Annotated in this window: 115 protein-coding genes and 3 pseudogenes (1 of these 118 only partly in view); 60 read left to right on the top strand and 58 right to left on the bottom strand. The window is 54.3% G+C overall.

All coding sequences use genetic code 11. From position 1 onward, the window contains the following. Window positions 1-1101: WD40 repeat domain-containing protein (locus K3T82_RS31505; protein WP_220197478.1), on the top strand; the 1101-nt coding region annotated here is incomplete at its 5' end. Between the two features lie 83 nt (window positions 1102-1184). Here K3T82_RS31505 and K3T82_RS31500 read toward each other — a convergent pair. Next, window positions 1185-2609, bottom strand: a complete 1425-nt coding sequence (locus K3T82_RS31500) for an outer membrane protein assembly factor BamB family protein (RefSeq protein WP_220197477.1) — start codon at window positions 2607-2609, stop codon at window positions 1185-1187. 219 nt (window positions 2610-2828) lie between these two features. Here K3T82_RS31500 and K3T82_RS31495 point away from each other — a divergent pair, with 219 nt between their 5' ends. The 4 genes from K3T82_RS31495 to K3T82_RS31480 all read left to right on the top strand — a co-directional run bounded on the left by K3T82_RS31495 (window position 2829) and on the right by K3T82_RS31480 (window position 6593). Next, complete coding sequence (locus tag K3T82_RS31495; RefSeq protein ID WP_220197476.1) at window positions 2829-3797, top strand: aldo/keto reductase; 969 nt, start codon at window positions 2829-2831, stop codon at window positions 3795-3797. A 311-nt stretch (window positions 3798-4108) separates the two neighbouring features. After that, entirely contained in the window at window positions 4109-4537 is a 429-nt protein-coding gene (locus K3T82_RS31490) for a hypothetical protein (RefSeq protein ID WP_220197475.1), read from the top strand. 180 nt (window positions 4538-4717) lie between these two features. After that, the gene (locus K3T82_RS31485) at window positions 4718-5953 is read left to right on the top strand and encodes a sensor histidine kinase (protein ID WP_220197474.1); all 1236 of its coding nucleotides are present in this window, start codon (window positions 4718-4720) and stop codon (window positions 5951-5953) included. 67 nt (window positions 5954-6020) lie between these two features. After that, complete coding sequence (locus tag K3T82_RS31480) at window positions 6021-6593, top strand: peroxiredoxin family protein (RefSeq protein WP_220197473.1); 573 nt, start codon at window positions 6021-6023, stop codon at window positions 6591-6593. Window positions 6594-6646: 53 nt separating this feature from the next. On the opposite strand, the gene K3T82_RS31475 is transcribed toward K3T82_RS31480, so the two are convergent. After that, the gene (locus tag K3T82_RS31475) at window positions 6647-7213 is read right to left on the bottom strand and encodes a histidine phosphatase family protein (protein WP_220197472.1); all 567 of its coding nucleotides are present in this window, start codon (window positions 7211-7213) and stop codon (window positions 6647-6649) included. Window positions 7214-7443: 230 nt separating this feature from the next. Here K3T82_RS31475 and K3T82_RS31470 point away from each other — a divergent pair, with 230 nt between their 5' ends. The 8 genes from K3T82_RS31470 (at window position 7444) to def (ending at window position 15861) form a co-directional block, all read left to right on the top strand. Beyond that, window positions 7444-9534: a bifunctional aldolase/short-chain dehydrogenase gene (locus tag K3T82_RS31470; RefSeq protein ID WP_220197471.1), complete on the top strand. Its 2091-nt coding sequence runs from the start codon at window positions 7444-7446 to the stop codon at window positions 9532-9534. 199 nt (window positions 9535-9733) lie between these two features. Then, window positions 9734-11209, top strand: coding sequence for a rhamnulokinase (locus tag K3T82_RS31465; protein WP_220197470.1), 1476 nt, complete (start codon window positions 9734-9736; stop codon window positions 11207-11209). Between the two features lie 4 nt (window positions 11210-11213). Continuing rightward, window positions 11214-11954 (top strand): (Fe-S)-binding protein, encoded by a 741-nt coding sequence (locus tag K3T82_RS31460; protein WP_220197469.1) that lies wholly within the window; start codon window positions 11214-11216, stop codon window positions 11952-11954. Continuing rightward, window positions 11954-13372 carry a LutB/LldF family L-lactate oxidation iron-sulfur protein gene (locus K3T82_RS31455; RefSeq protein WP_220197468.1) on the top strand — a complete coding sequence of 473 codons (1419 nt, stop codon included), beginning with the start codon at window positions 11954-11956 and terminating at the stop codon, window positions 13370-13372. The genes K3T82_RS31460 and K3T82_RS31455 overlap by 1 nt, the downstream gene beginning before the upstream one ends. Next, entirely contained in the window at window positions 13369-14013 is a 645-nt protein-coding gene (locus tag K3T82_RS31450; RefSeq protein ID WP_220197467.1) for a LutC/YkgG family protein, read from the top strand. Before K3T82_RS31455 ends, K3T82_RS31450 begins: the two co-directional genes overlap by 4 nt. Before the next feature lie 159 nt (window positions 14014-14172). Next, window positions 14173-14679, top strand: coding sequence for a nitroreductase family protein (locus tag K3T82_RS31445; RefSeq protein ID WP_220197466.1), 507 nt, complete (start codon window positions 14173-14175; stop codon window positions 14677-14679). 357 nt (window positions 14680-15036) lie between these two features. After that, entirely contained in the window at window positions 15037-15312 is a 276-nt protein-coding gene (locus tag K3T82_RS31440; protein WP_220197465.1) for a helix-turn-helix domain-containing protein, read from the top strand. 36 nt (window positions 15313-15348) lie between these two features. Then, a complete protein-coding gene (def, locus tag K3T82_RS31435; RefSeq protein WP_220197464.1) occupies window positions 15349-15861 on the top strand; it encodes a peptide deformylase in 513 nt (170 codons plus the stop codon). Window positions 15862-15877: 16 nt separating this feature from the next. Here the strand turns inward: def and K3T82_RS31430 are convergent, their stop codons facing one another. The 8 genes from K3T82_RS31430 to K3T82_RS31395 form a co-directional block, all read right to left on the bottom strand. After that, window positions 15878-16717, bottom strand: coding sequence for an NAD-dependent epimerase/dehydratase family protein (locus K3T82_RS31430; protein WP_220197463.1), 840 nt, complete (start codon window positions 16715-16717; stop codon window positions 15878-15880). A gap of 23 nt (window positions 16718-16740) precedes the next feature. Then, window positions 16741-17994, bottom strand: coding sequence for an adenosylhomocysteinase (locus K3T82_RS31425; RefSeq protein ID WP_220197462.1), 1254 nt, complete (start codon window positions 17992-17994; stop codon window positions 16741-16743). 19 nt (window positions 17995-18013) lie between these two features. After that, a complete protein-coding gene (locus tag K3T82_RS31420; protein ID WP_220197461.1) occupies window positions 18014-18775 on the bottom strand; it encodes a TrmB family transcriptional regulator in 762 nt (253 codons plus the stop codon). Between the two features lie 379 nt (window positions 18776-19154). Further along, complete coding sequence (locus tag K3T82_RS31415) at window positions 19155-19502, bottom strand: hypothetical protein (protein WP_220197460.1); 348 nt, start codon at window positions 19500-19502, stop codon at window positions 19155-19157. A gap of 229 nt (window positions 19503-19731) precedes the next feature. Then, a complete protein-coding gene (locus tag K3T82_RS31410; protein WP_220197459.1) occupies window positions 19732-20679 on the bottom strand; it encodes an SDR family NAD(P)-dependent oxidoreductase in 948 nt (315 codons plus the stop codon). A 165-nt stretch (window positions 20680-20844) separates the two neighbouring features. After that, complete coding sequence (locus tag K3T82_RS31405; RefSeq protein ID WP_220197458.1) at window positions 20845-21300, bottom strand: MerR family transcriptional regulator; 456 nt, start codon at window positions 21298-21300, stop codon at window positions 20845-20847. 135 nt (window positions 21301-21435) lie between these two features. Continuing rightward, the gene (locus K3T82_RS31400) at window positions 21436-22359 is read right to left on the bottom strand and encodes a sucrase ferredoxin (RefSeq protein WP_220197457.1); all 924 of its coding nucleotides are present in this window, start codon (window positions 22357-22359) and stop codon (window positions 21436-21438) included. Window positions 22360-22386: 27 nt separating this feature from the next. Further along, on the bottom strand, window positions 22387-23205 hold the full coding sequence (locus K3T82_RS31395) for an energy-coupling factor transporter transmembrane component T family protein (RefSeq protein WP_220197456.1): 819 nt from the start codon (window positions 23203-23205) through the stop codon (window positions 22387-22389). Between the two features lie 316 nt (window positions 23206-23521). On the opposite strand from K3T82_RS31395, the gene K3T82_RS31390 reads away from it, so the two are divergent. Continuing rightward, the gene (locus K3T82_RS31390; protein ID WP_220197455.1) at window positions 23522-23962 is read left to right on the top strand and encodes a hypothetical protein; all 441 of its coding nucleotides are present in this window, start codon (window positions 23522-23524) and stop codon (window positions 23960-23962) included. Window positions 23963-24053: 91 nt separating this feature from the next. Here the strand turns inward: K3T82_RS31390 and K3T82_RS31385 are convergent, their stop codons facing one another. After that, window positions 24054-24665, bottom strand: a complete 612-nt coding sequence (locus K3T82_RS31385; protein WP_220197454.1) for an ECF transporter S component — start codon at window positions 24663-24665, stop codon at window positions 24054-24056. A 211-nt stretch (window positions 24666-24876) separates the two neighbouring features. On the opposite strand from K3T82_RS31385, the gene K3T82_RS31380 reads away from it, so the two are divergent. Next, window positions 24877-26595 (top strand): ABC transporter ATP-binding protein, encoded by a 1719-nt coding sequence (locus K3T82_RS31380; RefSeq protein WP_220197453.1) that lies wholly within the window; start codon window positions 24877-24879, stop codon window positions 26593-26595. 207 nt (window positions 26596-26802) lie between these two features. Continuing rightward, complete coding sequence (locus K3T82_RS31375) at window positions 26803-27060, top strand: hypothetical protein (protein WP_220197452.1); 258 nt, start codon at window positions 26803-26805, stop codon at window positions 27058-27060. 506 nt (window positions 27061-27566) lie between these two features. On the opposite strand, the gene K3T82_RS31370 is transcribed toward K3T82_RS31375, so the two are convergent. Next, the gene (locus K3T82_RS31370; protein WP_220197451.1) at window positions 27567-27737 is read right to left on the bottom strand and encodes a hypothetical protein; all 171 of its coding nucleotides are present in this window, start codon (window positions 27735-27737) and stop codon (window positions 27567-27569) included. A gap of 201 nt (window positions 27738-27938) precedes the next feature. Here K3T82_RS31370 and K3T82_RS31365 point away from each other — a divergent pair, with 201 nt between their 5' ends. The 4 genes from K3T82_RS31365 to K3T82_RS31350 all read left to right on the top strand — a co-directional run bounded on the left by K3T82_RS31365 (window position 27939) and on the right by K3T82_RS31350 (window position 32572). Beyond that, window positions 27939-29402: an APC family permease gene (locus K3T82_RS31365; protein ID WP_220197450.1), complete on the top strand. Its 1464-nt coding sequence runs from the start codon at window positions 27939-27941 to the stop codon at window positions 29400-29402. A gap of 317 nt (window positions 29403-29719) precedes the next feature. Beyond that, window positions 29720-31033, top strand: coding sequence for an APC family permease (locus K3T82_RS31360; RefSeq protein WP_220197449.1), 1314 nt, complete (start codon window positions 29720-29722; stop codon window positions 31031-31033). Next, window positions 31033-31461, top strand: coding sequence for a hypothetical protein (locus K3T82_RS31355; protein ID WP_220197448.1), 429 nt, complete (start codon window positions 31033-31035; stop codon window positions 31459-31461). The genes K3T82_RS31360 and K3T82_RS31355 overlap by 1 nt, the downstream gene beginning before the upstream one ends. A 163-nt stretch (window positions 31462-31624) precedes the next feature. Further along, on the top strand, window positions 31625-32572 hold the full coding sequence (locus tag K3T82_RS31350) for an acetamidase/formamidase family protein (protein ID WP_220197447.1): 948 nt from the start codon (window positions 31625-31627) through the stop codon (window positions 32570-32572). Between the two features lie 77 nt (window positions 32573-32649). Here the strand turns inward: K3T82_RS31350 and K3T82_RS31345 are convergent, their stop codons facing one another. Together K3T82_RS31345 and K3T82_RS31340 are read right to left on the bottom strand one after the other, a co-directional pair. Next, window positions 32650-34206, bottom strand: coding sequence for a WD40 repeat domain-containing protein (locus K3T82_RS31345; RefSeq protein ID WP_220197446.1), 1557 nt, complete (start codon window positions 34204-34206; stop codon window positions 32650-32652). Between the two features lie 5 nt (window positions 34207-34211). Continuing rightward, complete coding sequence (locus K3T82_RS31340; protein WP_220197445.1) at window positions 34212-34754, bottom strand: RNA polymerase sigma factor; 543 nt, start codon at window positions 34752-34754, stop codon at window positions 34212-34214. Between the two features lie 212 nt (window positions 34755-34966). On the opposite strand from K3T82_RS31340, the gene K3T82_RS31335 reads away from it, so the two are divergent. Beyond that, window positions 34967-35347: a VOC family protein gene (locus K3T82_RS31335; RefSeq protein WP_220197444.1), complete on the top strand. Its 381-nt coding sequence runs from the start codon at window positions 34967-34969 to the stop codon at window positions 35345-35347. Between the two features lie 143 nt (window positions 35348-35490). Further along, window positions 35491-35886 (top strand): VOC family protein, encoded by a 396-nt coding sequence (locus K3T82_RS31330; RefSeq protein WP_220197443.1) that lies wholly within the window; start codon window positions 35491-35493, stop codon window positions 35884-35886. A gap of 24 nt (window positions 35887-35910) precedes the next feature. Here the strand turns inward: K3T82_RS31330 and K3T82_RS31325 are convergent, their stop codons facing one another. The 4 genes from K3T82_RS31325 to K3T82_RS31310 form a co-directional block, all read right to left on the bottom strand. After that, the gene (locus K3T82_RS31325; RefSeq protein WP_220197442.1) at window positions 35911-36360 is read right to left on the bottom strand and encodes a GNAT family N-acetyltransferase; all 450 of its coding nucleotides are present in this window, start codon (window positions 36358-36360) and stop codon (window positions 35911-35913) included. A 66-nt stretch (window positions 36361-36426) separates the two neighbouring features. After that, window positions 36427-36999, bottom strand: coding sequence for a class I SAM-dependent methyltransferase (locus K3T82_RS31320; protein ID WP_220197441.1), 573 nt, complete (start codon window positions 36997-36999; stop codon window positions 36427-36429). Continuing rightward, the gene (gene tnpC / locus K3T82_RS31315; protein ID WP_236031670.1) at window positions 36996-38426 is read right to left on the bottom strand and encodes an IS66 family transposase; all 1431 of its coding nucleotides are present in this window, start codon (window positions 38424-38426) and stop codon (window positions 36996-36998) included. The genes K3T82_RS31320 and tnpC overlap by 4 nt, the downstream gene beginning before the upstream one ends. Window positions 38427-38485: 59 nt before the next feature. Next, window positions 38486-38707 (bottom strand): hypothetical protein, encoded by a 222-nt coding sequence (locus tag K3T82_RS31310; RefSeq protein ID WP_220197439.1) that lies wholly within the window; start codon window positions 38705-38707, stop codon window positions 38486-38488. A gap of 257 nt (window positions 38708-38964) precedes the next feature. Here K3T82_RS31310 and K3T82_RS31305 point away from each other — a divergent pair, with 257 nt between their 5' ends. The 5 genes from K3T82_RS31305 to K3T82_RS31285 all read left to right on the top strand — a co-directional run bounded on the left by K3T82_RS31305 (window position 38965) and on the right by K3T82_RS31285 (window position 43276). Next, a complete protein-coding gene (locus tag K3T82_RS31305) occupies window positions 38965-39216 on the top strand; it encodes a helix-hairpin-helix domain-containing protein (RefSeq protein ID WP_220197438.1) in 252 nt (83 codons plus the stop codon). Window positions 39217-39451: 235 nt separating this feature from the next. After that, window positions 39452-40129, top strand: a complete 678-nt coding sequence (locus K3T82_RS31300; protein ID WP_220197437.1) for a methyltransferase family protein — start codon at window positions 39452-39454, stop codon at window positions 40127-40129. Window positions 40130-40252: 123 nt separating this feature from the next. Then, window positions 40253-40900 (top strand): TetR/AcrR family transcriptional regulator C-terminal domain-containing protein, encoded by a 648-nt coding sequence (locus tag K3T82_RS31295; RefSeq protein WP_220197436.1) that lies wholly within the window; start codon window positions 40253-40255, stop codon window positions 40898-40900. A 143-nt stretch (window positions 40901-41043) separates the two neighbouring features. Continuing rightward, window positions 41044-42270, top strand: coding sequence for an FAD-dependent monooxygenase (locus K3T82_RS31290; RefSeq protein ID WP_220197435.1), 1227 nt, complete (start codon window positions 41044-41046; stop codon window positions 42268-42270). Window positions 42271-42445: 175 nt separating this feature from the next. After that, window positions 42446-43276, top strand: a complete 831-nt coding sequence (locus K3T82_RS31285; RefSeq protein ID WP_220197434.1) for an N-acyl homoserine lactonase family protein — start codon at window positions 42446-42448, stop codon at window positions 43274-43276. Between the two features lie 54 nt (window positions 43277-43330). Here K3T82_RS31285 and K3T82_RS31280 read toward each other — a convergent pair whose 3' ends face one another. Further along, window positions 43331-44572: a DUF4097 family beta strand repeat-containing protein gene (locus K3T82_RS31280; protein ID WP_220197433.1), complete on the bottom strand. Its 1242-nt coding sequence runs from the start codon at window positions 44570-44572 to the stop codon at window positions 43331-43333. 285 nt (window positions 44573-44857) lie between these two features. Between K3T82_RS31280 and K3T82_RS31275 the strand changes: the two genes are divergently transcribed. Beyond that, a complete protein-coding gene (locus K3T82_RS31275; protein ID WP_220197432.1) occupies window positions 44858-46765 on the top strand; it encodes a serine/threonine-protein kinase in 1908 nt (635 codons plus the stop codon). An 85-nt stretch (window positions 46766-46850) separates the two neighbouring features. On the opposite strand, the gene K3T82_RS31270 is transcribed toward K3T82_RS31275, so the two are convergent. Continuing rightward, window positions 46851-47465: a zinc-binding dehydrogenase gene (locus tag K3T82_RS31270; protein ID WP_220197431.1), complete on the bottom strand. Its 615-nt coding sequence runs from the start codon at window positions 47463-47465 to the stop codon at window positions 46851-46853. 8 nt (window positions 47466-47473) lie between these two features. On the opposite strand from K3T82_RS31270, the gene K3T82_RS31265 reads away from it, so the two are divergent. Then, window positions 47474-47947 (top strand): TetR/AcrR family transcriptional regulator, encoded by a 474-nt coding sequence (locus K3T82_RS31265; RefSeq protein WP_236031652.1) that lies wholly within the window; start codon window positions 47474-47476, stop codon window positions 47945-47947. Window positions 47948-48091: 144 nt separating this feature from the next. Here K3T82_RS31265 and rhaI read toward each other — a convergent pair whose 3' ends face one another. Together rhaI and K3T82_RS31255 are read right to left on the bottom strand one after the other, a co-directional pair. After that, window positions 48092-49276 (bottom strand): L-rhamnose isomerase, encoded by a 1185-nt coding sequence (rhaI, locus tag K3T82_RS31260; protein WP_220197430.1) that lies wholly within the window; start codon window positions 49274-49276, stop codon window positions 48092-48094. A gap of 33 nt (window positions 49277-49309) precedes the next feature. Further along, window positions 49310-49624, bottom strand: a complete 315-nt coding sequence (locus tag K3T82_RS31255; protein WP_220197429.1) for an L-rhamnose mutarotase — start codon at window positions 49622-49624, stop codon at window positions 49310-49312. Between the two features lie 551 nt (window positions 49625-50175). Here K3T82_RS31255 and K3T82_RS31250 point away from each other — a divergent pair. Continuing rightward, entirely contained in the window at window positions 50176-50961 is a 786-nt protein-coding gene (locus K3T82_RS31250) for an NAD-dependent epimerase/dehydratase family protein (protein ID WP_220197428.1), read from the top strand. A 138-nt stretch (window positions 50962-51099) separates the two neighbouring features. On the opposite strand, the gene K3T82_RS31245 is transcribed toward K3T82_RS31250, so the two are convergent. The 13 genes and pseudogenes from K3T82_RS31245 to K3T82_RS50230 all read right to left on the bottom strand — a co-directional run bounded on the left by K3T82_RS31245 (window position 51100) and on the right by K3T82_RS50230 (window position 64948). Next, window positions 51100-51276 carry a hypothetical protein gene (locus K3T82_RS31245; protein WP_220197427.1) on the bottom strand — a complete coding sequence of 59 codons (177 nt, stop codon included), beginning with the start codon at window positions 51274-51276 and terminating at the stop codon, window positions 51100-51102. Between the two features lie 709 nt (window positions 51277-51985). Beyond that, window positions 51986-52426 carry a DoxX family protein gene (locus tag K3T82_RS31240; RefSeq protein WP_220197426.1) on the bottom strand — a complete coding sequence of 147 codons (441 nt, stop codon included), beginning with the start codon at window positions 52424-52426 and terminating at the stop codon, window positions 51986-51988. Window positions 52427-52486: 60 nt separating this feature from the next. Then, window positions 52487-52894 (bottom strand): hypothetical protein, encoded by a 408-nt coding sequence (locus K3T82_RS31235; RefSeq protein WP_220197425.1) that lies wholly within the window; start codon window positions 52892-52894, stop codon window positions 52487-52489. A 368-nt stretch (window positions 52895-53262) separates the two neighbouring features. Beyond that, complete coding sequence (locus K3T82_RS31230) at window positions 53263-54135, bottom strand: hypothetical protein (RefSeq protein WP_220197424.1); 873 nt, start codon at window positions 54133-54135, stop codon at window positions 53263-53265. A gap of 484 nt (window positions 54136-54619) precedes the next feature. Further along, a complete protein-coding gene (locus tag K3T82_RS31225) occupies window positions 54620-55444 on the bottom strand; it encodes a hypothetical protein (protein WP_220197423.1) in 825 nt (274 codons plus the stop codon). Between the two features lie 338 nt (window positions 55445-55782). After that, window positions 55783-56328, bottom strand: a complete 546-nt coding sequence (locus K3T82_RS31220; RefSeq protein WP_220197422.1) for a hypothetical protein — start codon at window positions 56326-56328, stop codon at window positions 55783-55785. Between the two features lie 149 nt (window positions 56329-56477). Next, window positions 56478-56957 (bottom strand): SRPBCC family protein, encoded by a 480-nt coding sequence (locus K3T82_RS31215; protein WP_220197421.1) that lies wholly within the window; start codon window positions 56955-56957, stop codon window positions 56478-56480. A gap of 172 nt (window positions 56958-57129) precedes the next feature. Next, window positions 57130-58293 carry a site-2 protease family protein gene (locus K3T82_RS31210; RefSeq protein ID WP_220197420.1) on the bottom strand — a complete coding sequence of 388 codons (1164 nt, stop codon included), beginning with the start codon at window positions 58291-58293 and terminating at the stop codon, window positions 57130-57132. Between the two features lie 180 nt (window positions 58294-58473). Then, window positions 58474-59550, bottom strand: coding sequence for a threonine aldolase family protein (locus tag K3T82_RS31205; RefSeq protein ID WP_220197419.1), 1077 nt, complete (start codon window positions 59548-59550; stop codon window positions 58474-58476). A 165-nt stretch (window positions 59551-59715) separates the two neighbouring features. Further along, a complete protein-coding gene (locus K3T82_RS31200; RefSeq protein WP_220197418.1) occupies window positions 59716-60207 on the bottom strand; it encodes an Lrp/AsnC family transcriptional regulator in 492 nt (163 codons plus the stop codon). A 90-nt stretch (window positions 60208-60297) separates the two neighbouring features. Continuing rightward, on the bottom strand, window positions 60298-60978 hold the full coding sequence (locus K3T82_RS31195) for an AAA family ATPase (RefSeq protein ID WP_220197417.1): 681 nt from the start codon (window positions 60976-60978) through the stop codon (window positions 60298-60300). A gap of 325 nt (window positions 60979-61303) precedes the next feature. Next, entirely contained in the window at window positions 61304-62299 is a 996-nt protein-coding gene (locus K3T82_RS31190; RefSeq protein WP_220197510.1) for a phosphotransferase enzyme family protein, read from the bottom strand. Between the two features lie 274 nt (window positions 62300-62573). After that, window positions 62574-64948, bottom strand: a pseudogene (locus K3T82_RS50230) (phosphoketolase family protein). Window positions 64949-65507: 559 nt separating this feature from the next. Between K3T82_RS50230 and K3T82_RS31175 the strand changes: the two are divergent. The 4 genes from K3T82_RS31175 to K3T82_RS31160 all read left to right on the top strand — a co-directional run bounded on the left by K3T82_RS31175 (window position 65508) and on the right by K3T82_RS31160 (window position 68395). After that, window positions 65508-66266 (top strand): Acg family FMN-binding oxidoreductase, encoded by a 759-nt coding sequence (locus K3T82_RS31175; RefSeq protein ID WP_220197414.1) that lies wholly within the window; start codon window positions 65508-65510, stop codon window positions 66264-66266. Beyond that, window positions 66239-66520, top strand: coding sequence for a hypothetical protein (locus K3T82_RS31170; RefSeq protein ID WP_220197413.1), 282 nt, complete (start codon window positions 66239-66241; stop codon window positions 66518-66520). Before K3T82_RS31175 ends, K3T82_RS31170 begins: the two co-directional genes overlap by 28 nt. A gap of 255 nt (window positions 66521-66775) precedes the next feature. Then, entirely contained in the window at window positions 66776-67798 is a 1023-nt protein-coding gene (locus K3T82_RS31165) for an FAD-binding protein (protein ID WP_220197412.1), read from the top strand. A 312-nt stretch (window positions 67799-68110) separates the two neighbouring features. Beyond that, window positions 68111-68395, top strand: coding sequence for a CsbD family protein (locus tag K3T82_RS31160; RefSeq protein ID WP_220197411.1), 285 nt, complete (start codon window positions 68111-68113; stop codon window positions 68393-68395). 77 nt (window positions 68396-68472) lie between these two features. Here K3T82_RS31160 and K3T82_RS31155 read toward each other — a convergent pair whose 3' ends face one another. From K3T82_RS31155 to K3T82_RS31145, 3 genes are all read right to left on the bottom strand, one after another. Further along, complete coding sequence (locus tag K3T82_RS31155; RefSeq protein WP_220197410.1) at window positions 68473-70077, bottom strand: cryptochrome/photolyase family protein; 1605 nt, start codon at window positions 70075-70077, stop codon at window positions 68473-68475. 389 nt (window positions 70078-70466) lie between these two features. Further along, a complete protein-coding gene (locus K3T82_RS31150; RefSeq protein WP_220197409.1) occupies window positions 70467-70793 on the bottom strand; it encodes a hypothetical protein in 327 nt (108 codons plus the stop codon). Window positions 70794-71063: 270 nt separating this feature from the next. Further along, on the bottom strand, window positions 71064-71960 hold the full coding sequence (locus K3T82_RS31145) for a sigma-70 family RNA polymerase sigma factor (protein ID WP_220197408.1): 897 nt from the start codon (window positions 71958-71960) through the stop codon (window positions 71064-71066). Between the two features lie 343 nt (window positions 71961-72303). Here K3T82_RS31145 and K3T82_RS31140 point away from each other — a divergent pair, with 343 nt between their 5' ends. Continuing rightward, window positions 72304-72750, top strand: a complete 447-nt coding sequence (locus K3T82_RS31140; RefSeq protein ID WP_220197509.1) for a carboxymuconolactone decarboxylase family protein — start codon at window positions 72304-72306, stop codon at window positions 72748-72750. Between the two features lie 264 nt (window positions 72751-73014). On the opposite strand, the gene K3T82_RS31135 is transcribed toward K3T82_RS31140, so the two are convergent. Beyond that, window positions 73015-73611, bottom strand: a complete 597-nt coding sequence (locus K3T82_RS31135; protein WP_220197407.1) for a TetR/AcrR family transcriptional regulator — start codon at window positions 73609-73611, stop codon at window positions 73015-73017. Between the two features lie 258 nt (window positions 73612-73869). On the opposite strand from K3T82_RS31135, the gene K3T82_RS31130 reads away from it, so the two are divergent. Further along, complete coding sequence (locus K3T82_RS31130) at window positions 73870-74292, top strand: TIGR03618 family F420-dependent PPOX class oxidoreductase (protein WP_220197406.1); 423 nt, start codon at window positions 73870-73872, stop codon at window positions 74290-74292. A gap of 828 nt (window positions 74293-75120) precedes the next feature. Here the strand turns inward: K3T82_RS31130 and K3T82_RS31125 are convergent. Beyond that, the gene (locus K3T82_RS31125; RefSeq protein WP_220197405.1) at window positions 75121-75261 is read right to left on the bottom strand and encodes a hypothetical protein; all 141 of its coding nucleotides are present in this window, start codon (window positions 75259-75261) and stop codon (window positions 75121-75123) included. 139 nt (window positions 75262-75400) lie between these two features. Here K3T82_RS31125 and K3T82_RS31120 point away from each other — a divergent pair, with 139 nt between their 5' ends. The 3 genes from K3T82_RS31120 to K3T82_RS31110 all read left to right on the top strand — a co-directional run bounded on the left by K3T82_RS31120 (window position 75401) and on the right by K3T82_RS31110 (window position 78149). Beyond that, window positions 75401-75937 carry a hypothetical protein gene (locus K3T82_RS31120; RefSeq protein WP_220197404.1) on the top strand — a complete coding sequence of 179 codons (537 nt, stop codon included), beginning with the start codon at window positions 75401-75403 and terminating at the stop codon, window positions 75935-75937. Window positions 75938-76456: 519 nt separating this feature from the next. Then, a complete protein-coding gene (locus tag K3T82_RS31115; RefSeq protein ID WP_220197403.1) occupies window positions 76457-77314 on the top strand; it encodes a PIG-L deacetylase family protein in 858 nt (285 codons plus the stop codon). Between the two features lie 274 nt (window positions 77315-77588). After that, on the top strand, window positions 77589-78149 hold the full coding sequence (locus K3T82_RS31110; protein ID WP_220197402.1) for a hypothetical protein: 561 nt from the start codon (window positions 77589-77591) through the stop codon (window positions 78147-78149). A 182-nt stretch (window positions 78150-78331) separates the two neighbouring features. Here the strand turns inward: K3T82_RS31110 and K3T82_RS31105 are convergent, their stop codons facing one another. Beyond that, the gene (locus K3T82_RS31105) at window positions 78332-78736 is read right to left on the bottom strand and encodes a nitroreductase family deazaflavin-dependent oxidoreductase (RefSeq protein WP_220197401.1); all 405 of its coding nucleotides are present in this window, start codon (window positions 78734-78736) and stop codon (window positions 78332-78334) included. 258 nt (window positions 78737-78994) lie between these two features. Then, a complete protein-coding gene (locus K3T82_RS31100; protein WP_220197400.1) occupies window positions 78995-79393 on the bottom strand; it encodes a winged helix-turn-helix transcriptional regulator in 399 nt (132 codons plus the stop codon). Window positions 79394-79579: 186 nt separating this feature from the next. Here K3T82_RS31100 and K3T82_RS31095 point away from each other — a divergent pair, with 186 nt between their 5' ends. Continuing rightward, window positions 79580-80329, top strand: a complete 750-nt coding sequence (locus tag K3T82_RS31095) for a glucose 1-dehydrogenase (RefSeq protein ID WP_220197399.1) — start codon at window positions 79580-79582, stop codon at window positions 80327-80329. Window positions 80330-80568: 239 nt separating this feature from the next. Next, window positions 80569-81522 (top strand): NADP-dependent oxidoreductase, encoded by a 954-nt coding sequence (locus K3T82_RS31090; RefSeq protein WP_220197398.1) that lies wholly within the window; start codon window positions 80569-80571, stop codon window positions 81520-81522. Window positions 81523-81529: 7 nt separating this feature from the next. On the opposite strand, the pseudogene recD2 reads toward K3T82_RS31090, so the two are convergent. From recD2 to K3T82_RS31065, 4 genes and pseudogenes are all read right to left on the bottom strand, one after another. Then, a pseudogene (gene recD2 / locus K3T82_RS50225) lies at window positions 81530-83772 on the bottom strand (SF1B family DNA helicase RecD2). 92 nt (window positions 83773-83864) lie between these two features. Next, window positions 83865-84728 carry an RNA polymerase sigma-70 factor gene (locus K3T82_RS31075; protein ID WP_220197396.1) on the bottom strand — a complete coding sequence of 288 codons (864 nt, stop codon included), beginning with the start codon at window positions 84726-84728 and terminating at the stop codon, window positions 83865-83867. 33 nt (window positions 84729-84761) lie between these two features. Next, window positions 84762-86054, bottom strand: a complete 1293-nt coding sequence (locus tag K3T82_RS31070; RefSeq protein WP_220197395.1) for a phytoene desaturase family protein — start codon at window positions 86052-86054, stop codon at window positions 84762-84764. Window positions 86055-86437: 383 nt separating this feature from the next. Beyond that, window positions 86438-87436, bottom strand: coding sequence for a hypothetical protein (locus K3T82_RS31065; protein ID WP_220197394.1), 999 nt, complete (start codon window positions 87434-87436; stop codon window positions 86438-86440). Window positions 87437-87691: 255 nt separating this feature from the next. Here K3T82_RS31065 and K3T82_RS31060 point away from each other — a divergent pair, with 255 nt between their 5' ends. Beyond that, entirely contained in the window at window positions 87692-89776 is a 2085-nt protein-coding gene (locus tag K3T82_RS31060; RefSeq protein ID WP_220197393.1) for a right-handed parallel beta-helix repeat-containing protein, read from the top strand. A gap of 68 nt (window positions 89777-89844) precedes the next feature. Here K3T82_RS31060 and K3T82_RS31055 read toward each other — a convergent pair whose 3' ends face one another. Then, window positions 89845-90750, bottom strand: a complete 906-nt coding sequence (locus K3T82_RS31055; protein ID WP_220197392.1) for an LLM class F420-dependent oxidoreductase — start codon at window positions 90748-90750, stop codon at window positions 89845-89847. A 352-nt stretch (window positions 90751-91102) separates the two neighbouring features. Between K3T82_RS31055 and K3T82_RS31050 the strand changes: the two genes are divergently transcribed. The 4 genes from K3T82_RS31050 (at window position 91103) to K3T82_RS31035 (ending at window position 93804) form a co-directional block, all read left to right on the top strand. Then, window positions 91103-91483, top strand: coding sequence for a PadR family transcriptional regulator (locus tag K3T82_RS31050; RefSeq protein ID WP_220197391.1), 381 nt, complete (start codon window positions 91103-91105; stop codon window positions 91481-91483). Continuing rightward, window positions 91434-92189 (top strand): hypothetical protein, encoded by a 756-nt coding sequence (locus tag K3T82_RS31045; RefSeq protein ID WP_220197390.1) that lies wholly within the window; start codon window positions 91434-91436, stop codon window positions 92187-92189. The genes K3T82_RS31050 and K3T82_RS31045 overlap by 50 nt, the downstream gene beginning before the upstream one ends. Window positions 92190-92244: 55 nt before the next feature. Next, a complete protein-coding gene (gene lgt / locus K3T82_RS31040) occupies window positions 92245-93234 on the top strand; it encodes a prolipoprotein diacylglyceryl transferase (protein ID WP_220197389.1) in 990 nt (329 codons plus the stop codon). 114 nt (window positions 93235-93348) lie between these two features. Further along, window positions 93349-93804: a MerR family transcriptional regulator gene (locus K3T82_RS31035; protein WP_220197388.1), complete on the top strand. Its 456-nt coding sequence runs from the start codon at window positions 93349-93351 to the stop codon at window positions 93802-93804. A gap of 163 nt (window positions 93805-93967) precedes the next feature. On the opposite strand, the gene K3T82_RS31030 is transcribed toward K3T82_RS31035, so the two are convergent. From K3T82_RS31030 to K3T82_RS31010, 5 genes are all read right to left on the bottom strand, one after another. Beyond that, a complete protein-coding gene (locus tag K3T82_RS31030; protein ID WP_220197387.1) occupies window positions 93968-94444 on the bottom strand; it encodes a hypothetical protein in 477 nt (158 codons plus the stop codon). Window positions 94445-94671: 227 nt separating this feature from the next. Then, a complete protein-coding gene (locus tag K3T82_RS31025; protein ID WP_220197386.1) occupies window positions 94672-95430 on the bottom strand; it encodes a hypothetical protein in 759 nt (252 codons plus the stop codon). A 150-nt stretch (window positions 95431-95580) separates the two neighbouring features. Then, window positions 95581-96135: an NADPH-dependent FMN reductase gene (locus tag K3T82_RS31020; protein WP_220197385.1), complete on the bottom strand. Its 555-nt coding sequence runs from the start codon at window positions 96133-96135 to the stop codon at window positions 95581-95583. Between the two features lie 123 nt (window positions 96136-96258). Continuing rightward, complete coding sequence (locus tag K3T82_RS31015; protein ID WP_220197384.1) at window positions 96259-96693, bottom strand: MarR family winged helix-turn-helix transcriptional regulator; 435 nt, start codon at window positions 96691-96693, stop codon at window positions 96259-96261. A 152-nt stretch (window positions 96694-96845) separates the two neighbouring features. Beyond that, window positions 96846-98330 (bottom strand): hypothetical protein, encoded by a 1485-nt coding sequence (locus tag K3T82_RS31010; RefSeq protein ID WP_220197383.1) that lies wholly within the window; start codon window positions 98328-98330, stop codon window positions 96846-96848. Between the two features lie 700 nt (window positions 98331-99030). Between K3T82_RS31010 and K3T82_RS31005 the strand changes: the two genes are divergently transcribed. After that, window positions 99031-99336: a hypothetical protein gene (locus K3T82_RS31005; RefSeq protein ID WP_220197382.1), complete on the top strand. Its 306-nt coding sequence runs from the start codon at window positions 99031-99033 to the stop codon at window positions 99334-99336. A gap of 369 nt (window positions 99337-99705) precedes the next feature. On the opposite strand, the gene selD is transcribed toward K3T82_RS31005, so the two are convergent. Continuing rightward, entirely contained in the window at window positions 99706-100704 is a 999-nt protein-coding gene (selD, locus tag K3T82_RS31000) for a selenide, water dikinase SelD (RefSeq protein WP_220197381.1), read from the bottom strand. Between the two features lie 279 nt (window positions 100705-100983). Here selD and K3T82_RS30995 point away from each other — a divergent pair, with 279 nt between their 5' ends. The 5 genes from K3T82_RS30995 (at window position 100984) to K3T82_RS30975 (ending at window position 104085) form a co-directional block, all read left to right on the top strand. Next, window positions 100984-101322, top strand: a complete 339-nt coding sequence (locus K3T82_RS30995) for a PadR family transcriptional regulator (protein ID WP_220197380.1) — start codon at window positions 100984-100986, stop codon at window positions 101320-101322. 1 nt (window position 101323) lies between these two features. Next, a complete protein-coding gene (locus tag K3T82_RS30990; protein ID WP_220197379.1) occupies window positions 101324-101806 on the top strand; it encodes an HAAS signaling domain-containing protein in 483 nt (160 codons plus the stop codon). Between the two features lie 165 nt (window positions 101807-101971). Then, window positions 101972-102508, top strand: a complete 537-nt coding sequence (locus K3T82_RS30985) for a GNAT family N-acetyltransferase (protein ID WP_220197378.1) — start codon at window positions 101972-101974, stop codon at window positions 102506-102508. 55 nt (window positions 102509-102563) lie between these two features. Further along, a complete protein-coding gene (locus tag K3T82_RS30980) occupies window positions 102564-103460 on the top strand; it encodes a phosphotransferase family protein (protein WP_220197377.1) in 897 nt (298 codons plus the stop codon). A gap of 100 nt (window positions 103461-103560) precedes the next feature. Further along, window positions 103561-104085, top strand: a complete 525-nt coding sequence (locus K3T82_RS30975) for a nitroreductase family protein (RefSeq protein ID WP_220197376.1) — start codon at window positions 103561-103563, stop codon at window positions 104083-104085. Window positions 104086-104139: 54 nt separating this feature from the next. Here the strand turns inward: K3T82_RS30975 and K3T82_RS30970 are convergent, their stop codons facing one another. Continuing rightward, window positions 104140-105633, bottom strand: coding sequence for a DNA-3-methyladenine glycosylase 2 (locus K3T82_RS30970; protein ID WP_220197375.1), 1494 nt, complete (start codon window positions 105631-105633; stop codon window positions 104140-104142). Here K3T82_RS30970 and K3T82_RS30965 point away from each other — a divergent pair, their 5' ends adjacent. From K3T82_RS30965 to K3T82_RS30955, 4 genes are all read left to right on the top strand, one after another. Further along, on the top strand, window positions 105634-106326 hold the full coding sequence (locus tag K3T82_RS30965; RefSeq protein WP_220197374.1) for a hypothetical protein: 693 nt from the start codon (window positions 105634-105636) through the stop codon (window positions 106324-106326). It abuts the gene before it with no gap. Between the two features lie 50 nt (window positions 106327-106376). After that, a complete protein-coding gene (locus K3T82_RS30960; RefSeq protein WP_220197373.1) occupies window positions 106377-106637 on the top strand; it encodes a hypothetical protein in 261 nt (86 codons plus the stop codon). A 68-nt stretch (window positions 106638-106705) separates the two neighbouring features. Continuing rightward, on the top strand, window positions 106706-106840 hold the full coding sequence (locus tag K3T82_RS49290) for a hypothetical protein (RefSeq protein WP_268886690.1): 135 nt from the start codon (window positions 106706-106708) through the stop codon (window positions 106838-106840). A gap of 109 nt (window positions 106841-106949) precedes the next feature. Then, window positions 106950-107714, top strand: a complete 765-nt coding sequence (locus K3T82_RS30955; RefSeq protein WP_220197372.1) for a hypothetical protein — start codon at window positions 106950-106952, stop codon at window positions 107712-107714. A 253-nt stretch (window positions 107715-107967) separates the two neighbouring features. On the opposite strand, the gene K3T82_RS30950 is transcribed toward K3T82_RS30955, so the two are convergent. Further along, window positions 107968-108369 (bottom strand): NUDIX hydrolase, encoded by a 402-nt coding sequence (locus K3T82_RS30950; RefSeq protein ID WP_220197371.1) that lies wholly within the window; start codon window positions 108367-108369, stop codon window positions 107968-107970. A gap of 244 nt (window positions 108370-108613) precedes the next feature. Between K3T82_RS30950 and K3T82_RS30945 the strand changes: the two genes are divergently transcribed. The 3 genes from K3T82_RS30945 (at window position 108614) to K3T82_RS30935 (ending at window position 111266) form a co-directional block, all read left to right on the top strand. Next, the gene (locus K3T82_RS30945; protein ID WP_220197370.1) at window positions 108614-109117 is read left to right on the top strand and encodes a methylated-DNA--[protein]-cysteine S-methyltransferase; all 504 of its coding nucleotides are present in this window, start codon (window positions 108614-108616) and stop codon (window positions 109115-109117) included. 233 nt (window positions 109118-109350) lie between these two features. Beyond that, window positions 109351-110448, top strand: a complete 1098-nt coding sequence (locus K3T82_RS30940) for a WD40 repeat domain-containing protein (RefSeq protein ID WP_220197369.1) — start codon at window positions 109351-109353, stop codon at window positions 110446-110448. Between the two features lie 11 nt (window positions 110449-110459). Beyond that, window positions 110460-111266, top strand: a complete 807-nt coding sequence (locus tag K3T82_RS30935; protein WP_220197368.1) for a hypothetical protein — start codon at window positions 110460-110462, stop codon at window positions 111264-111266. Window positions 111267-111269: 3 nt separating this feature from the next. On the opposite strand, the gene K3T82_RS30930 is transcribed toward K3T82_RS30935, so the two are convergent. Continuing rightward, the gene (locus K3T82_RS30930) at window positions 111270-111821 is read right to left on the bottom strand and encodes a GNAT family N-acetyltransferase (RefSeq protein ID WP_220197367.1); all 552 of its coding nucleotides are present in this window, start codon (window positions 111819-111821) and stop codon (window positions 111270-111272) included. Between the two features lie 454 nt (window positions 111822-112275). Further along, a pseudogene (locus K3T82_RS30920) lies at window positions 112276-113378 on the bottom strand (DmpA family aminopeptidase). A 293-nt stretch (window positions 113379-113671) separates the two neighbouring features. Here K3T82_RS30920 and K3T82_RS30915 point away from each other — a divergent pair. After that, window positions 113672-114646: an aromatic ring-hydroxylating dioxygenase subunit alpha gene (locus K3T82_RS30915; RefSeq protein WP_220197364.1), complete on the top strand. Its 975-nt coding sequence runs from the start codon at window positions 113672-113674 to the stop codon at window positions 114644-114646. A gap of 106 nt (window positions 114647-114752) precedes the next feature. On the opposite strand, the gene K3T82_RS48160 is transcribed toward K3T82_RS30915, so the two are convergent. Then, on the bottom strand, window positions 114753-114872 hold the 3' portion of the coding sequence (locus tag K3T82_RS48160) for a cytochrome P450 (protein ID WP_236031650.1). Its footprint extends 624 nt past the window's final position; only the last 120 of its 744 coding nucleotides appear in the window; its start codon lies beyond the right edge, outside the window — the gene reads right to left on this strand; the stop codon is at window positions 114753-114755.

Genomic DNA, 114872 nt, shown 5'->3' with positions numbered 1-114872 from the left:
ATGCTAAAACGTTCAAAGAATTCTATTCGGAAATTCTACCTTGTATGTTATGTGTTGGCGGTCAGCTCTCTCTCTCTACTGCTAGCTGCCTGTGGATCGGCTGAATATGGAAATGGAACAGCTAATGCTGAAACGTCGCCGAACTCGGCGTTGACGACTATGAGCCCTGCCATAAAGTCAACGAGTGCACCCGGCAAAGTGCTCAGCACTTATAACAGTAGTCATGGTGTTGCCCTGGCTACAAGTTGGTCGCCCGATGGGAAGCGCGTCGCCTCCGTGGGTTTTGACTCCACTGTCCAGGTATGGAACGCGACAAGTGGGAAGCTCATCTGGCAGCAGTCGCTAACAGGTACGCATAGCGTCGCCTGGTCGCCAGATGGAAAGTATGTTGCCGTGGGAACTATGGTCATGGGTGGTGATGCCGGAGAGGGCCTGGTCTATGTGCTTAGCGCCACGGATGGCGAGCGGCAGTTCATCTCACAGAAGCATAATCATGGCATCACCGGGGTCTCCTGGTCGCCTGATTCCACGCGTATCGCCTATGGCGTTGAGAACGGTATCGTCGAAGTGCTGGACTTGAAGAACAACGGCAGGGACAACAAGACCTATCACTTAGACGCGGGCGATCTGGTTGGGGCCGTGGCCTTCTCGCCCGATGGAAACTGGCTGGCATGGGTCGTGACCACGCCGGGCACGCCCAAAGTGACGGTAGTTGATATCGCCTCTGGTGAGGCGAAGAGCTACCAGGAGCATACCGACCTTATCAACGCTATCGCGTGGTCGCCTGATAGCACGCGTATCGCCTCCGTCAGTAACGACAAGACCGTGCGCGTCTGGACCGTCACAACAGACGAGACTCAGCAAGTCTATACAGGTCATAGCGATATGGTGCTCAGTGTCTCCTGGTCGTCCGATGGCAAGTACATGGTCTCCGGTTCCACGGACAAGACCGCGCAGGTCTTCAATGCCGCTACGGGGAAGAAGCTCTTCACCTTTAAGAAGCATACTGGGAGCGTGTTCAGTGTCTCCTGGTCGCCTGATAGCAAGCGGGTTGTCTCAACGGGCGAAGGTGGGACCGAGTATGTCTGGCAGGCTGTGTAAGTTATAGTCGAGCATGATAAAGGGCGAGCGGGGGATTATTATTCCCCGCTCGCCCTTTGCATACTTCTTAGTAGTAGGCGGGATTAAAAAACGGGGATTCTCTGGATGTTCTGCCCCTCGGTGATGGTAACCAGTGTCACGGTTGTTAGCGAGGGTGAACTGGTCTTCCAGGGCTGCTTCCAAAGGACGCTGCCATCCCGCTTGTTCAGGGCGACCAGGTTTTGGTGCAATTCCAGTGGACTGGGCTGGATGGTCTCGACGACAATCAGCGCGTCCTGAGAGGGGCTCAGACTAAAGAGGCTGGGTTGCAGAGTATTCTGGCACCAGCGCTCTTTCCCACTCGCCGGATCGAGCGCGCAAAGCTGTTTCTGAGCTGTCGGGACGTTGCCGTATCCCTTGTAGGCATAGATCATCTCCTGGCTAGAAATCAGTGTAAACTGATTATAGTCGTGGAAGCGTTGCCAGAGCAGCTTACCCGTGTTTGTATCCAGGCGCATCAATATAGCTTCTTGCCCCTTTGGCGCTTTGGGATTATAGTTCAGGCCATTGAGGTACAACTGATCGCCGAGCAAGACCACACTCATGCCACTGATGTCAACAGGCATTCGTGTCTCCCAGAGTACTTTGCCACTTGATGGCTGAAGCGCCTGTACGCTCGTTATATGACTGATATCGATTCCAGAGGGATTTTGATCTATCTGCTTAATGGCGAAGGCTGACTGCTCGGTCGCGAGAAGCTTGAACTTCCACACATCACCATCATTTTGATAATCCTTACGCCAGGTTACTTGGCCGTCAGAGGGGCGTAGCGCGATGACCTGTAACTGATTTCCCCTCTGTTCTTCCATCGCATAGAGAGTTTCTTTTGTGGCAACCAGGGATGAATACATGCGCATTTTCTCACTGGTATAGGTCCAGAGATCCCTGCCATCGGTAGCGTTCAAGGCATATATGCTGTATGTGGGGTTGATACGGCGCTCCGCAGGGCTCATCGTAAGATAGATTTGCCCGGCGCAGATTTCTAAATTGTTGACGTCTAGCTGCTCGTACTCGCGTTGCCAGAGCATATGCCCGTCCTTCGTATCAACGGCTAAGAGCAGGGTTGGCTTCTGGTATGCAGACGCGAGGATATAGAGCACGCCGTCAACGATTTTATTGGTACTCGATTGATACATAGTGGTGATCTTGGTGGGGGCTTTCTGCCAGAGCTGTTTCCCGTTTGTTGTGTCGAAGGCGGTGACATACAAGGTTGAGGTGCCCTGGTTGCTGTCGGCATCCTTCGCGATGGCGTCCCATGAGATTGCATATTGGGTATGGGTTGATTGATTGTTGCTGTTCGTAGAGCATCTCCCTTCTTGTTTCTGTGGTGACGTTGTAGTTGGTGGGGAAGCTGTAACGTCTGACGAACCACAGCCAGCGAGTAGATACATAAATAGCAGAGTAATAAGGCTATAAATGCAATTTAATATCCCTGTTACTTTCTTTTTAAACATAGGGTGTTGATACATAGAGTAGCCCTCTCGTATATGTGCCACAGATGTGTGTCTGGCATTCATATACTTACTATAAATCAATTTACATATCAAGCTGATGGTGCAAATGTCCCATTTGAAAACATATGAACCGGTAAGGCGAATAAGTCTGCACTAATATGTGAAAGAGAAAATTAAAAAGCTTTACAATTATATAGAGCTGCGATTCTATAGAGAAAGAGAGCTATTTGCCATATGGAGAAGACGTTACTTATGCGCAACCTGGGCGACTCATCCCTAAAAGTGGTGCCGCTCTGCCTGGGTGGCAATGTCTTTGGTTGGACCGCTGACGAGCAGGCGTCCTTCAAGGTGCTGGACGCCTTTGTGGAGGGAGGCGGTAACTTCATCGATACGGCGGATGTCTATTCGCGTTGGGTGCCGGGCCATAAGGGTGGCGAGTCCGAAACGGTGCTGGGAAAATGGTTAAAGCGCACTGGGAAGCGCGACCAGATTGTGCTCGCGACGAAGGTTGGCAAGGATATGGGCCCTGGGGGATCAGGTCTTTCGCGTAAGCACATTATGCGAGCAGTAGAGGAATCGCTCAAGCGCTTGCAAACAGATTACATCGATCTTTACCAGTCGCATGACGATGATGCCGAGATCGATCTTGCCGAGACGCTAGGGACCTACGATGAGTTGTTGCGCCAGGGCAAAATCCGCGCGATTGGGGCTTCGAACTATAAGTCCGAGCGACTACAACTCGCGCTTGAGGTAAGTAAGCAACATGGCTACCCACGCTACGAGAGCCTGCAACCAGAATATAACCTCTATGATAGAGAGGGATATGAGCATGATCTAGAAACGCTCTGCGAGCGAGAGCACCTGGGTGTTATCAGTTACTTTAGCCTGGCAATGGGCTTCCTGACTGGTAAGTATCGACCCGACCAGGATCTACCCACAAGCGCGCGTGCTCAGGGCGTTAAGCAAGCTTACTTTAATGAGAGGGGATATCGTATCTTAGCGGCCCTGGATAAGGTCTCCGCCGAGTATAACGCCACCCCGGCCCAGGTTTCGCTGGCGTGGTTGATCGCGCGCCCTAGCATTACCTCGCCTATCGCCAGTGCCACCTCGGTTGAGCAGTTGCGAGACCTGATGAAGGCTCTTGAACTCAAGTTGGACGCCTCCGCGATCAAGACGCTTGACGAAGCCAGCGCGTGGCGCTAATGCGCAATGTAGCGAGCGTTGACTAAAGCATCGCGCCTACATATGAAGAAGCTCAGGACTGCTGAACACTGCTATAGTAGCTCCAGCGGGGGCGCCGCTGCACGGATACTCTACTACTTATAATTGCTTATCTTCACATTATGCGTGAAATAAAGTATCATAGGTATGTAAAGTAGATTACGCTGAAGCTGTGAGTGGGCTTCTGTTGGTGTGGTTGCGCGAGGTCCTACTAACGCCTCTCGCTGCATCTCATGCGGGAAACCTGTCACACAATAAGCGCGTAATACCCGAATCGATCTGAAGGGATCGAGATGTACGGTGCGTATAATAAGGCACGTGGCTGGAAGCGCTCCCTGCAGAACTGTGGAGAGCTCTTCATGGACGGCGTGTGCTGGGTCCGGGACATAATCGTGAGCCTTCTCATGCTCATGATCGTGGCCGGGGTCGTGGTCGCAACCCTCAGCATTCTGTTGGAGGGGTTTGTGATGAGCACGCTCTGGGGATGGTTCATCGTGCCGATGCTTCACGGCTCAGAGCCTAATGTTGGAATCTTCAGTGGGCTCATCCTGAGCGTGGGCATGGTCATCAGCCAGATGTCCTGTGCCGCTGGACATGTACTGAAGCGATCGGAGCGACCGAAATACGGCGTGAAGGAGATGGTCTTCCTCGTCGTCTCCATCATCGTTGCTCCTCCGCTCTACGCCCTGGTCATCGGCTACGTGTTCCACCTGTTCGTGTAGGGGAAGCTGAAGCGAGAGTGCTGGATCGGGAAGGTGTTGCTGACACCGGACCTCCAGCCTCTCGCTTTGGTGTTTATACAGCATGTAACCTGAAGGCTAGTTGCCGATAGAGAGGAGTAGAATAGAGAGAGATAGAAGTTCATAAAGAAGCTAGTTTTTTCCCTCATGGGAGGGGTTATTATGCATACATCGTCACTCGATGAACGAACTGAAGAGCGGATCGCGATGGAGCGAGATACACGCACGCACCCCGAATCTGCTGACACTTTCTTACATAAGTATGCCTTTGTGGCTCCCTTTATACCCGCGCCATTCCGCTCATTGAAGCTTGGCTATTTACTCACGCCTCTCCTCCCATTCATCGCATCTATAGCTGTGTATATGAGCCTTCATGCCTTTCCACATATGCATTTTGAAGAGGCTCCAATCCTGCTTGCCGTGATTCTGGTCTCGGTCTGCTGGGGTCTTCTGCCCGGGCTCATTGCCAGTATGGTTGGTATCCTTTTCTTTGTGTATGTCATTACGCCACCCATCAACCAGTTCTCTCTCACCGACCACGAAGATTTATTCAGTTTGGTGATGTTCGGGGTGACCTGCCTGAGCTTGAGTTTACTTACCAGCCAGTTGCAGCGCGCGCGCATTGTGGCACAGCAGGCGCGCAAGGAGGCCGAGAAGGCGAACCTCATGATGGACGATTTTGTGAGTATCGTCGCGCATGAGCTACGAACCCCTTTGACGGGTGCCAAGGCCAGCATTCAGCTTTCAATGCGCCAGATACAGCAGGCTAAAGTTACACAACAGGATCGAGAAAAGATGCTAAAGTCCCTACAACGGCATATGTCGCGCGCGATTCAGCAGCTTGATCTGCAAAATCGCCTGGTGCGAGATCTTCTCGATGCCTCGCGGGTGCGTACAAAGCGTCTGGAGATACACCCGGAGTGTTGTAATCTGGTTGACATTGTAAGTGAGAACATTGAGAACCAACGTCTGCTAAATCCTGAGCGCGTTATATCCTACTCCGGGCCTTCTGTGGATATGATACCGCTTGATGCTGACTCGGATCGTGTGGGACAGGTCCTCGCCAACTATCTAAGCAATGCGCTTAAGTATTCAGATGCCTCTAAGCCTGTTGCCGTAGATGTCAAGCTTGAGAAGACACAGGTTCGAGTCTCTGTCCGTGATCAGGGGCCGGGCCTGACACGTGAGCAGCAGCAGCACATCTGGGAGCGCTTTTATCGCGTGCCGGGTATGTATGTACGTAGTGGCTCTGGCGTGGGCCTGGGACTCGGTCTCTACATCTGCCGCTCCACAATTGAGCTTCATGGTGGACATGTTGGCGTCCAGAGCGCTCCGGGTCAGGGCTCAACCTTCTGGTTTACCCTGCCCCTGATCGATACCGCCTCAAACGAGGAATAGTACTCTACACTTGAGGGTTGTATAGAGAGGATAATCTTTTTGCAGTGTAGAGATAAGGAGATAGCGAGTGAGAGCAGATATTGTTCCGGGGGCGCGTTTCCCCGACTTTGAGCTGACTGACCACACCAGGACACGGCGACGTTTGAGCGAGCTACAGGGCATCGATCCTATGATCCTCATTCTCTCGCGTGGACATTACTGCCCCAAGGATCATCAGCAGCATCTTGAACTGGCGGCATTTTATCCCAAGATCGCCGTATCCTATACAAAGATTGTGACTATCTCAACCGATAACATCCTGGAGACAAACGAGTTTCGTGACGCGGTAGGCGCGCAATGGACCTTTCTCTCGGATTCCGGGCGCAAGGTTCAACAAGAATTGGATATCCAGGAATACACGGACCCCCATCATAACCCGATGATTCCCCATACGCTTGTATTGGAGCCGGGCCTGGTCGTCTACAAGATCTATAACGGTTACTGGTTTTGGGGTCGCCCCTCACCCGAAGAGCTACGCCAGGATCTACGTGCCGTGATGCAAAAAGTTCGCCCCGACTGGGATCTCTCCAAGCCGGGTTTGCACGAGAACTTTGAGGGCGATAAGTCGCTCCACTATCCCTACAAGGCTGCCGGGAAATAGCGATACTATGTGACGGTCGTGACCGCGACCGTCACATAGTATCTTCACCAGAATTATTCGGCACGTTCCAGGTGTTCGGGTTGAAACTCGTAGCGCCAGATAGGGATGTCGCGCCACTCCCAGGGGGTGTTCACAATCTCTTTGAGCGTGGAGTTGCTTGTATGCCAGTAGGCAAGCGCATATTTTGTGGCCCGGTGCCCGATGACTACGATGCTCTTGCCATCATAGATGCGTATTGCTTCTCGTAGAAACGCGCCCACCCCCCGCACAACCATCTCGACACTCTGCCCACCAGGAAAAGGTGTATGAATGCGACGTGGAAATTCCTTATCAATCTCAATGACAGGATGTTGGGTCAATTTGCCATAGTCACATTCGCGCAGGCGTTTATCGGGAATAATGGGTATATCTCGACCCGCGAAGGCTCGCTCAGCCGTCGCGGTGGCACGCAGCAGATCCGAGCAGAAGACCGCGTCCAGGTCCTCTTGAGCGTAGTGTTGTCCAAGCTCCAGGGCACTTGCCCAGCCAGCCTGTGATAGGGGCACGTTCGCGTGTCCCGAAGCGTGCCCGGCCTCATTATCCACACTCGTCATGTGGGGTGAATAGAAGAGAGTCAACACGGTTCAAAAACCTCCTTGCGGGGGACAATTGGCTTATTTGCTTCCTACATCCCTATACTATCACTTCGGGCGCTCGCGCGCATCAGTTCATTTCCGCACCTACTTCTCCACCGCGCAACCTCGCCTGTATTGTGCCGCAATGCTCATTGGAAGGATTGACAAATGGGCTGTTGATGGTGTACGTTTTGAAAGGATGTGAAAGTAAACGAAACCCAGGAGAGGATGATGCTATGACCGAGACGACTGCACAGCGAACACTAGCCCAACTGGTCGCGCGCTCGCGACGGTTGGGGGAAGATCGCTCTATTTGTAACTGGGGGGGAGGTAATACCTCCGCCAAGACCGACGCCATCGACTTTCGGGGCCGCGAGACGCGTATCCTGTGGGTGAAGGGGTCTGGTTCTGATCTGGCGAGTTGTACCGAGGCCTCCTTTACCGGCCTCTATCTTGATGACCTGTCGCCTTTGCTTGAGCGCGAGGCGATGAGCGATACCGATATGGTAAACTATCTCGCGCACTGCTTCTATGAGCCGGGGCGTCCGCGACCTTCCATCGAGACTTTGTTGCACGCCTTCTTGCCCTTCGCGCATGTCGATCATACCCATGCCGATGCGGCGAACTATTTTGCCTGTGCCGCCGATGGTGAGGCCCTGGCGCGTGGCTGCTTCGGCGATGATCTGATCTGGATACCCTATCGCCGCCCCGGCTTCTCTCTGGCGCGCGAGGTGGCCCTGGCAGTACGCGCTAACCCACACGCGAAGCTTGTTATCCTGGCGAAGCATGGACTGATTACCTGGGGGGAGAGCGACGAGGAGTGCTTTGCATCAACCATGAGCATCATTAAGCGTGCGCAGACCTATGTTGAAGCCCGCATCGCGCACTCTTCCGACGCGCTCTTTGGTGGAACCAGCGTCGCGGCGCTTGAGGAGGGCACGCGGCATGCTATCGCGTCTGGTATCGCGCCAGTGCTACGTGGACTCATCTCGGCGAACGCGCGCCAGGTCTTGCGTTTTGAGGATGGCGAAGACATTCTGACCTTCGTGGGGAGCTATGAGGCACCACGCCTGACGGCGATTGGCGCGGCCTGTCCCGATCACCTTGTGCATACAAAGCCCTGGCCCTTGCTCGTTGATTGGGAGCCCGAGCGAGGTGTGGAGGCGCTACCAGAGGCTTTGAGTGCGAGTATCGCTTCCTATGTCGAGCGCTATAACACGTATCTCGCGGCCAACGCGGAACAGGATCTCGACCCTGACGCTCCTGAGACAATCTACCGTGCCAGTGACGCCGCCGTTGATCCCTTCCCGCGCGTGATCTTGCTTCCCGGCGTGGGGATGTTCACCACTGGTAAGGATGCCGCGCGGGCTGATGTCTCCGCTCAGCTCTATCATCGTGCCATCGCCGTCATGCGCGGGGCTGAGTCCTGTGGCGGCTTCATCTCTCTCAGTGAGGCGGAGAGCTATGCCGTCGAGTACTGGCCCCTTGAGCAGTACAAGCTCAAGTTAGCTCCGCCCGAGCGCGAGTTTGATCGGCGTGTGGCTCTGGTAACTGGCGCGGCTGGTGGTATTGGCTCGGCTATCTGCCGCCGCCTTGCCCGTGATGGCGCGCATATCGTTGCCACCGACATCGATCTTGAGAGCGCTCAAGAGCTTGCCTCTTATTTAAACAAGCAATATGGCGCGGGTAGAGCTGTCGCTATCAGGATGGATGTGACCAGCGAAGAGAGCGTTGAGACGGCCTTTGAGCAGGCCGCGCTGGCCTTTGGTGGCCTGGATATTATTGTTAATAATGCTGGTCTGGCGTCAAGCGCGTCTATCGTCGAGACGACTCTCAAGGAGTGGAACCGCAACTGGAACGTGCTGGCGACTGGCTATTTCCTGGTGGCGCGTCAGGGCTTCCGCACGCTTCAGGCACAGGGGCGCGGCGGATCACTCGTCTTCATCGCCAGCAAAAACGCCCTGGTCGCGGGCAAGAACGCCTCCGCCTATTCGACCGCCAAGGCCGCTGAGGCGCACCTCGCGCGTTGCCTGGCTGAAGAGGGGGGCTCGACCTCTATCCGTGTGAATACTGTCAACCCCGATGCCGTGCTCTCGGGTTCGCGTATCTGGAGTTCGTCATGGCGCGAGGAGCGTGCCGCGACCTATGGTATCAAGCCCGATGAGCTTGAGGAGCTATACCGTAAGCGCACGACGTTGGGCGTCAACATCTTGCCAGAGGATATCGCGGAGGCGGTAGCCTTCTTCGCTTCGCCCACGCGCTCTAGCAAGAGCACCGGCAATATCCTCAATGTTGACGGGGGCGTTGCCGCCGCCTATACTCGCTAACAAGATTGCCGCTGCTAAAGCGACGCGGCTACATATGGGCCGAATCGCGCGTTGATGCATTGCCGGACCCAAGTTACATATGTGCCAGGTCGCGTGGTGACACAATGCCGGCCCCCCAAGCAATGCGCTCGCTCCAACGCCACCATCATATGTAGCCGCGTCGCTTTAGCAGCGGCGGCGCAACACAGGAGGGACACCTATGCCGACACGCAATGTCGCGGCAGTCGATCTCGGAGCGGAGAGTGGGCGTGTAATGCTGGCTCGCTTCGATGGGCAGTACCTGCAATTGGAAGAAGTGTATCGCTTCCCCAACCGTCCGGTTACTGTAGATGGACATCGCTTCTGGAATATCCAGGAGTTGTGGCGCGAGACGCTCGCTGGCCTGCGCAAGGCGCGGACAGTGGCGGGTTCGCTCGATAGCATCGGCGTCGATACCTGGGCGGTCGATTATGGGCTCGTCGATTCTAATGGCGAGCTGCTCGGACAGCCTTTCCAGTACCGCGACCAGCGTACCAAGGGCGTGATGGAGTCGGTCTTCGCACGCGTTCCGCGCCAGGAGATCTATGCCCAGACGGGTATCCAGTTTCTCCCCTTCAACACGCTCTATCAGCTTGCCGCGCATCAGCGGGACCAACCGGAGGATTTGACTCGCGCGCGAAATCTGCTTATGATTCCTGATCTACTTCATAGCTGGCTCTGCGGCTCCCAGGTCACCGAGCGTACAAACGCCTCCACGACCCAGTGCTGGAACCCCGTGACTGGCGCGTGGACAACTGACCTGCTTGCGCGACTGGATATACCGAGTCCCTTCCTGCCCCCGGTCGTTGAGCCAGGAACTGTGCTCGGCGAGGTCCTCCCCGAATTGCGCGCTGAACTGGGGAATCCGCGTATCATCGCGCCCGCGACCCATGATACTGGTTCGGCTATCGCCGCCGCCCCGTTCGCGCAAGCTCTTGGGCGAGGCTATATCAGCTCTGGAACATGGTCATTGGTGGGTCTGGAGTTACCCCATCCTATTATGACATCGGAGGCGTGCGAGGCTAGCTATACTAATGAGGGCGGTATCTGCGGTACGACGCGCTTCCTCAAGAATGTGATGGGCCTGTGGCTCTTGCAGGAGTGCCAGCGTCAGTGGCATAAGGCAGGTCAGGCTAGCGACTATGATACGCTTTTGGCGCAGGCTGACAACGTCGAGCCCTTCGCCGCGCTCATCGATCCCGATGATCCGCGCTTCCTGGCCCCCGAGCACATGCCTGACACCATTAACGCATATCTGTTAGAATGTAAGCAGTCGCCGTTGCAAGCGCCTGCCGCCTTTGCGCGCTGTATTATGGAGAGCCTGGTCTTGCGCTACTGCGAGGTCTTACTTCAGCTTGAGCGGTTGAGTGGGACGCCGCTGGAAGCCGTGCATGTACTTGGTGGCGGCTCGCGTAATGTTCGTCTAAATCAATGGCTAGCCGATGCCAGTGGGCGACCCGTCATTGCCGGACCTGTCGAGGCTACCGCACTGGGTAACGCTCTCATGCAACTTGTCGGGCTGGGCGAACTACGCGACCTGGACGAGGTGCGAGCCATCGCCCGCGCGACCCCGACGCATACCTTTATGCCGCGCCAGGAACAGCGAGCGGCCTGGAACGAGGCGGCACAGCGTTTCCGTTCCTTGAAGAAAGGATGAGCTGATGCGTGTAGCGCTATTTATAACCTGCTTTAACGATACCCTCTTCCCCAGGGTAGGTATCGCTACCACTCGGCTTCTAGAGCGCCTGGGGCATACGGTTGAGTTTCCCGAAGCTCAGACCTGTTGCGGACAAATGCACTACAATACAGGCTACCAGCAGGAGGCAATTCCCCTGGTTCGCCATTTTGTTGAGGTCTTCAGTGATGCCGAGGTGGTTGTCGCGCCTTCCGCGTCCTGCGTGGGCATGGTGCGTGACCTCTATCCGAAAGCTGCCGTGCTCTCTGGCGATCCCAGGCTGATTGAGGCCGTCGAGCAGCTTGTTCCGCGCGTCTACGAACTCTCGGAGTTCCTGGTCAAACGCCTGGAGATCACGGACGTTGGCGCGTACTATCCTCACCGTGTGACCTACCATCCAACCTGCCATAGCCTGCGTGTCCTGTGCGTAGGTGATGCGCCTCTGCAACTGCTGCGCGCCGTTCGTGGCATCGATCTTGTAGAGTTATCCAACTCTAGAGAGTGCTGCGGCTTCGGCGGAACCTTTGCCATCAAAAATGCCGACACCTCGCTTGCCATGCTCAGCGATAAAATGCGCTGCGTGCTGGATACGGGGGCCGAGGTGCTCTGTTCTGCCGACACGTCCTGTCTGATGCACATTGGGGGTGGGCTACATCGCCAGCGCGCGGGTGTGACAAGCATGCACCTTGCGGAGATCTTGGTCAAGACCGAAAGCGAGGACGAGTAATGGCTAGTAAGGCTCTGCCGATGTTTCCCCAGGCCGCGCGAACCGCGCTCGCCAATAGCCAGCTCCGGCGTAACCTGGGCAAGGCCACCGGGACCATTCGTACCAAGCGGCTCAACGTAGTTGGTGAGCTGCCCGATTGGGAGGAGTTGCGCGCCGCCGGGTCCGCCATCAAGGCGCGTGTGATGCGCCATCTCGACGAATATTTACTTCAGCTTGAGGCGTCCGTACATCGCGCCGGGGGCTATGTCCATTGGGCGCGTGACGCCGCCGAGGCTAACCGCATCGTGACCGAGATCGCTCAGGCCAAGGGTGCTGACCGCGTAGTGAAGGTCAAGTCACTGACGACGGATGAGATTGGGTTGAATAAGGCCTTGGCGGAGGCTGGCATCCGCGCCATTGAGACCGACCTCGCGGAACTCATTATTCAGCTTGCTGGTGAGGGCTCGTCTCATATCCTGGTACCCGCCATTCACAAGAACCGCAGCGAGATTCGCGATCTCTTCCGCCGCACCATCGCGCGCGACGAGGACTTGAGCGATGACCCGGCTCAACTCACCAGCGCGGCGCGACGTTATCTTCGCGAACAGTTTCTCTCAGCTCAGGTCGCGGTAAGTGGGGCTAACTTCGCTATCGCCGAGAGCGGAACCATTGGCGTCGTCGAGAGCGAGGGCAATGGGCGCATGTGCCTGACCCTCCCGCGCACACTCATCACCGTCATGGGTATCGAGAAGATCCTACCAACCTTCGCCGATTTCTCGGTCTTCCTACAACTGCTGCCCCGTAGCTCCACGGGCGAGCGCATGAATCCCTATACCAGCCTGTGGACGGGTGTCACGCCCGGCGATGGTCCCCAGAGCTTCCATCTTGTCCTGCTCGACAACGGGCGCACGAGTGTTCTTGCCGATGAGGTGGGACGGCAGACGCTCCACTGTATCCGCTGTAGCGCCTGCCTCAACAATTGTCCGGTCTACTCCCGCACCGGGGGACATGCCTACGGTTCGGTCTATCCCGGCCCCATCGGCGCGATCCTCACGCCGCAACTACTCGGCCTTGAACGCGCGAAGACGCTGCCCTACGCCTCTAGCCTGTGCGGAGCCTGCTACGAAGTCTGTCCGGTGAAGATCAACATCCCCGAGGTCCTGCTACATCTGCGCGGCGAAGTCACGCGCAAAGCCTCACCCCTGGACCCCGAAAAGGCCGCTATGCGCCAACTAGCGCGCGTCTTTGCCAGCCCCAAACGCTACGAGCAAGCGCAAAAGCTTGCCCGAAGCGGTCAACGTCTCTTTGTCCACAATGGCACAATCGACCACCTACCCGGCCTGCTCGCTGGCTGGACGACGGCACGCGACCTGGCCCCCATCCCTCAACAGAGCTTCCGTGATTGGTGGCGCGAGCGCGCAAAAGGAGAGCAAGTATGAATCAGAGCCCCCGAGAGGCCATTCTAGCACGCGTGCGTGGAGCCATCGCGCAGGCACCCGCCGCCCCGTCCATTCCACGCGCCTACCGTGAGCGCGACGAACGCGACCGAGTTGCTATCCTGAGCGACTTCGTTGACCGCCTGCTCGACTATAAGGCCCAGGTCACCCGCGCCGATGAAGCAGGTTTGCCCAACGCCATCGCTGAAGCCTGCCAGCGCCATGCCATCACGCGCCTTGCCATGCCCAACGACCTGCCTTCAGACTGGCAACCCGCCGGAATCACCATCGCGCGCGACGAGCCGCCACTAGACAACTCCGCCCTCGACGCCTGCTCAGCCGTCCTCACAGGCTGCGCAGTTGCCGTCGCCCAGACCGGAACCATCATCCTTGACGGCGGAATGCGCCAGGGGAGGCGTGCGCTCACGCTCGTTCCCGACATTCATCTCTGCGTTGTCTATGAAGAGCAGGTCGTCGGACTGGTACCCGAAGCCATTGCCGCTCTTGCCGAGCGTTCGACGCGCCCCATCACCTTCATCTCCGGCCCCTCAGCCACCAGCGACATCGAACTCAACCGTGTCGAAGGTGTCCACGGCCCTCGCACCCTGCACGTCATTCTCGTCACTAAGAGCGCTCATACGTAGGATGTGAAAATGCTCTCAGAGCCTGCCCCCCATATGCCCGACCATCAAGGCTCCCATGTGAGAAAGAGATATCACTTACCTCTGGCATAAGTGGGTATGCTAGAACTGTTATCAGTGTTAAATGTTGGCTCGATTAAGTGTTAGAAAGAGAGATGTACTTTGGACGTATTTGATGCGGTAAAGACAGTTCTGGCTGTACGCCAGTTTCAGGATAAGCCTATTCCTGAAGCCATTGTCCGGGAGATTGTGGAAGCGGCCCACTTAACCGCCAGCAGTATGAATGGGCAACCCTGGCATTTTGTGGTGGTGCAAGATAGGGAGATGTTGCGCCAGCTTGGTGCGCTCGCGCAGACTGGCCCCTATATCGCTCAGGCTCCTCTGGCGGTTGTTGTGGGTATGGAGGAGAGTCCGTTCGCGGTCTCCGACGCGAGCCGGGCTGTCCAGTCCATGATCCTGACCGCCTGGTCGCATGGCGTTGGCTCCAACTGGGTTGGCTTTGAGAACCTGCCACAGGTCAATCCCGTGCTAGGGATTCCCGCTGAGATTAAGGTCCTGGTGATTGTTCCTTTCGGCTATCCTGTGGCAAGCATTGGCAAGGGGCAGAAGAAGCGCAAGCCAATCGGCGAGGTTGCGCATAACGAGCGCTGGGATCAGCCCTTCAAGTAGTGTGTGGTGTCAAAAGAGTCGCGCACGAGACTCTTTTGACACTCTTTCGACTCTCTCATGTTCATATGGAGGGCATATGTAGGCGCTCAGCTTTAGCGAGCGCCGAGCACCCCGCGTGGGTAGCCCTGCGCAGACTAAAGCTCTGCGCCTACATATGCAGGGTTTAAGCCTTTTGAGCGCTGTTGTAATAGCTCCGATGAAGCATGCATGTGTTGCGGCTTGTAATTGCACTGCATTGACATCCCACAACGCAGAAGGTATACTAAAGCTAAGCTTATATGCAAATTCCGGCACTCTTAAAGTGAGAAGGCGGGTCGGGTTTTGCATGAGAAATATATCAATTATGGAGGATCACCCATGCCAGTATCATGCCAGCTTCGCCTCATACTCGCGCAACTTAACGTTGAGCGTGCCAGGCAGGGCGAGCCTGCCATCAGCTTGCGACGTATGGCGGACGAGAGCGGCGTCTCCCTGAGTGTGCTGGTCGCGCTCCACACGGGGCGCAGCCAGCGCGTTGATTATGCTACCCTGGACCGTCTGCTTACCTATTTGAACCGTTTCTTCCCCGTTTCTATGAGTGACTTGCTTGCCTGGGAGACCAGCGAGGATGAAGTACGCGCGACCGCCGTTTAGCGCTCGGTGTGAACTAGTCGAGAGGATAGATAGAAGGTGTCTTTATACCCAATTGTGATGCTGGGCGATCCTATTTTGCGCCAGAAGGCCAAGCGTATCAGCCGTTTTGATAACTCGCTCCACAAGCTGGCGAAGGATATGTTTGAGACGATGCATGCCAACAATGGCGCGGGACTGGCCGCGCCCCAGATTGGGCTATCGATCCGCATGTTCGTCGTGGAGCTTGACGACCCCAAGACGGAGAAGCACTATAAGATCGCGATGACGAATCCCGAGATTATCAAAACGAACGGCGAGCAAATCGGCCTCGATGGTTGCCTGAGCATTCCTGGCTACTATGGCGTCAATGTGCGACGAGCTGACCGCGTCGTGGTCAAGGGCCAGGACTTGAACGGCAAGCCCATGCGCGTTACAGCCGAAGGCTATTTCGCCTGGGCCCTTCAGCATGAGATAGACCACCTTAATGGCATCCTCTATCTTGACTTGCTCGACCGCAAGGAAGATCTGCGCGAAGTACGCGAAAGCGAAGCCGAAGAAGCCTTGAGCTAAGGTTGCGGCGTCCAGCTCACGCGTGTACATGCTCAAGGAAGTTGTGAGCGGGTTGAAAGCCGAGAACGCTCTCAGCCCGCTCAGAGTCGTAGACGCGGTCGATGCTTTTGGGGAGTTCCCACCCGCGCGCTGCGAACACGTCCAGGACTTCCGGCAAGCGCTGACGCAGGACCGCTACGGGGTCGCGTAACAGGAGAGAGGTGTCCTCTCTCTTAAAAGGTGAGCGTGCCGCAATTGTTAGGATGTCAAAGGTCTGCGACTCGTTGAGGGCTGCCAGCACGTGCGCCATCGCACCATCCCGCACGTCCAATCCCCGGTAGAGCCGATGCAGCGCCATTTCGCGTGGCGACTCCTGAAAGAAGCGCGCCACGCGCAGACAGATCGCGGGCAAGCCCCGCTTGAGCGCAAAGTGCTTACAAAGCGCCTCGGCACTCAACTTGGTCCGGTCGTAGATGTCGCGTGGACGTGGGTGCAATTCCTCCGTGACCCATACCGCGCCTCGCCAGGAGCGCATGGCCTTTCCATAGACCGACGTGGTACTGGTGTAGACGAAGCGTCCGACGCCTGCCGCTTGTGCCGCCTCCAACAGATTGAGCGTTCCATTCACATTCGTCTCAACAAAGTCGGACTCGCTATACCGTGCCATGTCTGGCTGGTGGAGCGAAGCGGTATGGATCACTACGTTGGACCAGCGTGCCAGGCTAAAGAGCGTCTCACGCTCGCCAATATTGACAAGCTCCCGCGTCCAGGGACCAGCCCTTCGATCAATGCCATAGACCTCGTGCCCCCGCGCCGTCAGTGCTTCCGCGATAGCGCTTCCAAGCTGTCCCGAGCTTCCTGTCAATAAGACGCGCATGATCTACTCCTTTATATATAATCCTAGCTGACTGTCCCCAATTGCCAGGAACGCGCGTATACCTCCTGCTGCTCATTCAGGCTGTCCAGTTCAATACCCAAAGCACGAAGCTTGAGGGCCGCGACCCGCTCATCGATAGCGGCTGGTACGTCGTGTACGTCGGGCGTAAGGTGCTGGTATTCCTGTAAGAGATAGCGGGTACAGAGGGCCTGGTCCGCGAAGCTCAGGTCCATGATGGCGGCGGGACTGGCCTCTGCTGCCACCTGACCTACGAGCCGTCCCTGAGCCAGCAGATAGAGCTTGCGCCCATCCGGCATGCGATACTCCTCAAGGTGCTCGCGAACCTGTGCTCGCTCGCTGGCGCTGTCAGCGAGGGCCGCGATATCAATCTCGACGTTGAAGTGTCCCGAGTTCGCCAGGATGGCCCCATCCTTCATGCGCTGGAAGTGCTCGCCCCGAATGACCCCGGCTATCCCGGTCACGGTCACGAAGATGTCGCCCAGTTCCGCCGCCTGAAGCATGGGCAGCACCTGAAAGCCATCCATGACAGCCTCAAGCGCTCGCGTGGCATTGACCTCGCACACAATTACGCGTGCGCCCATGCCACGCGCTCGCGCCGCGACTCCTCGCCCACACCAGCCGTAACCCGCGACTACCAGCGTAGCACCCGCGAGCAGAGTATTGGTTGCGCGTAAGATGCCATCGATGGTGTTCTGTCCCGTGCCATAGCGGTTATCGAAATAGTGCTTGGTTGGTGCGTCATTGACGGCGACCACCGGGAAGCGTAGAAGCTTCTGCTCCGCCAGGGCGCGAGCGCGAATCACGCCCGTCGTTGTCTCCTCAATCGCGGCGATGGTCGATCCGCTCTCGGCTCGCTGGTGAAGCGCGACTATCAAATCCGCGCCATCATCCATGACGAGGTGTGGATCGCAGGCGAGCGCTTGCTCAATATGACGACCGTAGGTTTCGATGTCCTCATCATAGAAGGCATAGACTGAAATTCCCTCCTCGACGAGCGCCGCGCAAACATCGTCTTTGGTGGAGAGCGGGTTGGAGGCGCAGAGCGCTACTTCCGCTCCACCCGCACGCAGAGCCAGGAGTAGAACCGCCGTCTCCGTCGTAATATGTAGCGCCGCCGCGATCCGCTTGCCCTCGAATGAGCGCTCAGCGGCGAACTCCGCGCTGAGCTGGCTCAGGACGGGCATGTGCTGCGCCGCCCAGGCAATACGTCGTTTCCCCTGAGCAGCTAGAGAGATGTCGCGAATGTCATAATTCATGTTGTTGAATCCTTTCCTCTTATGAGTTGAATTGCGCGAGATCGCGTTTGTCTTTCACGTTCCAGAGTTGGCGCTGCTTGCGCTCTTCCCATGCCAGCCACTCCGTCCCTGACTCACGTGCAATGATTTCCGCGCCTACGTGATTGTTTGTGAGGCGTTGGTGCTCGAAGTAGCCGCGTAAGGTGAGGGTAAGCGCGGGATTGGAGGTCACAGTAGCCTGTGATTCCAGCGTGCCAACCAGGGAGAGACGTTGGTCGCAGAGGACGAGCACGCTATCGGGCGCGCTCATAGCCGAGGCCGAAACCTGATAGATGCGACAGCCACGCTCCTGAGCCTGCCATAGATCCTCCTGCATTTCCGCGAGATGCGCGGCTGGCATGACTAGATTTACCTCCTCTCGTGCCTCGCTCAACAGGCGATGAACTCGCTCGAGCGTATTACGTTTCCCGCGCACAACCCAGAATTCCCCGTCAGCTTGCCTATGTTGGAGGAGTGTCAGGGAAGTAGCGAGCGTGTTCAAGGTATGCTCCATCGACGCGCGAACCTGCCCCAGAAAGTATTCTGGCTCCTGCGCCCGGTAACGTGGTGGCTCCCCAGGCTGTACCAGCACCAGCCCCCTCTCTAACAGCCGCTCAAGGATTTCATATATTCGTGAGAGCGGAACATGTGATTGCTTGCCAAGCTCGTAGCCGGTCATAGAGTCATGCTGGACAAGCGTCGCGTATGCCTCCGATTCATATTTCGTCAAACCTATCTGCTGTAGCTGTTCTAACACGTCCATAACGACCTCTAATACTATTAACCACTGTAGTAGTTAATAGTATACACGCAAAGGGGCAGGACCACAAGGGGAAGAAAAATATTTCTAAGACGCCACAATGGGGGGTGTAATATCCATATCTTGACCGTGGAACCTGATTTATCAAGCTCCACTTGGTTTAGCTTGTTCATAGGCCCCTACTCTTCTTGAGTGAGCTGGAGCAAGAGTGTGCTCTTATCTATTGTTAGTGTTTGACTGTCTTCGCGAGGGTTATGTGGGGAGAGGAGTAGATGCAGAGGAAGAACTCCACTGTGATACTTTCCAGTTGTTGAGAGTAGGGGAGCGCGTGGGCGAGCCGCACTCTGAGATGAGTGCGGCTCGCCCACGCGCGTCAGTACGGCTACGCCCCGCAGATCTCCCGCAGGGTGTTGAGCGCCACCTCCTTCGCCTTCGGCATGTACGTTTCGGCGTAGGCGCGGCGGTACGCCTCGTCCTCCTCGGCGCGACGCCCGAGGTTGGACTTAAGCGTCGCGTCCAGCAGCTTCTGGAGCTGCGGTCCCATCTTCTGCTCAAACAGCTGCGGGTACCGCACGAGGGAAGCCTCGAAGCTGGCGAGGTCCCGGTCTCCGTCGAGGAAACCCTCGGTCCTTGCGACCAGCGCGTACTCATGGGCGAAGCGGAGAACATGCGCGATGGATTGCGCGTCCTCCATGGCGTGCTGAACTGCACGCCTGGCAAGTTCGCTCACAACAACTCCTGTCATCGATGCGGGCATGCTGGCGTAGCACGGACCTTCGCAATGGGTGCGAAACCCGCTTTGCTCGTCACAAGTCAGCACCTATTCACATAGGGCGACAGATGTAAAGAGCGCTACATTGCGCCTAGTATAACATCTATGTGAGCAAGAGTGGAGGGGGAAGGAGGGGCAGATAGTCATCATACCATCATCTTTAATAACCGATTAGGCTTCCTGGTCATTATGCTTCGTTGAGCATGCGCTGAGAGATTCCCCATAATCTTCGAGCGTTATCAGGGTCAACGGCATAGGCGGCGAACCCTCGACGAATACCGGGCTGATGCGGCCCGGCTTCATTGCAGTCCTCAAAATAGCGACCGCTAACGCCCTCGATCAGTGGTGATGCCGCCAGTAAGACAGAGGTTGCCGCGCCTTGTTCGATGTTCTTAACTGATACCCCTGTGCTTGCAGGACCTGATAGAGCTGGATTGACCGGGACTTCTGGCAGGTTTCGCCCAAGTTTGGTATTGGCGATGCGACCAGGATTGAGGGCGTTGGTGATAATACCATCGGCTGTCCAACGCCTGGCTGCTTCTACCGCGAACAGGATATTGGCTGTTTTGGACTGCCCATAGGACGACCATGTGTCATAGGGGCGATGCTGGAAGTCAATGTCTTCAAAATCGACCTCGCCGTTGATATGCCCCACTGAACTGACCGATACAATACGGGCATGACCTGTCGCCGCCAGCGCATCATGCAGACCAAGCGCTAACGCGAAGTGCCCGAGGTGGTTGGTAGCGAATTGCATTTCGTGTCCCTGAGCACTGACCTCACGCTCAGGAATAGCCATCACTCCGGCGTTATTAACAAGGATATCCAGGGGCTCCTTCCAGTTATTAACAAATGCGCGTACTGAAGCGAGATCGGAAAGGTTGAGCATTCCAACATAGACGTCCTGATTACCTGTTGTCTGCATAATTTCCTGCGCAGCTTGCTCGCCTGCTGCCATATCGCGGACGGCAAGTATCACCTGAGCGCCAGCTTGCGCCAGTGCGCGAGCCGTTTCCACTCCGATCCCACTTGAGCCGCCCGTGATAAGAGCGCGTTTGCCGCGTAAATCTATCCCCTCAATAACCTCCATCGCGGTTGATGTGGCACTAAACGGTGTTGTGAGTAATGTTGCCATAGGTTTCTTCCCTTTCCTGATTAGGTCTTATCCGAAAATCTGAGCGCGCTCTCATTGAAACGAACCCCAGCGCTGCCTGAACGGCGGCTAGCGCTGATACGCTCAAGGGTTTGAATAAGGAGTTCGCGCTAGTCGCGACAGCGACGTTGATTTTCGGATAAGAAATTATCTTAAATCCTTCACAATATTTTCGTATTCCAGGGCGATGCGTTCGGCTTCAGCGAAATCGCCACGGGCTCTGGCGTCCCAGTAGGCGACTTTAAATGCCAGGTAATGCTGACGAATTTGAAGCTGCTCAATCTGCGTGCCTATTTTTTCGGCGTGAGCCTGAAAAAGCTCTCGCTTTTCGACGGCTGTCTCGTCGCCCTGCTCGCGAAGAGTCAGGTAAGTACGCATCTCATCAAGGCTCATACCAACGGCCCGCAGGTTGGCTAGTGACTCTAGAACCTGGAGCGTATCAGCACTATAGCGCCGGTGACCACTGCTTGAATCACGCCAGACATGAGGAACAAGCCCGATCTCTTCGTAGTACCTGAGAGTTGGAATACTCAAGCCGGTTCTTTGAGCCACTTCATGAATGGTATAGGTTTTTTGCTGTGGAAGCGATGACGAATTCTTCATGTCCGTAGTATAAAATACCTCAAGCACTTGAGGTCAAGGGGTATCTTTTTGACAGTAGGTTTATGCACGTGAAGGTTGGGGGTCAAGAAGAGATGCCGCTTTAATAATAGACATCTACTAACGCGGCATCTCTAATCAAGCGGGTTGTAGTTCCTCAAAGGTCTGCAAATGGAAATGGTAGCGCAAGTTCTTGCCCTCGGCGTCACAGCGGCAGGGAGGCATCTCTGGCTGCTGCAACTCGAATTGGATTGTGACACGATAGATCGTCCCGTCGCTGGTAGCTTGAAAGCGCACCGTATCGCGGCCCTCGGCCTCTGTCGTGCTATCTAACAGGCGTAGCGCATCCATACGCGTCTCACCTGTATGCTCACGGATGTAGTGCTCGGCGGCCTGGACTGCGTAGGAATAGATCGTACGCCCGCGACACTTGCGCGTATAGAGCCTCCTGGCGCGGTCAGCCTCGATGATCGACGCGACCTCCGGCACTGTCACGCGGCTGTAGTAGACGCCATGAGGCAGGCAGAGGAAATTGGCGGCAAACTGGTCCCAACCGATGTGGGTACAATGCCAGGTATGCTCACTATCGATGCGCGAAGCCTCGCGATGAACGGGGATTCCAAAGCGGGCGCAGCACATATCATGCTTGCCATTGGTGCAGACAAGGTACATGGGATCGGATGAGAGATAGGCGTCATACTCTGGGGAGCCTGTGCGCAAAGCCTCAAGATCGAGCTTGGGAATCTCCTCATAGCTCGCGAAGTTGAAGGCATATATCGCCTCGCGCTCCTCGCGTGTCACGCCAACGAAGCAGCGTATCCGCCCCAGAGGCCGCATGTCTTTCCTGATAAAGGTTACGATAGTTTTCAGGTTCATATAATCGTTGGCAATTGCCTTCAACCATTCCCGTACATGCTCGGGCAATTTGTTGTTATACACCGACATGTATTCCCAGGGGCCGGTATACTCGACCATAAGCCAGAGATCGGCAGGCGTCGCCAGACCTATGAATGGGTCCTGACGTACCTCCGAGATATGGGCACAAAAATGTTCTTCTCGCATAATGAATTCTCCGATGCATTGAAAGGACTATACCGTCTTATCCCAGGACAGCGTACCGAGCAGACCCGCGCGCCAGCAGAGAACAATGAGAAGTGTACAGAGGAGCCAGAAGCCCAGCACAAAGAGATAGTCGCGCGTCTGGAAGCGGAAGCGCTTGAAATATGTGCGGCGCGCGAAGGCTCCGAAGGCTCGACCATCCATCGCCAGGGCCGTCCTCTCGGCTCGCCTGATGGCGGTTGCCAGCAGGGGGACCGCATAGCGGCGCAGACGCTGATAGAAGGTGCGCACACCGCCCTGATCAGAGATGCCACGCACCTTATGGGCCGCCTGGATCAGGCGTAGCTCGCTCTGGAGTAGGGGCACAAAACGGAATGCCGCCAACGCGCCATACCCTAGCTTATAGGGAAACCTCCATTGCTGAACCAGGGCGCGAATGAAGTCACTGGCGTCTGTCGTGAAGCTGAAGCAGAGCGAAATCAGGCATAGCGCATACGCCCTCAATACCACACTGAAGCCATAGAATACCGCGTTGCGGTAGACCGTCAGCGGACCCAGGTGGAAAAGTACCGGCGTACCTACGACCAGTTCGGGCCGGATCGCGATAGGGTAAAAGATCAGGAAGCCAATCAGCATAAGCAGAATCGGCCCATTGACGCTCATGAAGCGCTTCAGCGAAACGCGACCGAGCATGAATGTCACGCATAGGGTAAGCAAAATAAAGGCCAATGGGACCCAGGCATCATTTGTCAGCGCGACAAAGATTAGCGGCGGGACAAACGCCGTAAGTTTGCTCAATGGATTGAGACGGTGAAGAAGCGAGTTGGTTGGCTGGTAATAAGTGTTCACAGGCTTCTATATTGCTTTCTAACATCTAAAGCAGTATGCAGGCCGCTTGAGCTACAGTGTAGGCTAAAGCGCATATGAAATAGCTCAAGTCTTCCGCACACTGCTATGAGAGAGGCGCGGGCAATGGGTATCGGGTGCGCCAAGTTTTTTCGCATAGGTACCTATTGCTCTGGTGCTCCGCTTTCGGTATACTCAAAGGTACCGAGTTGTATCTCCTCCTGCTACAAGTGTTCGCGCTGGTCTGATCTACCGAATAAGCCAATCGCGGTTGAATCATCCGCTGAAATTGTGGTGGAAGAAGGAGGCTGCCAGGGATGTGCTTAATGCGCCCTGGCTTCTTGACACGGTTTCTATCAGTCAGCATTCTACGACCTTGGGACGTGAGATCAATGGGGTTCGTCTGGTTGCTCATCAACGCGATCATCAGTTTGCTCATCACCGGGGCCGTCTACGCGGTCAACTCCCTGCTGCTCCACAAGAGAAGCAACGGGATCGTCTACGTGATCCCGATGGTGATCATCTTCATGATCGTCAACATGATCTTCGGTCAGATCCTCGGACGTGCCTACAGCGCGATTTACAACGAGCTAATCGGCGCGGTCGTCGGACGGGGATAGCGACGGTTTTCCCGGTCGTAGTACTGAGGCTGGGAGCCTTGTCGCGGGAGGCGACGCCACATGGCGTCGCCTCTGCGCACTCTCCTTCTTTGCGATACGATTGTCACCATCACCCGCATACGATTAGCCTCAAGTTGTAGGGCAAAGCACCGCATATATTCTTTCCACACGACGCCAAAGAACTTGCCGCACCCGGTGAGCATTAAACATTGCCCATGATTGCTGGCGAGGCTAAATCTCTTCGATCTCCTTGCTCTTGAGAGCCGTACCGGAGAGCACACCCGTGCGCGCCACGGCATCAGCCAGGTATTTCGCGATGATCGCGCCAACTATGCTACTCAAAATGGTAACGGCGATGACCCCAATCAAGATGGGGAGCGCCAGATTAAAGGACGTGGGATAGAAGACGAGGTAGATCAGCAGCATGACCACGCCACCCGCCGCGCCCGCCAGGATCATCGAGGGCAGGCCAAAATGACGATAGCGCGTGCCAAGCAGGACTCCACCTTCACCCGCGACGGCATAAATAATACCTGTGATCATGATCGATGGTCCGTATGGCGAGACAGGTAGCATGACAAGGCAATAGAGCAAGGCGATCAAGAAGGCTGCACCCGCGCGCCTGAGAGCATAGGAAATGAAGAAGCCCGGCAGAATGAAGAAGCCGACCCAGGCCCACGCGACGATGGGACCAAATACAACCGATAACATATAGGGATACATCAGTATCGCCAGGAGGATACCGAAGACGACGCCAATCGCGGCGATAATCAAGATATCCCTTGTGCTCCACGCGAGCCAGCCGCGCTTCTTCTGCGCAGGTGCCACTGACTGTTCATTCATTGTTTGCGTCCTTTCGCGATCAAAATATTTACTTGTCCAAATAAAGCTGTTAAATTGCCTTTGTGCTGAAAATCCATGCCGAGATTCCCAGATATTAGGTCTTGCTAATATCCGACCTCTGCACTAAGATATTAGGGCATGCTAATATGTTTTGTCAAGGGACAGAGTGAGGCTTGCCTGAATCCAATCGAGAATACAGGGGAATTGTAAAATGGCTTTAATCGATATCCAGGAATTGACCGTGAAGTATCGAGGGCGTAAGCAGCCCATTTTAGAAGATGTGAATCTGAGCTTATATGCTGGCGAGACGGTATTGTTGCTTGGGGCTTCGGGGTGTGGTAAGAGTACGCTCGCGTTGACCCTGAACGGTTTGATCCCGCACGAATCAGGTATTATTCTGCGGGGACGTGTTCACGTGAATGGTTTAGAGACGCAGCGCGAGAGTGTGGCGAGGCTGGCGCAGGAGGTTGGAATCGTCTTTCAGGACCCCGAAGCGCAGTTCGCGACCCTCACTGTCGAAGATGAGATTGCTTTTGGTCTGGAAAACCTCTGCGTGCCAGTGAGCGAGATGGACGGAAGGATTGAACAGGCCCTGCTCTCAGTTGGCTTACCGGATCATCGTCAGCGCCCGGTCGATCAGCTATCGGGTGGGGAGAAGCAGCGCATTGCCCTGGCGTCGCTCCTGGCGATGGAGCCGGGCGTTCTTGTATTTGATGAGCCCACGGCGAACCTCGACCCGGTTGGCACGCGGAATGTCTTCGCGCTCTTACGCCAGATCAAAGAACAGAGCGCCCATACCATCATCTTAATTGAGCACAAACTTGACGACCTGATGGACCTTGTGGACCGCGTGGTTGTGCTCGGGCGTGCTGGCTCTATCATCGCCGATGGCACGCCGCGTAGCGTCTTCTATGACTCCATTGAAACGCTACAGGAGTATGGTGTGTGGGTGCCTCAGATAGCGCTCCTGGCCCAACGATTGCGGGCGCAAGGCGTGACTCTACCTCATAATCCTGTGACGCTGGCTGAAGCTGAGCAGGCCCTACGGCAGAGTGACTTCGTGATTGCCGCACCTTCACAGAGCATACCCGCGATAGATGAGCAGGTGACGCAACCAGCCATCGAGATACGCGACCTTTCCCTTCATCATGGCGCGCGCACGATTCTCGATCATATTTCGCTCAGTGTCCCTCAAGGAGACTTCCTGGCCCTGGTGGGAGCGAATGGCGCGGGCAAGACGACCCTCGCGCACCATATGATGGATATCCAGCACGCCCCTGCTGGCAAGGTTTTGCTACACGGCAAAGAGATTACGCGCTTCAGCGCGCGTGAGCTTGTACATGAGGTGGGCTATGTCTTCCAGAATCCCGAACACCAGTTTATTACCGAGTCGGTATCGGATGAGATTGGCTATAGCCTGCGGGTCATGGGCCTCTCCCCTGACGTGGTTGAGGCGCGCACCAGCGATCTGCTTGAGCGCTTTGGCCTGACGCGCCTCGCACGCGCTAATCCCTTCACCCTCAGTCATGGCGAGAAGCGACGTTTAAGTGTCGCGACAGTTCTGGCGGCGGGACAGCGTACCCTTATCCTCGACGAGCCAACCTTTGGGCAGGACCAGCGCAACGCCGATGCCCTGCTCGATCTGCTTCGCTCGTTGCATGCGGAGGGGCACACCATTGTTGCCATCACGCACGACATGACACTGGTCGCGCAGCATGCGCAGCACGTTGCCGTTATGAGCAGTGGTCAACTGCTCTTCCATGGCACACCATCGGGCCTCTTCGCCCAACCAGATCTCCTGACACGTGCTAACCTGACACCGCCCCCGCTGGCGCTGCTGTCCACGCGAATGGGCTGGCCCAATCTGCATACTTTGGATGCCATTGTTTCCGCTAGTCAACGACCTATAATTCATAATGACCCTATTTAGGCGTTGTAATGGCCTACAATATCGTATATACTCCTCCTGAAGCATAGATATAGGCTGATGTGATGCTCTGAAATTATCTGGTGCACGGAATTAGGGAGAGCATCCTTCACAAATGCCCGGTGCGGAGGGCATAAGGCTACCCGGATATTTATATTTATCATTGGCTGCATACGATGCTTAATTCAACAAAAGGAGTTGTGGCAAACAATGACAAGGCTGATTTATCTTCTCTTTGGCAAGCGCGTGGGACGCATTGTCGCTGGCGTTATCTTCCTGCTGCTAGGCATCCTCTATATTGGGCTCAACCTGAGCGATCCCACCCTTACCGACTCTAAAGACTGGATCTATTGTGTTATTCTGCTCGTTGCTGGTGTTGGCTTCCTGGCATTCGGTATCCTTAGCAAGGATAAGAATGAAAGAGTGTCCGCCCGTGATCAGGGCTATCAGCCTCCTATCAACAGATAATCCCTTCCAATGAAGAGAAGCCAGGATGAGATCGAAAAGCAATCTCATCCTGGCTTCTTCCTATTCTAAGCTTATATCCTTTTTAACGCTATTTGCAGTATTTATTAAATAAACTTCAATTGCAATATCTTCGCAGTGGGACTCTTTTCCCCTAGAAGAACGATGTACACTGTCCGCATTAAAACACGCTTTAACTCATTCATAATTCCTAACCTCCCTAATTATCTATAAACTAGATAATCCTATTCCATAGTTATATGCACGATAATTTGAAGCTTTTGGGCAATAATATATACAAGTGCTATTGTTAATAAATGTTAAAAATCATTTCTTTATTGATTTAAGCATTGACATATCAAATGGAAGAGGCAATAATATATTCAGTAATAAGGGATGCAATGTTAAGGATGGCATCATTATCAGTATTTTGCGCATGCCTTAAGCAAGCAATTGTGGTATATGCGTATCTTTCTGTTCTGCTACCCGCTTGAGAAGATTCTTCAGTTTTAAAGTTCTTCGGGGTAGGTCGTGCTCACACCGTCAGACTGAGGCACGCTAGCCATCCGCGCTAGAGCGTTGCCCGAGTCATGGAGTGTGGATGGGAATGCCGTTGGCAAACCCGTCCGTGTGCCCTGGTTTCCATAGCCACTCAGGTGGCGAGGATTCCTGGTTAGCAACTCCTTATGAGAAAACCTGAGCGCGTGTGTTCCAACGAACATCAACCCTCATACGAGGGCACTGCGCTGCCTGAACGGCAGCTAGCGCAAAGCGCTCAGATGTTCGTAGAAGGAGTGCGCGCTAGCTGCGAGGAGCGGCGCCGTGCCCTCGTATGAGGGCTGGGTTTCGCACAAGATCATAGCAATGTATGGGAGAAAGCCATGAAGAGATGGCAAATTCAGCCTTTGGCGTCTGAGGACTATACTCGTAAAGCATTGCCGCAGAAAACCGGCAATTTCGATATGATGATGTCTTTCATGATGATCATGTTCTTTATTTCTAATCCTGTCGGTACCATCGCGGCAGGACCTGTGTCCTTTGTCTACTGGGGTATTGGCGCTCTTATTTTCTTTATTCCCTGCGTCGTCGCAGTCGCGCAATTGGGAAGAATGTTCCCACACGAAGGCTCGACATATAACTGGACACACAAGGCGCTTGGTGGCTTCTGGAGCCTTTTCGCAAGTATTTCGTTCTGGGTCCCTGGTGTGCTCGCGACCGTGGGTTCGGCCTCTATTGGCCTGACATTCATTCAAGGTCTGCATCCCGGCTGGCTAGCTGAGCCCTGGCAGCAAGCTGTCGTGCTGGTTGTTATTTTCCTTTTTGCCTGTGTTCTCGCGTTGCGGCCTATGCGCCTGCTTCAGAACATGGTAAATATCGCGACCTTGCTGACCTATGGCATCGTGGTTCTCCTTGGAGTCGCGGCAGTGGTCTGGATCGCTACTGGCCATGCTTCCGCGACCCATTTCGCGACTCCTGATAGCTGGACAATCAAGCCTGATAATTTCGCGCTTTTCGGTAGTGTGATTCTGGCCTATCTGGGCGCGGACGTGCCAATTATCATGGCGGGTGAGACCAACGAGAAATATCGCACGGGGCGTCCGCTGCTGTGGGGCTGTATCTTCGTTCTGGGGGCCTATTTTCTGGTCACGATGGCGCTGATGGTGCTCCAGGGACCAAACATTGTCAATCTAGGCAATTTCTCGATTATTGGTTCAATCGATATGGTCTTCGGACATACAGTTGGCAATATTGCGGCAACCTGTATCATTATCTTTTTCCCAATTTTCGTGGCTCTGGATCAAAGCCTCTTCGCGCGCCTGCTCATGGTGACCAGCATTGATAGGCGGCTCCCCATCTCATTGAGCAAGCTCAATAAGCATCGCGTGCCATCCAATGCGATTATTTTCCAGACGGTTATTGCTATTGTCTTTACGCTGGTCCTCTTCCTTTCACCTTATGTCATCCCTATTGCTAATCCTGCCGAACTTGGCGCGAATGTGCAGGCTGTAAGTCTGGCGACGCTGGTTCTGGTATGGGCTGTATCGACCATATTCCTGTTTGTCGACTTGATCGTGCTGTACTTTAAGGACCGCGTCTGGTTCCGTGCGCATCAGGTGATCCCTTCAGTTATTCTCTGGGGCAGTGTGGTCATCGCGCCTATCGCCTCTGTTGTGGCTATTGTGGTTACCCTGAACTATTCGCAGGCCCTTACAATCCCGAATGACCAGTGGCGACTACTGGTCGCAGCCCTGACTGTGGTGAGCCTGGTTGCCTCCGCTATTGGTAGTATCTTCGCGACCAGTGAGGCATCCTGGCAGGATCAGGTCCAGGAAGCCGAGATGTAGTAGCTTCTTCTAGTTGTGTTCAGAAGTCTTGAGCTGTGAGATCCGGCGCTTGCTCCTACATAGAAAGGGCTCAAGATTTCTGAATGCCGCTATAAAACGCAGGTGGTAAGTGGGTGGAGCATGCCGGTCACGAATACGACCGGCATGCTCCACTCACTTACCCAATCTGCTCATATGAGTTTCTTTGCTAATAGGGAACTCGGTAAGCGCGGGCTATAAAGTTCTGTGTCTTAATATGGGTGGATGTGTGATGATGGGCTTTCATAATTTATTCTCTCTGTTTTTTCTTTCTTTATAGAGTAAAGGAGTGCTCTGCTATGTCTGCTGAGACTTCAGCATCAGTGCCTGTGGAGGGAGAGCTTCGCCGTAATAGCATCGGCCTTCCAGGGGTATTATTTCAATCTATCACGACAATGGCTCCAGCTTCGGCGGTTGCGTTTAGCCTGAGTCCGGCACTGGCGAATACAGGCATTACGCTTCCCCTGGCCTCATTGCTCGCTCTTGTCGTCTGCGTCTTTATCGCTTTGACAATCGGTTCGTTGGCGAAGCATTTGCCCTCTGCGGGTAGCTTCTTCACCTACGTTAGTAACGCGCTGGGTGTCCAGCTTGGCTGGCTGACAGGCTGGCTCTTTAATCTGGCCTACCTGTTGATCGTGCCTTTCCAGCTTCTGGTTCTGGGACCCACAGCTGAATCTTTTGTAAGTCAGTATTTCCATGTTTCACTGGGCTGGTATACCTGGGTTGTGATCTTCGCGGTTGTGATCTTCGCTCTGACCTACTTCGGTGTGAAGATTTCGGCTGACGCAGGTGTAATCCTGGGCGCGATTGAGATTGCCGTCTTTGTTGTGCTCTCGATCTGGCTGATCGCCACTGGTGGTAGCAATAACACCCTGGAGGTGTTCAATCCCGCCAATAGCGCGGTCTCCGGCCTGGGTGGCTTCCAGGGTGTCTTCATGGGCATCGTCTTCGTACTGTTAGCCTTCGCGGGCTTTGAGTCTTCGGCCTCGTTAGCGGAAGAGGCGCAGAATCCTCGCCGTACAGTGCCGCGCGCGATCCTGCTGGCAGCCATCTTCGTAGGCCTCTTCTATGTCCTCTGCTCTTACGCGGCGGTCGTGGGCTGGGGTCCAGCCAAAATTGGCACCTATGGTACCGACGCCGATCCCTGGGGAACGATGGCGCAGCGCGTCTGGGGTCCTTTCCAGATCATTGTCATTCTGACGATCCTCAATAGTGCGCTAGCTAATGCCAACGCTGGCGTCAATGCTGCGACTCGCGTGCTCTACGCGATGGGTCGTGTTGGCACATTGCCACGCATCTTCTCCCATGTGAACAAGCAGCAGGTTCCCGATATCGCGATCTTCCTGTCTATCGCGGTAGCCCTGGTCTGTTCACTTGTTCCGGCCTTTGCATATGATCCGACCACGGCTTTTGCGCTGCTGGGTACGATTCTGATCCTGCCCATCATTCTGGTCTATCTGCTGACATGTGTCTCGGTTCCGGTATTCTACCTGCGCAAGCATCGCGCGGAGTTCAATGTCCTGCGCCACGTGATTGTGCCAGTCATTCCATTCATCTTCCTGCTCTTTGTGCTCTACTATCAGTTCTTCCCGGCACTGCCCCGGCTCCTCTGATGTACGCGGGTCCAATCGTGCTGGTATGGCTGATCATCGGCGTCATCATTGTGCTCTGGCTCAACTCCTCGGCTCCTGAGCAGTTGCAGCAGAGCAACAAGATCTATGTCGAGGGCGAAGAGGGTGACCTGGAGGTTGCCCCCGTTGCTGTAAGCAGCGAGGCTCCCGCCGCTGAGGCGAAGGAAGAGGCTTCCACCGAGGAGACAACTCCCGCTGAGGAGACGACTCCTGTCGCTGAGGAGGCGACTCCTGTCGAGGAGACAACCGAGGAGACAACTCCTGTCGCTGAGGAGACGACTCCTGTCGAAGAGACAACCGAAGAGACGACTCCTGTCGAAGAGACAACCGAGGAGACAACTCCTGTCGCTGAGGAGACAACCGAGGAGACGACTTCGACCAAAGAGAGCGTGGAAACTTCCAAAGAGTAATGTGTAACCCGGCGCTAAGGGCTGATCGGTAGGCGCGGAAATTAACCTGTGCTTTCCCCACGTGGGGAGCCCGCCGAAGCAACAGCGACGTGGTAACATATATGGGGTCGGGGGCGGAAGCTCGCGGCCCCATTTATTTGTAAGAAAGGTTGCAGAACGAACTATGACGAATCCACGTACAATTCATATCCATCGGGACAAATGGCATCTGGCCTGGGATCACAGCATTGAGCCGGTCGCGTCCATCGAGTCCGGCGAGACGGTTTCGCTTGACATGACCGATTCCTCCTGTGGGCAGATTGGCCCAGACAGCACTGTTGACGCGATCAAGAATCTGGACTTTGGGCGTGTGGATCAGGTCAATGGCCCGGTCTATGTCGCGGGTGCTGAGCCTGGGGATACGCTGGAGGTTGAGTTCCTCGATCTGCAACCAGCGAACTGGGGATGGAGCGCGATCATTCCAGGCTTTGGCCTGCTGGCTGACGAGTTCTCGGAGCCCGCGCTCAAGATCTGGCGTCTCGAAGGTGGCGCTGAGGGCTGGGCTGAGTTCGCGCCTGGCATTCGCATTCCTGTCGAGCCCTTCTGCGGCGAGATTGGCCTGGCTCCCGGCGCTCCCGGCGCGCTCTCGACCATTCCGCCCTATCGCCACGGCGGCAATATGGATACCAAGCACATCACAAAGGGCGCGCGTCTCTTCCTGCCAGTTGAAGCCCCCGGAGCGCTCTTCTCGATGGGAGATGGGCACGCCGCTCAGGGTGACGGCGAGGTCTGCGGAACGGCCATTGAAGCCCCCATGCAGGCCACGGTTCGCCTGACGGTGCGTAAGGACCTCAAGATCAACGAGCCTCAATTCGTGACGGCTGGTCCTCTTGCTCGCCGCACCAATACCGCTCCCTACTATGTGACGGACGGCATCGCTCCCGATCTGCTTGAGGCGACCCGCAAGGCCATTCGCCATATGATCGAGCACCTGCAAAAGAACTATGGTCTTTCGCGCGCGGACGCCTACATGCTCTGTAGTGTGGCTGTGGATCTGAAGCTCTGCGAAGTTGTGGACCTCCCAAATTTCCTGGTTGGCGCGTTCCTTCCCCAGAGCATCTTCACCGCCTAGCCGCTTACCAGCTAGCACAAATAGCGAGACCCAGAAACATGTTTTTCCGGGTCTTTTCGCGGTCATAGCTCCTCTGTTTAGCGGGGAGCTTTCCACACTTTCACTTCGATTGCATTGGGTTGCTGCTTCAACGATACAGAACGACCATTGTTCGCGGTGGCTAGCAGTGTATCATCGGGCGACCATGCCACACCTCGCATTTCCCCACTCTTTTCCTGATAGGTGAAAAGGGCCTTCCCAGTCATCGGATTCCAGATCGTAACATTGTTGATTAGTGTTTGCTGGCCTTTAAGTGGGCCACTGGTGATCGTCTGTTCCCAGTTCTCAACCGAGGCAATGCGCGTACCATCATGCGACCAGGCGAGATAATACACCGGTTCAGCGTTTGGCAAGGAAAGGGGATAGGTTATGACAGGTGTGCCCGTCGACGCCTTCAAGACCTGGATCTGCTCTTTGGTCTTAATCTCTCCAGAGGCATTGTTTCCATCCTGGACGGTCATACTGACTGCTAGATACTGGCTATTAGGAGACCAGGATAATGACAACGTTGCTCCATAAGCTTTCGCGGGGACGCTATACATTAGCTTACCTGTGCGTGCATCCCAAACACGCGCTGTTGCATCCCAATTCGCTGTAGTAGAGGCGATATACTTACCATCAGGCGACCAGGCTAAACTCTCTGCATCGGCAGTATTGCCAATCAGTGTCTTGACAACAGCACCAGTGCTGCTATTCCAGATGAGAATCGGGTGATCCTGTGGGTCTTGAGACATCGCGTTGGGGTCATTCAGACTAGAAACGATCAGCTTGCCATCAGGAGACCAGGCCATTGCCCGTATCATGGCACTTCCCGGGCTCTTAGGAAGCAGGGGGGTCAATACACTGGTAAGAAGGTTCCCGACGTTCGCCGTAGGTGACTTTGGCCCGGTGGCGAGAACTTTACCAGTATTGGCATCCACAATCTGCACCGTTTTGGTAGCGATGGCTACTCGTTTGCTGCCGTTTGGTTCCCAGGCAACATTTTGAATAGGATACGCGCCTCCATCGTTAGGATGATATGTTACCTCGTTTTTTCCGGTCGTGGCGTCCCAGATGTGCGCATTTTCGCCCACCAGGACGATGCGCTTGCCATCGGGAGACCATTGTAATCCCATAATAGTGTCATCGTTCACTTTATGGCTAGAGACAACCTGGCCTGGATGACCCTGGGGAGATGGGGTGGGCGTGGGCGACCCGGCCTGTCCGTTTTGGGCTAAGCGTGCTTGGTAAAGCACTGCAAGCAAACTGCCAACCACCAGTGCTGCTACCACGGCTGCGGCAATGAGCGAGAAGGTCCGCCGGATAGAGGCGGAGTGTGTTTTATTCTGTGTTTGACCTGAGATGGGTGCTGAAGGTATATGCATGGGGATGACCTTCCCTTCTGGATTATGGGATCGCTGCGAGCGATGTCCCATACGAATATGTTGCCAGGCGTAGTTGAGCGATTGCCTATCCGCCTGGGCGTCTGCCTGGTAGAACTGTTGTAAATCGGTCACCAGTTGCGCATTAGGGTCATTGGTCTGAGTCTGTGCCAGAGATCGCTCGATCTGTGTGTCGATGTCTTTAGCATGAAAATGTTCGTTCGGTGTAGCCATAGTGCCTATCCCTCTGAGTGTTTTTCATAGATGGAGCGAAGGGTATTGAGGGTGCGTGAGAGCAACATGCGTACTGTGCCCTCGCGTTTGTTGAGAATTTGCGCGATTTCTTTGCTGCGCAATCCATTGACAAAGCGAAGGTGAAGCAATTTGCGCTGAAGCTCTGGTAGTCGCTGTATATGCGAACGCAGCAGTGCATAGCTCTCCGTACGCATAAATTGCTGTTCCGGCTCCTGATTCTCATCAAAGTGGAGCGAGTCAGCAACCTGTTCTACAGGCGATACCGGGCGGCGCTTCAGGCGACGATACACATCGTTCGCCTTATTCTGTGCCACCCGCCACAGATAGGCTCGCTGTTTCTCGATGGGCACTTTCTGAAAATTCTTTTGCTCCAGCGCTGCCAGGAAGACATCAATGAGCACGTCTTCAGCATCCTCGCGTGTTGGCGTATGCATGCGTAGGTAGACAAAAATCTCCTGGGCATAGCGCTGGTAGAGTTCAGCCGCGAATGCGTCATTCCCGGCAGGCATGTGCAAGTGTTGTTGCATGGTTCATGGTTCCATCCCATTAAGTAGTACTTCGTGCTAGCGATTTCACTGCATGTATCGCTCAAGGGCGAAAAATGCCACATAGTGTGGTTTTCTTGCCAAGGACATGCCGCTGCTGAAGCGACGCGGCTACATATTTCCGTCCAGACCTGGAGAATATAGGTGTTCGTATTGATTAATGGAATCGTATAGTTATAAAGAAAGGAGATCATATGCAAATTGATCGTTTAGACCATCTTGTTCTGACGGTGCGGGATATTGAGGCCACATGTGAGTTTTATGCACACGTTCTGGGCATGCAGGTGATAACATTCGGTGAGGGGCGCAAGGCGCTTCGTTTTGGGAATCAAAAAATCAACCTTCATTTGCGGGGGAAAGAGATCGATCCAAAGGCTCAGTATCCAACTTCTGGTTCCGCTGATCTCTGTTTGCTAACTTTGCTGTCCATTGAAGATGTCATGGCCCATCTTCAAGCGTGCCATGTTCCTATTCTTCTTGGCCCTGTGGAGCGAACTGGGGCGATCTCGTCACTGACCTCTGTATACTTCCGCGACCCTGATGGAAATTTGCTGGAAGTGTCAAATGCTCACTGATTGGCTCCTTGCATATTGGAAGAGCGCAAGATTAGAGAAGTTTTAACCCTCTCGGGCCTGCTATACTGCTTCTGGTCGAGCATAGATGCGTCCATGAACTCTGATTCTGACTCGACTGAGAACAAAGCGAGAGAGGTAAAATCATGATCGATGGAATACTGGCGACGGTGATATTCGTCCGAGATTTGCCCAAATGTACAGCTTTTTATAAAGATGTGTTCAAGCTTCCGTACGCGGGAAGTGACGCCAATTCTTCCTCATTTAAATTGCAGGATCGCTACCTGATCCTGCTCTCGCTCGCGGGTGCTGCCGACCTGCTGGGTGCCGATCCAAATGAGTTTAAGATAGATGGCACGCCGCGCGTCGTTCTGGCGGCTGGCGTTAAAGATGTCAACGCCACCTATGATGCGCTCAAGGCAGAGGGTGTGACATTCCTTCGACCACCAACCGATCAGTCCTGGGGATTGCGCACAGCCCACTTCACCGATCCAGAAGGCAATCTCTGGGAGATCAACCAGGAGATAGCAGCAAAGGGTTAGATGGAAGCCTAGAGTAGCTTCCGGTCACACATAGCTTTTTCGCATGCCATCATGAATGTATCGGAAGCCACAAGCCTGGTAGAAGGGGCGAGCCTCATCCTCGGAGATCAGGTCGAGTCGGGTTCGCGGATAGAGGAAGTGGCAGGTATCGAGGAGGGCTCGCCCGATCCCGCGCCCCCTGTATTGGGTGTCTACCACCAGTTCGGCGATAAACATGCTGATTGTGCCATCAGTAAGGCCACGCACAAAGCCAACAATCGTTTCGCTTTCCACAGCCACCAGCGTGGGCCAGGAGTTTTGCCAGGACTGTAGCGATTCAGTGGGGCGTTGTGTAGGCGAGGGCCAGCCTTCCGCGCTGCTGAGTCGTTGGATGGCGGGAAAATCATCTTCGTGCCAAGCGCGAATGTTGATTCCCTCCGGTAATGCGACCTGCTCCAGGGCGGTTGCGAGGTGTTGAGAGTATTCTATATTCATACCGTTATTGTATCCGCCTTCTACCTCTTGTAGCAACTACATCACACACCTCGCGACCAATCCTTCTTACGCCGGTTTGCGCGCGCTCACTAGCTTTGTCGCTGTCCAGGGGCTACCGTACCAGAAGCGCCAGTCAAGCGTCTGGTGCTTCACATCAAGCATGCCAAGTTCTTGCAGGCGCCTTTCGTAGGCTTGCGTGTTGCGGAAGTCGGCAATCCGAAGTTTGCCGCCAGGCTTGAGCACACGTACGGCTTCGTCGATGGCGTGACTACGGCCTGCGGCTTCGGGAATATTATGAATTGCCAGGCTCGATAGGATAACATCAAATGTGTTGTCGGCAAAAGGTAATTTTTGCATATCAGCCGTATGGAGTTCTACGCGCTCGGCGACGCCCTCTAGTTCGGCATTGCGCGTGGTTACCTCCATAGCATTGCCTGATTGATCGTTGGTTTTCCACAGATCAATGCCGGTGGCTTTTCCGGTGGGTAACAACTTCGCCGCCATCAGGAGGACGGCCCCTCGACCACAACCCAGGTCGAGAACCTGTTCATCGCCTCGTAGCTGAATGCCGCTTAAGATTCCCGCCCAGACCTGAAATTTACCACTTCTTGTTGTATAATTGTAACTATTCAGGTTCATGAAAAGGAAGGAAAGAGAGGAGACCCAGCGAGCACCGTTTGCAGAGCAGAAAGCAGGTGGTGACCCTGTTTGCGCATGGTGGAAGCATAACTTCGTACGCGGCAAAAGGCATCAGCTCCGTGGACAGAGCGGAAACAGCCGGAGATTTTTTGTTGGACCTTGAGCATGCGGAGATCACGCTCGGCCAAATTGTTGTCAAAAGGCACGCGGAAATCACGCATGAAGGCCAACACGGCATCAGCATGGGTATGCAGCCGATCTAAGAGGTTACGCGCAGGATGTTGCTTGGGCTTGCCTCGTTTTCCTGGCCGTGCGAGAGGTGGGGCGGGAACTGATTGATAGCCTTGCTCAAGAATCTGCTGATAGTGCTCAATGAGAATGGTCTGCATGTGCTCAGGAAAAGCCTTCCATCCTTGGGCTTTGGCTTGAGCAACGAGTTCTCGCATCAACAGCAGCAGCACTTTCATCTCACTGGCCCACAGGTGATGCTCTTCTTCAGCGAAGAAGGTCAATTCTCGCAGATGATGCACATTGCAAAGGGCATGGCCCTTGCCGTAGGTCCAGTAGCTGCTCCATCCATCGTGCATGCTCAGCCCTTGCAAACGTGCAGCGATGCCAATGGCCTCAAGGGCTTCTCGTCCCCGCTTGGGATGGTGAGCATAATGGGTGAGTTGAGGCGTTGAGACCACATGAACCCAGTGGCGTTTGCCTTGGACATAGAGGCCCGTCTCATCTTGATGGACGACCTCCTGGGTGACAAGAGCTTCTTTGAGGGCTGCTTCAACGGGTTCAAGACGCCGATGAGCACGGATGACAAAGCCCTCGATGGTGGCAACGGAAAGGCGATGGTCAAAAAGATCTTCAAGAACCTGGCTCACACGGGCATAAGGCAACAGTTGGACGTGGCTCAGATACACGGCCAAGGCTTGCAATGAGGGGCCATATTGCACGGGGGCACTGACCCCCGTTGGAAAATGAGCCTGGCAAAGCGCACCACACCCAGGGCAGACGACCTGCTGGATCTGATGCTCAGTCACCTGTAATGGTTGAGAAGGCAGGTCAAGCACATGTCGGCGAGTGGTGCGGGAAGCAGGCGCCAAGCGTAGATCAAAGGCGCAATGTGTACAGTGCGTTGGACGGTGAACCACGATCTGATCGGGGTCGTGTCGTTGCAGTAACGTCTGGCCTTGATGCCCAGATTGACCGCCGGGACGTTTGCCGCTGCGCTCACGTCCAGAGCGAGGACGACGCGCAAAGCGATCCGAAGAAGGTGGCAAGCCACTATTGTGGCTGTCTTTCTTCTCTTTGCGCTCAAGCTCACAGATACGTTCTTTCAGACGTGCATTTTCTTGAAGGGCTTCATCCAAAGCACGACGCACATTCGTCAGTTCTTGGATGAGCCAGTCGATTTGAGCATCTCGGTCCATAGGCACAGCGTACCTGATTCCTTGTGTACAATGCAAGTCTTTTTAGACAACCTGAATAGTTACGTATAATTATAGCTTGCCACAGAGAGAAACATATATGCGGCATAAAACAGGCAGATAATTCCCACGACAAGCCATTGCAGCCAGATGAAGAGTGCTCCCACCAGCAGCAAAACCGCGCCGATAGCACCAAGTATAATTACCACATAAGGGGCATCAAAGCCATATTGTCCCCGTCGCTCAGCCAATTGTTTCATTGATGAAGAGAATGTAGCATCCATAGAGTAGTCCTTGCCTTTCATATTGTTGAAAAATTTATAAAATTGTGATAATAATTGCTATTTTCCAGAAGTAAGCATAACACAATTGTTAAATATTATCAATGAAATGGAGTATTTCCCCAAATAGGCCAAAATGGCCTGAACGCCCAACGTGCTTGCTAGATACAGAAGAGAGCAAGATTAGAGAAGTTTTTTGCTTGCCCTTCCCGCTATGATGGGAATTCCTGGATATCAGAAACGAGAGGAGACCGGGCATTATGAAATATGATTCTTTGACCCCATTGACTGATGTTGGTCTTGCCGCGCCTGCTGTGCGGGCATTACATGGCGCGGGCTATCATACATTGGGCGATGTCGCCAATGCCAGCGATGCAAAGCTCGCTTCATTGCATGGCTTCGGCCCAAACGGCCTGAAACGCTTGAGGCTGGCGCTGGCTGACGTTGGCTTGCGCGATCAGGGAGATGCGAAGCCAACCGAGCCTAACCCATCATCTACTGAGCGAAAGTAGCCCCTTCCATATGTAGGCGCAGTGCTTCAGCCTGCGCCTGGGCTCACCTTTAATCCTCTGCCATAGACACTCCTTATCGCCAATTACCTCACCGCATCGGGCCACAAATTCCATCTTTGTGATCCCCCTCTCCGTTACTTCCATCTTCTCCCCTTGCGACTACAACAACTCCATGGTATTATTTTTTATAAGCATAAAAATTAGATTTAAATATTTTAAAAGAAAGGTTTTGGAGATGAAAATTACCTTGAAAACTCTGATAGGAGGGATAGTTCAGATATTGATCTTCCCCCTGGCTTTCTTTCTGGCGGCGGGTACGCTGGCATGGTCAGAGGCGTGGATATTTCTACTCCTGTACTATGGCTTTGTTGTAGCGACTGCGCGCCTGCTTTCCAGGCGTAATCCGACTCTGCTGGAGGAGCGGATGAGCATCTTTAAGCCTCGCCCAGGTGGCCTGGATTGGATGTTTGTTTTGCTGTTCTTGATATCAGCGCTCTGGCTGGTTCTGATGCCGCTCGATGCTGTGCGTTATCACTGGACTCATATACCATTCTGGCTTCAGGTGGTTGGTGCTTTCGCCCTGGCTGGCTCGTTTGTGCTTATCTATCGCGTCTTTCAAGAGAATGCCTATCTGACGCCCACTATACGCATTCAATTGGAGAGGGAGCACAAGGTTGTATCAAGCGGCCCCTATCGCTTTGTGCGGCACCCGATGTATTCCGGTGCCTGCCTCTTTCTGGTAGGTACAGCCCTCCTCTTGGGATCTGTGTTTGGGCTGCTGCTCTCTCTGGTCATTAGCGCTCTCTTTGCCAGGCGTGCGGTCATGGAGGAGAACTTGCTGAGGAGCGAATTACCAGGCTACGAGGCATACATGAGTAGAGTGCGCTATCGCTTGCTCCCGCGTGTCTGGTAATCTCAATTCCGAAGCCTGCGGATATATTGGTCTTCGTAGATGCTTGACATCTCCCTCTGGTGGAACTATACTTACTTTGTAAGCTTACAAAGTAAGTATAGTTCCACCAGAGGGAGGTAGACAATGGCGCGAAGCGAGAAGGGGCGATTGCTTAACCGTCAGAAGGTGCTAGAGGCAGCTTTGAAGTTGATCGATGATGAGGGGGTAGAGGGGTTCAATATGCGGAAGTTAGGGGCGGCGCTGGGTGTGGAGGCGATGTCGCTCTATAACCATATCGAGGGCAAGGATGATGTGCTGGATGGGGTCATTGAGCTTCTACTTCTGCAAGCCTCTTATCCACAGCGTACGGATGTCACTCCGCGCCAGGAGCTATGGGACTTCGCACATGAGTACCGCAATGTTTTGCGCGCTCATCCAAGGGCGGTTTCTCTGGTGGCGGCGCGCCAGTTGCGAACAGATGCCTCGCTGGCAATTCTTGAGCGGCTTCTGGAAACCCTGCACCGCGCGGGTGTGGAGGGCGTCGATGCCATCTATGCTGTTAATAGCTTTGCGGGCTTTATTATTGGTCATGCTCTCTTCGATGTTGGGAGCGTTGCCGTCGCTGGTTTTGAGCAAGAGGTCAATGAGAAGGCAGTGTGGCAGAGGCTTTCACCAGATCGTTACCCTACGCTACGTGCCGCGATTCCAGTGTTTGAGCATTGGAGCGCTGAGAGGGAGTTCGATTTTGGTTTGCGCGCCCTCTTGCAGAGCATTCTACCCCAGAGAGAGTGAGGTTGGGGGATCTTACCCCAACCATTCATTGTCCCTCATCACCTGAGCATTGAAAAATATTCGCTTAGTAGTAAGGCATAGTTCTTATTGATTTATGTCTATACATCCTTATGTGTTCTTGTCTGTAAGAAAGAGGAAAAGCATTGAAAAACAAGCATGTTCTTATCTCGGGCGCGAGCCTGGCGGGACCCGCGCTGGCGTACTGGTTGAGTCGCTATGGTTTCCAGGTTACGGTTGTAGAGAAGGCTCCGGCGTTGCGAGAAAGTGGCTATAAAGTCGATATTCGCGGCGTGGCGGTTGATGTGGTGGAGCGTATGGGGATGCTGGCAGATGTTCGTCAGGCCAGCACCGCCATGCGAGGCGGCACATTCGTCAATAGCGATAACAAGCCACTTGCTACCATGTCCGCTGATTTCTTTAATGGGCGCACCGAGCGCGACGATGAGATCATGAGGGCCGATCTGTCGCGTATTCTCTATGAGAGGACGCAAGATCAGGTAGAGTACATTTTCGCTGACTCCATTACGTCGATGTTGGAGGATGAGGGTGGGGTCCAGGTAACTTTCGGGAGTGGGATACAGCGCACCTTTGATCTGGTTGTGGGGGCCGATGGTCTGCACTCCAATGTCCGCAAGCTAGCCTTTGGAGATGAGGCGCAGTTTATTCACCAACTCGGCGCGTATGTCTCGATCTTCACCACTCCTAACTTCTTAAACCTCGATCACTGGGAATTGTATTACTATGCTCCTGGTAAGTTCGTGAGCCAGTACAGTTCACATGACAGCAGTAAGGCGATGAACTTCTTCTTCTTTCATTCCCCGGCGCTGACCTATGATTACCATGACAGTGAGCAACAGAAGCAAATCCTGGCTAAAGCATACGTGGGAGCAGGCTGGGAGATCCCACGGTTACTTGACTATGCCAGGGTCGCGCCCGACTTCTACTTTGATTCGATAAGCTTGATTAAGATGGAGCACTGGTCACGTGGTCGAACGGTCCTGCTTGGGGATGCGGCCTACTGTGCGTCTCCCGCCTCTGGTCAGGGGACTGGTCTGGCGCTTGTGGGTGCATATGTCCTGGCGGGCGAACTGGTGACGGCTTCAGGAGATTACCAAACAGCCTTTGCGCGCTATGAGCAGGCCATGCGTGGCTATGTCGCGGTAAATCAGAAGCTTGCGGGTGCGGTCAAGGATTTCGTACCGCAGACACAGTCGGAGATCTGGCTGCGTACGCAGGTCCTTCGGGCGCTACAGTACTTGCCCTGGAAGAGTATTATCGGTGGCAAGATGATGCGGGATACGCAAGAGGCTGCCAATGCTATCACTCTCAAGAGCTATGAGCATGCAGAGGAGGTTGTCAGTCGCGTGTGATTATGATCGAGGGGCGAGTGATCGGCACAGAGCTTTAACCTGTGCCGACTTGTGAACAGTCTCTGGATGCAAGCAGCAACGCCTATCGCTTGACAGTTTTATATTGATGACATATAATCAATGATATGTAATCGATGTCGAGTCATTAATTAAAAATGCGAATGGGAGAGCGAACGTGCGGATTCATGCTATTCAGACAGGGACTGTCGCGGTAAAAGAGCGCCAGTTGAGTGGGCGGGGGAATGGGACGTTGCGCCTCGTCAATACGATGCGCGATCCAGTCTGGACCAGCCCACTTCCTATATACGTGTGGGTGATTGAGCATCCTGAAGGGGTGATAGTTGTGGATACAGGGGAGACGGCTCGGATTGCGGAGCCGGGCTATTATCCCCGGTGGCACCCATATTATCGGCTTGGTGTACGCGCCTGGGTACAGCCAGAGGAGGAAGTTGGGCCACGGCTCCGCGCCCTGGGTATCTCGCCCGATGATGTACGCTGGGTGGTCATGACGCACTTGCATACGGATCATGCTGGAGGGCTGCATCATTTCCCTAAATCCCAGATTCTTGTCTCGCGTGCTGAATATCAGCTGGCAGCGGGTATTCGAGGGCAATTGGGCGGCTATCTGCCACAGCATCAGCCCCGCTGGTTCGCGCCAAAACTCATTGACTTTCCATCTCAGGCGTTTGGGCCGTTCACTGGTAGCTATACGCTAACAAAGGCGGGCGACGTCCATCTGGTTCCGACACCGGGACATTCCGCTGGTCATCTATCGGTGATCGTGCAGGAGGGGGCGCACGCCCTTTTCTTCGCGGGCGATACGTCATACACTCAGCAGTTGCTTCTAGACCAGGCGACCGATGGCGTGACAACCAATATGGCTCTTTACCAGGAGACACATCGACAGGTCCTTCGCTATCTTCGGTCAATGCCGACTATCTACCTGCCTAGCCATGATCCGGAGTCTGCGCGCCGCCTGGAGGCACGCGAGGTCGCGAAGTTGTAAGAGGGGGCTAGGCGCAGGCAAAAGCACTGCGCCTACGTTTATAGCCGTTGTCTATCAGACTTTGACGACGGTGATGGAGCCGCTGCCGGTCCTCACTCGGACCTGGGCGCGGGGACCATCTACTTGCGTATTTTCAAAGGCGTTGATAACCTTACCGGAGCCGGTTGAGGCGTTGAGCGTCAACGCGGACTGCGCTGGAAGCGTCATATTAATAGAGCCGCTTCCCGTGCGCAGTTCGTATGTGCCAAGCGGATCAATCTCACCGGAATAAGAAACGGAACCGCTACCCGTTTTGACGAAAGTATTGCCCGCGAGCGTCGATTGCATAATCGTAATTGAGCCACTGCCTGTCTTGATAGTAGCTTTTCCCGTCAGATTGGACTGCGAGATAGAGACGGAACCGCTGCCCGTATTTAGCTCGGCGCTCCCATTTAATTCCTGAGCTATGATGCGTCCGCTGCCAGTCTTGAGAAAGAATGCACCTTTGATCTGATTGGCATTTACGGTGCCACTACCTGTACGAGCATCGACGCGCCCTTCCAGGTCCGAAAGTTCCATGCCGCCGCTGCCTGTGCGCAGGCGCATATCTCCTTTAAAGCCACTCGCCTCGACACGGCCCATGCCAGTCTTCATTTGGATATCGCAATCCTTCGGCACCGTAATATCAAGCTCGAAAGTTCGCCATCCGAACTGGAAGAAGGATGTGTCGGCGGTACTTCTCATCACAATCGTATCGCCCTGCTGCTGGTAATCTATGTTCATCGAATCGAGCGTCATGCCGATACCACTGGCGCGCTTCATGGCGTTGACCGTTACGACATTATCCTCGCCACGCCGAATTGTGACGCGACCAGCCACATTATTAATATCTAGCCGCGCGTGCTCTTGAATCGTAAAGCTTTCCATGGGCATGGGGAGCGTGGTGACACGCCAGTTGAGGACAGCGAGGTATGCGCCAATTCCGATCAACACCAGAACTCCTGCCCAGATAAACCAGCCAGATAACAGACCTAGAACATTGCTCGCGATCAAGGCCAGACAGAGAATGCCAATGAAGACGAAGACGCTGCTCGCTTTCCGTTGTCTGGGTGCCTGGGGCTGTAACTTCTCACCCTCCTGAAACCAGCTATCCTGTGTATAGTTTCCCGCATAGCCCTCTTCATACGAGCGCTCCCGAGCTTCCACCCGTTCCCCTTCCGCATAGGACGAAGCCTGCTCACGCGGGTCTCGATTGACCGCGCGCTCCTGCTGCGAGGCTTGTCGCTGTGGTTCATAGCCACTTTCCTGGCTCTGCATAAACGCCTTCTCTCCTTACACATCAATATAGATATAAAAACATCATTGTAATATACGCCTCAAACGCAGTCGAGGTTAGACCGCATTGAACGGCATAGATTTAAACATGGCTAGGTAAATTAGGGCTTGTAATATACGCTCTAATATAGTAGGATGCAGGCATTCAAGCAGTATATTTTTTAACACTACTTTAAGCATACAAGCGGTGATATTTGTGTGTTTTCTAAATATCTGGTATCCGACATGTAGGGACGAACTTGTAGGTCAATCTCAAGGAGGAGAAGCGTGAAAGAGGAAATCACGCAACAGCTCGGGAACTATCGTCTTGTACGTCTGCTCGGCAAAGGCGCGTTTGCTGAGGTCTACTTAGCGGAACATATCAATCGCGGAGCCAGGGTAGCGCTCAAAGCCCTGCGTATGTATTTGCCCGATGAACGAACGCATCTCGTTCGTCAACAAGCCCAGGCGCTTGCTCGTCTCAGTCATCCAAACATTCTAAGCCTGATAGACGCGGGGCTTCAATTCAGGCAACCGTATTTGGTGATGGAGTATGCGCCGGGCGGAACCCTGCGCCAGCGGCACTTTCAGGGTGAGCGACTGGGCATCCCAACGATTCATAATTATGTCAGGCAGATAACACAAGGTCTATATTATGCCCATGAGCATGGGTTGGCGCATGGAAACCTGAAACCCGAAAATATCCTGCTGGATGCGCATGGCAAGCTCGTTGTGAGCGATTTCAGCATTCCTGCACTGACATATGGCGCGCAAACGGGAGCGATAGGCTCCCTCGCATACATGTCGCCTGAACAGATTCGGGGTGAGGTTCACGCCTCCTCAGATCAATATGCGCTGGGTATCCTTATCTATGAGTGGTTATGCGGTGAACTTCCCTTTCAAGGAACCGCCACGGAAATCGCAAAGCAACAAATCTCTTCGCCACCTCCACCAATTCGCGAGAAATTACCCAATCTGCATCCAATGCTGGCGAGAGTCATTCATATGGCACTTGCCAAGGAGGACGCGCTCCGCTTTGAATCCATTCAGGCCTTCTCAGAGGCATTTGAACAGGCTATTATCACACACAATGCTAACTTCACAGGCATGCTAGCAGCCGTCCGCCCACAATCTTCGGCCACTCAACTCGAACAGATGGTTGAGAAACAAGACCCGAAAGAATCACGTAAGAGGTCGAGGCGCGCATTAATCGCCGGGCTGGTGGGATTGGGCGTCTTTGGAGTCGCGGGAACGGGAATTACCTCACTTATCTTCACTCAGCAAAGGTCGCAGGGGCGCGTCCGCCTTACCTATCGGGGGCACAATGCAGGGGTGCTCAGTTTCGCCTGGTCCTCGGATGGCGCGCGTATCATCTCTGGAGGCGAGGATCACACCGCGCAGGTCTGGAATGTCGCCGATGGACGTACAATTTATACCTACCGTGACCAACCAGAATATCTCATCAAATGTACAATATGGTCGCCCGATAACAAGCGGGTAGCCTGTGCTAGCAATGATCAGACTGTTCGCGTCTGGAACGCGGTCGATGGAGACAACCTGTATACTTTTTCGGGGCACTCGGGACCAGTCAATAGTGTCTCCTGGTCGCCCAATGGTGCGCGGATAGCCTCAGCCAGCGATGACCATAGTGTACAGGTCTGGAGCCCTGCTCAAGTTGGAAGTGTCTATTCGTATTTAAAGCACACCCAACCCGTTACCGATATCGCCTGGTCGTCCGACAGCAAACTCATCGCCTCTTGCAGCGCCGACCAGACTGTACGTGTCTGGAATTCTAACAATGGGAATGAGGTAAGTTCCTACAATAAGCACAAGGCTAAGCTATATACTGTTGCCTGGTCGCCCGATGGACAGCGCATCGCTTCCGCCGGGGCGGATCACACAGTTCGTGTTTGGAATGTCGCCGATGGCAAGGATGTAGCTATATATACGGGTCATACCGGTGCCATTTACGATATCGCCTGGTCGCCCGATGGACAGCGTATTGTTTCTGGGAGCGCGGATCACACCGCGCAAATCTGGAATGCCGCTAATGGAACTCTCGACTACATCTACCAGGGCCATTATGGCACTGTCAATAGCGTCGCCTGGTCGCATGATGGCATGTGGATCGCGACTGCTGGCGACGATCACACTGTCCAGATCTGGGACGCGGGTGGGATCTTCCACTTCGGGTAAAGCTCATGGTGGGTTTCATACGAAGGGTGGGTGTGGGAGCGTGGCGCGGCGCAGGCTAAAGCGCCGCGCTACGCTCCTTGCGATCTTAGGGGATGAGCATAACCTTGCCAGTTGTCTGGCGAGCTTCAATGGCGGCATGAGCCTTAGCGGCCTGCGCAAGCGGATAGGTTGGGCCTATAAGAGCCTTTAAGCGCCCGGAGGCTGCTTCAGCCAGAGCGGTTTCGGCATCGATGCGTGCCTCTTCCGGTGGCCTGGCAAAGGCGATGGTTAGGGGGGCAAAGATGGTGACGCCATGCGCGGCTAGTATTCGCGTCTCGATCTTCGTCCAGCTACCAGACGAGAATCCGTAGACACCCAGGCGACCACTATCTCTGGCCGCCGCCTCGAACGCCTGGTATCCAATGCTTCCTCCCACCCCATCCAGCACCAGATCGGCCCCTTTGCCATCCGTGACTTTGTGTATTTGCGCTACCCAATCATCCTCGCTGTAATCGATGGCAAGGTCGGCTCCAAGCTGAGTAATCACTTCAAGCTTCTGCTTGCCATGCGCCGCGCCGATTACCGTTCCCGCGCCTGCGGCTCTGGCCTGTTGAACTAACTGTGAGCCGAGGCTACCTGCGGCAGCCGTAATTAATACCGTGTCGCCGGGGGTAATGCTAGCTGCTTTGATGACGCACGCAGAAATTGCTGCGCGAGGCATTGGTTGACTTGATTGAGGAGCGAGGATTCGAAGCTCTCACCATTGGCGAGATTACACAGCGAGCTATGGTGAGCCGGGCGGCATTCTATCGCAATTATCAGGATAAATATGATCTGGTAGAGCGGATTTTTGAGGAGGAGATGAGCAACCTGCTGAAAGCCGCCGGAGACATGGGGCCAGAGCGACCTCCGCAAGCCTGGGTAAAATTCTTCGAGCATATCGCGGAATATGAGCGATTCTATGGCGCCCTGCTTGGTAGAAGGGGGAGTCCCTGGTTTGTCTTAAAGATGCGCGCGTCCCTGGCTGATATGGTCAAAGAACATGGGCGAGAGCCCTCCCTGATGGGCGTCACGTGTATGCATTTTCCGACGAGTTTGTGCCAGATATGGTATCCACTATGTTTGTTGAAGCCATTACCTGGTGGCTTGAGCAGGGAAGACCTTATACACCCAGAGAGATCGCCACACGTTGCGCACTGCTAGCCTCCGCGCTCTTCAAGGAAGCAAGCACCTGGCAATAATCCCAACGTGACCGAGGATAGCCAGGGATGAAGGACGGCGCAGAGTGGGAGAATCCCTACCCTGCGCCGTATTTCATTCCCGCCGGACTGATCTCAGAATGCAGCCTTACGCGCCGGGATAGCCACTGGCACCGCCTGCGGCCTGGGGGCGCTCGCGGGCAACGCGCTCGGCATAACCACTGGCGCGGAAGGCTCGAATTGGATCGGGATCAAGGCCCATGCTCTCACGTGCTTCGGCGAGCAGGGGGCGCACATCAGTCTCGAAGGCATCGCGTAGCACACGATAGGCCGCGAGGGTGTCACCTGCCGCTTGAGCCTGGGCTAGCGCCGCATAGTTGACCAGGAGCGCGCGAGTATGCGCGGACTGGATATGCAGGATGGATTGGATCATGGCTTCGACCTTGGGCTCAAGGTTATGGGATTGGTCGATCATGTAATCCACGCGGGGAATGACCCCTTCGCGCGCGGCGGCAACCAGTTCGGTGAAGATCAGAAAGAGATCAAAGGGGTTCTGCGAGCCGACAATCAGGTCATCATCGGCGTAGCGCCGGTCATTGAAGTGGAAGCCTCCAAGTTGCTCCTCGTCGATGAGGTAGGAGACAATATGCGCGATATTCGTTCCCTGCGCGTGGTGCCCGGTATCGACAAGGACTTTAGCCTGCGGACCCAGTTGCCGCGCCAGGGTAGAGGCCATGCCCCAGTCGGCGAGATCAGTATGATAGAAGGCTGGTTCAAAGAACTTGTACTCAATCAGCAAGCGCAGATCAGAGCCGAGCGCCGGATAGATCTCGCTCAGCGTCTCGCGCAGGCGACGCTTACGAGCGCGCAGGTTGTCCTGTCCGGGATAGTTCGTGCCATCGGCTAGCCAGAGGCTAATAGTATCGGAGCCGATGGTACGCGCGATTTCAACACATTCCAGTATATGTTCAATCGCCGCTCGCCTCACCGCTGGATCATAGTGGCAGAGGCTCCCAAAGCGGTACTCATCATCCTGAAAAAGATTAGGATTGACGGCCCCGAGGCGCAAGCCAAGGCTCTCGGCATACGCTTTAGCCTCCGACCAGTCGTCCTCCTTATCCCAGGGAATGTGGAGAGCCACACTGGGGCAGATGCCTGTGACCTTCTGCACCATCGCAGCATCCTCTAGCTTCTCGCGCAAATTGCGTGCCGCGCCAGGCCAGTGGAAGACCTTAAAGCGAGTTCCCGAATCACCATATCCCCATGAGGGCGTCTCGACTCTGAAACTCCGTATCTCCTCCAGAACCATGTCTTTGTCAAAATATGTGTTCATGATGGTTTCTCCTTACTCCTACGGAAGAATGCTTTAATCGAGGTGAAAGACCTCTTCGAGAGGCTCTGGAAGACCCGTCTCGCCTTGAACTTCGCGGATCAAAATATCGCTCATATATGCCTGCCAGCGTTTGTCGGCCTCGCTGCGCGCCATTTCCGCCTGGAAGCGCTGCGAGTCCTCGATCTCCATGTAGGCAAAGAGATCCTCTCCACGCAGATAAATGGAGTAGTTATGGCATCCGGCCCGCTTGAGATCAGCAAGCAACTCAGGCCAGACACGCTGATGCCGCGCGCGATATTCCGCTTCCGTTCCCGGTTTGATCTTCATCAAGAAGGTTACTCGCTCCATGATGTCTCCCCGCTTTCCGTTGTCATGAGAGGGGATGTCGTGTAATACCACATCCCTGTAGTTTGAACACGCTCCATTGAAGCGTTTCAATGGAATGAAGTGTAAGCAATGCATTGGAAGCTTGTCAAGTGAGGCTGATACGGAGGGCAGGGCCAGCGCTGGTCAAGCTCAATATCAGCATCCGCACTTGATCTAGCGCACTCGCATGATTTGATACGCGCCGAAGCACTTCACGATAATGAAGGAAATAAATACGTGAATGCGCTTCTAGAGCGCGATGACAGCCATTGTGTGAGTGGCATATATCGCGCTAACGATCCTCTCGTTCTGGTGGCGATGTGACACTTTAAGTAGAGGGGCTACGTTATCATGCGCAATTTAGCTCTGGTGAGCATATCCGATTTGAGGGCTAAGCCCTCGCTGAAGCGGCATTTCCTCTCCATACCATGCAAACACTTGTGCAAGTGCGTTCATTGTGAGAGACTAAGGCGAATGAACTATAGAACAAGTGAATAGCATCTCATTTTCTTTGATGAAAGGATATCACGCGCATGAATGAGCAAAAAGCCAGGCGCATCTTATTGACGGGCGCGGCGGGTGGGATCGGATCGGCCTTCTTTCGCTCCGCTTCGGAGCACTATACGTTTCGCCTGGCGGACAAGAACGCCGCTCCCTTGAAGGAGTTAGCGCAGGGGGGACATGAAGTCGTTGAACTCGATATCACCGACCCGGAAGCATGCCAGCAAGCATGCCAGGGAATAGATGTTGTAATTCATCTCGCGGCGGACCCCGATCCCAAAGCCGACTTCTATCAGTCACTTCTCCCCAACAACATCCAGGGAACATACAATATCTTCCGCGCCGCCAAAGACCAGGGGTGCCAGCGGATCATCTCAGCCAGTAGCGTCCAGGTCTTCATGGGCTATCCCGACGATTTCCAGGCCCATTGGGATACCCCCTTCCGCCCGGCGAACATGTATGGGGTTTCCAAGTGCTTCGGTGAGGCTGTAGCTACCTATTTCGCGCACACAGAGGGGCTATCAAGTATCGCAGTCCGTATCGGTGCCTACGATAAGCGGAGCGAAGGCTCCAACCAGTCGAGCGTCTACCCTGACCCACGCAACCTCTCCGGCTACGTAAGCGCGCGCGACCTGAACCACCTGCTCATGTGCTGCATCGAGGTCGCCAATATCCAGCACGCCGTCGTGCATGGTATCTCAGACAATCTCTTCAAATGTGTGGACCTGACCAATACCCGCGCCCTGGTCGGATACGAACCACAGGACGACTCCTTCCAGATCTTCCGCGAGAACCTACCCCTCTGGTTACGCCTCTAATCCCTACCACTCTCAATGTATGAATCAGCACATCCTCAGGAGAGAAGAGGGCATAAAACACGGATCGGAGGCGGAGAGGATAGCCCTCTCCACCCCCGATCACTGTGTGTTCAGAATCGCGTTGTTAGCTGGAACGGGTTAGCGCTCCTTGGTGCAATCGGAGTTGGTGCACACTCCACCCGAGGTGAGTTCGTTGCCGCAGCGGGTGCAGTACCGCTTCTCTTCCGGCTTCTCCTCGTTGCGCTTGTCGTTCGCGCTACGGTGCTGCGCGAACACCGCGACAAGCGCGATGATCGTAGCTAACGTCCTGAACATGTCAATCCCTTCACAAATTGTTTAGCAATGGCGCACTTACATAGGAACTGAGAATACCTGCTCCACAATGGTGGCAAGCATTCCCACTGGCGTTGTGGGTGGAAACCTAACAACTGCTCAAAAGAGAGGCGGTGCTAAGGTTCCGGCCCCTTCGGCATCCCAGTCATGCAACATGACCTTCCGTGAATAGGGATAAAAGCGACCGAGTTCTCCGCCCCACAGGGGAAACGGACCAGGACGATCAGGCCTGGGGTCAAAGGGGAATGATCACTCTCCAAATGAGCAGAGAGGATTTATTACCATCGCGCGAGAGGAGCATGTATCCTCCAACCGCGCGTGAAGCAGCAAGGTTTAGAGTCTACAAGACCAGCGCTGTATAGCAAGAGCAGCATTCCCGATTCTGCTCGAAAACTCTGTGTAACATCCCTCAGCAATCCCAAAGGAGTGAGGTGAAGTGGTTACGAAACGAACCAGAACAGAGTGTAAAATCTTATTTAGTATAGAGGATATGAGAAAAGAAGATAAGATATAATTAGGGTCAATTTTGCGAAAAATGTGTGAATATTGGAATGGGGTATTTAGGAATAAAAACGTGTGAAAGAGCAAGTAGTCGGTAAAAAAAAGTGTTGAATTTTCCGGCCTGTGGAACAAGCCCTACAGCGGTATAGCGCAGGCTCAAACTCTGCACCATGCCGCTGTAGACGAGGCATCAGGCAAAGGCCACCCAGAGGCAGAGCCCGATGTAGATTATCTGCATAAACAGACGCAACCAGAATGGCGTTGGCGGCTTCCCACGTAGGGGGATTTGCTTACGAGAGGCATTGAGGTTGGCTGGATACATCGCGATCAGCAGCAGTGCCAGACAGATGCCAGCCGCCATGCGGGTCATTGGTAAGAGCAGACCCACAGCTCCCAGAACCTCCAGCACACCCGTCACATACACAATAGCCAGAGGATTGGGTAGCCAATCCGGCACCATATTCACCAGATCCTTTTTCATTGACGCGAAGTGCGAAGCCGCGACAAAAATGAAGAAGAGTGCCAGGGCATAGGTAGCGGCACCTGACCAGCTCGCCAGCGCGGCAACCCCCAGCAGCCCAATTCCACGGAACGCCAACCATGAGACAAGCAAGAGTATAAAGGGGAACATAACCTTTAGATCCTTCCAGTGAATATCATCTATATACAAGAAGAGCTTCGATATAGTGTCTTAGACATGGACCGCGATCAAGCCGTAGATCAGCGCTACAAAGGCCACAGCCAGCAGCAGCGCCCCCAGAATCGTTACCATATGACCCGCCGAGAGACGTCCCTCTCTCTTCGCTGCCAGATGCAGGAAGAAGCCCCCGGACTGTGCCAGAATACCCAGCAGCAGCACAACACACACAACCATCTTCACCGTCTCGTCAAAGGCTACCCGGTCGAGATACATGTAGTACAGCAGCGAGACCGCCAGCAAAACGCCCGCATGCGCATGCCCGGCCCGGAACGTCCCCTTGCGCTCAGGCGTTAGCCAGGCAACTCTCTTCGCCAGCAAGCGTAACAGCGAATAGCCTCCAAACATCACCGTCAACAACAAAATCCATGAGATGACCGCGAACAAATCCGTAGTATGCATAATCCTTCTCCTTCTATTCCCAAGCATCGTTCAATTTCCGAACGATGTTCAGTAAATCGCATGCACTTATAACGACAGACGTATAATGAAAAGAAAATCCGAACATCGTTTGAATTCCAAACACTGTTCGGAAAGAGTATACACCATGCATTGCTAAAAAAGCAAGGGGGTAAATAGAAGGGCATTGAAGAATAGAGGAAGGGTTAAAAACAAAGCGCGAGGGAGCGCCACCCGCAGGCGACGCCCCCTCTTGCTTGTTCCATCCCACCCATGTGAAGCGGTGGGCTGAGGGAAGCGCCGCCCGAAGGCGGCCCTCCCCCCTTGTATGTCCTTCATCCGCCCGTACGAAGCGGCGGATCACGCGGCGGTCAGTTGCCCTTCTTCCTCTGGATCAGGCCCCCGATGAACAGGGCGAGACCGAGGGTGCTGGTGACGAATTTGCCGAAGGAACCCGGCATCCAGTCCGTGATCCCCGCGATGAGAAGCATGGGCACGGGTGCGAACAACAGGTGCATCCCCATCATCTTCAGCGTTCCCAGGATCTTCTCCTTCGGGCCATTTCCCTCGACCGAAAGAGCCGAGAAGATGATCCACATGAAGAAGAAACCCATCCCAGCAGGGACCAGCATGATACTGGTCGCGCTGAAGTGGTGCTGCAGGTCGCTCAGGGACTTGAAATACGCAGCCCCCTTGCTGGTCACGCCGCTGATGACGTACCCTGCCTCCCACGAACCCGCGAAGATGAAGAGCCCGTTCGAGAGGCTCGTCGCCCCTTCGGACATCACGTACAGCAGGAAGGCGACTCCCACACACAGGGACGGACCGAGAAGGTGCACGAACCAGCCCGCCTGATCCTCGATGAACTGCACCGAGAGGCCAAGGCTCAAGGCGAGATGCACCGCGCCCATCATCAGCGTCCCCTGGATCTTCTCCTTCCGGGTCGACGCTCCCCACTCCACGGCAGCCATGTACGAGAAGGCCACCAGGAGCAGGAACAGCGACAACTGCGGGATGGCGATGATGACGTTCGCCACCCACCCCCAGAAGCCCTGGCCGCTGGAGCTGGCCATCTTGCCTGCCGGGTGGAAGTACCCGTCGCCCATCCTCTGCAGGTTGACGACCAGGAACCCCGCGACCCAGGTGCCGAGGACGACGTCCACCAGCATCTTAATGCTGAGCAGCTTTTTCACCAGGTGCCCTTTCCACTCGGGATACTCGGCTTCCTGCCGAGCAATATGCACTCTCTCCTACCAAGGAAAAAGTACATACCGCACTACAGGGAGATACCCTGAGCAAAGAGGATTTCTGGCTTGGTGCGATGGAACAAACATTGCTAAAGGCTGCGATCCCGGTCAGACTACAACCAGACGAAACCAGGGAGCTTAACCTGATCCCTCAAAACCTCTAGCACTCCCAACAACTACGATCTAGCCATCAGGAGATATAAATTGATGATTATAAGATAACATGCTAATACGGCAAACACAAGGGGTAAATAGGCCGCTTGTTCTTTCACATTTTGCTGGCATATAAACTTCTCACCCCTCTGGTAATGAAAAACTAACACTTTTGGGAAAGTATGCCCTATGCCATATGAAAAAACAGGGGAAAGTAGAAAGCTCTTGCAGAGTGGTGTAAGGAGCAAAAACGTAAAGCTTGGGGGCGCCACCAGCTGGTGACGCCCCCTTCTTGCTAGTTCCATCTTACAGGTGTGGGTAGTACTGGTCAGCCGTTACGGCGCTTGACTTCAGCCCAGACGAACAGCGCGAAGGCGAGAGAGGCGTTAATGAAGTCGCCAATGCCGCCCGGCAGCCAGTCCGTGAGCTTGGTCATAAGGAACGCGGGGACTGTTGAGAACATCAGGTGCATTCCCATCATTCCCAGCGTGCCCTTCACCTTGTCCATCCTGGTACCACTGCTCTCGACGGAACGCATCGAGAAGATGATGAACATGATGAAGGTACCCATCCCAGCAGCGGCCAACGTGATCCGCGCGAGGATGCTCCCACCGTCAGTCAGTGAGCTCAGGGGTTGGAAGTAACCGGCCCCGTGTGCCTTCAAAGCAAGGACTACAAACCCAGCCTCCCACGCTCCACCGAAGATGTTGAGCGCATTGGGGGAAAGACTAAGTAGCCCTTGCGACGAGAGGTACAGCAGGAACGCGATGCCCACGCCCAGAAGAGGACCGAAGAAATTCACGGCCCAATCGGGGAGAAGCGCGATGTACCGGCCAGTCACCATCCCGCTGAGCGCGAGGTGAGCCAGAATCATCAGCAACGTGGCACCAACCCTGTCCTTCCACGAGTTGGCCCCCTCCGTCGTCATGAAGGAGAAGGCCACCAGGAGAAGGAACAACGACAGCGCGGGAATCAGGAGCATGACCCTTGCGAGCCACGCCCAGAAACCTCCACTGAAGTCGAACACACCGCCTAGTGGGGCGAGGTATTTGTCGCCCTGCTGCTGCACAGCAGCGACGAAGAACCCCGCGATCCAGATGCCGGCAAAGATGTTGATTGCCAGCCTCGGGATCCTGTCAACGAAATTACCCACGGTCGCGCCCTTCCTCTCTGGACCCTCGACTTCCTGCCGAGGGATACACGCTGATGCCGTAGAATCAGCGTGTATTGCCCGTCAGGTAGTGATATCCTGAGCGAAAGGAGGCGCTTGTTTTGTGCGATGAAACTATGTTGCTAAAGGCTGCGATCCCGGTCAGACTACAACCAGGCAAGGGAGCTAACCTGATCCATCAAAGCCTCTAGCGCTCCTGACAACCACGGTGTAATTATCAGAAGACACAAAGTGATATCTTAAGATTACATGTGTATAAAACATATTACAAGGGGGAAATAGGCCAATTGTTCTTTTCACGTCTAACTGATATGTGAACTTCACACTATCCCCGGTCGGGAACGACGCAGACTGCCCACTAAGCCCAATATACCCGCGATTAAAGCGAGTAGCCCTCCAACCATACAAACCCACCAGCCAGGGCCAACGAGCGACCCAAAGAGTGGATTGGGGGTGAACATTGATTTCAATGTTCCTGGTGCCAGCACGAAAAATTCATCCAGCGTCAGCAACGTCGCAATGATTAATATAACTGATAGGATGCTACAGAAAATAGGCAAGATGGGCGTGGGCCGACGTCGCAATATCCAAACTAATGCTAGCATCGCAATGATCAAAGAGATAATGGGTATGGCCCACATTGACCCATAGCTTACGATGAACGCTCCAAAGGTGCCATCGTACTTCAGGTCGGGAATCTGCATATATCTTGTCAGGCGTGTACCATCCAGCAGTAGGAGCCCAGGCGCGGTATCCATACGAAAATAGAAAGGGTTCATGGCAAAGGGGAGAAGCAGAAAACAAATAAGCGCGGCCAATCCTCCCAACATTACGAGCAGCGCGTTGATACGAATAGATGAGTTCATGGTAAATCCCAGGGCGGGCATGCTTCATTAGAAGGAAGCACGCCGTCTCTCCTTTCGCTTCTACAGAGACGCATATCAATATAAGTTTAGCGCTTTGATCCAATTATGCCATACTCTGTAGTATATTGCGATGCCCTGCGTTTTTGCTTCTAACGCTGGTTTATTACAATGCCAGTGCTCACAAGTTTGTTTAGGTTTTGAAGTTCCTCGTTGTAGACGCGGCGCATGATGCTGGGTGCCATAAGTGCTTCGAATACGCCCATGAGACCTGCGTGTGCCTCCCAGTCGGTGGTGATGGTGAAACGGGTCCGCTGTCCATCCTCGTAGGGCTCACTGCGGAAGGTGGTGACAAGGGGGCGATCCAGGTCGGTCTCGACAAGCAGGCGTCCGGGTTCAGTTTTGTTCACACGCATACGCATCTTCTGCTCGCTGCCACCCATGCTCGCGGTCACGCTAAAGACAGTTCCCAGCCCCTGCCCCCCTTCCTCTATGACCAGTGATTTAAAGTTTTTTGGTGGCAGGATGGCTGGATGCCCCTTCTCGGTATCCAGATAATTGGAGATGATGCCGTACACCACCTCTGGTGTCGCGTCAATGATGGCTGATGCCTCACAATGTAAGCGTTTCATGGTTGTATCCTCTCTTCTCATATAGTTTTAAAGTTCTCTTTGAAGAGAGTATAGCCTGGAGAATGCACAGATTAGCCGTGCATTCTCCAGGTTAGAATATTATCGTAAGGGGTTAAAGGAGGGGACGGCGTAGGGCTTCAGCCTACGCCGTGCCACTTCCGCGAGATGCTCTTTACGCTTCCGCGCGCTGGGTCTGGTCTGGTTCGGGGGGGCGATTGAGGCCGAGGCTACGGCGAACCTCAAGGGCTCTTAGAACGGTGTCACGGCTGAGGATGCCTAGCAGGTGCCCATTCTCGACCACTGGTAACTGATTGATGTTATGGCTGGTCAACAGAGTGACGACATCGCGCAAGCTCTGATTGGGTGTGACGACTTGGAGTTGTGAGACGGGCTTCATGACGAAGCCTACGGGGGTTGTAGCCCACTTCTCGCGCGGGATATGACGTATATCGCTCAGGGTAATTAGTCCCGCGAACTGCTCGCCCTGGGTAATCATCGCCGAGCGTAAACCCTGGGGCAGGATGTAGTCATCGATGAGCTTTTGTAGCGAGATGTTGGCTGGTATGAGGATGATATTGCGACTCATGACCTGCTCAACGGTTGTATGGCTGAAGGTCTCCTCATAGGTGCTTTGATAGCGTGCGCCCTGGGCCGCGCTCAACATGAACCAGCCAATGAAGGCGATCCAGATTCCCCCAAAGCCGTTGCCACTGAAGAAGAGGAAGATTCCCCAGAGGATAAAGCTGAAGGCGACGATCTGGCCGACGGTCGCGGCAATACTTGTCGCGCGGTTGATGTTGCCCGTAAAGCGCCAGATGATAGCGCGCAGGATGCGTCCGCCATCCAGTGGATAGCCGGGAATGAGGTTGAATATACCAAGCAGCAGATTGGTCGCGCCCAGGTAGAGGAGGATTGCCGCCAGTGGATTGTTCGCCTGGTGTGTTATAAGGTACCAGAGCGCGTAGCAAATGCCACCTATGACAAAGCTCATTAGTGGCCCAACGACCGCGATCATAAAGTCCGCCCCAGGACTACGCGGCTCACGCTCGATGTTTGAGACTCCACCGAAGATGAAGAGCGTGATGTCCTTCACTGGTATTCCCCGCGCGCGCGCCATCAGCGAGTGCGCCAGTTCATGCAGAAGTACCGAGGCGAAGAGCAGAATTGAGGAGATCAGGCCCAGCAGGAAGTATGTTCCACTGCTATAGCCAGGAAAGGCTCTGGGGAACCAGCCAGCCGCGAGCGATACAGTCAGTAAGAGCAGAATGATAATCCAGCTTAGATTAATGCGAATATCGATACCAGCGAGCGTAAAGACGCGAAACGAGCCAGGCATAGCCTTCCTCCTTCATAACACGCGTGCGATCTTCCCTACTACTCTGAGCACGCATACTCTGCCTGGATCGTTTCTTATTCGTTTTTTTGCTTTAGCAGCGGCACCAGGCCCCACGGCACCACGGAACCGAGGGGGATATGTAGCCGCGTCGCTTTAGCAGCGGCATCCTACCAATAATGTTTAGCCCACGGCCTGAAGGGAGGCGGAGCGCACGATCTGTTCTGTGGCTCGCAGGGCGGTGGTGATATCTTCGCGTGTGATGCCCAGATGTGTGATACCACGAATGATGGCAGGCCCCATAAGGCTAAACTGGCTGAAACGCACTCCATGCTCACGGATCATCTGGCGCGCGAACTGCTCCCCACTTAGGCCCGTCTCCGCCACGTCAAAGATCACGATGTTCGTCTCAACCTCGTTGGGATTGACACGCACGCCCGGCAATTGCGCCAGACCCTGAGCCAGCAATTTCGCGTTTTCGTGGTCCTCCGCCATCCGCTCTACATGATGCTCCAGGGCATAGATACCAGCCGCCGCGATGATGCCAGCCTGGCGCATGGAGCCACCCAGGAGTTGTTTATAGCGCCACGCCTCGCGGATAAAGCTCTCGGAACCCGCAAGGACGCCCCCAACCGGCGCGCCCAGCCCCTTACTCAGGTCGAGCCAGAGGCTATCGAAGCTACGTGCGTACTCCCGCGCCGGAATGCCCGTGGCGACGACCGCGTTCAAGAGGCGCGCGCCATCCATATGTGTTGCCAGCCCATTGCTATGCGCGACGTCGCAGACTTCGCGAATGGTCTCCAGGGGCCAGCAACGACCGCCGCCAAGGTTCGCCGTCTGCTCTATCGAGATAAGCTTGCTTCGAGGCTGGTAGCGGCTGCGAGTGTGCAGGGCTTCACGAACCTGCTCGGCTGTGAAGATACCATGATCTCCGTCCACAGGCTGCACCAGGATGCCGCGAAGGGTCGTTGGACCGCCGCCCTCAAAGTGCAGGGGATGCGCGGTCCGATCCATAATTATCTCGTCGCCGGGTTGGCAATGGACGGCGTACGCGGCCTGATTACACATGGTGCCAGAGGGGAGAAAGAGCGCGGCCTCTTTCCCAAGCAGTTCGGCGACCATTTCTTGCAAGCGATTGACCGTTGGGTCCTCGCCAAGTTGCTCATCGCCCACTTCGGCGTCGCACATATAGCGGCGCATAGCCAGAGTTGGTTTGGTGACTGTATCGCTATAAAGATCTATGGTAATGCTATCCGTCATAAATAAATGTATTTTCTCCTGTAGCAGTGTAAGAAGTCAGCCACTTCTCGCCATCGCAGATGGCGGTCAAGGGGGTGGGCAAGTTTGCCATAAGCAAACTCGCCCACCCCTTGAACCTGCGAAGCGCTTGAGCACTGAGGGCCCATGAAACGCTGGAAAGCTTTCCTACTCCAGAGGTAGAGTCGTCGTGAACTTGACCTCTGAGAGTACGAGACTGGTATGAATGTGGGACATGCCAGGAATGGGCATCAACTTCGTCATCACAAACTGCTCGATATCTTTGTGATTGCGAAAGGCGACCTTTAACAAATAATCATAATCGCCCGTCAGGTGATGGCATTCCAGCACCTCTGGCAGGGCCAGAATAGCCGCGCGAAACTTTTCCACCATCTGATACTGATGCACTTGCAGGCTAATCAGCACAAAGCAAACAAGGTCATAGCCTGCCTTCTCCCGATCCAGAAGAGCCGTGTACTTCTGGATATATCCTCGCTGTTCCAGGCTGCGTATGCGCGCGTGGGTAGCGGGTGGAGAGAGATTGACTTTCCTGGCAATCTCCACGTTTGATAACCTGCCATCGTCCTGCAAGAGCCTTAGAAGCTCCTTGTCGATCTCGTCCAGGCCACCAGGCGATCCATTGCGTTTATCTTGTACCATATGGCATACTCCTGTCAACAAATATTTGGTAGTATGCCATAAACGCCGAAGAAAAGAAAGCTACGGAGACGAATAACCATGTATTCTTCGTCAGGCAGACTGCTGACCTTCACACTCGATAATATAGGAGGTCGCATCCGCAAGAGGGAAGTCTTTATCGGACGGCGACACCGATTGCAGCCTGAGTTGTAGAGGGGGAGCGCTATACTTGCTCGGTAGGCGAAGGAGAAAGCGCTGCTCTGAGCTCTGCTCAAGAGGTATAAGCTGCACTATATTATCGTATGTGCCACTTGTTGATGTCAGCAAGACGGTCGTGCCAAATTGCTGCCAGAGACGATAGGCCAGGACGCGTGCCTTACGCTCATCAGTGGTGAGCACATCCAGTACAATCAGCGAAGGAGTCTCGGGAAGGGCCGCGATCTCCTCGGTTAGCTGCTCAGTCGCGATAAAATAATTGTCGTCAGAAAGTGTGCCGAGCTCATAGAAAGAAATGGGGGTCTGAGAGACAGGCAAGTCGATTTCGGATTCATAGGTTGTGTACCATGCTCGCGCTCTGCCCCCCAGGCCTTGTAGCTTTTCGGAGGAGCAGTATGCGACCGAACCGGAACCTACATGATGTCCAAACCAGGGCTTGCCCGTTGCATGGCAGAAAGCCCAGTCTAATAGCAACAGTGACCTGCCAACACAGGAAGGACTCTGCACAATTAAGAGTTCGCCTTTCGGAAGGATATGCTCTATGAGCCAGGTCAAATCAGGTGTACTGTTTTCCATAGTATGCCCTCGTTGCTGTCGAGTGTATCGTTACACCCCGTTAAGAACGCCGTGTGCTGGCTCTCGCCAGAGAGAGCCAGTGGATATGCTCTCCCTCTATTATTCATTACATTCCCTCTATAAGTCAAAGGGTTGCATAATAGATTGAGCTAAAGTAGTTAAAATAGATATCTGCGGCTCTACCCTCTAGAGAATCACGCGCGCGACCAGAGCCCTGAGCACAGATTTGCATGCATAGCATAAAGCCAAATAATACATACAAGGTTCGCTTGGACCCTGTATGTATTATTTGGCTTTATCTGGAGAGAAGATGAGAGAGATGAGGTTAGATGGTGAGGCGTGCGCTTGCCTCGGAGGCTGCGCGAAGATTATTTGCGTCCGGTTTTAGGGAGTCATGAAATGTCTGCGTGACCTGTGCCCTGGTTTCTTCGGTCCAATCGTCTCGAAAACACACATTTTGGGCCAAATAGATCACATCTTGCGTGACCCGTTCCCAGAGATAGTAGGTGAGGAGGCTCCAATCTATTTCGGCGTTGGCGTACCCTTGAAAAAAAGCGCCAGCGTGTGGCTCTCTGATAAAGATAAAATCACGTTCTTTAGGGGCGAGCATCACTTCATCCCAATCGATGACAAACACAAGACCCGCTTGATCACGAATCAGATTTCTCGCGTGCAGGTCGGCATGACAGATGACGTAAGGGAAGGTTTGCGCCTGGAGTGTCTCTGCCAGTGTTTCTAGCATACTCACAGCCGTATGAATCGTGGGCAGGTGGTACTTCCAGGAGGTGCGAAATGCGCGCTGCGCGGCACTTGCGCCGTTGGTTTCCTCTAAGTGTTGCGTCTCAAAGGTGCGTATCCATTGGAGATACTCCGTTGGATCAAAGCGCTCCCTGCGTAGCGACTCAAACCCCACAGCGGGTAGGCTTATCTGGTGAATGTGCCGGAAGATGCTTCCTACCTCCGTCCACTGGGTATTCGTCATCCCTGTTAAGCTGCACTCCCCGCTGATCCAGGGGTAGAGGAGCACTGTCCAGTCCCCAAGCTTCGTCCACAGAGCGCCATTCCTGGTTGGAAGAGGAGCCACGACAGACTTGATTCCCTGATCTTTTAGATACGCTGGAACCAGACAACATGGTTCATAGAGTAAGCGAGTGGTTACTTTGAGCAAATACGCCTCTCCCTGCGCGCTCACTACTTGATATACGCCTGCGTTATAATCATGTCCCAGAGGAAGAAATTCAAAACGCGTCGATGTCAAATCATATTGATCCTGCACACAGGCTCGCAGGTCTTTCTCTACTATGCCAGGTAATTCACGCATCACACCTTCTTGTCTCCTGCTCTCTTTTCACATTTTACGGCTCGACTGAATGCTGCCCTTGCCCACTCACAGGTGGTTTTTCCCTCATGGTCACTCAATGTGAGAAGTATACCAGACGGATAGCAGCCCCTTCATATCTGCGGTATAGTATTCACCCTTTTTGTTTATTATGGATGAGTGAGTATAAGTGGGGATAGTATAGCATCAGTGTCAGGGGATGGCGCGAAATTTCAGGCACCCCTGACTCTGATGTACGCATTCGATATGCTTACCCTTAGTCGGTCCAGACCCAATCACGAATCTCTGGCATATCTTCGAGGTGGCTACGAACATAAGCATGGTGCTTGGAGAGTTGATCGTTGCACTCCTGTATGAGTGGCGCGGCAAGCGAGCGAACACGCGGCGAGCGGCGCAGGGCCTCGATACACAGGTGGTAACGACTCATAGAGTTGAGAACCACCATATCGAAGGGAGTGGTGGTCGTGCCCTCCTCGTTGAAGCCGCGCACATGGAAGCGTGGGGCATTGGCGCGCCCGTGGATGATTTCGTGAATGGCGCGGGGGTAGCCGTGGAAGGCGAAGACAACCGGCTTATCGGCGGTGAAATGCGCCTCGAAGGTCGCTTCGTCCATGCCATGTGGGTGTAGATAGGGCGGATAGAGTGTCATGAGGTCAACGACGTTGACGACGCGCACTTTTAGTTCGGGGATGTGCTGGCGCAACCACCACGCCGCCGCTACTGTCTCCAATGTTGGAATGTCGCCTGCGCAAGCCAGCACCACATCAGGCTCAACATTTTTAGCATTGCTGGCCCAATGCCATGTTGAGAAGCCGCGCGTGCAGTGGTCGATGGCATCCTGCATGTTGAGCCATTGCAACTGCGGTTGCTTATCAATGACGATCAGGTTGACATAGTTGCGACTGCGCAGACAGTGGTCTCCGACCGAGAGCAGGCAGTTAGCATCAGGTGGCAGGTAGATGCGCGCGACATTGCCCTTCTTCGAGAGCACGGTATCGATCAGGCCGGGACCCTGATGGCTGAAGCCATTGTGGTCATTGCGCCAGCAAGTCGAGGTGAGCAGAATATTGAGCGAGGCGATATCCTGACGCCAGGGGAGCTTGACGCCCTCTTCGAGCCACTTGGTATGCTGCGTCGTCATTGAGGCCGACACCATCGCGAACGCCTCATAGGTCGCGAAGATGCCATGCCGCCCGGTCAGCAAATAGCCTTCTAGCCAGCCCTGACAGAGATGCTCGCTCAGGACCTCCATGACGCGACCATCGGGCGCGAGATTGTCGTCATCGCTGATAATCGGTTCCACAAAGCGGCGGTTCTCGACCTCGAAGATGTTCCCCAGGCGGTTCGAGTTGGTCTCGTCGGGACAGAATAGCAGGAAGTTGCGCTCCTCCTTATTGTTGGTGAAGATATCACGCATCCACTTGCCTAGCTGACGCGTTGACTCATGATGCTCGGTGGCAGGCTTCTTCACATCAATGGCGTAATCGACGAAGGGGGGAAGATTCAGGTCTTTGAGTAGATAGCCCCCATTGGCATGAGGATTGGCTCCCATGCGCCGCTCGCCTTCGGGGCCAGTTGAGCCAGTTCTGATATGAGTTTGCCCTGTTCATCAAAGAGCTTCTCCGGGTGATAGCTACGCATCCAGTCTTCCAGTATGCGCAGGTGCTCGGCGTTCCCCTTCACATCGGCTACGGGTACCTGATGAGCACGGTATGTCCCCTCGATGCGCTTACCATCAACCACTTTGGGGCCTGTCCACCCCTTGGGCGTGCGCAGAATGATCGCGGGCCATGGGGGCACCGTCGCGGTACCGCCTGAGCGTGCCTGCTCCTGATATGAGCGGATTTTATCATGGCAGGTATCGAGCAGATCGGCGAAGGCCTGATGCATCTGCATTGGATCGTTGCCTTCTAGAAAGTGGACATCATAGCCATAGCCCGTAATCTGGTTGCGGATCTGTTCATCCCGCTCGCGACCCAGGACGGTAGGACCCGAAATTTTGTAACCGTTGAGGTGTAGGATTGGCAGGACCGCGCCATCGCGCGCGGCATTGAGGAACTTGATACTCTTCCAGGCTCCCTCAAGCGGAGCGGTCTCGGCTTCGCCATCGCCCACGACAGCTATCGCGAGCAGGTCAGGATTATCAAAGACAGCGCCAAAGGCATGAGATAGCACATAGCCAAGCTCGCCGCCCTCATGAATGGAGCCGGGTGTTGGTACGCTCACATGACTGGGGACGCCACCCGGAGTTGAGAACTGGCGGAAGAGACGCCGCATCCCTTCGCTATCCTGCGAAACCTGCGGATAGATCTCGGAATAGGTACCCTCAAGGTAGACATTCGCTAAGAGCGCGGGTCCCCCATGTCCAGGTCCCGCGAGATAGATAGCATTGACGTCGCGCTCCTTAATCAAGCGATTTGCATGCACATAGATAAAGCTCAGTCCGGGTGAGGTTCCCCAGTGCCCCAGTAGGCGCGGCTTAATATGTTCTGGACGCAGCGGCTCGCGCAACAAAGGATTCTCTTGTAGATAAATCTGCCCTATTGTCAGGTAATTTGCCGCGTCCCAATAACGATCCATTAGTTCTAGCTGAGACTGACGTGTTCCCGTAGAGGTGACTTTTTGAGCCATTACACTCTCCTTACAACGAAATCACTCGACTCTTCCTGCTACTGATTATACACGTTTAAGAGGTACCATAATGTCTCACCTGAAAGCGAAGCCCAAGCTCTGTACGTATTTAATACGGGTGAGCTTGTACTGTTGAGCCTTGAAGCTCATTGGAAGCCCTATAACGGGCATTCAGTATTTACGGCATAAAAAGTAATCACAACAAAATTCGATATGCAAAACAAATATGGATGCAATGTATACAATTGTTCGTGCAATTGTTTTGAATATAAAAGAACATGGCCTATTGACTTACTAATGAATTGTGGTATAAGTATAGTTAAAAGAAATTACTTTATACTCTTTGATGCTAATACGGTTAAATACGTATTATTGATAACGGCATAATAAATCCTGTTTTAAATGTTCAGGTTTGCCAAGTTACAACCTCTGAAGTGGCTCACAGCGTTGGAAAAAGCGCAACGCCAATATCTGAAAGAAGTGGCTCACGGCGTTTGATGAAAGTGGCTCAAGTTGTTCGATTGTTGCTGTAAGAGATTGTTGGAAAGGTGGCACACGCATGGAAGAGATTCATGGCCTCCATCCCCTGGACGCGGACCTGGGGGCTTTCCCACGTGGCGCCTCTATCGCCGAGCAACTGCGCTTCCTGGTTCGCTACGCAGTGCTCGCACCCTCGGAGCATAATACGCAACCCTGGCGTTTTCGTGTAACGAGGCAGAGCCTCGAAATTCATCTGGACCCTTCCCGGGCCTTGCCAGCAATCGATCCTGACCAGAGAGCGCTCTGGATCAGTTGCGGTGCGGCCTGCTTCAATCTGCGCCTGGCAATGCATTATTTTGGTATGCAAGAGTTATTGGAAGTCTTGCCCGAACCCGATCACCCGACCCTGGCGGCGCGCCTGACAGTCATGCTTACAGAGTGTGAGACAGCCTGGGAGGAGAAGCAACTCTTCCGTGCCATTCCCCAGCGCCGCTCCAATCGCCAGCAGTTCACTAACAAGGAGATCCCTTTAAATCTGGTTGCCTCCCTGATTTCGGCGGCAGGCAATGAGGGGGCCTGGCTTTCAGTTGTACGCAAAAAGGAGAAGAGGCGCGAGATCGCGAATCTTATCATGGAGGCTGAAGGGCGTCTATGGGCCAGCGATAGTTTTCGTATGGAACTAAACCGCTGGACACGGGCGCACTATGCTGGCGAGCGCGATGGCCTGCCTGCGCATACTTCCCCGAAGAGGATAGAATGCGAGCCACACGTACCTACGAGCCATCCAGGCAGGATGAAGAGGAGAATCTGGTGCTTGGCGCGTCTCTCTTCACGGTGATGGGAACCTTTGGCGACACTCCAGTTGACTGGTTTATTGCTGGTCAGGCGGTAGAGCGTGTGCTACTACGCTCCTGCGCGGAGGGGGTGCAATGCTCATTTCTCAATCAGCCTATCGCGATTCCCTTTATCCGCTCCAGGCTGCGTGCGACGCTCCAACGGAGCGACTATCCCCAGGCTGTACTCCGCCTGGGTTATGGTTCTCTTGCTCCCGCTACCCCTCGCCGCCTGGTTGCTGATATGCTCATAGAGTGAGGCCGCTGCTAAAGCGACGCGGCAACATATGGGTTGTTAGCTGTGGTGATTATAGGGTATTGTGGGGTGGAACGCCGCGAATCCCTCTCGTTAAAAGGAATTCTACCATTATATGTAGCCGCGTCGCTTTAGCAGCGGCCTTCCCTACTTCCAGCACAGTATCACATAGGAGAGTATGATGTATCCAGGCACTCCTGTGCGTGGATATAGTAGCGCGAACATTGGCTGAGGTTTCTGGCAGGCAAGGAGTTTGCGATGAACTTTCCTATTGATACGGCATACTCCGTCCTCTCAGCGTGCTTCCCAGGCGCTCTGAGACGAAATGAACCGCTCTCTCTTCACTGCGCGATTGGTATCGGTGGGCCAGCAGATCTCTGGCTACCCTTACGCACACGCGCGGAACTCATACATCTGGTCCATCTCTGTGCTGAGCATCACTTTCAGTTGTTGCTTGTTGGCAATGGAACGAACACTATCTATCCTGATGAAGGAGTGCGTGGCATAGTTGGACACGTCACGCTCAATTCACACACCATTGAACGGGATTCGCATGATACCGCCCTGCTGGACGTAGACTCTGGCACGCGCTGGCGACATCTCGTAGAAGAGATAGCGAGCGAGGGTTGGGGTGGCATTGAATTTGGTCTGGGAATCCCTGGCTCACTTGGTGGCGCGCTGGTTACCAATACTGGCGCGCATAACCGCGAACTTGGGACCGTCGTCGAGTGGGTCGACATTTTGGATGCGCGTGGCGCGAACAGTGGAGATGAGGATAGCCTCTCACCGCCATTGATGGTACGTTACACACACGACGAGATCGATTTTAGCTATCGCACCTGCCGCATGCGCTCGCATCGTCTTGTGACCTTTGACCAGCGAGGGCGCGCGGTCTGCATCCCGCGCGCCCTGATTGAGCCTCCTGAGGTCGTCGTAGCCCTGGGACTCCGAGTCCGTCGTGTCGACATTGATGCTTTGCGTGAGACTATTCAGCGCTTCCGCCAGTCACATATGCCAACTATAACAGAGCAGTTCCAGACAGATTCAATCTTCATCGATGTCCCCGACTACCGAGTCCATGAGCTTATCGAGAATGTCGGATTACAAGAGGCTCGCTGCGGTCAGGCCCAGGTCGCGCCCGGCAAACTCAACGCCATCCGCAATTTAGGTGGAGCTACTGCCCGCGATGCTCTTAATCTCATTGAACTGCTTCACAGAGAGATTCTCATCCGCACTGGCATCGATCTTCCCCTCGACGTCGAGCTTCTCGCCTTCGCGTGAGTTACAACAAGGACCCGGCGCATAGCCGGAAGTGGATAACGCCGGGTCATTACTCAATTTTTCCACGTAGGCGCAGAACTTCAGTTTGCGTCGTCCCTCCCCAACAATGCAGCCATTCCCCATTGACCTCTGTAACTTTTTGGCGCTTTGATGAGTGTATGGGGTAGTAAAGCTTTCGAGTAAGATGTACAAGTTCTTTATCCAACCAGCAAGCAGTAACTATCTGAGCGATAAGAGAGAAAAACTTCATTAGCGCTTTTGCATATGCTTGCTGTGTGATTGGTTAAGGATGAATTTCAAAGGAGAATACTTATGAACGAAGAGCATAAAGATCTTGGTACGAAAGGGAAAGAAGATACCTTAAAAGGGAAAGTCGATCAGGCCGTTGGGAAGGTCCAGAGCAAGGTCGGCGAGATGACTGGCAATACAGAGCTTGAGGCCAAAGGTAAGGCCAAGCAGGCAGGCGGTACGCTACGTTCGACGGCTGGCAATGCCGAGCAGGCGATTGATCACAAGGTTGATGAGGCCAGAGGACGCGCCGATGAGGCCAGAATGCGCCACGAAGAGCGCAAGATGAAAGATGATTATAACGAGTAGCCATCCTTTCCGAATTACAAAAGAAGCGCTCTCCTACCACATTGTGAATGGTAGGAGAACGCTTCTTTTTGGATAAGTTAGCGCTTCCGAGCGCGTGAAGTGGTCTTCACTTCGGCATACTGCTGGAGGGTCTCATCTTTAGCCTTGCCTTCGTAGTATTTGAGATGATCTAGAAAGGCCACGGCTTGCTGATGGATGGCCTTGCGCTCCTGCTCGCTGATATTGCGCAAGCCAAGCACATTGGGACCCAGGCGCGGATTTGAGCGTAGAAGCTCCTCGTTTTGAGCGAGGAAGTCCCAATAGAGGAGATTATAGGGACAGGCTTTCTCACCTGTGCGCTCTTTTGGCGAGTAATGGCATTCGCTACAATAGTTGCTCATCTTGTTGATATAGTTAGCCGATGAGATGTATGGCTTGGTCGCGATGCGCCCACCATCGGCGTTCAAGCCCATACCAATCACATTGGGGAGCACCACCCAGTCATAGGCATCGAAGTAGCAAGCAAGAAACCATTCAGCAACGTCGTAGGGTCGGATGCCAGCGAGCAGGCAGAAGTTACAGACGATCATCAGGCGCTCGATATGGTTGGAGTATCCGGTTTCGAGTACGCGCTTGGAGACGTGGCTGACGCAATTCATCTCGGTTTCGCCGTTCCAGAACATCAATGGCATGGCACGCTTGCCGCCCCAGGTATTGGTCGTTTTGAGATCGGGCATAAGCTGCCAGTATTGCCAGTACATATATTCGCGCCATCCAAGAATCTGGCGGATAAAGCCCTCCGCCGAATTTAGCGGTACTGAGCCGTCATTGTACGCCTTCTCAGCCTGACGTATCATATCCATTGGATCGAGCAGGCCGATATTGACGTAGAGTGAGAGCTGAGAGTGAAAAAGCTCGCTCTCCTGTGAACTCATCGCGTCCTCATAGGGACCAAACTCGCGCAAGCGTTCATTCACAAAGCGTTCCAGGGCATCATTAGCGTTTTCACGCGTCACAGCCAGATCAAAGTTTTGGATGTTGCCGACGCCATGACGCATTCCCTCAACCAGTTTGATGACCTCATTAGTGATCTTGTCCGGTTTATACGAAGGCTTCTCGGGAAAATCGAGCTTTTTAGGCAAAGGCTCGCGGTTCATGGCATCATAGTTCCACTTGCCCCCCGCTGGCTCGTCGGGCCCATCCATCAGCACATTGAAGTGCTTGCGCATCTGACGGTAGAAGTTCTCCATGATATAGTGCTTGCTGCCAGTTTCGGGATGTGGATTGAACTGCTCAACCAGGAATTGAGAGTTGGGGAGTAGTGTGGTTGGTACCCCAATGGCACTCTCAAGATGTTTCTCCTGTATGGTGCGTGCATCATACTCACTGGCAGCCATCGTATAGAGGTGGGTAGAGTGCCGCTGTTTCAGATGCTGCTTCAGGCCATCCGCAAAGCTTGAGGTACAAATATAATCGACCTCATAGCCTGAGGAGCGTAGCTCGTCGGCGTAGTGGCGCATGGCGCTGAGCAGCAGAACGAGCTTCTGGCGCTGGTAGGGAAGCTGATGGATACGCTCGTCGCTCTCGATCATAACGATGTGTACCTGCTCGCGACCATGCTCACGCTCGGCAGCCTGAAGCGCGGGATGGTTCTCAAGAAGCTGATCGCCGAGAATCCAGACGGAGACGGGTTGCTTTGGCATTTGCTATTACTCCTCTATTATAAGTATGGTAAATAAATCTCAACAAGTCGTCTCTGTCCTATGATACAGAGGTAGCAAAAAGGATTTTTTTGTTAGTCTTTGTGAGACCCCTCAGTGCGGATCGATTGGGCGGTGAGGACGGTGTGGGCTGAAGCGCTGTGCCTATATATACCATGAAAAGTCTTCTGAGCGCTGGTGTAGGGAGGATGCGCCACTACTTTATGCAAAGTGAGGTGCGTTTGCGCCAAGGCAGGAACCTTAGGGACAGCGAAAAGCATTATTGATAGTGTGAGCTAATTCACAGAATCAAAGTGAAATAGATAACATTTTTTTAGTAATGCAAAGTCTATAATAAGCCCGACCTTATTCGCTGGCACTCGAATCAATCTTCATGTTCTGATCGCCCCTCTGGCTTCTGGCGAGAGATGTGTGTTGAGAGGAACATGTGATTGTTTGATATGTGTCACAAGTGGGAGAGCACGTTGCCCACTTCTGTCTCGAAAGGCAGGATCATGGAAAACGATCCCCAGCTCGATGCACTCACGCGCGCACACCAAGAGGCGAAGTCCAGTCAGCGACCGGCCCCCGCTCCGGTGGACCCGGCCGCGCTGACAGGCACCGACCTGACCAGTACGGAAGGCGTCGACACCTCCGACGACGCCTGAGGTGATGCGTCCTGAGGTGATGCAGCGCCTGTGTGTCTGACGCGCTGACATCGCTGTGCTCGCCCAACACCGGGAACCCACGATCACTCGTGTGGTTCCCGGTGTTGCACCTCTTTCGCCTAAACGCCTTCTTCACCTATGCCCCGCCGTTGTTCCCATCATCAATTACGCTCTAAAAGAAATTGTGACAGCTTTCCTTCAATTTGTTACCCCCGATGCAGGGGGAGGCGGTCTCTTCGCTCACCTGGAGAAAATGACGTTTTGATTGTTACGTGAGCGGGCTTGACTGCCGAACAAGGGCATGTAGCGGAGGGCATCTCGTCAGTCAGGAAGTACCGTCAGACGCAACTGGTGCAGGCGCGCGGGATCGGCGACCATATCGATGGTAATGATCTTGCCATCTCTGATAGTGAGACGTAGGAGGAATAGAAACCATCCACGCGGGTCCACAGGGTCGGCTATAACGATTCCTACTGCTCCATCCACAAGTACCAGTTGTGCGAATTGAGTGCGTTCCAGGAGACGCTTGAATGCCCTGGCGACAGCCTGCGCACCACTGATCTCCTTTGCCGCGCCTCTGGACACAGCTACGCTGTCGGTTCGGATCATGACATCTGGATCGAGCACTGACAGCAGCGCGTCGAAGGACCCCTCGCGCGAGGCGGCAAGGAAGGCCGAAACCACTTCGCGGCTTCGGATGAAATCCACGTCCGAAGCTGTTGGCTCTCCCCGCACCCTGCGGCGGGCTCGGCTGGCGAGTTGTCTGGTCGCCGTTTCTGAGCGCTCCAGCATGAGCGCGATCTCGTCGAAAGGAATGGCGAAGAGGTCATGGAGCACAAAGGCGAGGCGCTCGGCTGGAGAAAGCCTGTCCAGGACTACCAGCAGCGCAAGGCCAATCGAGTCTGCCAACTCGGCTTCTTCCTCAGGGTCAATCCCGCCAGCTTCTGTGGTGATGAACTCGGGCGCGGACGCTTCCAGGGGCTGCTCGCTCCGCACTTTGCGCGTGCGCAGCATATCAAGGCAAATCCGTGAGACCGTCCTTGTCAGCCATGCACCTGGGTTCTTGATAGAGCTTCGATCCGCGCGGATGAGGTGAAGCCAGGATTCCTGTACGGCGTCCTCCGCCTCGGGAAGGGAGCCGAGCATCCGATAGGCTATTGCTTGCAGTTGGGGACGCTCAATCTCGAAGCGCTCAACCAACCAGTTGTGTTCATCCATTCATTCTCTTCCTTCTTTTTTTCGTCATAAGAACGACGCGTGAGATCAGGTTTATGTGACAGGGGACCAGCCCTATTGCCAGGAATTCTTAGAGTGCTGGAAGCCTCACCACAATGACATCTGCCAGGGGCGTGGGAAGGTATGTCACATTCTTGCATTGATATGCGTCGGGTGAGTGATGAGGTAAGCCAGGCCGATGTGACAGGGAGATACACTCTCACGCGCGCAAAGCACCGACAGGGCGACCCGTCAAGATCAACCCGAAAAATCAAACAACAGATGAGATCCTCATCTAGACGTAAAGACGTCCTGATGGAGGGACGATATCCAAAGGAGATGAATGATGCAACAACGAATGACCAACCCCACAAAGATTCTTCCTGGTGTTGCGCAGGGCTTCCAGGCGCTGGTCAAGGCGATACAACAGGGTGGCGGCGTGCCGCAGACGGTCCTCGATCTGGTCCACATGCGCGCCAGTCAGATTAATGGTTGTAGCTTCTGCTTGGACTACGTGGCGCGAAGTTTGAAAAAGGCGGGCGAAACAGACGAGCGCCTCTTCGCGGTGGCGGCCTGGCGGGATGCGCCCTACTTTACTGATGCCGAACGCGCCGCCCTCGCGCTTACCGAGGTCGTCACCCGCCTCGACCCCGCAGACCCGGTGCCCGACGCCATCTGGGAGACTGCTAGCCGACACTATGATGAGAAGGGGCTGGGCGCCATCGTCTACATGATCGCCATTGCCAACCTTGCCAACCGCGTCAATATCACGATCAGGCAGGTAGCGGGCTAGTTGTGATCCGCGTGGAACAGGATTACCGTCTTCTGTTCGCGCCACTGGAGACATGCGGCTCGCGGGCTTGATAGAGGCGATGAGACAAGATGGGTGCACTTCTCTTGGCACCTGATGGGGAATAGCCTGCTCATTAGACCTCTCCAAATTTCTGTGACCACAGGAGATTGGAGAGGTCTTTTTCTCCCATCAAACCAACGATTTTGCAACTCAGCCCTTCCACCCGTTACGGAAATAGGCTTATCATTGGTGAGACGCATTCTGTTATGTCACTGTGACAACAGGAGACAAGCCAGCAACGACGATAGTCAACACGTGATGGGCCATGATCTCTTTCGAGACGCGTTGGCCTCCACGGCACCATTGTGCTGCGGGACCGAAGATCGCCCAACTGATAGCCTGCGCCGTGGTTTCGATGACCTCCACAGGGCTGGGAATCTCCGATGGAACCTGCTGGAGCCAGCACAAAAGGAGATCATAGAGCTCCTGCTGGACCACCATCTCATAGAGTGCCTCAAACTGCCTATTGGATGGCCTGTAATATCGATGCGAGAGCGCCATAAAGTCGAATACGGCCAGGATCAGGCTGTGCAAGGTCTCTCTCCGCAAGGCGGAGCAAGCAGGAAGCTGGTGCACAAGGGCCCGATGAAACTTCTCGCGTGACCAGTCCTCCATAAGCGCATATTTGTCTTCAAAGTGTGCATAAAACGTGGCCCGGTTGACGGTGGCACGCCTGGCGATCTCCTGGATGGAAATGGAGTGGAAATTGTGCTTTTCCTGGACCAGGGTCATGAACGCTTCAAGCAGCAACTGGCGGGTCCGCTGCACTCGTGGGTCGCTGGAATTTCCAACTCTGGTCATCTTTTACCTCGCAATCGTTCAATTGTGTATGCCCCTAGAAAACCAACACGTTCCCCTTGTTGTTGTCTATGCAACGATCCGCGCTCTTTGCTGATTGCTCGAACGCGTAGGCGTGCTTTATTCTTCCAACTGTGTAGTATACACGAAAATGTTGTTTACACACGATGTTGTGTGCTGACAAACCTCTCCATGAGCATGGTGAGGTTTGGGTGCAGCAACTCTTCCTGGTCAGACTAGCAAAAAGGAGGCGCATTCAACATGGATGCAGAAGCATTACAAGCATTTCTCGCTCAACCTCATGATGCCATCATTTCAACGAACCGGGTGGGGAAGGGGGCGCAACTCAATCCCGTCTGGTTTATATGGGATGGTGAATCTCTCCTCATTAGCACCCAAAAAGCGAGCGCCAAATACGCCAATATTGTGCGTGACCCCAATATCTCGGTGATTGTCAACGATCCAGTTACACGTGCCTATGTGGTAGCCTACGGACGCGCTGAGATTGTTGGGCTTGAGCGCTATCCTGAGCTTTGGGACGCGACGATGGAGAAATATATCCCAGCAGATAAACGTCAGCAATTCGCGGAGGCATCCTGGACCCAGGCCACGCAGCAGGCTTCCCGCGTGGTTATTGTGCTCAAGCCGGACAAGGTGGTTGGTCGGATCTGGACTGCTCATTAGCACCGAGAAAGCAAACAGCCGGGAATAGCTGAGGGAACTGGCTCCAGCCATCTCAACATGCATGTGTGCGAGCCTTTTGTGGTGCAACTGCTCTCGTGGAGGGCAAGGTAAGCGAAGACCGCCTCCCCTGCGCAGGGGAGGCGGTCTCCTGGCTTACATCACATCACGCGGTTTGCTCGCAGGTGTGCTTGGGCGGGTCGCCCATCGCCCCCCTCAGGTTGTCGGGGGCGTTCTCGTACGCGCAGCCGGGGCAGCCTTCCCCGTCGTCCCGCCGCCCGATGCCCTCAGGCGAAGTGCTCAGTCCCCTGTAAGTGAGCCTTACACCTGCAGGAGTTGTGGCACCTTTGCGGTGACTGTGACTCGCTTTCGCCATTCCTTTACCTCCTTGTTCCACCTGGTTCTCTGCTGAGACGGACCTGATAAAGCATCCATTCCTCACAAACCATTCGCCTTCAGAAGGTTCCTAAGTCGAATAGCAAATGAAGATCAGCAATGGTAGAGGAACAAGCAAGTTCACCCTGTGATGTGAACTCCATCTCCTCCGTCTACAACTTTTACGGAGCCAGAGGAAGATGTACAAATTTAGTGTGAGTATAACACACAAATTAGCTGTATATCCAGGCGCAAGGGGGAAATGGGGTATCATTCAGATTTTTTGTAAACACAACAATATCAGGCTCGGATGAGAGCTGACATCTTTCAGGACGCTAGCACGAATGCCAAAATATGATCCGCACCTGCTAATGATGGTGGTTCATATCTTGCATCACTGCAAGATCTTGCGTTATAGTATCTAGCAGAGTCTATCGGTTGCCACCACTGATTCATTTATGCGGACGTGACGCAAGTTGCGTTGGCAAGGTGGCCGGGTTCTGGTTCATACCCGCCGATTCTCCCGCCAGTCTTGCTCGCTGAGACTTCGCGGAAGATGACGGTCGAATCGGGACTGGACATGATCGGTTCAGTCACAACGATGAACCCCTGCTCATACGCTCACATGTTGAGTGGGTGAAATGGGAACGATCAACCGATGTTCTCAGCAAGCAAGGTCACATTCACTGCGAGAGCGCAACAAGGCTCTCGCCCAACCCGAAAGGGTTCATAGACCATGCAGGTACAAGTCCAGCTCGTCCGCGAGGCAGCAAGGACCTTCAGCGTCGACAGGAGTGGGCAGATCACCTGGAACGGTGAGCCCATCGAGATCGTCGCCGAGAATGGCCAGTACGTCCTCAAGTTCCAGGGCGCGGAGCACCGGATGGTCTCCGTGGGCGGCAAGCTGGAAACCAAGCGCCTGGGTGGACAGCAGATGAAGGGCGTGCTGCTGGGTGCGGAGTGGTTCACCAACCTGACGGGAAGTGACATCTACTACCTCACGAAGGATGGTCGACTGGCCTACTTCCCACACGCGGGGCAGACGATCCCGACCAGCATCTCCTGGCTCCCGCCGGCCAGCGGAGGCTTCTTCTTCATCCTCCCGCCGAAGATGAAGGATCAGGCCATCCGCGCGGGACGGACGGATGTCATCGCTCCGGTGATGGATGACGACCCGGAGTACATCGGCCCGCTGCACGGAGTCCAGCAGCAGCCGGTGATCCTGCGCTTCTTCCGCCGCCCGGGTGGCGTCCTGTTCCAGCCGGCCGCGTAAGCGCTGAGCAACATCGGTTCGGAGGGGTCACACCTGCCAGGTGTGGCCCCTCCGGCCTGTTTTGGCAGAGGATATTTACTAGCGCTAGTAAAATTAAAAAGCCCTTGCCTCTATCTGCACCTCGCTTGTTTTCCCTCCCCCCACCGCTTCCACATTCTATTTCCCCCAAAGGACGCACCGAAGCACAAAGATGTTGGGTGTGTAGCGATTGATAGCCTTTGTGGTGGGCTTTCTTGACATTACTTGGAGGGCTGAGTATACTTGACTTATTAGATCAAGTAAGTTGTATTTGACCTGGAGAGATGATTCAGGTCTTCAACGGAACGAGGTGCGTGGATGTTTTTAGGTTATATTTATGTGTGCCCCTACTGTTGCTCCTGCTAATATCACGCCTCTGCCACCTGTAAATCACCGTGAAGATGCTTCCACCTGATGTTTTCTTCTCTTTACTGGGGAGGCTTTATATATTATTGAAGATGTAATTAATATTTTAAAGAGTATTTGTTAGGAGAATGTGGAATGGTTGCACCGCTGAAGTTAATGTGCGTGCTGGCGCACCCGGATGATGAATCAATCGCGTTAGGGGGGACGCTGGCGAAGTATGCCGCCGAGGGAGTAGAGATCTCGCTGGTCGTGGCGACGCGTGGGGAGCGCGGCTGGTTCTTCGATTGGAGCGAGTATCCCGGCGAGGCAGCTCTGGGGCGCATGCGTGAGCGCGAGTTACGCGCGGCGTGCGATGTGCTGGGAATCAAGCGGCTGGACTTCTTGAACTACATTGATGGGGATCTGGATCAGGCCAATGGGCGTGAGGTAGTAGCCCAGGTGGCGACACTCATTCGCGAGGTGCGCCCGGATGTCGTAGTATCATTTGGCCCTGATGGTCTCTATGGTCACCCGGACCATATCGCTATTTCGCAGTTTACGACCGCCGCCGTGCTATGCGCCGCTGATGCGAGCTCTCCCTGTGGCGCGACCCTGGCTCCTCATCGTGTCGCCAAGCTGTATTACCGCGTTTCAACTGAGGATTGGTTCGCAACCTATGTTCCGATCTTCGGCGACATGATTATGCACATTGACGGACAGGAGCGGACCTCCCTTTCCTGGGTGAAGTGGGCCGTGACGACACGCCTGGATACGAGCGACTACTGGCATGAGTCCTGGGACGCGGTTCGCTGCCATCGCACGCAAATTCCCCGCCTGGATTCTCTGCCACCTATCCCAGTTGAGGTACATAAGCGCCTCTGGGGACCGCAAGAGTTCTATCGCGCTATGAGCCTCGTTAACAGTGGGCGGCGTGAAGAGCATGACCTCTTTGAGGGGCTACGCCCGGTGGGAAGTATGCCTACTGTGACCCTGCCATCCTTGCAGATAATATAGGGTGCGGGAAGGTTTTTGGAGAGGAGCGTCACAGGCGCTTTGCGCGCTTCCACATCTACACTAGAGACATGAGCCAATTGGTGGTCACCATTCTCTGAGGACCCACAAGTTTAGGGTATAATTGTGCCAGACAAACTGCTCCCTCAAAGGGGATTAGAGGTGCCTGCAAGTGGTTTGCCAGTTTGGATGCGCGAACTGAAGTTAATTGCGCATCATCCTCGGCTGAAACACTTATTTTGTGCCTTAAGCAGAGTGAATATGTGGGAGAATCTTCATGCAGGATGCAAAGACAATCGCTACCAGCCCCAGACCAGTATCTTCCTTTAAATACGCGCTTCTCACGGCCCTTGCCATATCTGGGCTGAGAGTTATTCTCTATGTGATGATGCAAAAGACTGTGTTCATATACCATTCAGATGCGACACTCACTTTCAAGAGCGATGACGCCATCGCTCTCATAGATACTCTTGTTCTGGGCTTCGTGAGCCTTCCCTTTTACGCTTTTGTAGGATGGCTCATAAGCAGGAAAACAGGAAGCATTCGCACAGGCTTGCTGACAGGGCTAAAGGCTGGCCTTTATAGCGGATTGGCTATCTATATCGTTTTTGCGATCATTGTCATTGGGTTTGTTGTGTTGCTCATGCTTCTAGCATCGGCATTTCCGCACAATCAAGACTCTTTTCTCCAATTTGGAGGTAATGTGACGTGGTGGGTTTTCAGAGCAATACTCGTCAATAATCTCTTGTTCGTTGCCTTCGACATGGTCTGCGGTACTCTCATAGGCTGGTTTGGGGCCATGTTGGGCTTTATAAGTAAGAAGCCTTCTTACGCGTAAGGGACATTTACTGGCTTCATCGAAAATTGGGGATAAAATCGAAACTACTCACATTTGCTCATTGTGGTTGATGAACGAACGCGCCTATCGACCCTTCCTGACGAGAAAGGTTGATAGGCGCGTTTTTTGTCATATTTTGGGGGAGAGGTGGTAGTGGATAACTCCTCTTCCTTGATTATTTACTATTTGCGAGTCAGTACGATAACCGGGATTTTGCGCGTGGTCTTTGCCTGATACTCGGCGAAATTGGGCATAAGCGCGGCCTGCTTGGCGTAAAGTTCATCGCGTTCCGCGCCTTCCGCGACGGTGGCTCTGGCCTCAAATGTTTCAGCGCCGACCTCAACGGTCACATCGGGATTGGCGACGACATTGTGATACCAGTCAGGATTGGTTGGCGCGCCACCTTTGGACGCAATGATAACCAAACGCTCGCCGTCTGTTGTGTATGCCAGCGGGTTGAGACGCTTCTTGCCGCTTTTGGCTCCCGTCGTTGTTAACAGGAGCACGGAATTGCCCCCGTTTACCTTGCCATTGTTCGCGTGAAATTCTTCGATAACCTTGCTATTCCAAGCATCAAATTCGCTCATTATTCCTCCTTTGTTCATGCCAACGGCATCAACAAAATAACTCACAGGATGCTCATCGTTCTCTTCTCGCCAGTCAGCCCGGCGGTTTATGTTTCGATTACAATAGATTGGCATCTTATTAATTATAAGTGAAAAGGATACAGAGTTTATTCCCGAAAAGCAGTGAATTTGTGCTTTCGCGATGAAAAGAGGGCTTATTCACTTTCAGTAGAGGTTATTTGCCCAACCAGGAGTAATAGAGCTATTTGAGGATCTCTTTCATGAAAGAGGGTGAGTCGGAAGCGTGGTATCTTCGCTCGTTTGTCCATGCGAAAGGGAGGTGGTTGAGGTGGGATCTGGAGCTTGCGTCCATCGTTCACCCCATTGCCTGAGTGCTTTAAGCACGGCGTTCATATCGGCTCCTTTCTCGGTGAGCCGATATTCAAAGCGCTCTGGTCGTTGCTGATAACACTGCCGCTCAATCAAACCATGATCCAGCAACGTTTGTAAACGCACGGTCAGGATATTGCGCGCAATCCCCAAATGTTGCTGAAGGGTGTCGAAGCGATTAATCCCCTGCGCCAGATCGCGCAGAATGAGCAGGGTCCACCACTCTCCCACAATATCTAAGGTGCGGGCGATTGGACAATCCATAGACGCGAAACTCTGTCGTCGCATGTGCGCCTCCTATCCTGGAAATATACAGTGTCCTCTCTTCTTTTTCTTAGGATACCACAGTGGGTTGCATAATGCAACCCACTGTGGTATAGTCATGGTAATGTAAGTTGCATGATGAAACTAAATCGCAGAGCTATCGTATGATGACCTTTTTCGTCACAGAACAAAAATCATAAGGAGAAATCCATGGGAAAGTTAGAAGGGAAAATAGCCCTCGTTACTGGTGGTACGAGCGGTATTGGCAAGGCCACAGCGCAGCAGTTTGTGAATGAAGGCGCATTCGTCTTCATCACGGGACGCCGCGATAAAGAGTTGGCTGCGGCGATAAAGGAAATCGGGAGGAATGTGAGCGGCATTCGGGGTGATGTGTCCAATCTTGGCGATCTTGATCGTCTTTTCGCACACATCAAGCAGGAGAAAGGCAAGCTCGATATTGTCTTCGCGAATGCCGGTATTGCGAAGTATGCTCCCCTTGGTGAGATCACCGAAGAGTTCTACGATTCGATCTTCACGATCAATGTGAAGGGTCTCCTTTTCACGGTGCAGAAGGCGCTTCCACTGCTGCCGGACGGTGCTTCTATCATCTTGAATGCGTCCATTGTCGGGAGCAAAGGCTTGCCGTCGAATAGTGTCTATAGCGCCACAAAGGCTGTTGTGCGTTCGTTCGCGCGAACGTGGACAACGGATTTAAAGGATCGGCGCATTCGTGTGAACGCGGTCAGTCCTGGCTCTATCGAAACACCCGGACTGGATGACCTGCTGGCATCCTCAGAGGTGGGCCTGCAACGCAAGAAGATGATTTCCACAAGTGTTCCGCTTGGTAGGCTTGGCACACCAGATGAGATAGCCAAGGCCGTAGTATTCCTTGCGTCAGACGACAGTAGCTACATCACGGGAATAGAATTGTTTGTGGATGGTGGTTTCGCGCAAGTGTAGGCTGTGAAGAGCGGCGGGGTATGAATGAAGATAGAGCGAGACCCCCTTACTGTAGGAGTCTCGTTCTATCTTCGTCTAGGGGCATACATGAGTGAGAGCATTGCCCATTGGTACAGGTTGGAAACTGGTCAATAGGCGTGTGTTTTGCCCGTGGTCTGCGTGTTATAGTTAGCCGCGATGAAGAGGCTAAAGGAGGTCGAAGGGGGATTATCCATATCAATGAAAATGAGGATGTAATCATGACACAAGATATGATGCAGGCGATTCGAGTGCATCAGTATGGAGGGCCAGAAGAGCTTCGGCTTGAGACGGTGCCGCGCCCGGAGCCACGGGAAGGCGAGGTTCTCATACGTGTCTATGCGACAGGCGTGCTACCTCTGGAATGGAAGATCCGTTCGGGGGCGTTCCATAACGTGATGCCCGCGACCTTTCCCTATATTCCTGGCAGTGCCATCGCGGGCGTCATCGAGGCTGTTGGTCCCGACGTCGTAGGTTTTCGGGTTGGACAGGCGGTATTTGGGCGCGCTAATCGGGGCGCGTATGCCGAGTACACAACTGCCGCCGTAGAGAATCTGGCACCCAAGCCAGAGGCGTTAAGCTTTGAGGACGCAGCGACCATCTCGGGCGGCGCGACACCTGCCTGGACTGCTCTCAATGAGAACATCGATCTGCAAGCGGGGCAACGCATTCTGATCCATGCCGCCGCAGGTGGCGTGGGCCTCTTCGCCGTACAGTTCGCGCGTCTGAAGGGGGCTCATGTGATCGCTACCGCTTCAAGCGCTAATCTAGACTATGCGCGCTCGCTTGGTGCGGAGATTGTGATTGATTACACGACCACGCAGTTTGAATCGGAGGCGCGCAATGTGGATGCGGTTCTGGATATGATCGGAGGCGAGACCATGCGGCGTTCGATGCGCGTAGTCAGGCATGGCGGTATCCTGGTCTCGCTCCTGGAAGAGCCACCCCAGGATGTAGCGCGTGAGCTTGGTATTCGTGCTATGAAGAATACCGCTGCATTCCCCTATCCCTCAACCCGCCTCCTGGGCGACATCGCGCACTTAATGGCTGCTGGGCAGGTGCGCACGGCTATCGAACATACATTTCCACTCGCGGAGGCTCACCTCGCGCACGAACGCAGTCAGACCGGTCATGGACGCGGGCGCATTCTCCTTTCGATTGCTCACAGCAACTAAAGCGCCGCTATACAGCGCTGTCCTCACTCCCGCGCAGACGGTCGGCGAGGGCGGTATAGCGCTCGCGGTCCATGACGCGATTGACTGCCATGCCGATAGCCCTGGTGGGACCAACGAGGATGGCGCGTCGTTGGGCGCGCGTAAGGCCAGTGTAGAGGAGATTGCGACTGAGCAGCATATAATGCTGGGCGAAGAGAGGGAGGATCACGACGGGGTATTCGCTGCCCTGCGATTTGTGGATGGTAATGGCCCAGGCGAGCGAGAGTTCGTTGAGGTCGGCATAGTCGTAGGTGACTTCGCGCTCCGCGAACTGGACGCGGACCTCCTGCTCATCCAGGTCTATCCTGCTGATCGTTCCCAGGTCGCCATTGAAGACCTCGCGCTGATAATCATTGACCTGCTGAATCACGCGGTCACCCACACGGAAAGCGCCGGAGCCGCGCGCGAGGGTTGTTTTGCCTTCTCCTGGCGGATTGAGCGCCTGCTGAAGCATGGTGTTAAGCTGGCGCGTCCCCACGTCGCCGCGTGTAGCAGGTGAGAGGATTTGCACATCGCGTACGGGATCAATGCCGTGCCTGGGGAGGTATTCATTGACGAGATGGGCGATTCCTTCGGCTCCCAGTGTGGGCTCGTCGGCCTCCAACCACAGGCAATCTGATTTTTCGAAGCGCGTGGTTGGGGTAAGTTGCGGAAACTGCCCGGTGTTGATGCGATGCGCGTTCTGGATGATGTGACTCTGAGCCGCCTGTCGGAAGATCGTTGTCAGTCGGACCACGGGGATGCGCTCTGAATGAATGAGGTCGCGCAGGACCATGCCCGGCCCGACACTGGGCAACTGGTCGATATCGCCGACGAGCAGGATTTGCGCGCGCTGGGGTACGGCCTTGAAGAGCGAGTGCGCCAGAAAGAGGTCCAGCATGGAGGTTTCATCGACCACCAGGGCATCGGTTGGCAGGGGATTCTCTTCGTTGTGGCGGAAGCTCATAGACTTGGGATCAAAGGCAAGCAGGCGGTGAATGGTGCGCGCCTCATGTCCACTCATCTCGGAGAGGCGCTGCGCGGCGCGACCAGTTGGCGCGGCAAGCGTGAGCGTCTTCCCCATGGCCTTCCAGAGGGCGACGATAGTTTTGGTGGTGAAGGTCTTGCCGCAACCCGGCCCCCGGTCAGGATCAGGATACGCGAGGTGGCTGCTAGCTCGACGGCCCGGCGCTGCTCATCCGAAAGCTCGATCTCCTTCTTGCGTGTGTAGCCATCGATCCAGCGCGTGACGCGGGAGGCATCCACCTCGATAGGCTGGCGCGCGAGATTTGTCAGGCGCTTCGCCAGGGCCACTTCGGTATGGTAGAAGGCGGGGGAATAGCAGATGGGTTGGTCGGCAAGCTCGCCATAGCCGGGCTGCGTAATGAGCTCTTTGGCCTCGGTCATACGTGTGAGGAGGTCCGTGATGCGCTTGGGGTCCACAGGCGTCTCAGGTAGGGCCAGTTGCTCAACGGAGCGCTGAACCAATTCGGCTTCGGGTAGGAAGCAATGACCATCCTCCGATGCCTGACTCAGCACATACAGGATTCCAGCTTGATAGCGGAAATCGGCGTCGGGAGCGATCCCGATATGGCGCGCGATGGTGTCGGCGGTAATAAAACCGATGCCATAGATATCGGCGGCAAGCTGGTAGGGGTTCTTCGAGACAACGGCGATGGCGTCGTCTCCATACTGCTTGTAGATTTTGACGGCATAGGTTGGGGAGACGCCATTGCCCTGCAAGAAGATCATGACCTCCTTGATGGCCTTCTGTGCCGCCCAGGCTTGAGCGATCATACGCACACGACGCGTGCCGATGCCTGGAATCTCGCTCAAGCGCTCGGGCTGTGACTCGATGATATCCAGGGTCTCTTGCTGGAAGTGGGCCACGATGCGTTTAGCCGTCACAGGTCCGATACCCTTGATAAGCCCGCTGCCCAGGTACTTCTCAATGCCGGTGAGCGTGGCTGGTTTTGTCTCCTGAGAGTGCGTCACCTGGAATTGTGCCCCATATTTGGGATGCTCGCGCCAGAGCCCCGTCAGGCGCAAGGTCTGTCCCGGCGAAATTGAGGGGAAGCTACCCACAATCGTCACCAGATCGCGCTGACCGGGCACATTGAAGCGCGCGACCGTATAGCCAGACTCTTCCGCGTGGTAGGTTACGCGCTCAACGACGCCCAGGATACTCTCCTGGTGGGGTTGTGAGGAATGCACCAGACCGGGAGATGACATGCCACTCCTACTCACCTTTCAACAAAATATGCTCTATCAAATGTATTGTACCATATGGAGTTTGATGGGAAGGGAGACATCGTAAAGAGCCTCTATTGGAGATGGTGTAATTTGTCTGGATTGACAATCAAATCGAGCTCCTGGATACGCCCCTCCAGGAGCTCACATGTCACAATGGCATCGACTCTCCCATAAGCATGAACAACGATGCCAGGCTGCCCGTTGACGGTGGCGAGCTTCCAGGACCACTCCGTTTCCCGCGAGACTCTTTCGACTACCGCGAGTAGGTAGCGTGCCACTGAAGTCGCGCCATGCAACGGCATCGGCCAACGCAGCTCACCGCCATCGCTGTAGAGCGTCACATCTTCCGCGAGCAGATCCAGCAGGGCTTGCATCTCCCCTTGAGAGCTTGCCTCCAGGCAGCGTTGCAAGAACTGCTCATGCTGCTCTTTCGAGACAGAATAGCGGGGTCGTGAAGATGCCAGATGTTGGCGGGCGCGATAGATGATTTGACGACAGCTATGCTCGCTTTTTCCAACTATCCGTGCAATCTCAGCATATTCGTAGTCAAAGACCTGACGCAGCAGGAAGACGGCTCTTTCCAGCGGCGAGAGTTGCTCAAGCAAGCGCAGAAAAGCAACCGAGAGGGTTTCTGCAATCTCCGCCTGCGTCTCAAGATCAGCCGTGACCAGTGGTTCTGGTAGCCACGCGCCCATCGGCATTTCACGCTTCACGCGTGCTTTGCGCAGGTGATCAAGGCACCAGTTGGTCGCAATCGTACACAGAAAGGCCCGTGGAGAGTGAATAGCCTTCGTTTCTCCCTTACTCTCAGCGTGCTTCCAGCGCAGGAGTGTTTCTTGTACACAATCCTCGGCATCCATGACACTTCCCAACATGTGATAGGCCAAAGAAAACAAGAGCGGGCGATACTCTCGAAATATCGTTTCTGTATCCATGTTCGTCTCCAAAAGGAATCCAGGTGCTTCCACTTACTCTGCTCTCGCCAGAATCATTTTTGCTGCCTGCGAAGCGCTCACCAAACTCGCGTTCGCAAGATGGTCAACGTCTCCGACCCAATCGCCAGCGACGTACAGATGGTTGACAGAAGGAACGGCTGGTCCAGGTCGTCCCGCCAGACCCTTGCGTCTTGCCTGAAGCATATCAGAGGAGACAAGGATATGCGGCAAGAACTGCTGTGATACCACTTCCTCTCTCCAACCTGGCTGCAATTGATCGAGCCAGGCTTCCAGCTCAGCGTGGTCGTTATCAGCGTTGTTCTTTTCATCGGGTCCCAGATATTTGATGAGATGAAGTAATGCCCCACCTTCTGGCGCTAGACGGACATTAGGAGCATGGTTGGCATAGAAAAGTGGGCGGTCGAGATGCAGCACGGTAAATCGCTCAGGATTGGGCACGCGCCGAAGTGCGAGATCCAGACAGGCGGCGTACAACGGGATGGTCTGCTCGGCATAGGAATGCAAGATCTCTCGTGGTCCATTGACTACCAACTGAGCTGCCAACGCTGGCTGAAGTGCCAGCACTACCGCCTTTGCCTGAAATGCGCTTCCATCGGCCAAACGGATCAGATGATCCTCCTGGCCTGTTTCAATGGCGACGACTCTGGCGCGAGTCTCAAGCTGCGCGCCAGCCTGACGGGCTGCGGTTGTCAGTCCATCGACCAGGGTTTGCCAGCCACCATCGATGCGCAGGGCATCAGGACGCTTACCAATAAACTCCAGGGCGACGCCTGCATCAAGCAACTGAGGAGCATGCGTGTAGGTTGCCAGGCGTGCTCCGGCCTCAACAAACTGTCTCACCACAGGATGGACAACTGACTGATCCAGCCAATCTTGCAGGTTTGTACCCATGAGCGTCTCTGGATTGAGCGTTGCCAGGCGCATCAAGAGCTGACCAAGTTCGGTACGGCTCTCATCGTTGAGCAGACTCGTGGTACGCAAGGTGACAGCATTGCTCGGGAGACGGTGAAAGTTTCCCTGAGAGTCGACCTCATAGCGTTCTCGTTCTGATCGCTTCCCCTGGTAGGTTACATTGAGGTCGCGCAGGACCGCTTCGCCAGGGCCGGTCAAATAGAGGGCATGAATGCCTCGATTGAAGAGAAAGCCGTGGCGCTCCGTGGTTATGGCGCGCCCCCCTAATTGGCTGGCCTTCTCAAGAAGGAGGACTGAGCGTCCGCCTCGGGCCAGATAGGAAGCCGCCGTTAAGCCAGCCAGGCCCCCTCCGACAATAACTACATCATACGGTGCGGGAGATAGTTCTTGCATGGATGATTTTCCTCTCTTTTTGCGAATGTGCGTGACGTTTTCTTCAGCGCATACACAAGACGGGAAAGGGTCCATTTTTGTCACCCATGCTGAGCAGACTCATCAATGAAAGGGTTAGCGCAAGGGGCATGGCATTGGCTAAAGCCCAACGCCTACATATGGGGTGGGGATAGAAGATGGCTTGGTGATGGGAGAGGATGGCATTGGAATGGCACAGGATCAGTAATCGCGATATGTGTACGCGACCACTTTGCGTTGAGGGAGGCACAGAGCTTGTGCCTGCGTTGTGCCTACCCCCACGCTGTCCTCACCCAATGCCGACAACTGCTTATTTGTATGGTTGCATTGATGCTAAATCCGTTTTAGCGACGAACTCGCTAGCTCTATGTGTCACTGTTACTTGAGCGTTTCCAGCATTTGGCATCCACAAAATCAGCCGAAGCTGTCTCAGTTCCTTGATCTTTGAACACTGCTACACCAAGGTTCCCTGAATTCCCAAGGTCATTATCGCTCACAGTCGCTAGTTCTGTGCCATTGGCATAAAGCCCAATGCTCTGCATATGTTTGTTGACAACACCAATACGTAGTGGAAATGAAAGTTGTCCCTGTAGCTTCCCTGACTTGAGCACATCAAAAGATTTATGTTTACCTAATTGATCGTACACAGACAGAGCGTAAGTTCCATTACTATAAATGAGCAAAAAATGGAAGAAAGGATCATCATCATTCTTTCCGCGAAAGATCAAGCCAGCGGCATATGCATGCATTTGCTTGATCGTGACCTCATACGTATAATTATCAGAAGTATCGAGAAATGGGCTATAGGTACTCAAACACGGATTAAACGTCCCGCTCGTTGCCTCGCTCACATGCAGAGCGCCACCCTGAATATTACAGCCTGATCCAGTTTTCCACTTCCCCGATACAGTACTCAATCCATCCGCAAAACGGATTTCTGTTCCGAAAGGATAGTGGCTGGCATTGTAGGTCGCTGTCGCCTGCACTCTTGGTTCAGCTAAAAAACCTGTTATTTGTATACCATCTCCGATAGAAAAGTCAGCATTTGCACAAAACCATCCTGAGAGAGAACAGACGACTAGCAGGATGGGAAGGACAATCAGGATGGCTTTTCCTTTCTTCTTTGGCGGAGGAGTAGGCGGATAGGGCTGCATAGGTCCCTGCGGATAAGGTTGCATCGGTCCTTGTGGATAGGGTTGGCCTTGTGGATAGGGCTGCATAGGTCCTTGTGGGTAAGGTTGTCCTTGTGGATAGGGCTGCATAGGTCCTTGTGGGTAAGGTTGTCCTTGCATTGGGCTGTAGGGGGGGCCAAACGGTGGAGTGTGTGGCTGGCTATCGCCCCGTGGTCCATACGGGTTATACATTCATATTTCCTTCATCTCATATGTTTGATCGATGTTCAGACAACACAAATAAACTCTTTTCATAATGAACCGAGCAAACAATTTTTATTCGCACCAATCGATTTAAAATGAAAAAAGCGCTCCTTTTGTTGCCATTGAGTATACATGAGGAGGATGAGAATAACAAGCTTATATCAAACGCGTAACTCTACGTTCTTGTATATAGAGGCCACATGAAGAGGCCTTGATATTATTTGAGAGAAGAGTACCGTGACTATGGAAGCTTCGACCCGCTTTTGCGATCAGTGTGGCGCGACCAACCGCTCCGACGCCCGCTTCTGCTATTCCTGTGGACAGCCACAGATGGTCCATGCTAGCACCGCCACTGGCCTGCTTACCACCTCCCACCAGTTGAAACAGCGCTACACCATCCTTGAGAAACTCGGACAGGGGGGCTTTGGCGCTGTCTACAAGATGGAGGATACGCTCTTTGGTAATGCCATCCGTGCCGTGAAAGAGATGGGCATGCGTGGGCTCGACCCCCAGGAGACGCGGGAGGCCATCGCCTCCTTTAAGCATGAAGCGCAACTGCTCGCGAGCCTCAATCATCCTCATCTGCCGCGCATTTACGACCACTTTGAAGAGCGGGGGCGCTGGTATCTGGTCATGGACTATATTGAGGGCGAGACGCTGGACAAGCGCCTCGCGAGCGCTCTTGACGGCAAGCTTCCTCTAACAGACGCCATTCAGATTGGCCTGCAACTCTGCGACGTGCTGGATTACCTGCATGCTCACCAGCCTCCTATCGTCTTTCGTGATCTCAAGCCTGATAATGTCATGCTCGCCGCGAACGATCATCTGTATCTGATAGACTTCGGGATCGCGCGTTTCTTTAAGCCCGGTCAAGCCAAGGACACTATTAGTCTCGGCACGCCCGGCTATGCCTCTCCTGAGCAGTATGGGCGCATGCAAACTACTATCAGGTCCGATATTTATAGCCTTGGCGCGACCCTGCACCATGCCATTACCGGCATCAATCCTGGCTCTACGCCCTTTCTCTTCCAGCCTCTCGACCTGGACACGCAATCTCCGGGCAATGCTGAATTGGAGGCGCTCATTACGCAGATGCTTGAGATGAAGGAGGCGAAACGGCCCCAGGACGCGCACGCCGTCGCTGAGGAATTGCGCAACATCCAACGGCTACGGGCCAACCGTCAGGGATTCGCGCCACCGTTGGGGCCACGTCCACATGTGACAATGAAGCTTCAGGAGACACTTGTGGTTTCGCAGGAGGGTGACGGTGATTACACATCGATAAGTGAAGCCATTGAGCACGCGACACCGGGTACGCTGGTGATGGTACGGGCGGGAGTTTATAGCGAGCATGTGCTACTCGATAGGGATGTTCAGATCATAGGCAATGGCCCTCGCGAGCAGATCATTCTTGAGAGCCAGGACCAGCATACAATTACGATACGAACAGAGCATGCCAGCATAAGCGGCCTGACTATTCGTTGTCAGGTAGGTGAGCAGGGTGAGAGCTATAACGCGCTGCATATCCCTGAAGGCGAACTCTTCATCGAAAATTGTGAAATTAGTTCTGAGTCCTCTACCTGCGTAGCCATCTATGGCGAGGGGACGCGACCCACCATCCGCTACTGCAACATCTACTATAGTCCCGCCAGCGGGATCGCGGTCTACCAGAAGGCCGAGGGCATCATCGAATACTGCGATATCTCCGGGCACGCTCAGCATGGGCTCTATATCGCCGAAGATGGTAATCCAACTCTGCGCCACTGTACCCTGCATTATAACCAGCAACACGGCCTGCTGGTACAAGACTGGGGCCGAGGGACGCTCGAAGACTGCGAACTCCACCATAATGCCAAAGCAGCGGCGGCGATTGTTAACCAGGGCAGCCCACTTCTGTTGCGCTGCAAGTTGCACCATAATGAAGGAAGCGGCCTCGAAATTCAGCAGAAGGGGAGGGGATCATTTCAGGACTGCGATATCTTCGCCAACGCTGGTGACAACGTTCGTATCACGACAGGTGGCACACCATATCTCTACCTCTGCAAGATCCATGATGGTCAGGGGTATGGCGTCGCCATCGAGGAGCAGGGGCTTGGCATCATCGAGTACTGCGATATCTTCGCCAATGCGCATGCCAACGTCCTCATCGCCAGTTCTGGCGAACCCAACATCCGCTATTGCAAGATACGCGAGGGGCTTCAGAGCGGGATAGTGGCTATCACAAATGGTAGAGGAACCATTGAACGCTGTACCATCACTGGCAATGCTCACCAGCCCCTGAATCTCGCCCCAGAGAGCCAGGTCGTGCTCAATGCGAACGTTTTTTAAGCGGGCAAGCCCCACATTATCGGTGCCGTTCGATAGTGTGGGGCCTGGAGCAATCCTTGAGATAAGGCTTAACGACCAGCGACGGGGATCTTATCCACCACCGGCACGATGTTATTGAGGACTTCAAATGGCTCAGAATCAGCGATATTCTGAAGACTGAATAGGGCGTGATCGATTCCCATTTCCGCCAGGGCCGCGAACTTCTCAATGGCCTGCGCTGGGCTTACCGTGCCATTTCTGCCATCGCGAGTCAGGGCGAAAGAATCGATGGTCGTCTTCTCAATGGCTTCATAGGGGCGACCCTCAGTAGCGCAGTGCTCACGAAGAACGTTTAGCTTGTGAGCCACAACGTCCGCGCCGAGGCGCAACGTGAAGTTACAGGCATCGCCATACTTCGCAACCAGGCGCAGAGTTTTCTTCTCGCCCGCGCCGCCAATCAGGATCGGGGGGTGTGACTTTTGCACAGACTGGGGCGAGTTGAGGGGCCGTTGAAGTTGATAATGCTTGCCCTCAAATGGAGTCTCGTCCCCCGCCCACATTTGATGCGCGATCTGCAATGTCTCCTCCAGGCGCTCAAAACGCTCCTTCAGAGGTGGGAAAGGGACACCCAACCCTTGATGCTCTTCCTCGTTCCAGGCCGCGCCAACCCCGAAGTATGCTCGACCCTTCGACAGAACATCCAGCGTGGTCGCGGTCTTTACCAGCAAACCAGGATGACGATATGTGATGCCAGTGACCATCGTACCAAGTTTGATCTGCTTTGTGCGACCAGCCGCAAATGCTAGAGCGCTCCATCCTTCAAGCATCTCCTGCTCAGGCGGACCAAAGACCGCGATCTGGAAAAAATGGTCCATCACCCAAAAACTATACAGTCCAACCTGCTCGGCCCTTTCAGCGATGAGGCCAAACGTGTCGCCCAGGTGTTCCTGACCTTGCGGAAATGTAAAAACCGGAACCTGTAATCCTAATTTCATGAAAGTATGCCTCTCCTAATTAGTAGTTTGTAGGACACCGGCAGGTTTTGGACCTGTCGTTCTTCACTCATAGGCAGCAGTCTACACCTTAGAGTGCGCTCAAAGTCAATAGGGATGATAGCCAATTTGAGAAATTCCATACAAATTGTCTCATAGAGGTTCAGTATGCCAGAAAACTCCAAATCACCACTCCCTTAGAAATTTAATTCACAGCCTCACATCTCTTGAGTGTCGGCTAAGTAATCACGGTCGCGACGGCAGTTGTTCCTTTCACTATCTTGCAGCACAAGATACGATGTGCTATACTTCGCTTCAGTATAATGTACTGCAAGATAGTGAAAGGAAGACCTTCGTGGAGGCACACTTGACCCAATTGCTCAAGGGCACGTTGGATATGTGTCTGCTAGCCACCATTGCTCAGAGGCCCTGTTATGGCTACGAGATGGTCCAACGCCTGGCCCAGCAAGGGCTCTCGCTGGTGAGTGAAGGCAGTATTTATCCTCTTCTCAGCCGTCTGCAACAGCGTGGCTACCTGGAAGGATATCTTGTCCCCTCAACGGATGGCCCTCCGCGCAAATATTATCGTCTTCTCCCCAAAGGAGCCGAACAACTGGCTGAGTGGCAGGCTGAGTGGGACAGCTTTGCCCAGGCCGTTTCACAGATTTTGAAAGGAGCACACGCTGATGTTGATCCTCGATCAGCCCATCCGCAGCCAGATCTCCGACCTCGGTGAGGCATGTGGGAGGTACTGGGAGCTGCGAGGGATTGCCCAGGAGCACAGCAATGAGATGCGACTGGAATTAGAGCACCACCTTTTCCAGGCAGCGATGGATGGAAAATCTCTGGAAATTGTTGTTGGTCCCAATCCTGCCGCCTTTGCCGAAGCCTGGGCCAGAGAAATGCATCCCCATGCCTTGCGAGGAGGAATTCTACTCTTGCCTGGACTGGTCTATGCCTTGAGTATCATCAGCACCACAGCCATTGTGGAGCCCCTGTTTGCCCACACCTCTTCCTTTACCTTGACCCTCTTCAGCGCTTTTGTGCTTGGAGGCAGTGGGTTGGCGGCACTCTTGCTTCCGCTGGCAGGATTCCTCGCGGTGCGCATGAGAACCAGGGCGCAACGGAGCATGCTGTTGGCTGCCGTTTTCGTCCTGGTGGCGCTGGTTGCTCGTTTGGTGGGGGTGCGGGTGAACTGGAGCACGACTCTGCTATCCTGGAACTGGCCGTTGACGTTCTTGTTCGTCACCCTGGCGGTGGGGCTGGCTTCCCTGGAGTGCTGGCGGCGAGCCTCCCATGAGCGAATGTCCTCTGGTCGTCGGGGGACGTTGTGGCGCTTTATGCTGACATTGGCAAGCAGTGTTGTCCTGTTTGACCTGTTTCTGGGTGTGAGCAGCATGGTCTTCTTCAACGCCTGTGAGTTTGCATGCAAGATGCTTTGACTGAAATTGAGGGGAAGCCGAAGAGCGGTGTTCCCCTGGCGAAAGAGTGTGAACGATGGAACGTATCTCAATTCCTCTTGCGTTTCTCATCAATTGGGGATGGATTCAAATCGATCCATACATCCATCTGAATATTAACCCGGTCCTCTTCTCCGTGGGTCCGCTGGCTGTGCGTTGGTATGGGCTGATGTATGTTGTCGCCATTGTGATGGGCCTCTGGTTGATTCGCAAGTATACCGAGCGCCAGGGCCTCAAAGAAGAAAAGATCTATCGGATGCTCTGGTGGTGCATCGTGGCTGGTATTGTTGGCGGGCGTCTCTATTTTGTCATCCAGCAGCCCAATCTGGTGCAGGATTACCTTCTGAAACCCCAGCGTATCCTGGCAACCTGGGAAGGCGGCATGGCGTTTTACGGTGCGGTTTTTCTGATCGTGCCGGTGCTGTTCTGGCGAGCCCTGAAAGAGCGGCTAAATCCCCTGGTGGTGCTTGATGCAGGCGCTCTCTTTGCCGCGTGCGCCCAGCCATTCGCGCGAATCGGTAATCTCATTAATGGCGATATCATTGGCTATCCCAGCACGTTTCCCTGGTCTACGGTGTATGATAATCCAGCCAGTTGGGCGTGTCAGAATCTGGAAGCAGGCACCTGCCATGTCCCGGTACAACCGGCTGCCGCTTACGAGATCCTGTTCAACCTTCTCCTGATTGGAATACTTCTGCTGCTGGCCCGATGGTATCGCCGCCCCGGTACGCGTTTGCTCATCTATCTGGGTGGCTATGCCATTACCCAGTTTCTGGCCTTCTTTGCCCGTGCGAATGCCATCGTGCCTCTTTTTACGCTGGATTGGGGGCTCAAGCAAGCCCAATGGACCTCGCTCATTGTCTTGCTGCTCTTGATCCCACTGACGTTGTGGATGAGGCATTGGCGTTTTGCTCAGCCTATTCCGGACGGGGAGATTCCCGCAACCTACGGCATGCCCCAAGCGAAGCACAAAGCGGCGCGAGCAAATATCGAGGAGAAGACCGCCAACGTTTCCCACCTGGAGTAGCGTGCCTATTATAAGTACCTTGACTTAGAGCGCACTCTAAGCTATATGATAGTGCATAGGAAAGTGACGCCTTAGCCATTGCTCTCAGCGATAGTTAAACGGGAGAAAGGTATTATGCTAGAAAAGCCGCAGAATATAGAGGGTGGTTTAACGATCCAGCAGATGGCGGAGTTAACCGGGCTAACTCCTCACACTCTGCGCTATTATGAGCGCGCGGGCTTGATGCAAATTCAGGTTGGGCGCGACGATGCCAATGGTTATCGCCTGTATACCCAGGAGCATGTCAATTGGATTCACTTTATTAAGTGCCTGCGTGCCACAGGCATGCCTATACGCGACATCAAGCGCTATACCATGCTTCTCCATCAGGGGGAACAGACCATGCCCGAACGTATGGCTCTGCTCAAGCAACATCAGGATCGCATTGAGGAACATCTGAGGGAAACTGAGCGCTATTCTACCGCCATCCGCGCCAAAATAGACCTCTACGAGCGCCGCATGGCAGATGTTGAGCATGGTGAGTACGGTATTGTGGGAGGGGGTAGCGCAGGAGAGCACGGCGCAGTCTAAAGCGCTGCGCTTCCGTTCTGGCAGAACTAGATACATGCGTCTACCTATGGATTAAGACCCACCTGTACTAATAGTCATTTGGGAATGAACGGAGAAGAGGTTGGTCGCGGCCTGCCGTGTAGGCAGAGCGACCAACCTCCCCTGTGCGCAACAGCCAGGAACGTCATGCTTTGGGCACCAGCCCGTAGCCTCCCGCCGCCAGGGCGAAGGCGGTGGGCTTCTCTCCAGGTTTGACGAGGTTGAAACCCACCCCTATACCCATGAGTCCCGGAGGGACGACGTCCTTCATCAGCTCGATCTGGTGTGACCCCTTCTGCACCTCGACGAAGCCAGTCAGCCAGAGCCCGAAGGCGCGCCCCGAGTCAATCAGGTGGCGCGGGGCATACAGCCGTTCCTCGTGCAGGAGGCACTCCAGGCCCAGCAGTAGATCCTTCTCGCGCAGAACAGAGACGGCCTTGTGCCCCACTTTGGAAAGCTCCTTGGGTTTCTGGTACGGGTCCGGGAGCGTGAGCTCCACCAGCCCCTGGAGCAACCCCTGTGCGAGCAGAACCGCAGCCGCCTCATGGGCAGCCTTGATGCGGTCAATCTTCTCCTGAGACCAGCTCAGCGGGAACTCTTCCCTGGGGAAATCTGCCGGCATGGCAGTTCCTCTCTACGAGACTGTTGATAACTGGAAATTCTCTTGCATGAGATGCAACGAGAGGCGAAAAGGCCGCCTCGCGCAACCACACCAACAGAGGATTCCAGTTCTTTTTAGACCATATTATTATAGCATAATACTGGCCTTATCTTAACAGGCATTGTCCGTGGTCCTCCTATAAGGACCAATAAGTCTGACCTCGAACAATGTGTTGTACGCGCTACATGCTAGAACTGGCTCTGTCCATATGCGTTCGCTTTTTGCTGTTCGCGATATGCCTCCAGGTTAGCGGAGAGAACAGGTTGCATGTAATGATATAGAGGGAGCTTTCCAGCGCTTACACCAGTGTACTGAAAAAAGCCTGAGATATAGATGCCACAAATAAAAAGGAAGACATAGCCAACCAGACGAACCCAAAATACCCAGCCCTGGCTCGCGAGAGGGAAGAGAGGGCTAAAAAAGACATTAATTGCCAGCCCGATAAGGAAGGTAATCAGCGCGATCAGGAGCAAATTGAGACGCCTGCTCTTACGCGCTTGTAGGCTAGCTACCTGAAAATTGAGTTCTTTCTGGCAAGTTGGACAGAGTAACGTGACAGGCTCGCTGGCGGTAGCGACTGGCGCGATAGGTAGGACATATGAGTTTCTACTTCCTGGGGGAGCATAAGAACTTCCTGGCTGTGCATCATTGTGCGCTATCGCCACCAGGACCGTTCCATCAGGCAGCGTTTCCCGCAAGCCATTTCTTCTCCACAAAATATACTTGACCACCGCCAGAACCAGTAAAAGCCCGGCTACGATGAAGAAGAAGCCAGTAACTACATTGAAAAATCCTAATGTATTCCCTAGACCGATTAAGCCACAAGAGGCTCCCATGAGAACCCAGAGAGCAGCATACAGGAACACCCTCCGAGGTCCGCTTACAAATGCAGTAATTATGCCGTTGATGGTCCCTTTAATCGCACGTGCAGGATTGGCGACAAACATAGAGTACCTCTCAATAAATATTTATTATGCATCATATTATACTCAGTTATAAGATAATGGTAAATATTGAATTCCTACAAATACCTGATAAAGCTTTTTCCTGGTTGGGCACACTCCTAACGTGGAAGTGCGCCCGATTGTCTTATATAATTATGCTGTAGCTATCGCGCTCTGCTCCTCTACAGCTTTGATAAGGGCTAGCACCAGGGCGCGCAGATTCGCTCGCGTCTCCTCATCCTGCAAATTTCCATCGGCGTCGAACTTCTCCCAGGCTTTAACGATATGCACCACAGGCTGTTCCAACACATTGACACCGAAGCGACCAAGCGCCAGGCGTAATTGAGCCTGAGCACTCGCGGTCCCGCCTCCGGCACCAGCCCCGGTGATGATTGTCGGCTTACCCCGCAACGGTGAAGTCTCTCTGGGACGTGATACCCAGTCGAGAGCATTCTTGAGCACGCCGGGCATACCGCCGTTAAACTCTGGTGTCACAATGAGAGCTCCGTCCGCTTGCCGTATCCGCGCCTTGAAAGCGCTTACAGCCTCTGGCTCGTTGGCCTCCAGATCCATGTTATAGTAAGGCAATTCTTCTGGCGCGAGGACCTCAAACTCGACCCCCTCTGGCAACATCTCGCGCACTTCGCGTAAGATTCCCTTGTTCAATGACTTCTCGCGTAAGCTTCCCGTAAAGGCCACAATCAACATACTCTTCTCCTTCTCACTACCCCGGACCCACCGAGGTTATATTTTGTTGCATGTCCAAGTATTTGCATAAAAAAAAGAAACTTTACGTTTCTGTGTCTGAGGCATCTAGTAGATAGAAAGGGGCTATCCTTCTTCCAGATTAGCTGCGACAGTCGAGAGCAGGCGATGCAGCAGTAGTCGTTCAGGCTCGCTCAATCCCTTGATGAGCATGGCTTCGGTATCGAGCCATACCTGGCGTGCCGGTACACATAGTTCACGCCCCCGTTCGGTCAAATGGACGCGTGAGGCGCGAGCGTCCTCTGCGTCGGGGCAACGCTCGACCAATCCGGCTCGCTCCATACGTTGCACGACCTTGCTGATCGTTGAGAGATCCAGGTTATGTTTACGCGCAAGCATCGAGAGGGTCATCCCTCCCTTGTCCTCAAGTGTAAGTAACAACAACTCCTGACCTGCGTGCAGCCCCACCTGCCTGAGCATGCAGTCACCCACGCGATGATGGGCTCTCGTTGCCCGCACCAGTTGCCCACTGATAAGATGCCCAACCTGTTCAAGATCCACGTTTGTGCCGCCTTTGATTACTTGGATGCCCACATAATAACTGGCTTACCCGACTAACGTCAAGTGGGATGGTGTCTATATTTAGCAGCATTGTTCTGCTGCGACACCATCCCTTTTTCATTTAGCGGACATGGCGCTTTAGCCTGCGCCATTTACTTTCGGCCAAATCCAGGGTTACTACCGGGATTTGGCGGGCCTTGGGTAGGTTGCCGCTGGGGCTGCTGGGGGGAAAGTTTTTGCAGACCGAGGGCATAGACCAAGGGCAAAATCTCTGGAATATTCCGGCAAGAGGCTGGAAGCTGGAACGCGGCACCGCGCCGCACACGCTCAACCTCCTGGCTCAAATCATCAAGCGCGATCTTCATTTGCTCAATATAGCGAGTCGATTGCCCCTGCTTCATCAGACGATCAGCCAGCAGATTCAAGCTGCCGGTCAAATCCCAGAGCACTCCCTGCTTGAGCTGGGCGCGCGCGCGCAAATTGCCATTTGCCAGGCTGGTCTGAACTGCCTTCAGGTGGGCGATGCCCTCCTCTAGCTCAATATTGCGCTCCGTGATTAATCGGGCCTGCTGCTCAATCTGTTTGATGGATTGTGCCTGTAAGGCTGCCAACCGCTCGTTGTCACGAATGGTAAGAATCTGACGCAGAACGACCAGAGCCACAACAATGATCGTCACGATCATAAAGACCGGGCGAATACTAACCTGCCCCGCATCCAAGGAGAGCACATTGACAGCCAGTGCTATGAATAGCAGCGCGATCAGCGCGTATGGGATAAGTTGTGCCAACCCCAGGCTCCTGCGCTCTAGAGTCCTCTGCTGCCTCTTTCCCAAAACTTCTTCCGAGGTCATAGGAAGGGCATAACGCAGATAGCCAGCCATAGCGATAGTGACCAGTCCGATAGGCCAGAGATAATCGGGCAAATTTCCATTTGCCAATTTCTCCGCCTGCTGCTCCAGATTAAAAAGGAAATCTCCAGAGGAGAAGAAGCATAACCCAATCCCGAGTGTGAAGAGACTATAGCGCCGGGCCATTGCCTGATATACACGCCCCTGACCCCGTAGTAACAAGAAAATAAGGCAACTAATCAGAGCGACATCGGTTGTAGGATAATATAGACCTAGAAACTTGCTCAAACCCGTCGTCTCGGGGTCCTGTGCCAGTGCACCCAGAAGCAGATACCAGCCGATAGCCAGCAGCGCGCCCATCGCGATTAAGCTATCAAGAAAAACGAGAAAGCGCTTCTGCTTATCGTCACCCGGCGATGGCAGCAAGAGAAAGCCGACAAAACAGCAGATTGGGAGCCAGACATAGCCGAGATCGGCGTACGAGGGAAACTGGTCTACGCCGGTCGCCTCATTATAGCGCCAGACGGCCTCGCCGCAGCCCCACAGGATCAAGCCGAGCCCGACTAAAAACCAGGCCCCACGCTCATTTTGTAGCCAGGGCTCTTGTTCCCACCCACCCTTTTTAGGTTGCCTGAGAGCAAACACACAGGTAAGCAGGCCCCCAAGCAATGACGTGGTGAGCTGAATATAGCGATAGGACTCACCGAACGGATGGAAGAAGACGTAAGCGACAATGAGTAGATTGATCCCTAGAAAGAGAAATATGATTCTACGTACTTGCTCAGGCATAATTAGATATAGAATCTCCTTCCTTAGAGTGCCCCATGCAGGTATCGTGACTTTGTACCCCTTGAGAAATTCTCGTCATCAGCGCTTGTTTGTTGCGCAATAGAAGTGTGGTGGAACTGATACAGCGATATCAGTTCCACCACACTTCTATTGCGCAGCATTCGGGCATTGCTCCCAGTCTAATGACAGCTTACTCAATTATTGACTGCGGTTCGAGCCATCATAGACGAGTCTGTCTATACCCTATGCTCTTGCGAAGCGCTTACGCGCCGATAAATCTCCTACCTGAAGAGGTACATATTCTTACGTCTTATGCGAAAACCTGAGTATGTTGTTTTTCGCATAAGACCTTAAAAATTACATACATATATTAAATAAGAATGCCTGCACACTGGGCAACAGTGGGAGAAGCACTTCCTATTTTTACCTACTTTTATTGTACGGGCAAATGTTTTATTGTACAAGTGTTTCGCACTTTTGGGGCTTAATCCCTCTTTTTCCTACCTGAATCTCCTACTCCCAACACACCTGTTCGTCCTATATCCCCTACTCACACCTCTAAACGCCCATACAGGATAGCAAAACGCGGAAGGGGGAGCCGCCCGCAGGCGACTCCCCCTTCCTCATTGCACGTCAGGGACGGCTACACCAGCCTTCCCAGCTGGTTGAAGAGCCGTATTTCCGGGTTGAGGTCCTCCTGGTGCAGGCGCTCCACCAGGACTTCATAGAGGTGGTTGCCTCTCTCGGTGCCCGAGATGAACGACCCCACCAGGTAGTCCCCCTCACGACTGACCTCGATCCTGAAGTCCGGGGGAAGGCCTCCGAGAAGGACTTCCCCTTCTGGAGGGACTCCTTGATCGCGCTCACCAGGCTCTCCACCAGCTCGACGTCCTCCGGCGTGATCGGGCCGTTGTTGTTCCTGTCACTCATCCTTGCCTTCTTCCTGCTCGGGCAGGCGATCAAGATAGACCACCTGGAGGATGGAACTTCGTCCAGAGCCTCATAAACCACTCGCCCCTTCCGGGTGCGAATAGCAAGTGAAGATCTGGCACAGGCATACCATGAGCGTATCCCTATTTTATGCAATGATGATTCTCTATTAGATTAGAGTCGCATGCGACGACTCCCTTTATCTCCCCAATCTCCGCGTGCTTTCAACATGCGATCAGTTCAGGTGATAAAGCCTCCCAGAGGCGAACCAGACCTCTTGGAAGGATATTATTGCAGAGCATAAGCATAAAACATTCTATGCTGAAAAGCAAGGAGCGTTTTTCAAAGTTCAGGCATGGGATACCTCATGCTATGCCTTCACATCCGCGTTATTCGACGCGAAGGATCAGATGCGCGGGATCGTCAACCAGTTCGGTGACCTCACCTACGCGGCGGAAGGGCACCTCGTCTTGCTCCGAGAGCTTGGACCAGAGCGCGGGATCGATGGAAGCGAAGAGTCCCCGGAAGTCTGAGGATCAAAGAGGATCGCGCGCGTATAGGGCGCGAGCCGCTCGCTGATTCGGGTATAGCTGCCTACGGAACGCTCATTGCGCGCCGTTCCACCTGGGATGGTGCCCTTTTCGGCGTAATAGTGTGCATTGGGAAGCAAGGGAAGGGACTCAAAGTCGAAGCGCATACTTGTCCGGCTCTGAGTCGCCATTTCCCAGGCATGCCCAAGCAGGCTGAAGCCCGTGATATCTGTCGCGGCATGCACCAGGGGGCCAGCCTCGACCAGCAGTTCACTGGCGCGCCGGTTAAGCGTTGTCATGGAGGTAATCGCCGCCGCCATATCCTCCTCGCGCACAACGCCGCGCTTCTGAGCAGTGGTCATCAAACCCGTTCCCAGCGGCTTACTCAAGATCAGGATATCGCCAGGCTTCGCGCCTCCCTTGGTCAGCAGGTGTTCAGGATCAGCCATCCCGGTCACGGCGAGGCCATACTTTGGCTCCTCATCGGCGATAGAATGTCCACCCGCGATGGCTCCTCCTGCCTGCTCGACAATATCCATCCCGCCGCGCAATACTTCGCTCAGGATCGCCGTATCCAGTCCTTCAGGCCATGCCACAAGGTTGATCGCCATTAGTACCCGTCCACCCATCGCGTAGACATCGCTCAGGGCGTTGGCGGCGGCGATTCGACCAAAGGTATAGGGATCGTCCACTACTGGCGGAAAGAAGTCGGCGGTACTGATGATGGCTTGCCGCTCGTTGACCTTGTAGACGGCGGCATCGTCTATCGCCCCTAACCCGATCAGCAGATTCTCTGGCACATTCCGCTGGCGCAGGGGACGCACCACCTGCGCCAGGATATCCGCCCCAATCTTCGCCGCGCACCCCGCGCAACTCGCAAGCTCAGTTAGCCTCACAGGCTGCTCTATACTCATAAAATATTGCTCCTTACATGGACCAGTCATATTGTCAGCAAGCGCAAGACGCTCGCGATACCATATTGTGAATCTGACATGGGTATGCTCCCGCTATGCGCCTCACAACCCATATCACAGTAAACCACATCGGCCCAGAATGTGCCAATAGACCACATTTAACCGATGTATACGGAACGCACAATACCTGGGAGGGGTAGTGTAGGCTTCCTACCCTCGCTCTCAATATTTGCCACCAACTAGGTTGTAATACTATCTAGATTGTGTTACTATCTAGATATGAACACAGAAAGAAGAACGCAGTGGCTGCGCGGAGTTCTCGACCTCTGTGTCCTGGGAGTGCTTGCCAATGGCGAATACTATGGATACGCCATCACGCAAAGACTGGAACAAGCGGGACTGGGGCATATCAAGGGGGGAACTCTCTATCCACTCCTGGCGCGCCTGGAAGAGGCAGGCCTGGTCACAAACCGGTGGGCTGTCGGCGAACAAGGGCCAGGGCGCAAATATTACGCCCTGACTGAGCAGGGTCAACGGACCTTCGAGGAGCAAGCGGGAGAGTGGATGCTTTTCTCTAAGCATGTTGTGAATCTGATCGATCAAAAAGGAGAGGAATAGCATGATGCATGATGCCTATATTGAGGAACTTTCGGCCTGTTTACAGCGCTACGGCCTGGAAAGCAAACAGATTAGTGAGATCGTCGCTGAAGTTGAGAGTCACATAGCCGAGAGTGGGGAGTCACCACTTGAGGCATTTGGGCCGCCAGAGGCATACGCGGAAGAGCGCGTGATGGCCCATGAGCGAACTGCCGGGGGGAAGACTCAGTATCGCACCTTTCGCGCGACAGCCTTCGACGAGATGGGTATTCTGAGAGAGGCGGGGAAGGCTGGTTGGGAACTCCTCGACGTTGCCGCCTTGGCGCTCTACTGTCAACGCCCGTGGGACCTTAAGGAGGCTCGTAAATGGGAATATGTGCGCCGTGTTGGACTCAACCGTAACGCCATTATTCAGGAGATGATGGCGGAGCAATGGGAGCCTTGTGGAAACTGGACGCCGTTCCACTACTTCAAACGTCCACTCAAGGGAACAATCGAACTCTAAAGGGCTCTCTATAAATAGGCGCGGCGCTTCGGTCCGCGCCGGACTCACAGCTAGAAAATGTAACAATTAGATGTTTCCCTCGTCTCTAGATATTGCATACAAATGCGGTGATATATGGTAACATATACCCGGCGCGAGAGAGAATAATGAGAGGAGGGAATGCTCATGCTAAGCATCAGGCAGATAAAGCCAGAAGAAGTTGACGAATTGCATGAGCTGTTACGCAAGTGTGGGGAGGATATGCGCGATCGCTTCGGCCTCTCTCATTGGGTACCTCCTTATCCTCTGGATCAGATGCGTGAGTCCACCGTGAACCAGCGCGTCTACGCCGTTGAGGGCGAGACGGGATTGGTCGCGACGTTTACGCTCGATACCCAGGCTCCTCCCTATTATCGCCCCGATATCTGGGAGGAGCCGAATGCCCAGGCCATCTACCTGCATCGCCTGGCTGTGCTACCTGCTCTGCAAGGGCAAGGCATTGGCTCATGGTGCCTCAAGAGTATAGAAACACATGCCCTGACCGAGAACTATGACGCTATCCGGCTTGATGCCTTCGCTCCACATCGCACATTACTCAAATTCTACCGTAAGGCGAACTACCATTGGCGAGCCACGCTCACGATCCAGATTCCGCGTCGGGGCAGCAACGATATCGCCTGCTTTGAGAAGACTCGCCGCGACTTCGCGGGACCCAGGTCATGACCCTGATCATGGATTTTGAATGTCAGGCAAAAAACATTATAGTAAAGGGGTGGCTATGGATCTTGCTCACTATACAGAGGTGATCGCGCGTGAATTTCCGGAGCTTGAAGTCAGGACGGCGCGACCGATTACGGCTGGTTGGGATAGCTTTGTGCTGGACGTCAATGATGAACTGATCTTCCGCTTTCCTCTGCGCGCCGACGTGATGGTACGACTCTCGTTGGAGAGGCGCTTGCTTCCCGCGCTTGAACCATATCTCTCGACGCCCATTCCCCATTTTCTCTATTTTGGTCAGGACAGCGATAGCTACCCCTTTGTGGGGTATCGCAAGATAGACGGCGTGCCCCTGATCGCGTCCAGCGCGCTCACACCCCCGCGCCTCGACGCGCTTGCCCCCGCCATCGCGACCTTCCTGAGCGAACTACATAGCTTTCCCCTCGCCAACGCGACTGGTTTTGAGGAGCGCTCACCCGCTCAATGGCAGGAGGTATGGCGACAGGATTACCGCGAGCGCTATGATGACCTACGCGCTAAGGTCTTCTCCCTGCTCGACGAGCGATTACGCGAGGGGGCACGCGCGCTATGGGAGGGCTTTCTAGACGATGATGCCAATTTCCTCTTCCAGCCTGTCCTGATCCATCGTGATCTTGGCTGTGAGCACATCTTCTGTGACCCTGAGCGCGGCACCGTGACCGGTGTTATCGACTGGGGTGATGTCTCGATTGGAGATGCCGCGCTGGACTTCGTGGGGCTACATTGGGGGCATGGTTGGGCCTTTGTCGAGCTCGTGCTTGCTCACTACAAGAGCTTGCCTGACGCGACATTCTGGCGGCGTATGGATTTCTATCTTCGCTATGCTCCCTACTCTGAGTTGCTCTATGGTGTGTATAGCCAGAAATCAGATTTTATCGAGCGTGGTATCCAGGGCCTTCGCAACCAGTTCAAGAAGTAAATCTGGAAGCGGTAAGCAGAACCGAAATAAAGAGCCTGCCATATGTGTTCTCTTCAATAAGATTTACAACATTGAAATGGTCATAGGAGAAGCGTATAACATGCCAGATATTCAGAAGCCCGCGCATGTGGCCGAGTTGATTCGTACGCAGCGTGCTACACGGCAGTATAGCCAGCGGGAAGTACCCGAAGAGGATATCCGCACCATTTTAAATGCGGGCCGCAGAGCCCAAAGCTCAAGAAACCTGCAACGCTGGTATTTCATTGTTGTGCGTGATCGCGAGAGGCTACGCAGGCTCGCGGAAGGCGGGAAGTACGCGGAGCATGTGCGCGATGCCGCCTTCGCTATCGCGCTCGTCACTTCGGACGGCGGGTCTGCCGAGTTCGACCTGGGGCAGGCAGCCGCATACCTGCAACTTGCAGCATGGGATCTGGGGATTGGCTCGTGCGTTACCTCGATGCATTATCCAGAGAAGGCCAGAGAGGCCCTCGGGGTTCCCGCTGATCAGAACTTGAATGTGGTCCTTTCGTTTGGTTATCCCGCGCCTCGTGAGAATGTTCAGCCTCCTAAGAAGAATGGGCGCAAGCCATTTGATGAGGTGGTGCGCTGGGAAAGCTGGTCCTAGCGTTTACCACGAAAGCAGAGGCCCGCGCGCTCTACGCGGGGCCTCTGCTTCTTTTTATTGTTTTGGCGTTTCGGGTGTAGCGAGTGTGTGCCAGAGGTAATGCGTGGCGTAGCCGCGCCAGGGCCGCCAGGACTCGGCGCGGGCCGCGATATGTTTCGGGCTGGCAGGCAGATCGTGTCGCTCGAAGGCGCGGCGTAATCCCAGGTCCGTGACGGGGAAGGCATCGGGATCGCCAAGGGCGCGCATTGCGATATACGATGCCGTCCAGGGTCCTACGCCAGGTAGCGCCTGAAGCCGGGTAACGGTCTGCTCACGGTCCGCGCCCCGGTCGAGCATAATCTCGCCTGTCTGTATGGTGCGAGCCAGGGCTTTGAGTGCCTCTATCCGCGAAGTTGTGATACCCAGGCCGTCCAGGCTACCCGCAAGCAATTGCTCTGGCGTTGGGAAGTAGTGCGTAAGCGTGCCGCCCTCTTCTGGCAGGCTCTCGCCACAGGCTTTGACCACGCGTCCAGCAAGCGTCCGAGCCCCCGCGACCGAGACCTGTTGTCCAAGGATGGCGCGAACCGCGAGTTCAAAGCCATCAAAGGCCCCAGGGATGCGTAAGCCCGGATTCGCCTCGACAAGCGGCGCGAGTAGTGAATCCGCCCCCAGAATCGTCGAGATGGCGGCGGGATCAGCGTCCAGATCGAAGAGGTTGCGGCAACGCTGGACGATAGTATTCAGATCTTCCAGGGTGTCGAGCGTGAGGCGAATCTGGATGGCGTTCGCCTCCGGGTGCGGGGTCAATTCGATAATACCCCGCGAGCGAGACAAAGCCACACTTCGGCGATAGCGACCATCCACGACCTCTTCTACGCCGGGAAGTGCTCGCTTCCCCAGGTAGTCGAGGAGCGGTTCGGCGCTGAAGGGGGGGCGATAGTGCAGGCGCAATGTCAGCTTGCCGCCACTGCTCCCGGCGACAATCCTGCGACGACGAAATTCCGAGGGCGCGCAGTGAAAGAGTTCGCGCATCGTGTCATTAAACTGGCGCACGCTGGCGAAGCCCGCGCTAAAGGCAATCTCAGTCAGGGGCAAGTCCGTCTGGTCGATGAGCAGGCGCGCGACCTGTCCCCGGCGACTGCGTGCCAGGGCGAGGGGGCCGACGCCGACCTCGGCTGTAAGCTCGCGGTGAATATGGCGCTCGCTGACCGCCAGACGACTCGCCAGACCTGCCACGCCTTCGTTATCCACCACACCATCCGCGATCAGGCGCAGGGCGCGAGCCACAAGGTCGGCGCGCACATTCCAATCGGGCGAGCCGGGACTGGCCTCTGGATGGCAGCGCCGGCAAGCGCGGAAGCCTGCGGCCTCAGCCGCCGCCGCGCTGGTATAAAAGCGCACATTCCGGGCCTGGGGAGTCGGCGCGGGACAGATCGGACGACAATAGATGCCCGTTGAAGTAACCGCCGTGAAGAAGCGACCGTCGAAGCGCGAGTCCCGACTGAGGAGCGCGCGATAGCGCAGATCAAAGTCTGTGTCGTTGACACTCGGTATATTAGCTGCTTGCATATGCCTCATCCTTGGAAATTATACGACGATCAGTGGTCCAGGCCCAGTCCAGCAAACACAGCGCAGGCACAAGCCCCGCGCCAACATATGTTGCCTGTATCATACTCCATCTATGTCCTGATGACTAGCGGATTTCGGACATGCACATCATTTAGCCCTATGCAAGCTTATGCTAACAGCTCATTCTTCTTTCAAAAAGCGCGCAGGGCGCGACCATCTGGTCGCGCCCTGCGCCTGTGCTCCACATCACACATCGTGGCGGTCGCGGACCCCTCCGACGTTCATGACCTGAGTTTTGGCACACTTGAAGCACGCCAGTTGCGGGTCATGCGACGACTTCGCCTTCCGAGGAAGCCATTCCTTGAAGGCGTTTCGCGCCTGCCATTCGGCATATTCCCACGGGAGGGTGAGCCTCCACGTCGTGTCGTCTTTGATCTGTCGCGGGTCGGCATCACACTCGGCGACGACGACGATGTCCGGCGCCACCAGGAGGCGGACCGTGCGGTCGCCGTCGCTCCCTCGCCAGTTCAGTTCCGCGAGGATGCCTATGTGGCCGCTCTCGGGCCAGACCTTCACCGTATACCACGTGTTCGGGTGTTGAACAACGTGGAGGCGTTGATGATGACTCCTCGCCCCGACCTCGTGTACGGGAGGTTCTCATTTCCCCTTCCCCTGGGGTTCAGGTCGAGGTAGAGCGAGTTGCCCACCGCGACGAGGATGAGACCGTCGCCCACCTTCAAGGCATGGCCCTGTCCCTGCCGGGTGTTGACGGGCGCGTAAGTGGTCTGGGACAGGCCCGTGAAGGGCCGCCAGCGCTCCTTGCTGATGCTGCCCAGCAGGTGCCTGTAGGCGCATTCCTCGTTGGGAAAGACCTCTGCGGGCATCTTGAAGCCAGTCATTACGACTGTATTCCTTCCGATCGGGCTGTTATGGATGTGGTGCGGGTTGTCCTCCGGAGGGAGGACAAGATGTATCCAGAACTCATTCTTGAGATGCTGCGATAGGAAGTTCCTCGCGCAAACTCACGACAAGAGCCATCCCTTTGCAGGTCACTCATTAAGGCAACCCAGCAATGTTTCCATTCGGCCTTGCTAGTGTCGCATGGCGAGTGGAGAACATCTTCCAGGCGGGAATGCTGGACTTCACCTGGAACGATCTTCATTGGGCCAGGCTGATGATCAGTAAGAACCTGTTAATGCTCCTCTAGTGTACCTGAACTGCACTTGAAAGTAAATATATTTCTTCCCTGTACCGCCCTGAAACAAGCGCATGCCAGGAGCTATTTCTCCCTACAAAAGCGCGCAGGGCGCGGCCAGATGGCCGTGCCCTGCGTGTGCGCTCCACATCACTCACTGCGTGCGGAAGACCCCGCTGACGCACAGAGTGTCAGCGTTGGCGCATGTGAAGTGTGCCAGTCGCGGGTCTTTCCGCACCTCCACGTTCAGAGGAATCTCGCCCGGGAAGGTGCGTCGCACTTGCTCGTAGCCTTCCTGCGAAGAGAGCGTGAGCTTCCCCGGCGTTTGATCGCCGCTGTACGTGGAGGCCTTCCGACACTCGACGACGGCGGCGACGTTCTCTGCTATCAGGAGGCGGACCGTGTGGTCGCCGTTCTCCCACCAGTACAGCTGAGCGACGAAGCCCTCGGGGCTGTCGCACATCTCCGCACGATAGCTCGCCTGGGTCCCTTCGCGCTTTGGGAAGTTGTTGGCGCGTACACCCTGTCCCGAGTTCTTGCGCGGAAGGCCCTCTCCCACGGCGTTCAGGTCGAGGTAGAGGCACCTGCCCGAAGCGGGGGCGATGAGGGCGAGCCACATGTCACCGACCTTCAGGATGTGGGCCTGCCCTTCTCGGGTATCGAAGGGCGCAAGGGAGGTCCACTCCATGCCCTTGATGGGTTCCCAGCGTTCCTTGCGAACCCCGCCATTGCTCAGCAGGTCGCTGAGGGCAGGATGCTCGGCCGTCTGGAATTTGATGCCAGTCACGGTATGCCTTTCGGTCGTGATCGGTTACGGATGTGGTGCGGTTTGTCCCTTGAAGAGGGACAAGGCTATCCAGAACTCGTGCTTGAGATGCTGCGATAGGGAAGTCCTCGCGCAAACTCACGGCAAGAGCTATCCCTTACAGGTCATTCATAAAGGCGACCCGTAATGCTTCCACTCAGCCTTGCGGGCGAGTAGAGAACATCTTCCAGGCGGGAATGCTGGACTTCACCTGGAAACAATCTTCATTTGGGGCAGGTTGATGATCAGTAAAACCTGTTAAAGCTTCTCTAGTATAACTGAAGGGCGTTTGAAAACATATTTGATTTTGTCCCTATAGAATCCCAAAAGTGACCTATACCAACAACCCCTTTTCCTTCAGGTAATCGAAGATAATCTGGTCAACGGGTGAGGTTCGGGCGCGGTCGGTGTAGCTGAGCCAGACGACCTCTTCGATCTCAGAGGCTGCTTGTAGCTCTCCGCTAAACTGAGCGCTATAGCAGCGCATTTGCACGATCATGCCTTCGGCTTTCCCGTGGGCCTGGGCCTCGAACTGCCCCACAAATTCTATTGTCTCTGGTAGAATATCAACCGTAAGCTCCTCTTTTATCTCGCGGATTAGTGTCTCCTGATCCGTCTCCGCTCCTTCGCGCTTGCCCCCTGGTAGATAATATGTATCCTTCCCCTTTGAACGTGTGCTTAAAATACGTCCACCCACAATATATATGAGCGCCAATTTATCGATAATGCCTTGCATTGTTTATTCTCCCTCAAAGAAATAGTTGGGCTATTTATATGAACAAGGCTACTAGATCTCAGCTCCAAAAGCAAGCTAGCCAGCCCTGTCAACACAGCCTGAGATGAGAGCCTTTGACGATATTGTCCGAAAACCGCCAGCGCGAACCTATGCGATGCGCTATGATAAACCTACGGAACAAGAAAGTGGTACATGTGTAGCCGCGTCGCTTCAGCAGCGGCACCAAAGAAAGAGAAGGAGTATCATGAAGCGCTTGCATGTAGATACGCTGGAATCAGAGATTGGAACGATAGTACTGGTAGAGGATGGGGGACAACTCTGCTCGCTTGACTTCTCGGATTACGAGCAGCGCATGATGCTGCTCCTGAAGCGGCGCTATGGCTCCGTAAGTCTGGAAACACTCGCTGATCCACATGGCTTTACCAGTAAGGTTCGCCGCTATCTGGATGGCGACCTGTCGAGCCTGGACGATATACCCGTCAACACAGGTGGCACGCACTTCCAGCAGCAGGTATGGCAGGCATTGCGCACGATTCCTGTCGGGAGTACCTGGACCTACGGTGCGCTCGCGGCAACGCTTGGCAAGCCTACCGCCTCTCGCGCCGTTGGTCGCACAAATGGGCTGAACCCTGTGGCGATTGTCCTGCCATGTCATCGCGTCGTAGGTGCCGATGCCTCGCTTACAGGCTACGCGGGCGGGCTGGAGCGTAAACGCTGGCTCCTTCAACACGAAGGTTATGCCCTCTAGGATCTTATGCGAAAAACAATGTTGCGTGAGTAGTGGGTCGCGTTGGTGTGTTCAGGTTTTCAGAAAAAAGAGTAGGCCGAAGCCGCCGAAAGCGGGTAGTCACCTTGATGACTACCCGCTTTCGGCGATCTGGATGGATTGCCTGAACTTAATCGTGAGCAGCATCACAGCGGGAATAGGCATAAGTATGCTAAACTCTGCGCTAAAAAAGAAAAGGTGGTCGAGAAAACTCTATGCCTCTTGCAGTTAAGGCGACTCCAGTTCAACTCTCACGTCGCACTGCCCTTGCAGGGCTATGGTCGGCTGGTACGCTTGCGGTCGCGGGCTATGGATTCTGGCAATATGCCCACGAAATTTCTCAGCGTTTTACCGGGCTTCAAGCCTGGCAGTATATCTGGTCAAGAGATAGCAAATATATCGCGCTTCATACAAGCATGCAAGGCCGTGTCAAGCTGTGGGATGTGCGACGTAGGGCAATAGTATACACGCTCGCCGATACAAACGTAAATGGCGTGACCTGGTCGCCAGATGGGCGCTATCTAGCGACGACCGCCGAGGGGACCGGGCAGATTCAGATATGGAACGCCATTACTGGTCGTGCTTCGCGTACGCTTCCTCTTAACATTAAACGATTCTATCCACAAGATATTGCCTGGTCATCTGATGGGCAGCGTATTTATGTCAGTGGCAGTGATTACAATGACCGCACGGTGATGGCGCGAGCCATTGACGTTGTTACAGGTGAAGGGCTTGCCATGTATACAGGGGATGGTAAGATGCAGCAGCTCTATGCCGCGCTCAATCTCTCGCCAGATGGACGCTATCTCTCTGGGGTTGCTGACCCCGAAGAGTTCAATGATAGCGATGCTAGAGCCATTTATATCTGGGAATGCGCTACGGCTCGACGTGTTGCGACCTACCGCGTTACCTTTGATCTCCCCTATATAAATAATAAGTATGCGGGGGCGATGTGGCTTGGTGGGAGCGAGCGGTTTGTGATCGCGAATTTTGGAATGAAGGCGGCTCAAATATTTGAAGTGAAAGAACGACTACCTGTCCTGAGCTATAAAGAGCACGAGTTCAGTTTGGAGGCCGTCGCCTCCTCTCCGAGCGGTGAGTATGTCGCCTCGGCTGGTTATCGAGGTGATTTGCGTATCTGGCATGCACGAACCGGTGAAACCGTCAAGGTATTCGCTCACTTACCCAGCAGCATTATCACGCTCTCCTGGTCACCAGATGCTCGCTACTTGGTAGCGTGCCTCAACGACGGCGAGACCCGGCTGTGGGACATGACCGCGCAACAGGGATTATTTGGTCCCGTTTTACGGTAAGGAGGCCTATTATGGTCACAACTATCAAGAATCCTCAATCAAGCTCGTCCATGAAGGTACGTTTTGGTGCGCATCTAGGACTCATAACCTTGAACCTTGTCGCCCTCTGGTTGAGAGGGAAGTTCCTATGGGAGAAGCGGACCGAGGTCAATGGCTTCACCATCGCGACTTTCGGGCTTCTGCTTTTCTCGCTGGGCATCCTGATTTATGCCTATTCTCTCAGGCGAGCGTACCAAAAGCGTTTGGCGGGCAGACGCGAACAGGCTTGCCAACCTGATAACACCCTTCCTCTGCTCGCCATCATTGAGCAGGCGGAGAGCGAGCCCTTCACGTTAAAGATACTCCCATACAATGGGCGCTTAATGGCAAAGCGCTTTCTTTTCACGCTCCTATGTATGCTTCTCTTTCTTCCTGAACTGCTGTCAGGTGTGGATATAGCAAACATCAGTAATTTTTCGACTATCATTATCATTTTGGGTTTCTTCACGCCCTTCGCGTTTCTAATCTCACTCATCGTGTTGCCTCACAGGCCCTCGCCGATGCTTGTCTATGATGAGGAAGGCGTGCTCTATAATGGGTTTCGTCTACAGCAGCGGATTGCATGGGGAGATATGACGCTCTTCGCAGTTACTGGTCCAGCATATGGCGCATGGTTGTATTACGAATTGCATAGCGCCGAAGAGTGCATCAGTTGGCGTGCGTTGAAGCGTCCGCGCGATATAGCATACGCTAAGAGTATGGACCGATTGGTCGCGAGCATTGCCGCGAGTGCTCAACTTCCGTTGTATGATCTACGCGACACAGAGCTTATATTTTAAAAACTAGAGGGTCGTGAGCGGAAGGTGATAGAAACGAGCGGCGGCAAGGCCACGCTCATGGTTATCATAAGACCCGAAGGTAATCTCTGGCCCCTCGCCAAAGACGAAATCGCCTACTATCTGGAAGCCAGCCTTGGTAATACCGCGCTCTGAAGCTTCGTTGTCAGGTTTAAAGCCAATCCAGAAGCGGTCAGCATCAAGGAGTTCCTGAAGGATGATAGTCTGAAGCAAATGAGGGTAGATGCCACGCCCACGCCACTCCGGTAAGGTCTGAAAATCCCAGAGATAGCGCTCGCGTGGTGAGATGGGGAAGCGAAGTTGTAGTTCCCTGATGCTCCCCTCACGCGTGGCAACCCAGCCATAGCCGGCTGGGGTTTCATCCATGTAAGCTAGATAGAAGAAATGCCCCTGGTCGAAGCGCCGTTCAATCTCTTCATTTGTCAGTTGATTCATACGCGCGATAGTGCCTTTATCGGTGCTGATACCCGCCGAGAAGGAGGGCAGTGTCGAGAGTTGGGGAAGAGTGTCGCCACGCCACCAGGTTCCTAAAGCCATAGTCAGATAGACTCCTTTTCATGATTCTCAGGCATTATTCAATTGTAATCCTACCCATATACTCCGCAATAAACTATATATATGAGTATACTGGTAGTATACACCCAAAATCATTTCATCGCAGAGATTTGCGTAACGGCTCGGCATTTCCAGTTTAATGCTGTATTGATACGAGAAAGTGGCAACCCTCTTCACAGAGTTTCAAAGTTTGCACTGGAATAAAGGATTGTTGTGGGTTTCCTTGAATAAGAGGAAACATCATTCTGATGGTTGTAACTATAGAAAATGAGGGGCACAAATGGACTGTGTATTCATATGCAAAGCATCAAGTTGCCAGGTCTGACCAGTCCCCTTCGATGCCTGTCGACAATGCCTGCCTCTACTTGCTATGCAAACCCACCCAATCGGTCGTCAATCTCGCGTACCGCTTATGCCTCGCCTGAACTCGCTACGCCTATTTACCTCGATACTTACCTACGATGCGGCTAACCTCGTCGAGGGGAAGGGCATAGACTGTGCGCCCTCGATTGCCAACCATGGTTTCGGCGGCGGTAAGGGCGTTCAGGATGGCTTCTTCAGTCGCTTCAGCGACAGCCTCGATGAGGGGGTCCATGAAGTCGTGGGGAGCATTCGCAGGTCGATAGGGCCTTGCGCGCCGAAGGGGAGGTGGTTTCCAGTGGCGAAGGCCAGAAAGATGTCGCCGCTTCCATTAAAGCCCATGCCACCGACGCGCGCGAGTCCTACCGTGGCACGGCGCGCGAGGCGCTGGCACTGGACCGCGATCAGGGGGGCATCCGTGGCGACAATGATGATGATTGAGCCTCCCTTGGGCGGCTCGATCCAGGGACTCGCGACCAGCGAGTAGTCAAGCTCGCGCCCAACGGGGACACCGTCGATGGAGAGGTGGCGACGGTTGCCGTAATTGCTCTGGACGAGTACGCCAACGGTATAGCTGTCGTGTGGGTACTTCACGACTCGCGAGGAGGTTCCGATGCCTCCTTTAAACTCATGGCAGATCATACCCGTACCACCGCCAACATTTCCCTCTTCCACCGCGCCACCGTGCGCGTTCTGGAGCGCCTGGAAGGCATGCTCCTTTGTGACGTGGAAGGCGTCAATATCGTTGAGCCAGCCGTCCCAGGTTTCTGCTACGACTGGCAGGCTCCCGGTCCAGGTTGATGCGATAGATGGCGGGACGGCGAATCTCGCGGCTTCCTCAATGGGGTAGGCACAGAGCGCGTCGCGTACGATGCCGACCGAACCAGTATTAGTAATGCCAATGGGCGTATGGATCAAGCCTGCCTCCGTGATCCAGGGCAAGCCAGTCATCTCGCCGCAGCCATTGAAGCTGAAATAACCCGCGAAGGCATGGTCAGCCCAGATCCCTCCATCACGCGGTACGATCATCGTTACCCCGGTCCGGGCCGTTCGCCCCTCATCGGAGATGATCGTCTCATGCCCAACCAGTACACCCGGCACATCGGTTATGGCGTTGTAGGTCCCGGTGGGATAGGTGCCAATCGTAATACCCAGGTCGCGTATACGCGCTCTTGTCATTGTGGTCTGCTCCTCTTCTCTCATCAAGCCAGCTTGCAAGTATGTATAAAAGAGTATATTGTTCACATTTTTCCCAAACTGCCTGCTACCCCATCTCGGGACATTGTACAACACACCTTAGCTCGTGGTACCCCTCTGGAAGCGGCCCGTATATACTATACAGTCAGGCGCTACCTGTGTTATGCTCTATGGAGCAAGCGTTCGGTCAGGTAGAAAGTCCTCCTTTATAGAACTCCCCTTTCCAGGCGTGCAGCGAGCAGGTATTTTGAAGCATAGAAAGAGAATGAGCAGAGATGATTCAAGATGACGTATTGATCCATGATTGGCATGCGCTCGCGCGTTCCGAGGATGTCGTGGCGGCTGGTAAGCCAGTGGCGGCGCGCCTGCTTGGCGAGGATCTGGTATTGTGGCGCAGTAAGGATGGTGTCATCCATGCCTGGCGCGACCTCTGCATCCATCGCGGTGCCAAGCTCTCACTGGGCAAGACATCAGGTGAGACGCTAGCCTGCCCCTACCACGGCTGGGTCTATGACGTAGAGGGCCACTGTATCCGCTTTCCCGCCCATCCCGAGCAGAATCCGCCCGCCAAGGCTCATGCCAAAGTCTACCAGGCACGCGAGCGCTATAATACTATCTGGGTCTCACTCGGTCAGCCTGAGCACGATATTCCCGCCTTCCCTGAATGGGATGACGCCGCGTTTAAGGCTGTCGTATGCGGCCCATACAAAGTACATGCCGGTGGGCCGCGCCTTATTGAGAATTTCTTGGATGTCGCGCACTTCCCCTTTGTCCATGAGGGCAGCCTGGGCGATCCCGAGCATACCGCGCTCTCGGACTACACCGTTGATGTTACACCTGACGAAATCGTAGCCAACGACATCAAGGTCTGGCAGCCTGATCCTCTGGGCGTAGGCTATGGCGCGTATATGCATTATGTCTACAAGGTCTTGCGTCCCCTCACGGCTTACCTCGCCAAGCGGGACGAAGGCTCCTCCGGCCTGGCCCTGCTCTTCTCCATCACCCCTGTTGAAGAGGATCACTCTCTGGCCTGGACCTATGAGGCGACCACGACGAAAGAGGAATCCGACGAAGAAATCATCAAATTCCAGGAGAGCATTCTTATGGAGGACATTCCCGTCGTTGAGTCCCAGCGGCCCGAACTCCTGCCCCTGGACCTCCAGGCTGAGCTTCACTTACGCTCCGACCGCCTCTCCATCGCTTATCGCCGCTGGCTCCGTGAGAAGGGTGTCACCTTCGGCACCGCGTAAACAGCAGGCAAGCGGTATATTGGGAGGGAGCTCCCCGATGTCATCACCCCAGAAGTAGGCACTCGCTCAAGCTGAGCGAGTGCCTACTTCTGGGGTGATGTTGCGTTTAAAACGAGACGGGAAGGGCTTCGATGCCGCGCAGGACGAAGCCACCACGCCAGCGGATTTGCTCAGATGGGATGCTCAGGCTCAGGTTGGGCATACGTTGGAGGAGGGTCTGAATAGC

The organism is Ktedonospora formicarum, assembly GCF_016587355.1.
GTDB lineage: Bacteria > Chloroflexota > Ktedonobacteria > Ktedonobacterales > Ktedonobacteraceae > Ktedonobacter > Ktedonobacter formicarum.
This window is presented reverse-complemented; position numbering and strand designations above follow the sequence as displayed.

Bases quoted from the DNA above. Each gene is read 5' to 3' on its own strand.
- K3T82_RS31500 (WP_220197477.1), bottom strand. From the start codon at position 2,609: ATGTATCAACACCCTATGTTTAAAAAGAAAGTAACAGGGATATTAAAT.
- K3T82_RS31495 (WP_220197476.1), top strand. From the start codon at position 2,829: ATGGAGAAGACGTTACTTATGCGCAACCTGGGCGACTCATCCCTAAAA.
- K3T82_RS31490 (WP_220197475.1), top strand. From the start codon at position 4,109: ATGTACGGTGCGTATAATAAGGCACGTGGCTGGAAGCGCTCCCTGCAG.
- K3T82_RS31485 (WP_220197474.1), top strand. From the start codon at position 4,718: ATGCATACATCGTCACTCGATGAACGAACTGAAGAGCGGATCGCGATG.
- K3T82_RS31470 (WP_220197471.1), top strand. From the start codon at position 7,444: ATGACCGAGACGACTGCACAGCGAACACTAGCCCAACTGGTCGCGCGC.
- K3T82_RS31465 (WP_220197470.1), top strand. From the start codon at position 9,734: ATGCCGACACGCAATGTCGCGGCAGTCGATCTCGGAGCGGAGAGTGGG.
- K3T82_RS31460 (WP_220197469.1), top strand. From the start codon at position 11,214: ATGCGTGTAGCGCTATTTATAACCTGCTTTAACGATACCCTCTTCCCC.
- K3T82_RS31455 (WP_220197468.1), top strand. From the start codon at position 11,954: ATGGCTAGTAAGGCTCTGCCGATGTTTCCCCAGGCCGCGCGAACCGCG.
- K3T82_RS31450 (WP_220197467.1), top strand. From the start codon at position 13,369: ATGAATCAGAGCCCCCGAGAGGCCATTCTAGCACGCGTGCGTGGAGCC.
- K3T82_RS31440 (WP_220197465.1), top strand. From the start codon at position 15,037: ATGCCAGTATCATGCCAGCTTCGCCTCATACTCGCGCAACTTAACGTT.
- K3T82_RS31430 (WP_220197463.1), bottom strand. From the start codon at position 16,717: ATGCGCGTCTTATTGACAGGAAGCTCGGGACAGCTTGGAAGCGCTATC.
- K3T82_RS31425 (WP_220197462.1), bottom strand. From the start codon at position 17,994: ATGAATTATGACATTCGCGACATCTCTCTAGCTGCTCAGGGGAAACGA.
- K3T82_RS31420 (WP_220197461.1), bottom strand. From the start codon at position 18,775: ATGGACGTGTTAGAACAGCTACAGCAGATAGGTTTGACGAAATATGAA.
- K3T82_RS31410 (WP_220197459.1), bottom strand. From the start codon at position 20,679: ATGGCAACATTACTCACAACACCGTTTAGTGCCACATCAACCGCGATG.
- K3T82_RS31405 (WP_220197458.1), bottom strand. From the start codon at position 21,300: ATGAAGAATTCGTCATCGCTTCCACAGCAAAAAACCTATACCATTCAT.
- K3T82_RS31400 (WP_220197457.1), bottom strand. From the start codon at position 22,359: ATGCGAGAAGAACATTTTTGTGCCCATATCTCGGAGGTACGTCAGGAC.
- K3T82_RS31385 (WP_220197454.1), bottom strand. From the start codon at position 24,665: ATGAATGAACAGTCAGTGGCACCTGCGCAGAAGAAGCGCGGCTGGCTC.
- K3T82_RS31380 (WP_220197453.1), top strand. From the start codon at position 24,877: ATGGCTTTAATCGATATCCAGGAATTGACCGTGAAGTATCGAGGGCGT.
- K3T82_RS31375 (WP_220197452.1), top strand. From the start codon at position 26,803: ATGACAAGGCTGATTTATCTTCTCTTTGGCAAGCGCGTGGGACGCATT.
- K3T82_RS31365 (WP_220197450.1), top strand. From the start codon at position 27,939: ATGAAGAGATGGCAAATTCAGCCTTTGGCGTCTGAGGACTATACTCGT.
- K3T82_RS31360 (WP_220197449.1), top strand. From the start codon at position 29,720: ATGTCTGCTGAGACTTCAGCATCAGTGCCTGTGGAGGGAGAGCTTCGC.
- K3T82_RS31355 (WP_220197448.1), top strand. From the start codon at position 31,033: ATGTACGCGGGTCCAATCGTGCTGGTATGGCTGATCATCGGCGTCATC.
- K3T82_RS31350 (WP_220197447.1), top strand. From the start codon at position 31,625: ATGACGAATCCACGTACAATTCATATCCATCGGGACAAATGGCATCTG.
- K3T82_RS31345 (WP_220197446.1), bottom strand. From the start codon at position 34,206: ATGGCTACACCGAACGAACATTTTCATGCTAAAGACATCGACACACAG.
- K3T82_RS31340 (WP_220197445.1), bottom strand. From the start codon at position 34,754: ATGCAACAACACTTGCACATGCCTGCCGGGAATGACGCATTCGCGGCT.
- K3T82_RS31335 (WP_220197444.1), top strand. From the start codon at position 34,967: ATGCAAATTGATCGTTTAGACCATCTTGTTCTGACGGTGCGGGATATT.
- K3T82_RS31330 (WP_220197443.1), top strand. From the start codon at position 35,491: ATGATCGATGGAATACTGGCGACGGTGATATTCGTCCGAGATTTGCCC.
- K3T82_RS31325 (WP_220197442.1), bottom strand. From the start codon at position 36,360: ATGAATATAGAATACTCTCAACACCTCGCAACCGCCCTGGAGCAGGTC.
- K3T82_RS31320 (WP_220197441.1), bottom strand. From the start codon at position 36,999: ATGAACCTGAATAGTTACAATTATACAACAAGAAGTGGTAAATTTCAG.
- tnpC (WP_236031670.1), bottom strand. From the start codon at position 38,426: ATGGACCGAGATGCTCAAATCGACTGGCTCATCCAAGAACTGACGAAT.
- K3T82_RS31310 (WP_220197439.1), bottom strand. From the start codon at position 38,707: ATGGATGCTACATTCTCTTCATCAATGAAACAATTGGCTGAGCGACGG.
- K3T82_RS31305 (WP_220197438.1), top strand. From the start codon at position 38,965: ATGAAATATGATTCTTTGACCCCATTGACTGATGTTGGTCTTGCCGCG.
- K3T82_RS31300 (WP_220197437.1), top strand. From the start codon at position 39,452: ATGAAAATTACCTTGAAAACTCTGATAGGAGGGATAGTTCAGATATTG.
- K3T82_RS31295 (WP_220197436.1), top strand. From the start codon at position 40,253: ATGGCGCGAAGCGAGAAGGGGCGATTGCTTAACCGTCAGAAGGTGCTA.
- K3T82_RS31280 (WP_220197433.1), bottom strand. From the start codon at position 44,572: ATGCAGAGCCAGGAAAGTGGCTATGAACCACAGCGACAAGCCTCGCAG.
- K3T82_RS31270 (WP_220197431.1), bottom strand. From the start codon at position 47,465: ATGCCTCGCGCAGCAATTTCTGCGTGCGTCATCAAAGCAGCTAGCATT.
- rhaI (WP_220197430.1), bottom strand. From the start codon at position 49,276: ATGAACACATATTTTGACAAAGACATGGTTCTGGAGGAGATACGGAGT.
- K3T82_RS31255 (WP_220197429.1), bottom strand. From the start codon at position 49,624: ATGGAGCGAGTAACCTTCTTGATGAAGATCAAACCGGGAACGGAAGCG.
- K3T82_RS31250 (WP_220197428.1), top strand. From the start codon at position 50,176: ATGAATGAGCAAAAAGCCAGGCGCATCTTATTGACGGGCGCGGCGGGT.
- K3T82_RS31245 (WP_220197427.1), bottom strand. From the start codon at position 51,276: ATGTTCAGGACGTTAGCTACGATCATCGCGCTTGTCGCGGTGTTCGCG.
- K3T82_RS31240 (WP_220197426.1), bottom strand. From the start codon at position 52,426: ATGTTCCCCTTTATACTCTTGCTTGTCTCATGGTTGGCGTTCCGTGGA.
- K3T82_RS31235 (WP_220197425.1), bottom strand. From the start codon at position 52,894: ATGCATACTACGGATTTGTTCGCGGTCATCTCATGGATTTTGTTGTTG.
- K3T82_RS31220 (WP_220197422.1), bottom strand. From the start codon at position 56,328: ATGAACTCATCTATTCGTATCAACGCGCTGCTCGTAATGTTGGGAGGA.
- K3T82_RS31215 (WP_220197421.1), bottom strand. From the start codon at position 56,957: ATGAAACGCTTACATTGTGAGGCATCAGCCATCATTGACGCGACACCA.
- K3T82_RS31210 (WP_220197420.1), bottom strand. From the start codon at position 58,293: ATGCCTGGCTCGTTTCGCGTCTTTACGCTCGCTGGTATCGATATTCGC.
- K3T82_RS31205 (WP_220197419.1), bottom strand. From the start codon at position 59,550: ATGACGGATAGCATTACCATAGATCTTTATAGCGATACAGTCACCAAA.
- K3T82_RS31200 (WP_220197418.1), bottom strand. From the start codon at position 60,207: ATGGTACAAGATAAACGCAATGGATCGCCTGGTGGCCTGGACGAGATC.
- K3T82_RS31195 (WP_220197417.1), bottom strand. From the start codon at position 60,978: ATGGAAAACAGTACACCTGATTTGACCTGGCTCATAGAGCATATCCTT.
- K3T82_RS31190 (WP_220197510.1), bottom strand. From the start codon at position 62,299: ATGCGTGAATTACCTGGCATAGTAGAGAAAGACCTGCGAGCCTGTGTG.
- K3T82_RS31175 (WP_220197414.1), top strand. From the start codon at position 65,508: ATGGAAGAGATTCATGGCCTCCATCCCCTGGACGCGGACCTGGGGGCT.
- K3T82_RS31165 (WP_220197412.1), top strand. From the start codon at position 66,776: ATGAACTTTCCTATTGATACGGCATACTCCGTCCTCTCAGCGTGCTTC.
- K3T82_RS31160 (WP_220197411.1), top strand. From the start codon at position 68,111: ATGAACGAAGAGCATAAAGATCTTGGTACGAAAGGGAAAGAAGATACC.
- K3T82_RS31155 (WP_220197410.1), bottom strand. From the start codon at position 70,077: ATGCCAAAGCAACCCGTCTCCGTCTGGATTCTCGGCGATCAGCTTCTT.
- K3T82_RS31150 (WP_220197409.1), bottom strand. From the start codon at position 70,793: ATGTCAGCGCGTCAGACACACAGGCGCTGCATCACCTCAGGACGCATC.
- K3T82_RS31145 (WP_220197408.1), bottom strand. From the start codon at position 71,960: ATGGATGAACACAACTGGTTGGTTGAGCGCTTCGAGATTGAGCGTCCC.
- K3T82_RS31140 (WP_220197509.1), top strand. From the start codon at position 72,304: ATGCAACAACGAATGACCAACCCCACAAAGATTCTTCCTGGTGTTGCG.
- K3T82_RS31135 (WP_220197407.1), bottom strand. From the start codon at position 73,611: ATGACCAGAGTTGGAAATTCCAGCGACCCACGAGTGCAGCGGACCCGC.
- K3T82_RS31130 (WP_220197406.1), top strand. From the start codon at position 73,870: ATGGATGCAGAAGCATTACAAGCATTTCTCGCTCAACCTCATGATGCC.
- K3T82_RS31120 (WP_220197404.1), top strand. From the start codon at position 75,401: ATGCAGGTACAAGTCCAGCTCGTCCGCGAGGCAGCAAGGACCTTCAGC.
- K3T82_RS31115 (WP_220197403.1), top strand. From the start codon at position 76,457: ATGGTTGCACCGCTGAAGTTAATGTGCGTGCTGGCGCACCCGGATGAT.
- K3T82_RS31110 (WP_220197402.1), top strand. From the start codon at position 77,589: ATGCAGGATGCAAAGACAATCGCTACCAGCCCCAGACCAGTATCTTCC.
- K3T82_RS31105 (WP_220197401.1), bottom strand. From the start codon at position 78,736: ATGAGCGAATTTGATGCTTGGAATAGCAAGGTTATCGAAGAATTTCAC.
- K3T82_RS31100 (WP_220197400.1), bottom strand. From the start codon at position 79,393: ATGCGACGACAGAGTTTCGCGTCTATGGATTGTCCAATCGCCCGCACC.
- K3T82_RS31095 (WP_220197399.1), top strand. From the start codon at position 79,580: ATGGGAAAGTTAGAAGGGAAAATAGCCCTCGTTACTGGTGGTACGAGC.
- K3T82_RS31090 (WP_220197398.1), top strand. From the start codon at position 80,569: ATGACACAAGATATGATGCAGGCGATTCGAGTGCATCAGTATGGAGGG.
- K3T82_RS31075 (WP_220197396.1), bottom strand. From the start codon at position 84,728: ATGGATACAGAAACGATATTTCGAGAGTATCGCCCGCTCTTGTTTTCT.
- K3T82_RS31070 (WP_220197395.1), bottom strand. From the start codon at position 86,054: ATGCAAGAACTATCTCCCGCACCGTATGATGTAGTTATTGTCGGAGGG.
- K3T82_RS31065 (WP_220197394.1), bottom strand. From the start codon at position 87,436: ATGTATAACCCGTATGGACCACGGGGCGATAGCCAGCCACACACTCCA.
- K3T82_RS31060 (WP_220197393.1), top strand. From the start codon at position 87,692: ATGGAAGCTTCGACCCGCTTTTGCGATCAGTGTGGCGCGACCAACCGC.
- K3T82_RS31055 (WP_220197392.1), bottom strand. From the start codon at position 90,750: ATGAAATTAGGATTACAGGTTCCGGTTTTTACATTTCCGCAAGGTCAG.
- K3T82_RS31045 (WP_220197390.1), top strand. From the start codon at position 91,434: ATGTTGATCCTCGATCAGCCCATCCGCAGCCAGATCTCCGACCTCGGT.
- lgt (WP_220197389.1), top strand. From the start codon at position 92,245: ATGGAACGTATCTCAATTCCTCTTGCGTTTCTCATCAATTGGGGATGG.
- K3T82_RS31035 (WP_220197388.1), top strand. From the start codon at position 93,349: ATGCTAGAAAAGCCGCAGAATATAGAGGGTGGTTTAACGATCCAGCAG.
- K3T82_RS31030 (WP_220197387.1), bottom strand. From the start codon at position 94,444: ATGCCGGCAGATTTCCCCAGGGAAGAGTTCCCGCTGAGCTGGTCTCAG.
- K3T82_RS31025 (WP_220197386.1), bottom strand. From the start codon at position 95,430: ATGTTTGTCGCCAATCCTGCACGTGCGATTAAAGGGACCATCAACGGC.
- K3T82_RS31020 (WP_220197385.1), bottom strand. From the start codon at position 96,135: ATGTTGATTGTGGCCTTTACGGGAAGCTTACGCGAGAAGTCATTGAAC.
- K3T82_RS31010 (WP_220197383.1), bottom strand. From the start codon at position 98,330: ATGCCTGAGCAAGTACGTAGAATCATATTTCTCTTTCTAGGGATCAAT.
- selD (WP_220197381.1), bottom strand. From the start codon at position 100,704: ATGAGTATAGAGCAGCCTGTGAGGCTAACTGAGCTTGCGAGTTGCGCG.
- K3T82_RS30995 (WP_220197380.1), top strand. From the start codon at position 100,984: ATGAACACAGAAAGAAGAACGCAGTGGCTGCGCGGAGTTCTCGACCTC.
- K3T82_RS30990 (WP_220197379.1), top strand. From the start codon at position 101,324: ATGATGCATGATGCCTATATTGAGGAACTTTCGGCCTGTTTACAGCGC.
- K3T82_RS30985 (WP_220197378.1), top strand. From the start codon at position 101,972: ATGCTAAGCATCAGGCAGATAAAGCCAGAAGAAGTTGACGAATTGCAT.
- K3T82_RS30980 (WP_220197377.1), top strand. From the start codon at position 102,564: ATGGATCTTGCTCACTATACAGAGGTGATCGCGCGTGAATTTCCGGAG.
- K3T82_RS30975 (WP_220197376.1), top strand. From the start codon at position 103,561: ATGCCAGATATTCAGAAGCCCGCGCATGTGGCCGAGTTGATTCGTACG.
- K3T82_RS30970 (WP_220197375.1), bottom strand. From the start codon at position 105,633: ATGCAAGCAGCTAATATACCGAGTGTCAACGACACAGACTTTGATCTG.
- K3T82_RS30965 (WP_220197374.1), top strand. From the start codon at position 105,634: ATGCCTCATCCTTGGAAATTATACGACGATCAGTGGTCCAGGCCCAGT.
- K3T82_RS30960 (WP_220197373.1), top strand. From the start codon at position 106,377: ATGGCCCTGTCCCTGCCGGGTGTTGACGGGCGCGTAAGTGGTCTGGGA.
- K3T82_RS49290 (WP_268886690.1), top strand. From the start codon at position 106,706: ATGTTTCCATTCGGCCTTGCTAGTGTCGCATGGCGAGTGGAGAACATC.
- K3T82_RS30955 (WP_220197372.1), top strand. From the start codon at position 106,950: ATGGCCGTGCCCTGCGTGTGCGCTCCACATCACTCACTGCGTGCGGAA.
- K3T82_RS30950 (WP_220197371.1), bottom strand. From the start codon at position 108,369: ATGCAAGGCATTATCGATAAATTGGCGCTCATATATATTGTGGGTGGA.
- K3T82_RS30945 (WP_220197370.1), top strand. From the start codon at position 108,614: ATGAAGCGCTTGCATGTAGATACGCTGGAATCAGAGATTGGAACGATA.
- K3T82_RS30940 (WP_220197369.1), top strand. From the start codon at position 109,351: ATGCCTCTTGCAGTTAAGGCGACTCCAGTTCAACTCTCACGTCGCACT.
- K3T82_RS30935 (WP_220197368.1), top strand. From the start codon at position 110,460: ATGGTCACAACTATCAAGAATCCTCAATCAAGCTCGTCCATGAAGGTA.
- K3T82_RS30930 (WP_220197367.1), bottom strand. From the start codon at position 111,821: ATGGCTTTAGGAACCTGGTGGCGTGGCGACACTCTTCCCCAACTCTCG.
- K3T82_RS30915 (WP_220197364.1), top strand. From the start codon at position 113,672: ATGATTCAAGATGACGTATTGATCCATGATTGGCATGCGCTCGCGCGT.